Source organism: Asticcacaulis sp. P4_H10, from assembly GCF_056400965.1.
On the sequence record NZ_JBFUKH010000001.1, the window covers coordinates 455,206 to 570,548 of the forward strand.

Annotated in this window: 100 protein-coding genes, 1 tRNA gene and 2 pseudogenes (2 of these 103 only partly in view); 65 read left to right on the forward strand and 38 right to left on the reverse strand. The window is 59.0% G+C overall.

Translation table 11 applies throughout. The features are described 5' to 3' along the window. Positions 1–671, forward strand: partial view of a heparan-alpha-glucosaminide N-acetyltransferase domain-containing protein gene (locus tag AC1DON_RS02070; protein WP_476933063.1) — the 3' portion only. It extends 532 nt beyond the left edge of the window; only the last 671 of its 1,203 coding nucleotides appear in the window; its start codon lies beyond the left edge, outside the window; its stop codon occupies positions 669–671. Here AC1DON_RS02070 and AC1DON_RS02075 read toward each other — a convergent pair. The 3 genes from AC1DON_RS02075 to AC1DON_RS02085 form a co-directional block, all read right to left on the reverse strand. Continuing rightward, positions 668–1,342 (reverse strand): DUF3885 domain-containing protein, encoded by a 675-nt coding sequence (locus AC1DON_RS02075; protein ID WP_476933064.1) that lies wholly within the window; start codon positions 1,340–1,342, stop codon positions 668–670. The two genes, AC1DON_RS02070 and AC1DON_RS02075, sit on opposite strands and share 4 nt — an antisense overlap. Continuing rightward, positions 1,339–2,658, reverse strand: coding sequence for an MFS transporter (locus AC1DON_RS02080; protein WP_476933065.1), 1,320 nt, complete (start codon positions 2,656–2,658; stop codon positions 1,339–1,341). Before AC1DON_RS02080 ends, AC1DON_RS02075 begins: the two co-directional genes overlap by 4 nt. Before the next feature lie 72 nt (positions 2,659–2,730). Then, positions 2,731–3,282, reverse strand: coding sequence for a YbhB/YbcL family Raf kinase inhibitor-like protein (locus AC1DON_RS02085; RefSeq protein WP_476933066.1), 552 nt, complete (start codon positions 3,280–3,282; stop codon positions 2,731–2,733). A 187-nt stretch (positions 3,283–3,469) separates the two neighbouring features. Between AC1DON_RS02085 and AC1DON_RS02090 the strand changes: the two genes are divergently transcribed. From AC1DON_RS02090 to AC1DON_RS02105, 4 genes are all read left to right on the forward strand, one after another. Then, positions 3,470–3,895: a VOC family protein gene (locus AC1DON_RS02090; RefSeq protein ID WP_476933067.1), complete on the forward strand. Its 426-nt coding sequence runs from the start codon at positions 3,470–3,472 to the stop codon at positions 3,893–3,895. Positions 3,896–3,962: 67 nt separating this feature from the next. Next, on the forward strand, positions 3,963–5,240 hold the full coding sequence (locus AC1DON_RS02095; RefSeq protein ID WP_476933068.1) for a Y-family DNA polymerase: 1,278 nt from the start codon (positions 3,963–3,965) through the stop codon (positions 5,238–5,240). A gap of 89 nt (positions 5,241–5,329) precedes the next feature. After that, positions 5,330–5,569 carry a hypothetical protein gene (locus AC1DON_RS02100; protein ID WP_476933069.1) on the forward strand — a complete coding sequence of 80 codons (240 nt, stop codon included), beginning with the start codon at positions 5,330–5,332 and terminating at the stop codon, positions 5,567–5,569. Between the two features lie 108 nt (positions 5,570–5,677). Next, complete coding sequence (locus AC1DON_RS02105; RefSeq protein ID WP_476933070.1) at positions 5,678–6,565, forward strand: DMT family transporter; 888 nt, start codon at positions 5,678–5,680, stop codon at positions 6,563–6,565. Here AC1DON_RS02105 and AC1DON_RS02110 read toward each other — a convergent pair. The 3 genes from AC1DON_RS02110 to AC1DON_RS02120 all read right to left on the reverse strand — a co-directional run bounded on the left by AC1DON_RS02110 (position 6,555) and on the right by AC1DON_RS02120 (position 8,962). Next, the gene (locus AC1DON_RS02110) at positions 6,555–6,908 is read right to left on the reverse strand and encodes a cupin domain-containing protein (RefSeq protein WP_476933071.1); all 354 of its coding nucleotides are present in this window, start codon (positions 6,906–6,908) and stop codon (positions 6,555–6,557) included. The two genes, AC1DON_RS02105 and AC1DON_RS02110, sit on opposite strands and share 11 nt — an antisense overlap. Before the next feature lie 117 nt (positions 6,909–7,025). Continuing rightward, positions 7,026–7,547, reverse strand: a complete 522-nt coding sequence (infC, locus tag AC1DON_RS02115) for a translation initiation factor IF-3 (RefSeq protein ID WP_476933476.1) — start codon at positions 7,545–7,547, stop codon at positions 7,026–7,028. A 236-nt stretch (positions 7,548–7,783) separates the two neighbouring features. Continuing rightward, positions 7,784–8,962, reverse strand: a complete 1,179-nt coding sequence (locus AC1DON_RS02120; protein ID WP_476933072.1) for a glycosyltransferase family 4 protein — start codon at positions 8,960–8,962, stop codon at positions 7,784–7,786. Between the two features lie 41 nt (positions 8,963–9,003). On the opposite strand from AC1DON_RS02120, the gene AC1DON_RS02125 reads away from it, so the two are divergent. The 3 genes from AC1DON_RS02125 (at position 9,004) to AC1DON_RS02135 (ending at position 11,017) form a co-directional block, all read left to right on the forward strand. Beyond that, on the forward strand, positions 9,004–9,780 hold the full coding sequence (locus AC1DON_RS02125; protein WP_476933073.1) for an alpha/beta hydrolase: 777 nt from the start codon (positions 9,004–9,006) through the stop codon (positions 9,778–9,780). An 81-nt stretch (positions 9,781–9,861) separates the two neighbouring features. Beyond that, positions 9,862–10,509 carry a hypothetical protein gene (locus AC1DON_RS02130; RefSeq protein WP_476933074.1) on the forward strand — a complete coding sequence of 216 codons (648 nt, stop codon included), beginning with the start codon at positions 9,862–9,864 and terminating at the stop codon, positions 10,507–10,509. Positions 10,510–10,525: 16 nt separating this feature from the next. Continuing rightward, positions 10,526–11,017: a hypothetical protein gene (locus AC1DON_RS02135; protein ID WP_476933075.1), complete on the forward strand. Its 492-nt coding sequence runs from the start codon at positions 10,526–10,528 to the stop codon at positions 11,015–11,017. Positions 11,018–11,032: 15 nt separating this feature from the next. Here AC1DON_RS02135 and AC1DON_RS02140 read toward each other — a convergent pair whose 3' ends face one another. Together AC1DON_RS02140 and AC1DON_RS02145 are read right to left on the reverse strand one after the other, a co-directional pair. After that, entirely contained in the window at positions 11,033–11,869 is an 837-nt protein-coding gene (locus AC1DON_RS02140) for a Rossmann-fold NAD(P)-binding domain-containing protein (protein ID WP_476933076.1), read from the reverse strand. An 8-nt stretch (positions 11,870–11,877) separates the two neighbouring features. Next, positions 11,878–12,129 (reverse strand): hypothetical protein, encoded by a 252-nt coding sequence (locus AC1DON_RS02145; protein ID WP_476933077.1) that lies wholly within the window; start codon positions 12,127–12,129, stop codon positions 11,878–11,880. 172 nt (positions 12,130–12,301) lie between these two features. Between AC1DON_RS02145 and clpB the strand changes: the two genes are divergently transcribed. Beyond that, positions 12,302–14,878, forward strand: coding sequence for an ATP-dependent chaperone ClpB (gene clpB / locus AC1DON_RS02150; protein ID WP_476933078.1), 2,577 nt, complete (start codon positions 12,302–12,304; stop codon positions 14,876–14,878). A gap of 121 nt (positions 14,879–14,999) precedes the next feature. On the opposite strand, the gene AC1DON_RS02155 is transcribed toward clpB, so the two are convergent. Next, on the reverse strand, positions 15,000–16,412 hold the full coding sequence (locus AC1DON_RS02155; protein ID WP_476933079.1) for a sugar porter family MFS transporter: 1,413 nt from the start codon (positions 16,410–16,412) through the stop codon (positions 15,000–15,002). 135 nt (positions 16,413–16,547) lie between these two features. Between AC1DON_RS02155 and dgoD the strand changes: the two genes are divergently transcribed. Together dgoD and AC1DON_RS02165 are read left to right on the forward strand one after the other, a co-directional pair. Continuing rightward, positions 16,548–17,696: a galactonate dehydratase gene (dgoD, locus tag AC1DON_RS02160; protein ID WP_476933080.1), complete on the forward strand. Its 1,149-nt coding sequence runs from the start codon at positions 16,548–16,550 to the stop codon at positions 17,694–17,696. Continuing rightward, on the forward strand, positions 17,690–18,418 hold the full coding sequence (locus AC1DON_RS02165) for an SDR family NAD(P)-dependent oxidoreductase (RefSeq protein ID WP_476933081.1): 729 nt from the start codon (positions 17,690–17,692) through the stop codon (positions 18,416–18,418). Before dgoD ends, AC1DON_RS02165 begins: the two co-directional genes overlap by 7 nt. Here AC1DON_RS02165 and AC1DON_RS02170 read toward each other — a convergent pair. The 10 genes from AC1DON_RS02170 to rpmH form a co-directional block, all read right to left on the reverse strand. After that, the gene (locus tag AC1DON_RS02170; protein ID WP_476933082.1) at positions 18,415–18,906 is read right to left on the reverse strand and encodes a DinB family protein; all 492 of its coding nucleotides are present in this window, start codon (positions 18,904–18,906) and stop codon (positions 18,415–18,417) included. The two genes, AC1DON_RS02165 and AC1DON_RS02170, sit on opposite strands and share 4 nt — an antisense overlap. 5 nt (positions 18,907–18,911) lie before the next feature. Continuing rightward, complete coding sequence (gene dapD, locus AC1DON_RS02175; protein ID WP_476933083.1) at positions 18,912–19,760, reverse strand: 2,3,4,5-tetrahydropyridine-2,6-dicarboxylate N-succinyltransferase; 849 nt, start codon at positions 19,758–19,760, stop codon at positions 18,912–18,914. Positions 19,761–19,847: 87 nt separating this feature from the next. Beyond that, complete coding sequence (locus AC1DON_RS02180) at positions 19,848–20,702, reverse strand: DUF2145 domain-containing protein (RefSeq protein WP_476933084.1); 855 nt, start codon at positions 20,700–20,702, stop codon at positions 19,848–19,850. Then, entirely contained in the window at positions 20,702–21,031 is a 330-nt protein-coding gene (locus AC1DON_RS02185) for a hypothetical protein (protein ID WP_476933085.1), read from the reverse strand. Before AC1DON_RS02185 ends, AC1DON_RS02180 begins: the two co-directional genes overlap by 1 nt. Before the next feature lie 69 nt (positions 21,032–21,100). After that, positions 21,101–21,751 carry a pyrimidine 5'-nucleotidase gene (locus AC1DON_RS02190; RefSeq protein WP_476933086.1) on the reverse strand — a complete coding sequence of 217 codons (651 nt, stop codon included), beginning with the start codon at positions 21,749–21,751 and terminating at the stop codon, positions 21,101–21,103. Positions 21,752–21,864: 113 nt separating this feature from the next. Further along, on the reverse strand, positions 21,865–22,797 hold the full coding sequence (gene argB, locus AC1DON_RS02195) for an acetylglutamate kinase (RefSeq protein ID WP_476933087.1): 933 nt from the start codon (positions 22,795–22,797) through the stop codon (positions 21,865–21,867). A gap of 162 nt (positions 22,798–22,959) precedes the next feature. Next, the gene (gene yihA, locus AC1DON_RS02200; protein ID WP_476933088.1) at positions 22,960–23,607 is read right to left on the reverse strand and encodes a ribosome biogenesis GTP-binding protein YihA/YsxC; all 648 of its coding nucleotides are present in this window, start codon (positions 23,605–23,607) and stop codon (positions 22,960–22,962) included. Beyond that, positions 23,604–25,460, reverse strand: coding sequence for a membrane protein insertase YidC (yidC, locus tag AC1DON_RS02205; RefSeq protein WP_476933089.1), 1,857 nt, complete (start codon positions 25,458–25,460; stop codon positions 23,604–23,606). The genes yihA and yidC overlap by 4 nt, the downstream gene beginning before the upstream one ends. Then, entirely contained in the window at positions 25,457–25,852 is a 396-nt protein-coding gene (gene rnpA, locus AC1DON_RS02210; protein ID WP_476933090.1) for a ribonuclease P protein component, read from the reverse strand. The genes yidC and rnpA overlap by 4 nt, the downstream gene beginning before the upstream one ends. 82 nt (positions 25,853–25,934) lie before the next feature. Next, the gene (gene rpmH / locus AC1DON_RS02215) at positions 25,935–26,075 is read right to left on the reverse strand and encodes a 50S ribosomal protein L34 (protein WP_018080783.1); all 141 of its coding nucleotides are present in this window, start codon (positions 26,073–26,075) and stop codon (positions 25,935–25,937) included. 161 nt (positions 26,076–26,236) lie between these two features. Between rpmH and AC1DON_RS02220 the strand changes: the two genes are divergently transcribed. Together AC1DON_RS02220 and AC1DON_RS02225 are read left to right on the forward strand one after the other, a co-directional pair. Further along, a complete protein-coding gene (locus AC1DON_RS02220; RefSeq protein ID WP_476933091.1) occupies positions 26,237–27,841 on the forward strand; it encodes a sensor histidine kinase in 1,605 nt (534 codons plus the stop codon). A 16-nt stretch (positions 27,842–27,857) separates the two neighbouring features. Further along, a complete protein-coding gene (locus AC1DON_RS02225; protein ID WP_476933092.1) occupies positions 27,858–28,385 on the forward strand; it encodes a hypothetical protein in 528 nt (175 codons plus the stop codon). Here the strand turns inward: AC1DON_RS02225 and AC1DON_RS02230 are convergent. Together AC1DON_RS02230 and ggt are read right to left on the reverse strand one after the other, a co-directional pair. Continuing rightward, positions 28,382–29,095 (reverse strand): NAD-dependent deacylase, encoded by a 714-nt coding sequence (locus AC1DON_RS02230; protein WP_476933093.1) that lies wholly within the window; start codon positions 29,093–29,095, stop codon positions 28,382–28,384. The genes AC1DON_RS02225 and AC1DON_RS02230 overlap by 4 nt on opposite strands. Then, positions 29,092–30,825, reverse strand: a complete 1,734-nt coding sequence (gene ggt, locus AC1DON_RS02235) for a gamma-glutamyltransferase (protein ID WP_476933094.1) — start codon at positions 30,823–30,825, stop codon at positions 29,092–29,094. Before ggt ends, AC1DON_RS02230 begins: the two co-directional genes overlap by 4 nt. A 203-nt stretch (positions 30,826–31,028) precedes the next feature. On the opposite strand from ggt, the gene AC1DON_RS02240 reads away from it, so the two are divergent. Beyond that, positions 31,029–31,105 (forward strand) — tRNA-Arg (locus AC1DON_RS02240). Positions 31,106–31,542: 437 nt separating this feature from the next. On the opposite strand, the pseudogene AC1DON_RS02245 reads toward AC1DON_RS02240, so the two are convergent. Together AC1DON_RS02245 and AC1DON_RS02250 are read right to left on the reverse strand one after the other, a co-directional pair. Continuing rightward, a pseudogene (locus AC1DON_RS02245) lies at positions 31,543–31,899 on the reverse strand (recombinase family protein); the annotation flags it as partial. Positions 31,900–32,268: 369 nt separating this feature from the next. Beyond that, on the reverse strand, positions 32,269–32,667 hold the full coding sequence (locus AC1DON_RS02250; RefSeq protein WP_476933095.1) for a hypothetical protein: 399 nt from the start codon (positions 32,665–32,667) through the stop codon (positions 32,269–32,271). A 127-nt stretch (positions 32,668–32,794) separates the two neighbouring features. Between AC1DON_RS02250 and AC1DON_RS02255 the strand changes: the two genes are divergently transcribed. Then, positions 32,795–32,998 carry a helix-turn-helix domain-containing protein gene (locus AC1DON_RS02255; RefSeq protein WP_476933096.1) on the forward strand — a complete coding sequence of 68 codons (204 nt, stop codon included), beginning with the start codon at positions 32,795–32,797 and terminating at the stop codon, positions 32,996–32,998. Positions 32,999–34,111: 1,113 nt separating this feature from the next. Here the strand turns inward: AC1DON_RS02255 and AC1DON_RS02260 are convergent. Then, positions 34,112–34,261, reverse strand: a complete 150-nt coding sequence (locus AC1DON_RS02260) for a hypothetical protein (RefSeq protein WP_476933097.1) — start codon at positions 34,259–34,261, stop codon at positions 34,112–34,114. Positions 34,262–34,898: 637 nt separating this feature from the next. On the opposite strand from AC1DON_RS02260, the gene AC1DON_RS02265 reads away from it, so the two are divergent. The 5 genes from AC1DON_RS02265 (at position 34,899) to AC1DON_RS02285 (ending at position 43,504) form a co-directional block, all read left to right on the forward strand. Continuing rightward, positions 34,899–35,087 carry a hypothetical protein gene (locus tag AC1DON_RS02265; RefSeq protein ID WP_476933098.1) on the forward strand — a complete coding sequence of 63 codons (189 nt, stop codon included), beginning with the start codon at positions 34,899–34,901 and terminating at the stop codon, positions 35,085–35,087. A gap of 416 nt (positions 35,088–35,503) precedes the next feature. Then, on the forward strand, positions 35,504–36,481 hold the full coding sequence (locus AC1DON_RS02270; RefSeq protein WP_476933099.1) for a tail fiber domain-containing protein: 978 nt from the start codon (positions 35,504–35,506) through the stop codon (positions 36,479–36,481). Positions 36,482–37,233: 752 nt separating this feature from the next. Next, on the forward strand, positions 37,234–41,874 hold the full coding sequence (locus AC1DON_RS02275; RefSeq protein ID WP_476933100.1) for an RHS repeat-associated core domain-containing protein: 4,641 nt from the start codon (positions 37,234–37,236) through the stop codon (positions 41,872–41,874). A gap of 71 nt (positions 41,875–41,945) precedes the next feature. Continuing rightward, positions 41,946–42,389 (forward strand): hypothetical protein, encoded by a 444-nt coding sequence (locus AC1DON_RS02280; RefSeq protein ID WP_476933101.1) that lies wholly within the window; start codon positions 41,946–41,948, stop codon positions 42,387–42,389. An 869-nt stretch (positions 42,390–43,258) separates the two neighbouring features. Beyond that, positions 43,259–43,504 (forward strand): hypothetical protein, encoded by a 246-nt coding sequence (locus tag AC1DON_RS02285; protein WP_476933102.1) that lies wholly within the window; start codon positions 43,259–43,261, stop codon positions 43,502–43,504. A 30-nt stretch (positions 43,505–43,534) separates the two neighbouring features. On the opposite strand, the gene AC1DON_RS02290 is transcribed toward AC1DON_RS02285, so the two are convergent. Further along, complete coding sequence (locus AC1DON_RS02290; RefSeq protein ID WP_476933103.1) at positions 43,535–44,218, reverse strand: hypothetical protein; 684 nt, start codon at positions 44,216–44,218, stop codon at positions 43,535–43,537. A 201-nt stretch (positions 44,219–44,419) separates the two neighbouring features. Here AC1DON_RS02290 and AC1DON_RS02295 point away from each other — a divergent pair, with 201 nt between their 5' ends. The 14 genes and pseudogenes from AC1DON_RS02295 (at position 44,420) to AC1DON_RS02360 (ending at position 55,403) form a co-directional block, all read left to right on the forward strand. Further along, positions 44,420–44,764: a hypothetical protein gene (locus AC1DON_RS02295; protein ID WP_476933104.1), complete on the forward strand. Its 345-nt coding sequence runs from the start codon at positions 44,420–44,422 to the stop codon at positions 44,762–44,764. A gap of 670 nt (positions 44,765–45,434) precedes the next feature. After that, positions 45,435–45,758: a hypothetical protein gene (locus AC1DON_RS02300; RefSeq protein WP_476933105.1), complete on the forward strand. Its 324-nt coding sequence runs from the start codon at positions 45,435–45,437 to the stop codon at positions 45,756–45,758. A gap of 2 nt (positions 45,759–45,760) precedes the next feature. After that, on the forward strand, positions 45,761–46,267 hold the full coding sequence (locus AC1DON_RS02305; RefSeq protein WP_476933106.1) for a PulJ/GspJ family protein: 507 nt from the start codon (positions 45,761–45,763) through the stop codon (positions 46,265–46,267). Next, positions 46,264–47,007 (forward strand): hypothetical protein, encoded by a 744-nt coding sequence (locus tag AC1DON_RS02310; protein ID WP_476933107.1) that lies wholly within the window; start codon positions 46,264–46,266, stop codon positions 47,005–47,007. The genes AC1DON_RS02305 and AC1DON_RS02310 overlap by 4 nt, the downstream gene beginning before the upstream one ends. Next, positions 47,004–47,516, forward strand: coding sequence for a hypothetical protein (locus AC1DON_RS02315; protein WP_476933108.1), 513 nt, complete (start codon positions 47,004–47,006; stop codon positions 47,514–47,516). The genes AC1DON_RS02310 and AC1DON_RS02315 overlap by 4 nt, the downstream gene beginning before the upstream one ends. Next, positions 47,507–47,995, forward strand: coding sequence for a hypothetical protein (locus tag AC1DON_RS02320; protein ID WP_476933109.1), 489 nt, complete (start codon positions 47,507–47,509; stop codon positions 47,993–47,995). The genes AC1DON_RS02315 and AC1DON_RS02320 overlap by 10 nt, the downstream gene beginning before the upstream one ends. 10 nt (positions 47,996–48,005) lie before the next feature. Then, positions 48,006–49,907, forward strand: coding sequence for a type II secretion system secretin GspD (gene gspD, locus AC1DON_RS02325; protein ID WP_476933110.1), 1,902 nt, complete (start codon positions 48,006–48,008; stop codon positions 49,905–49,907). A gap of 22 nt (positions 49,908–49,929) precedes the next feature. Then, entirely contained in the window at positions 49,930–50,550 is a 621-nt protein-coding gene (locus AC1DON_RS02330; RefSeq protein ID WP_476933111.1) for a hypothetical protein, read from the forward strand. Then, positions 50,523–50,957 (forward strand): type II secretion system major pseudopilin GspG, encoded by a 435-nt coding sequence (gspG, locus tag AC1DON_RS02335; RefSeq protein ID WP_476933112.1) that lies wholly within the window; start codon positions 50,523–50,525, stop codon positions 50,955–50,957. Before AC1DON_RS02330 ends, gspG begins: the two co-directional genes overlap by 28 nt. Before the next feature lie 26 nt (positions 50,958–50,983). After that, positions 50,984–51,229, forward strand: a pseudogene (locus tag AC1DON_RS02340) (prepilin peptidase); the annotation flags it as partial. Next, the gene (locus AC1DON_RS02345) at positions 51,230–51,697 is read left to right on the forward strand and encodes a prepilin peptidase (protein WP_476933477.1); all 468 of its coding nucleotides are present in this window, start codon (positions 51,230–51,232) and stop codon (positions 51,695–51,697) included. Then, positions 51,694–53,376 carry a GspE/PulE family protein gene (locus tag AC1DON_RS02350; RefSeq protein WP_476933113.1) on the forward strand — a complete coding sequence of 561 codons (1,683 nt, stop codon included), beginning with the start codon at positions 51,694–51,696 and terminating at the stop codon, positions 53,374–53,376. The genes AC1DON_RS02345 and AC1DON_RS02350 overlap by 4 nt, the downstream gene beginning before the upstream one ends. 193 nt (positions 53,377–53,569) lie before the next feature. Further along, entirely contained in the window at positions 53,570–54,583 is a 1,014-nt protein-coding gene (locus AC1DON_RS02355) for a type II secretion system F family protein (RefSeq protein ID WP_476933114.1), read from the forward strand. Between the two features lie 610 nt (positions 54,584–55,193). Next, on the forward strand, positions 55,194–55,403 hold the full coding sequence (locus AC1DON_RS02360; RefSeq protein ID WP_476933115.1) for a hypothetical protein: 210 nt from the start codon (positions 55,194–55,196) through the stop codon (positions 55,401–55,403). A gap of 216 nt (positions 55,404–55,619) precedes the next feature. Here the strand turns inward: AC1DON_RS02360 and AC1DON_RS02365 are convergent, their stop codons facing one another. From AC1DON_RS02365 to AC1DON_RS02375, 3 genes are all read right to left on the reverse strand, one after another. Continuing rightward, positions 55,620–55,973: a hypothetical protein gene (locus AC1DON_RS02365; protein WP_476933116.1), complete on the reverse strand. Its 354-nt coding sequence runs from the start codon at positions 55,971–55,973 to the stop codon at positions 55,620–55,622. A 29-nt stretch (positions 55,974–56,002) separates the two neighbouring features. Beyond that, entirely contained in the window at positions 56,003–56,419 is a 417-nt protein-coding gene (locus AC1DON_RS02370; protein ID WP_476933117.1) for a hypothetical protein, read from the reverse strand. A 74-nt stretch (positions 56,420–56,493) separates the two neighbouring features. Next, positions 56,494–56,826 carry a hypothetical protein gene (locus AC1DON_RS02375; protein WP_476933118.1) on the reverse strand — a complete coding sequence of 111 codons (333 nt, stop codon included), beginning with the start codon at positions 56,824–56,826 and terminating at the stop codon, positions 56,494–56,496. 112 nt (positions 56,827–56,938) lie between these two features. Here AC1DON_RS02375 and AC1DON_RS02380 point away from each other — a divergent pair, with 112 nt between their 5' ends. From AC1DON_RS02380 to AC1DON_RS02425, 10 genes are all read left to right on the forward strand, one after another. Further along, on the forward strand, positions 56,939–57,199 hold the full coding sequence (locus AC1DON_RS02380) for an RHS repeat domain-containing protein (RefSeq protein WP_476933119.1): 261 nt from the start codon (positions 56,939–56,941) through the stop codon (positions 57,197–57,199). 64 nt (positions 57,200–57,263) lie between these two features. Continuing rightward, positions 57,264–57,584, forward strand: coding sequence for a hypothetical protein (locus AC1DON_RS02385; protein ID WP_476933120.1), 321 nt, complete (start codon positions 57,264–57,266; stop codon positions 57,582–57,584). A gap of 25 nt (positions 57,585–57,609) precedes the next feature. After that, complete coding sequence (locus AC1DON_RS02390) at positions 57,610–57,939, forward strand: hypothetical protein (protein WP_476933121.1); 330 nt, start codon at positions 57,610–57,612, stop codon at positions 57,937–57,939. Between the two features lie 388 nt (positions 57,940–58,327). Then, entirely contained in the window at positions 58,328–58,672 is a 345-nt protein-coding gene (locus AC1DON_RS02395) for a hypothetical protein (RefSeq protein WP_476933122.1), read from the forward strand. Between the two features lie 35 nt (positions 58,673–58,707). Next, positions 58,708–59,055, forward strand: a complete 348-nt coding sequence (locus tag AC1DON_RS02400) for a hypothetical protein (RefSeq protein ID WP_476933123.1) — start codon at positions 58,708–58,710, stop codon at positions 59,053–59,055. A gap of 188 nt (positions 59,056–59,243) precedes the next feature. Continuing rightward, complete coding sequence (locus AC1DON_RS02405) at positions 59,244–59,441, forward strand: hypothetical protein (RefSeq protein ID WP_476933124.1); 198 nt, start codon at positions 59,244–59,246, stop codon at positions 59,439–59,441. A 31-nt stretch (positions 59,442–59,472) separates the two neighbouring features. Continuing rightward, positions 59,473–59,775 carry a hypothetical protein gene (locus AC1DON_RS02410; protein ID WP_476933125.1) on the forward strand — a complete coding sequence of 101 codons (303 nt, stop codon included), beginning with the start codon at positions 59,473–59,475 and terminating at the stop codon, positions 59,773–59,775. 187 nt (positions 59,776–59,962) lie between these two features. Beyond that, positions 59,963–64,759, forward strand: coding sequence for a polymorphic toxin-type HINT domain-containing protein (locus AC1DON_RS02415; RefSeq protein WP_476933126.1), 4,797 nt, complete (start codon positions 59,963–59,965; stop codon positions 64,757–64,759). Positions 64,760–64,761: 2 nt separating this feature from the next. Continuing rightward, positions 64,762–65,388: a hypothetical protein gene (locus AC1DON_RS02420; RefSeq protein WP_476933127.1), complete on the forward strand. Its 627-nt coding sequence runs from the start codon at positions 64,762–64,764 to the stop codon at positions 65,386–65,388. Positions 65,389–65,921: 533 nt separating this feature from the next. Continuing rightward, entirely contained in the window at positions 65,922–66,224 is a 303-nt protein-coding gene (locus AC1DON_RS02425) for a hypothetical protein (RefSeq protein ID WP_476933128.1), read from the forward strand. An 804-nt stretch (positions 66,225–67,028) separates the two neighbouring features. On the opposite strand, the gene AC1DON_RS02430 is transcribed toward AC1DON_RS02425, so the two are convergent. Both AC1DON_RS02430 and AC1DON_RS02435 read right to left on the reverse strand, forming a co-directional pair. Then, positions 67,029–68,261, reverse strand: coding sequence for a glycoside hydrolase family 62 protein (locus AC1DON_RS02430; RefSeq protein ID WP_476933129.1), 1,233 nt, complete (start codon positions 68,259–68,261; stop codon positions 67,029–67,031). Between the two features lie 50 nt (positions 68,262–68,311). Continuing rightward, positions 68,312–68,746 (reverse strand): helix-turn-helix domain-containing protein, encoded by a 435-nt coding sequence (locus AC1DON_RS02435; RefSeq protein ID WP_476933130.1) that lies wholly within the window; start codon positions 68,744–68,746, stop codon positions 68,312–68,314. A gap of 203 nt (positions 68,747–68,949) precedes the next feature. On the opposite strand from AC1DON_RS02435, the gene AC1DON_RS02440 reads away from it, so the two are divergent. The 7 genes from AC1DON_RS02440 to AC1DON_RS02470 all read left to right on the forward strand — a co-directional run bounded on the left by AC1DON_RS02440 (position 68,950) and on the right by AC1DON_RS02470 (position 81,597). Next, on the forward strand, positions 68,950–70,161 hold the full coding sequence (locus AC1DON_RS02440; protein WP_476933131.1) for a sigma-54-dependent transcriptional regulator: 1,212 nt from the start codon (positions 68,950–68,952) through the stop codon (positions 70,159–70,161). A gap of 43 nt (positions 70,162–70,204) precedes the next feature. Further along, positions 70,205–71,341: a sensor histidine kinase gene (locus AC1DON_RS02445; protein WP_476933132.1), complete on the forward strand. Its 1,137-nt coding sequence runs from the start codon at positions 70,205–70,207 to the stop codon at positions 71,339–71,341. Positions 71,342–71,446: 105 nt separating this feature from the next. Next, a complete protein-coding gene (locus AC1DON_RS02450; RefSeq protein WP_476933133.1) occupies positions 71,447–72,076 on the forward strand; it encodes an ABC transporter ATP-binding protein in 630 nt (209 codons plus the stop codon). Then, positions 72,073–74,475 carry an ABC transporter permease gene (locus AC1DON_RS02455; protein WP_476933134.1) on the forward strand — a complete coding sequence of 801 codons (2,403 nt, stop codon included), beginning with the start codon at positions 72,073–72,075 and terminating at the stop codon, positions 74,473–74,475. Before AC1DON_RS02450 ends, AC1DON_RS02455 begins: the two co-directional genes overlap by 4 nt. 303 nt (positions 74,476–74,778) lie before the next feature. After that, positions 74,779–78,411 (forward strand): TonB-dependent receptor domain-containing protein, encoded by a 3,633-nt coding sequence (locus tag AC1DON_RS02460; protein ID WP_476933135.1) that lies wholly within the window; start codon positions 74,779–74,781, stop codon positions 78,409–78,411. A gap of 94 nt (positions 78,412–78,505) precedes the next feature. Further along, positions 78,506–80,059 carry a tryptophan halogenase family protein gene (locus AC1DON_RS02465; protein WP_476933136.1) on the forward strand — a complete coding sequence of 518 codons (1,554 nt, stop codon included), beginning with the start codon at positions 78,506–78,508 and terminating at the stop codon, positions 80,057–80,059. A gap of 50 nt (positions 80,060–80,109) precedes the next feature. Then, on the forward strand, positions 80,110–81,597 hold the full coding sequence (locus AC1DON_RS02470) for a tryptophan halogenase family protein (RefSeq protein WP_476933137.1): 1,488 nt from the start codon (positions 80,110–80,112) through the stop codon (positions 81,595–81,597). Between the two features lie 147 nt (positions 81,598–81,744). Here AC1DON_RS02470 and AC1DON_RS02475 read toward each other — a convergent pair whose 3' ends face one another. From AC1DON_RS02475 to AC1DON_RS02485, 3 genes are all read right to left on the reverse strand, one after another. Continuing rightward, a complete protein-coding gene (locus AC1DON_RS02475) occupies positions 81,745–82,161 on the reverse strand; it encodes an ester cyclase (protein WP_476933138.1) in 417 nt (138 codons plus the stop codon). Positions 82,162–82,228: 67 nt separating this feature from the next. Next, complete coding sequence (locus AC1DON_RS02480; protein WP_476933139.1) at positions 82,229–82,735, reverse strand: hypothetical protein; 507 nt, start codon at positions 82,733–82,735, stop codon at positions 82,229–82,231. Positions 82,736–82,827: 92 nt separating this feature from the next. Further along, positions 82,828–84,363, reverse strand: a complete 1,536-nt coding sequence (locus AC1DON_RS02485) for an alpha-N-arabinofuranosidase (RefSeq protein WP_476933140.1) — start codon at positions 84,361–84,363, stop codon at positions 82,828–82,830. A gap of 292 nt (positions 84,364–84,655) precedes the next feature. Between AC1DON_RS02485 and AC1DON_RS02490 the strand changes: the two genes are divergently transcribed. From AC1DON_RS02490 to AC1DON_RS02520, 7 genes are all read left to right on the forward strand, one after another. Next, the gene (locus tag AC1DON_RS02490; RefSeq protein WP_476933141.1) at positions 84,656–86,686 is read left to right on the forward strand and encodes a family 43 glycosylhydrolase; all 2,031 of its coding nucleotides are present in this window, start codon (positions 84,656–84,658) and stop codon (positions 86,684–86,686) included. A 39-nt stretch (positions 86,687–86,725) separates the two neighbouring features. Continuing rightward, positions 86,726–87,910, forward strand: a complete 1,185-nt coding sequence (locus AC1DON_RS02495) for a glycoside hydrolase family 5 protein (protein WP_476933142.1) — start codon at positions 86,726–86,728, stop codon at positions 87,908–87,910. A gap of 35 nt (positions 87,911–87,945) precedes the next feature. Beyond that, positions 87,946–89,610, forward strand: coding sequence for a glycoside hydrolase family 43 protein (locus AC1DON_RS02500; RefSeq protein ID WP_476933143.1), 1,665 nt, complete (start codon positions 87,946–87,948; stop codon positions 89,608–89,610). Between the two features lie 59 nt (positions 89,611–89,669). After that, positions 89,670–91,298: a glycoside hydrolase family 43 protein gene (locus tag AC1DON_RS02505; RefSeq protein WP_476933144.1), complete on the forward strand. Its 1,629-nt coding sequence runs from the start codon at positions 89,670–89,672 to the stop codon at positions 91,296–91,298. 40 nt (positions 91,299–91,338) lie between these two features. Next, the gene (locus AC1DON_RS02510) at positions 91,339–92,964 is read left to right on the forward strand and encodes a glycoside hydrolase family 43 protein (protein ID WP_476933145.1); all 1,626 of its coding nucleotides are present in this window, start codon (positions 91,339–91,341) and stop codon (positions 92,962–92,964) included. A 1,087-nt stretch (positions 92,965–94,051) separates the two neighbouring features. Then, positions 94,052–97,393 carry a TonB-dependent receptor gene (locus tag AC1DON_RS02515; RefSeq protein WP_476933146.1) on the forward strand — a complete coding sequence of 1,114 codons (3,342 nt, stop codon included), beginning with the start codon at positions 94,052–94,054 and terminating at the stop codon, positions 97,391–97,393. A gap of 280 nt (positions 97,394–97,673) precedes the next feature. After that, on the forward strand, positions 97,674–98,294 hold the full coding sequence (locus AC1DON_RS02520) for a CC0125/CC1285 family lipoprotein (protein ID WP_476933147.1): 621 nt from the start codon (positions 97,674–97,676) through the stop codon (positions 98,292–98,294). Positions 98,295–98,457: 163 nt separating this feature from the next. On the opposite strand, the gene AC1DON_RS02525 is transcribed toward AC1DON_RS02520, so the two are convergent. Both AC1DON_RS02525 and AC1DON_RS02530 read right to left on the reverse strand, forming a co-directional pair. Then, positions 98,458–98,655, reverse strand: a complete 198-nt coding sequence (locus AC1DON_RS02525) for a hypothetical protein (RefSeq protein ID WP_476933148.1) — start codon at positions 98,653–98,655, stop codon at positions 98,458–98,460. Positions 98,656–98,677: 22 nt separating this feature from the next. Then, on the reverse strand, positions 98,678–98,914 hold the full coding sequence (locus AC1DON_RS02530; protein ID WP_476933149.1) for a hypothetical protein: 237 nt from the start codon (positions 98,912–98,914) through the stop codon (positions 98,678–98,680). Positions 98,915–99,477: 563 nt separating this feature from the next. On the opposite strand from AC1DON_RS02530, the gene AC1DON_RS02535 reads away from it, so the two are divergent. The 6 genes from AC1DON_RS02535 (at position 99,478) to AC1DON_RS02560 (ending at position 111,362) form a co-directional block, all read left to right on the forward strand. After that, entirely contained in the window at positions 99,478–99,855 is a 378-nt protein-coding gene (locus AC1DON_RS02535) for a response regulator transcription factor (RefSeq protein ID WP_476933150.1), read from the forward strand. Between the two features lie 545 nt (positions 99,856–100,400). Then, positions 100,401–103,343 carry a TonB-dependent receptor plug domain-containing protein gene (locus AC1DON_RS02540; RefSeq protein ID WP_476933151.1) on the forward strand — a complete coding sequence of 981 codons (2,943 nt, stop codon included), beginning with the start codon at positions 100,401–100,403 and terminating at the stop codon, positions 103,341–103,343. Between the two features lie 230 nt (positions 103,344–103,573). Further along, entirely contained in the window at positions 103,574–104,089 is a 516-nt protein-coding gene (locus tag AC1DON_RS02545; RefSeq protein WP_476933152.1) for a gluconokinase, read from the forward strand. A 15-nt stretch (positions 104,090–104,104) separates the two neighbouring features. Beyond that, a complete protein-coding gene (locus AC1DON_RS02550; RefSeq protein ID WP_476933153.1) occupies positions 104,105–107,140 on the forward strand; it encodes a glycosyl hydrolase family 28-related protein in 3,036 nt (1,011 codons plus the stop codon). Continuing rightward, entirely contained in the window at positions 107,140–108,480 is a 1,341-nt protein-coding gene (locus AC1DON_RS02555; RefSeq protein WP_476933154.1) for a gluconate:H+ symporter, read from the forward strand. The genes AC1DON_RS02550 and AC1DON_RS02555 overlap by 1 nt, the downstream gene beginning before the upstream one ends. Before the next feature lie 197 nt (positions 108,481–108,677). Further along, positions 108,678–111,362, forward strand: a complete 2,685-nt coding sequence (locus AC1DON_RS02560) for a glycosyl hydrolase (RefSeq protein WP_476933155.1) — start codon at positions 108,678–108,680, stop codon at positions 111,360–111,362. Here the strand turns inward: AC1DON_RS02560 and aceB are convergent. The 3 genes from aceB to aceA form a co-directional block, all read right to left on the reverse strand. Beyond that, a complete protein-coding gene (gene aceB, locus AC1DON_RS02565) occupies positions 111,344–112,906 on the reverse strand; it encodes a malate synthase A (protein ID WP_476933156.1) in 1,563 nt (520 codons plus the stop codon). The genes AC1DON_RS02560 and aceB overlap by 19 nt on opposite strands. 211 nt (positions 112,907–113,117) lie before the next feature. Further along, the gene (locus AC1DON_RS02570) at positions 113,118–113,327 is read right to left on the reverse strand and encodes a hypothetical protein (RefSeq protein WP_476933157.1); all 210 of its coding nucleotides are present in this window, start codon (positions 113,325–113,327) and stop codon (positions 113,118–113,120) included. 11 nt (positions 113,328–113,338) lie between these two features. Further along, on the reverse strand, positions 113,339–114,619 hold the full coding sequence (gene aceA, locus AC1DON_RS02575) for an isocitrate lyase (protein WP_476933158.1): 1,281 nt from the start codon (positions 114,617–114,619) through the stop codon (positions 113,339–113,341). A gap of 351 nt (positions 114,620–114,970) precedes the next feature. Between aceA and AC1DON_RS02580 the strand changes: the two genes are divergently transcribed. After that, positions 114,971–115,343 carry the beginning of a helix-turn-helix domain-containing protein gene (locus AC1DON_RS02580; protein WP_476933159.1) on the forward strand. It continues 1,040 nt past the right edge of the window, so only the first 373 of its 1,413 coding nucleotides appear in the window; the start codon lies at positions 114,971–114,973; its stop codon lies off the right edge, out of view.

Sequence of the window (115,343 nt, forward strand, 5' to 3'; positions counted from 1 at the left end):
TCGGGCCGCAATGGTGGGGAATCTTAGGGTTGATAGGCTGGGCCTATCTCGGCGCGGCACTGGTGACGGTGCTGGCGCGCAGCCACCCTGCCGGGTTGGTGGCAGGGTGGCTGCTCTTTACCGGGGTAAGTCTCGCCTGGGCAGCCGGGCTGGTACCAGAGCCGCTGCACTTTATTCCTGAGCCGCTGATCGGCGGTACGCTGGCGGCGCTCGTCATGGGCGGCGCGGTGATCGGACGGCTGTTCCAGCTGTGGCAGCCCAGGGGCGAAAATCTCCGCATGACCGCCGTGTTCGCCGCCATAGTCGTGGCTTTGGTCGTACTCTATGCCATGACGCGCCCTGCCTGGGGGCTGTCGAAGCTGGGAGCGACACCGGCCTGGTTGTTCCTGTGCAGCGCCCTGACGCTGACGGCTTTCACGATTATCTATTGGGTTGCAGATGTCGCAAAGCAGGGGCGGTGGTTCGCCATCGTCAAACCTGCCGGCACAGATACGCTGCTGAGTTATCTGATACCCTATTTCGCCTATGCGGCCTTCGTGGCGTTCGGCCTTGGTCTGCCGGACAACCTGCTTATCGGCGGCGTTGGGCTGGCTAAGGCAATTGGGTTTGCGCTGATCTGCGTCTGGATCGCCGGTGGCCTCAGCAAGCTGGGCGTAAGGCTGAAGCTTTAATTCCCGAGCGACTTCTGCAGCGCGGCCGCAGCTGACTTCGGCAATTCGAAGCGCGTATCCTTCATCTGCGCCGGATCGAAGCGCAGCAGACCCTTGCCCGGCATCGGCAGCCAGCCGTAATAGCGGCTGACCAACTGGATCAGTTCGGCCGGTGTCGGCTGCGAAACATAGGCGCCGGCGATATAGGGCGCCACGATCGCGCCGGTCCTGGCGTTCATCAGGATGATGTCGGCCAGTTTCTCATTATAGATGTCGAGGAACAGCCGGTCGAAATGCTGTGGCCGCCAAGTGTGCTGCTCGGCCTCGATCTTGTAGACGATGTTGTCGGCGGCGCTGAAAAAATCCCACTGCCAGACCAGACGATAGCGCGAACGGAAGCGCCGCCAGCGGGCGCGCTCAAGCGGATCGGGAAATTCGCGCGCCCAGGCCGGCGCCTGACGGTCGGCGACGATCAGCCAGAAGGGCTCGCCATCGCCCAGCACCTCGGTCGTCACCTTGTTGAAGCGCTCGATCAGCGAGCGGTATTCCGGCCGGCTCAAAGCCGCGTCGCGTCCGCCGGGCAGGAGGTGAAAGCGCGTCAGGTTCCACGTGCCGTTATCCGCCAGGGTATGGCCTACGGGCACGGCGTCGGGGTGGAATTGTTGCCAGATCGGCTGGAGAGGCGTGGTCATACCGTGCGTTTTTGCACACGCCCGGACTGCATTGCAAGCAGGCCCGCGGAGATCGTCAGGGCAGACCCCATCCATAGCGGCGCGTTCGGCCCGTAGGCGGTGAACAGGAAGCCCGCGATCATAGGGCCGAAAATACGGGCAACAGCACTGGTCGCCATGTTCAGCCCAAAGGTCGCACCGGCCTTTTCCGGCGCCGCCGCCAGCGAGATAATGGCGCAAATCGACGAGAAGATGACCGATTGTCCAATCGTGCCCAGGACAACGATCGGCGGGATGAACAACGGCGAACGGTTGACCGCCTGAAGCGCGAAGCTCAATCCGAACAGGAAAAGGCCCGTGGTCAGGACCCGGGTTTCACCGTAGCGCCGGACCAGCGGACGCATGACAATGATCTGCATGATGACCGCCGTCAGGCCGATCAAGGGGAAGATGGCGCCGAGTTCTTTCTTGCCCCAGCCATACTGGCTGTGGGCCCACAGGGCGAAGGTGGATTCCAGGGCCGTCAAGGCGCCGGTGTAGCAGACGGTCGCCAGGATAACCCGGAGGATGACCGGGTCGCGGAACGCCGTCTGCGCCGTAACGACAAGGTTCGGCGGCGGCGCGGTCTGAACGCGCACGCGGCTTTCGCGAATGAAGAGGATGACACCTGCGCAGGCAATCGCCGACAGGGCCGCTGCCGTCATCAGCGGGGCGCGGAAGGGATCGCCCGGCACGATGGCCGCGACGGCTGGGCCAATGACGAGGCCGAGCGAAAAAGCAGCGCCGATCAGGCTCATGCGCGCGGCGCGTTGTTCGGGTTTCGACACGTCCGAAACATAGGACTGCATGGTCGACATGCTGCCGGAACTGATGCCGCTGAAGAAGCGGATGGCGATGGCGACCCAGATATTCGGCGCAAAGGCCAGGGCGGCGTAGAAGGCGATGGACAGTGCCGTCGTGACGATCAGGACCGGCTTTCGCCCGACCCGGTCGGACAGCCGGCCGAAATAGGGTTCGGCGAAGAACTGACCCAGAAAGTAGGCGCTGAACATCAGCGTCACCTGCCACGGCTGTGCGTTCAGGCTGGTCGCGAAGAACGGCATCAGGGGGACGAGGATGCCGAAGCCGATCAGGTTGACGAAGACGACCGCCAGCATGGCGGCGAGGGGGCCATTGTCGGCGATGAAATGCCGGATTTCTCGCAGCAGACGCCCGCGATAAAACGTCCGTTCGTTACGCTCTTCCTCGCTCTCCGGCGTCCGCGGTGGCAGGCCCGGCGCCGCGCCGGCATCCACTTCACTATCGGCGGGCTTGGGGAAGGTGTTCAACTCTGGCATCTACCGCTTATAGCCGATTTGAATTTGCGAGTAAGTGGAATTGTCGCAGGTGCAGCATTTCACACCAAACTGTTATCGCGCCGCGCGAATCGTCGTCTCCGCCTGGGCTATGGTACTAGCTTTTATGGCGGATTTCATCTCCGCCGGCGTTGCTGTTGCCGGCAGGGAGAGCGTCTCTACACCCAGGGCGTAGACAGTAACGACATAACGGTGGTCCTGGCCCTCCGGTGGGCAGGGACCGCCATAGCCGGCGGCGCCGAAGTCATTGGTGCCTTCGCTGACGCCCAAGGCAGTCAGGGCGGGGGAGTGGCTGACGCCAGCCTCAAGGCCGTTGGTGGTGGCGGGAATGCCGCTGGCCATCCAGTGCCAGAAGCCGTTGCCCGGCGCGTCGGGATCGAAGATGGTGACGGCAAAGCTTTTGGCATTGGCCGGCGCGCCCTGCCAGTTGATGGCGGGCGAGATGTTTTCGCCACTGCAGCCATGGCCGGCCGCATATTGCGCGGAGGTGAAACGACCGCCTTGCGCATCCGTGACGGCGACCGAGAAGGAATGCGGGTTGCTGGCCTGCTGCGCGCAGGCTGGCAGGGCAAGGACGACGGCAGCCATGATCCAGGTGGGTTTCATTTGCCACTCTCTCTTGATCGCTAATATCTGTCGATTGAAGTCTGACGGTGCGCCCGGATTGGGGCGTCAAGGTGTTGATTTTATAAAAAATAAGTAAGCGCCCCTGGGCGAGAGAAGCCGGTGTTTCATGCTGACTTTTTATGGCGCGTGACCGATTAGCCTCGCGGGGACGGCACAGGAGGTCACCATGCAGTTCCATCGTGGGCGTTTGCTCGATCACGTCGAAATCCACAGCAATGACATGGCTGCCAGCGAGCGCTTCTATCGCGCCGTGCTGGCGGCGGTGAATCCCGCTTTCGAAATCGAAAAGGGCGATGAGGGCTTCTTCTTCGATGAGGTCTATGTCAACCCGGTGAAGGACGGTAACCTGACCCGGGCGCACCTTGCCTTCCAGGCCTTCGACAAGGAGACGGTGCACCGGTTTTATGAGGCAGGCCTCGGCGCCGGCGGCCGCGACAATGGCGCGCCCGGCCTGCGCAAATATCATCCCAACTACTATGCCGCCTTTCTGCTCGATCCAGACGGGCACAATGTCGAAGCCATCTTCCACGGACCGGCGGAGCGTTCGGCCGAGTCGGTGGTGTGGGAGGTCGATATGGGTGAGAACGGATAGAGGCGGGCAGATTGACGCGTCATTGTGTTCTTGATATGTTCCGGGCGCGACAGAAGGCGCAAGGGATATGACGCAGGCAGAGCGAGAGCGACAGTGTGAGGATGGCGGCCAATTGCGCTGGCTATATCTCGACATGAATTCCTTCTTCGCCAGCGTCGAGCAGCAGGACAACCCTGCCTTGCGGGGACGGCCGACCATCGTCGTTCCGGTCATGTCGGACTACACCTCGGCCATCGCTGCCAGTTATGAAGCCAAGGCCTATGGCGTCAAGACGGGTACAAAGGTGATCGACGCCAAGGCGCGCATACCCGGACTGCGGATCGTCGAGGCGCGGCCGGACCGCTATGTCGACATCCATAACCGCATCCTGGCCGAGATCGACCATGTCATCCCGATCGACCGTGTCTGTTCGATCGACGAATTTGCCTGCAAGCTGATGGGGCCTGAGCGCGTCGAAGTCGCGGCGATCGCTCTTGGCCACCGCATCCAGCGCCGCATACTGGAGAATGTCGGCGAATGCCTGACGGCTTCGGTCGGCATCGCGCCGTCGCGGCTGCTGGCCAAGACGGCGGCCGATATGCGCAAGCCGCTGGGCCTGACCGTGCTGCGCATGGATCAGTTGCCGGGCGAGCTTCTGACGCTCAGGCCAGATGACTTTGCAGGCATTGGCCCGTCGATGCTGAAACGGCTTAACAAGGCGGGCATTCATGACGTCCGGCAACTCTGGGAGATGAGCCCGTCGCGCATGCGCCAGATCTGGGGCGGGATCATGGGCGAGAACTTCTGGTACGCCATCCATGGCACGGATCCGCCGGACGTCGAGACCAAGCGCGCCAGCATCACGCATGGCCACGTCCTGGCCAGGGAACTGCGGCCGGTCGAACATGCGCGCGGCGTGGCAAGGCGGCTGACGGCCAAGTGCGGATCACGGTTGCGGCGCATGGGGTTCAAATGCGGCGGGCTGCAGGTCTATGTCCGCAGTGAGACCAGCCGCGCCGAAGCCGCCACGCGTTTTGCCGTGACGTCCGACAGTTTCCGGCTCCTGGAGGCGGCCGACGGGCTGTGGGAGACCTGTCAGCGGCAGTTGCGGGCGTCGAAGGTCAAGCAGATCGTGGTCACCTGCCTGAACATGGTCGAGGCCGACAAGCCGGCGGATCTGTTCGGCTGGACGCCGGGAGGCGAAGAGGACGGGCGCAATATGCGTCTGCTGAGTGCGCTTGATGGCCTGAACCAGCGCTTTGGCAAGGACACGGTCACCATCGGGCCGCGCACGAAGATGCACGGCTTTGTCGGCGCCAAGATTGCCTTCAACCGCATACCCGAGCAGCCGGAATTCTGGGAGTGATTTGCGCAGTCATTATGACTGGCGCGCTTGTTCCTTATCGCAAGCCTGCATGTTTCTCCTTAAATTCTGACGACTTAAGGAGATTTGCCATGACTGAGGTTGTTTACAAGATTGTCGAACACGACGGCGGCTGGGCCTATCAGGTAGGTGAAACCTTCTCCGAGACCTATCTGACCCACGATATTGCCCGCGCCATGGCCGAAGAAGCCGCGCGCGAGCAGACCCAGCCCGGGGCCGACACGGGCATCAGCTATGACGACAAGGGTGGCCAGTGGCGTGAAGAGGTGGTCAGGGGCGAGGACCGGCCGCAGACAAAGGTCGAAGGCTGAAGGTTGGGACTGATATCCCGCCAGACTTCGTAACCTTTGTGACAAACCGCAAGAACCGGAGCGACAGGTAATAATGTCAGTGCCATATGACGGCCACGGGAGATCGTCATGTCCACTGCGAATGTCATCAAGTTGCTTTTGCTCGCCGCAATATGGGGGGCATCATTCCTGTTCATGCGCATCGCCGCACCCGTGCTTGGGCCGGTGGCAGTGGTGACAGCCAGACTGGTGCTGGGCGCCTGGTTCCTGCTGACCGTCGCGCTAATCCAGGGCAAGCGTCTCGACATCAAGGCCCACTGGAAGCACTTCCTGATCCTCGGCTTTCTGAACACGGCCTTTCCCTTCACCCTGTTCGCCTACGCAGCCCAGACTTTGCCGGCCTCGTTGCTGTCGATCCTCAATGCGACGGCGCCGATCTTCGGCATTGTCATTTCAGCGGTGTGGCTGCGCACGGCCTTTACGTGGAAATCCGGCGCCGGGCTGGTCTTGGGTGTGCTGGGCGTGTCCATTCTGGTCGGCCTGGATACCGACAAGCTGTCACCTGCAGCGGGCCTGGCCATCGCCGCCGGCCTGGCAGCCGCCTTCTGCTACGGCCTGGCATCGGCCTATGCAAAGCAGGCGAAGAGTGTCGACGGTTTTTCCAATGCGCACGGCAGCCTGTGGGCGGCGGTGCTGTTTATCCTGCCGGTGGCGCCCGCCTATCCGCCTGTGCACATGCCATCCACGCTGGTGATCGTCGCTATTCTGGGCGTGGGGATACTGTGCAGCGGCCTGGCCTATCTGCTCTATTTCGACCTGATCGAAAAGGTCGGTGTCGGCCCGGCGCTAAGTGTCGGCTTCCTGATCCCGGTCTTCGGCGTCCTGTGGGGCAGCCTGTTCCTGCACGAGCATATCGGCATCCAGACCGTCTTGGGCGGCGCTATCGTCCTGGTCGGCACGGCCCTGATCACGGGCTTCGATCCACGCAGCCTGTTCCGCAAGCCGGCTACGGCATGATCACGACGAAGGTCTTGAGAACCGGCTCAACGACCTTCCAGGTACCCTTGAAGCCTGGCCGGAAGACGAAGTGCGCGCCCGCCGTCAGGTCCCAGGTGTCGCCTCCGTCCTCGGTGACGACGGCATAGCCTTCCAGGATCGAACAATATTCCCATTCGTCGTAGGAAACGCGCCATTCGCCGGGCGTCGATTTCCAGTAGCCGGCAAAGGCCGAGTCACCGGGGCGCGTCTCGACCGTCCAAACCGTAAAGCGCGGATCGCCGTCGATGACTTTTTCCGGAGCGGGGGCGCTGTGCTCGGGTTCGGGCAGGTTTTGCGGATCGAACAGGACAAATTGCGACATGGGACCAAAACTCCGTGTCAGGCGAACATACGAACTGCACAGGCAAAACAAAACCCCTGACCGGGAGATCAGGGGTTTTGTTTTTATGAAAAGGTCCGGCGCTTATTTCGGCGCGACTCACTTCGGAGCGAGGATCATGATCATTTGCTTGCCTTCCATCTTGGGTTCGTATTCGACCCGGGTGGTTGGCTCGAAGTCGGCCTTGACCTTTTGCAGCAGCTTCATGCCCAGTTCGGGGTGGGCCATTTCACGGCCGCGGAAGCGGAGCGTTACCTTGACCTTGTCGCCTTCTTCGAAGAAGCGCGTCATCGCCTTGGCCTTCACCTCGTAATCGTGGATGTCGATATTCGGGCGAAGCTTGATTTCTTTGATTTCGACGATCTTCTGCTTCTTGCGCGCCTCGGCCTTCTTCTTCTGCTCCTGGAAGCGGAATTTGCCGTAGTCAAGAATTTTACAAACAGGGGGATCGGCGGTGGGAGAGACCTCGACGAGGTCCAGGCCAGCTTCTTCTGCGGCTTCAAGTGCGGCGGAGGTCGGCATGATGCCTTGCTTCTCACCGTTATGGTCGATCAACAATACGCGTGGAACTTTGATTTCCTGGTTGATGCGGGGGCCGTCTTTGGGAGGCGGGGCTTGGATCGGGCGACGAATAGGTCGTTCTCCTGTGACTGTTGATACGGTGATCGGATTCTGCGGCGGGATTATGAACCTGCCGGGGCTTCGGATCAATCCCTCAGTACGCGCAAAAGGTTAAATTTTGAAGGCTCAGCGAGTTGATCCACCCGGCGGCCCCTCCAAACGCCTGAAAGGTGTTTGACAAGGGCGCCAGTTTTTGAATTCTTGGCCGCCGCCGCTCATACGGCGTTTGAGCTTCATCAGGGATGATAACGGCCCGACGCCAAGATAAGCAGCGCGCGGTAAACATCAAGGGTACGGGCGCACATCACGTCGAGGCTGAACAGGTCGCGGACGTGGGCGCGGCCCTTGACGCCCATGCGGAAACGATCGGATTCTGGCAGCTCAATCGCCGTCTTCATGGCGGCGGCCCAGGCATCGGCATCGCCGGGCGTCACCAGCCAGCCGGTCTCGCCGGGCAGCACGGTCTCGACCGTCGCGCCGTGGGCTGCGGCCAGGGGCGGGCGGTGCATGGCCTGGGGCTCGACCGCTGTGCGGCCAAAGGCTTCGGGTTCGAGCGACGGCGCCAAGGCATACTGACACATGGCGTAGGCCGACGGCATGTCGGAACAGTGCCCGACCAGCTTGATGTGGTCGCCCAGGCCATGACCTTCGATCTGTTTGAGCAGGGTCTCGGTATAGTCGTGGCGGCCCTGGTCATCGCCCGCCATCACGATCAGAAAGTTGATCGTACCCTGCTGTTTGAGCTTGGCGGCGGCCTCGACGATGAGCGACTGGCCCTTCCACTTGGTCAGGCGCGCCGCCAGCAGGAAGCGCAGACGGTTGTCGTCGGTGGCAATGCTCCACTTTTCCTCGAGGTCCATGACGCGGCGGACGTCAAAGGCTTCCGGATCGAAGCGCTTCAGGTCGATGCCGCGCGGGATGGCGATGACGCGTTCGGGCGGGACGTCATAGGTTTTCAGGATATGCGCGCGGGTGAATTCCGAATTGGCGATCGTCAGGTCGCCGCGTGTCATCTGGCTATTGTACCAGCGTTTCAGGCCCGACCTGGCGTTGTAGATGCCGGCATAGGTTCCAACCGAGCGCACGCCACAGGCCTTTGCCGCGGCGAAGCCCGCCAGGGCAGGCGCTCGCGAGCGGACGTGGACGATATCGACCCTCTCGGCCCGGATAAGTGCCTTTAGCGCGTTGAAGTTCTGCCATTGCACAAAGGGGTTTTTGCTTTGGACCGGCATGGTGATGACGATCGCACCGTCTTTCTTCAGCCTGTCCGCCAGGCGTCCGCCCTTCGATACAACGATCGATCGCCCGCCCGCCTTGACGACGGCCTTGCTGACGTCGACCGTGGTCTGTTCGACGCCGCCGGTGTCGAGTTCCGGTACGATCTGCAGCACGCAGGCTTTGAAAGGGTCAGGCATAAGGACTTGTGGAGCGCGAAGGCGGCAGGTATTCAGCGTCAATGACCACGAACCTCCTTTCAGATCAAGAGCCTGCGTCCTTTCTGGATATCCCGGATGGGGATCGTATTGCCTGGCGGCGTGTGCGGGGCAATGGCCCGACAATCCTGTGGCTGGGTGGTTTCCTGTCCGACATGACGGGATCGAAGATTACGCGCCTGAGCAATGAGGCCCGGGCACGGGACTGGGACTTCGTGTGCTTCGACTATTTCGCCCACGGTGAGACGGGCGGCGACTTCAACGCCGCGTGCGTCGGGCGCTGGCGTGACAACGTGCTGGCGGTGGCCGACAGGTTGACGCAAGGCCCGCTGGTGGTGGTCGGTTCCAGTATGGGCGGGCACATGCTGTCCCTGCTGATCAAGGCGCGGCCGGACCGTGTCAGGGCGGCGGGTTTTCTGGCGCCGGCGGCCGATTTCGCTACGGCGCTGATGCTGCCGGCCCTGTCCCCGGAGGAAAAACGGCAACTGGATGTCTCAGGCGTCCACATGATGCCGGGCTACGACCGGCCGGTGCCGCTCAGCCAGGCGTTTTTCGACGAGGCGCGTATGCACGAGGTCCTGAACGCGCCCATTCCGTTTGACGGCCCAGTGCGCCTTCTCCATGGCATGCTGGACGATCTTGTGCCCTGGCAGCACGGCGTCCGGTTGATGGAAACGCTCACCAGCCCCGATGCGCGCTTGGAATTGATCAAGGACGGCGACCACCGCCTGTCGCGGCCGCAGGACCTCGACCGGTTGGTTGCGATGGTGGCGGACCTGCGCGACTTCGTCGCCGCGTAAGCATTTCCTTGCATGGACGATAGATTTGCGCCTTAATTCGGCTGCATGCCGGATGCAGTTTGCGTCGGCGGAGGTATTGTCATGGTCGCGTCGCGTCTTGCCCTGTTTTCGATCCTGCTGGCTCTGCCGGGCGTTGCCCTGGCGGAAGAAGAGGTCGTGAAAAGCAACCGTACGACCTTGCCCGTAGTGGCAGACGCGACAAAGGGCGACGTCATCGCTCTTCCTCCGACCGATACCAAGGCCCAGTTCATGTCGCGGCTGAACGAAGATGTCCTGGCCAACGAACAGGCGCGCATCGACTACGAATCGTGGGCGGGCGCCGAGGAAGACTACAAGAAGCGCCGTGTGCATGGTTCGGCCAGTGTCAGTGTCGGCACGGGTGGCTATCGTAGTGCTTCGGTTTCGACCGTTCTGCCGGTCGGAGACAACGGTTGGCTTGGCCTCGCCTACAGCCAGACTGATTTCGGCGAAAACGGCGGTTATCCCCTAATGTACGATATAGGTTATGGCTACGGCTATGGTGCCGATTACGGATATGGTCGTGGGCATTATGGCCGCGGCATGCGTGGTGGCAAGTCGCAGTCGTTCGCCCTGTCCTACGAAGCCGGCGGATCGGGCGAAGAGGTCTCATCATGTTCGTCAGCCTTTCGCGACCGCTATGACGATCCGGTCTTTGGCGCGCGCTCTGATCGCCGTTGTTCCGCTGCGGCGCGCTCGCCGCGCGACTAACGGGCCAGATTGATTCATGGCGGGCGAACCGACCGTTTCTGTGCCCGACACAGTATTGCTACGTGCGCATTCTGCGCAATTGCGTTTGGGTAAGCTGGACAGCCAGGCGTTTACTTTCCTGATCAACCGGTTCGCGGAAAACGGCATCTACTACGACGAATTCCTGGCTATCCTCTATCCTTCTGATTATGCGGCCGATTTTGCCTTGGCAGTCGAGGTGGCGCTCCTCAGGCTGGGGATTCCAGTTCCAGAGTCGAAAGAGGATGCGGTTATTGTGCTGACATCCCTTGCAACGCAGCAAATGCTTGAAGAAGCGCATGATCCGTTACGAGTGCTGGAGTGGCTTTGGTTCAATCTGGACTGGTCCGACACGTTTGTGGTTGCGTGTGGGCTCGAGGGGCTGCACGAGGTTTACTGGGAATACGATGTCGTGTGTTTTTCTGAAACGCCGTCAGCAAAAGAAGTGGCAAAGCTCACAGATCAATGCAGGGAGGCCGCCGTTATCTAGCGGCGGGAGCATGGCTTAGCCTGATTGCCCGGTGTCCAGGACGGATATCAGCCCTTCCCGATAGGTCGGATATTGCAACCGCCAGCCCAGAACGGCCTTGGCGCGGGCATTGGCGACGCGTTTGTTGTCGTTATAGAAGCGGCGTGTGGCGGGGCTCAGGTTCGGATCGTCCCAGGCGATCAGTGCGGGCAAAGGCAGGCCGGTCAGGTCTGCCGCATGGAGCAGAACGTGTTCGGCGGAGGCCGGTTCATCGTCGCACAGGTTGAAGACATCGTGTGTCCGCCGTTCGAAACTCGCCAGAAGCGCCGTGGCGCAATCGTCGTGGTGAAGACGGGAGAAGACGTGGCCGGGCTTGTGGATGCGCCGGGCCGTCCCGTCACGCAGCTTTTCGATGACATTGCGCCCCGTCCCGTAAAGCCCCGGCAGGCGGAACAGATTGGCGCCCCGGCTCAGCCATTGCTGTTCGGCCAAGGCACGCCGCCGGCCTTCGGTCGATGAGGGCGTGGGGGCATCCTCTTCATAGGCCCAGCCCCCGTTGCGGTCGCCATAGACGCCGGTGGTAGACAGATAGCCGATCCATTTGCCGGCGAGCGGTAGGTCGCTAATGGCCGCAAAGGCGGGACAGCCGCTATCGTCGGGGGCGGGCGTGACCAGCACGCCGTGGGCGTCCGCGACAGCCTGAGCCATGGCGGCAGAATCCTGCGGATCGACAGCGGTGATGTCCTGCGCTTCCAGCGCCCGGCGTTTTTCACGCGTGCGCGCCGTGGCGGAAACCCTGTCACCGGCAGCCTGAACGGCGTCGGCAAAGGCCTTGCCGATAAAGCCGTAGCCATAGATCAGTATGGAGTTCACGGTCTTGATTATTGGGCGACGGCGGAGGCCGAAGCGGCATCGGCGGCGGCCTTGACGCGCGCCTCTTCCTTTTCCTTGGCTTCACGGGCCAGGCGAGCATCGCGCTCACGTACCATGCGGTAATAATCGGGCAGCTCGATTGCCTTGCCGAACGGCTTTGGCGACGGTGCGCCCAGGCCTTGCGGCCACACCAGGCTGACCGCAATCAGAACGATGGCGATAACGGCGGCGGCGGGATAGAAGATCTTGTCTGGCAGCATGAGCGCGTTATAGGCGTATTGTGCGCTGCGTTCCAGCGGATTATCGCGCCATATTTTCGTCCGGGCTCCCCTTGTGTAACCCAAATGTCACACTATATCCGGATGGTCAAACGCCCAACCGGTTGCTTGCCTAAAGGACCGAAGGGGATTATCCGCCGTCAGGGGAGCCACTATGAACATCGAAAAATATTCCGAGAAAACCCAAAAGGTTATTCAGGGCGCGCAAGGCATCGCGCAGGCCAGTAGCCACCAGTATTTCATGCCGCAGCACGTCCTCAAGGCATTGGTCGAGGACAAGGATGCACTGGCCCCCCGCCTGATAACGCTTGCCGGCGGCAATGCCGACGCCCTTACCGGTGCGGTAGATGTGTCACTGTCCAAGCTGCCTTCGGTCAGTGGTAATGCCCAGCTTTACATGCACAACGACACGGCGCGTCTGTTCAACGAGGCCGAAAGCGAAGCGCAGAAGGCCGGCGACAGTTTTGTCACCGCTGACCGCCTGCTGCTGGCCGCATTGGGCGGCAAGGAATCAGAGCCGCTGTTGAAGGCCGCCGGTGTATCGCTGAAGCAACTGAAGGACGCTGTGACTAATTTCCGCAAAGGCAAGACCGCCGACAGCGCCACCGCCGAAAACGGCTTCGATGCGCTGAAACGCTATGCCCGCGACCTGACCCAGGCCGCGCTCGACGGCAAGATCGACCCGGTCATCGGCCGCGACGAAGAAATCCGCCGCACCATTCAGGTCCTGGCGCGCCGTACCAAGAACAACCCCGTGCTGATCGGCGAACCCGGCGTCGGCAAGACGGCTATCGTCGAAGGCCTGGCCATGCGTATCGTCAATGGCGACGTGCCGGAAAGCCTCAAGGACAAGAAGCTGTTTTCACTCGACATGGGTGCGCTGATCGCTGGGGCCAAGTATCGCGGCGAGTTCGAAGAGCGGCTGAAGGCCGTTCTCAACGAAGTCACGGCCGCCGAAGGTGAGATCGTTCTGTTTATCGATGAGATGCACACCCTCGTTGGCGCGGGCAAGTCGGACGGCGCCATGGATGCGTCGAACCTGTTGAAGCCTGCTCTGGCGCGCGGCGAACTGCACTGCGTCGGTGCGACCACGCTCGATGAATACCGCAAGCACGTCGAAAAGGACGCGGCCCTGGCGAGACGTTTCCAGCCGGTCTTCGTTACTGAGCCGACGGTCGAGGACACGATCTCGATCCTGCGCGGCCTTAAGGAAAAGTACGAGGTCCACCACGGCGTGCGTATCTCCGACTCGGCCATCGTGTCGGCGGCGACCCTGTCGAACCGCTATATCCAGGACCGTTTCCTGCCGGATAAAGCGATCGACCTGATCGACGAAGCCGGATCGCGTGTCCGCATGGCGGTCGATTCCAAACCGGAAGAACTGGATGAACTCGACCGCCGCATCGTTCAGCTCAAGATCGAGCGCGAGGCGCTGAACAAGGAGACCGATCCGGGTTCCAAGGCGCGGCTGGAAAAGCTTGGCAATGAACTGGAAGACCTGGAAGGTCGTTCGCTCAGCCTGACCCAGCGCTGGAAGGCAGAAAAGGACAAGGTCGGTGCTGCCGCCCGTGCCCGTGAAGCGCTGGACCGCGCCCGTGTCGAACTGGCCAACAGCCAGCGCGCCGGCGACCTGCAAAAGGCGTCAGAGATTCTCTATGGCCGCATTCCTCAACTGGAAAAGCAGCTTAATGAGGCCGAAAACGCGCCCCAGGATGCGCCGCTGACGCCGGAAGTGGTCGATGCCCAACAGATCGCGGCCGTCGTGTCGCGCTGGACTGGCGTGCCGGTTGACAAGATGCTGGAAGGCGAGCGCGAAAAGCTGCTGCGCATGGAAGACGACCTGCGCAAGCGCGTTGTCGGCCAGGACGAAGCCCTGACGGCTGTATCCGATGCTGTCCGCCGTGCCCGCGCCGGTCTGAAGGACCCGAACCGGCCGATCGGCTCGTTCCTGTTCCTGGGGCCTACGGGTGTCGGCAAGACCGAGCTGAACAAGGCTCTGGCCGAATTCCTGTTCGACGACGACACCGCCATTACGCGGCTCGACATGTCGGAATATATGGAGAAGCACTCCGTCTCGCGCATGATCGGCGCGCCTCCGGGCTATGTTGGTTACGACGAAGGCGGGGCACTGACCGAGGCCGTACGCAGGCGTCCGTACCAGGTCGTCTTGTTCGACGAGGTCGAAAAGGCGCACCCGGACGTATTTAACATTCTGCTGCAGGTACTCGACGACGGGCGGCTGACGGACGGGCAGGGGCGTGTTGTCGATTTCCGCAATACCCTCATTGTGATGACGTCGAACCTCGGCTCCGAAGTCTTGGTGAACATGGACGAGCATGCCTCGGTGGAAACCGTGCGGCCGCTGGTGCTGGATGTGGTGCGCCGGCATTTCCGGCCGGAATTCCTCAACCGGATCGATGAGATGATCCTGTTCCATCGCCTGGACCGCGCGCACATGCACGACATCGTCCGCATCCAGCTCAAGGGCCTGGAGAAGTTGATGGCCGATCGGGAAATGACGCTGAGCATTGAGGATACGGCGCTGAACTTCCTGGCGGACAAGGGCTTTGACCCGGCCTATGGGGCGCGGCCATTGAAGCGTGTGGTGCAGAAGCTGCTGGTCGACGGGATTGCCAAGCAGATCCTGGCAGGCCAGGTGACCGATGGCGATGTCATCCAAGTTGGCTTCGATGGTGAGCACCTGACGATCGGCAAGCCGACAATGAACTAATGGGGTTTGGGGCCTGAGGCCCCAAGTCTTTCTAAAACCAAAGAAAAAGCCTGGCCTTTTGGGGCCAGGCTTTTTCTTTGGTATCAGCAAGGTTTTATGGGGTCATGGACCCCAAACCCCATTAGTCATTCTCGATTTCCTCAAGCGACCGGCCCTTGGTTTCCGGCATCTTGAACCAGATAAACAGGAAACCCAGCACGCAGATCACAGCATAGAGGCCAAAGGTGCCGTGCGCCTTGAGCACGCTGTTGAGCAAGGGAAAGCTGTAGGTCAGCACAAACGAAGCGAGCCACAGGGCGCCGACCGCCACCGCGATCGCCGCACCGCGTACCCGGTTGGGAAAGATCTCCGCAATCACCACCCAGGTCACCGGCGCCAGCGACATGGCGTAACAGGCAATGGCCGCCAGAACGAGCAGAAGCGTCGGCAGACCGCCGATACCGAGCGCGAAGCAGACTGCCATGGCCGTATAGATCACCGCCAGTCCGGCCGCGCCAAACAGCATCAGGGGCCTGCGTCCGGCGCGATCGACCAGGTTCAGCGCCACGACCGTGAAGGCCAGATTGACCGACCCCGTCCAGGCGATATTGGAAATCACGCTGGACAGGTCGTAGCCCGCCGCCTGGAAAATCTCTTCGGCGTAGTTGAAGATGACATTGATGCCGCACCATTGCTGGAAGACGGCGAGGACAATCCCGATCAGCAGCACGCCGCGGACCTTGGGCGACAGCAGGTCGCGTACCGATACCTTTTCGCCTGGCTTATCCAAAGTCGCTTCGACCTGCGCCAAAGACGCATCGGCGTGGCTGTCGCCACCGATCCGGCTTAGCACCCGGCGGGCATCGTCGCGACGGCCCCGCGTCAGCAGCCAGCGCGGGCTTTCCGGCGCAAATAGCATGCCCAACAGAAAGACAACCGATGGCACGGCGCAGATGGCGAACATCCAGCGCCAAGCCTCTGTCCCATACCACGACGCCGCCAGAGCCGCCGGTTCCATGCCAACGGGCAGATCGCGTACGATCCACCAGTTGGTCAGTTGCGCCCCTAAAACGCCGATGACGATGGTCAATTGGTTCACAGCCACCAGCGCGCCACGGATGCGCGCCGGCGCGATTTCGGCGATGTAGAGGGGCGACAGCGACGACGCCAACCCGATCGCCACGCCGCCGGCGATCCGCCACGCTACGAAGGCATCGAAATTGTGCGCCAGAGCGATGCCGATCGAAGTCGCGCCAAACAAGACTGCCGACGCGATCAACGGCCCTTTGCGTCCGAACCTGTCCGCCGAAGCCCCGCCCAAGACCGCGCCGAAGAAGCAGCCGATCAGCGCGCAACTGTTCGCCCAGCCTGAAACAGCCGGGTCGCTGATGCCGAAATAGCTCTCGAAGAAAGGCTTGGCGCCACCAATGACCACCCAGTCCCAGCCGAACAGCAGGCCGCCCATTGCCGCGCTGAGCGTGATAGCGATAATGAAACCCAGGCGCCACTGGCCCGTTATGTCCGGGCTGTTGGCTGACGGTGGCGGCATCGACATGGCATTTCCTTTTGTATTCTTTTTTGAATTGTATTATTTTTTTCCTGACGCCTTAATACCCTGTTTTTCCCTCGCGGAAAAGACACGGCTGTGCGTCTTACATACTGAGAACAAGACCCGCAGGGACATTGCCACATGACCGACTCCATCACCCGCATCGAAACCTTTCTGGTGCCGCCGCGCTGGCTGTTCGTGCGCGTGCAGACGGCCGAAGGGCGGGTCGGCTGGGGCGAGGCATCGCTGGAAGGCCATGCCGAAGCGGTCGAAGGCGCTTTCGAATCGCTGCGTGACCGTTTCCTTAATACCGATCCCGAACGCATCGAGGACGTGTGGCAGACGGCTTATCGCCTCGGCTTCTATCGCGGCGGCCCGGTTCTGATGTCGGCCCTATCGGGGTTGGACCAGGCGCTGTGGGACCTGAAGGGGCAACGGCTGGGCGTGCCGGTGTGGCAACTGCTGGGCGGACGCGTGCGTGACCGTATAGCAGTATATGCCTGGATCGGCGGCGACCGGCCAGGCGATGTCGAGGCGGCCGCCACCTTGCGCAAGTCGCAGGGCTTCAATGCCGTGAAGATGAACGGCACCGAAGATCTCAACTGGCTCGATTCGCCGCGTGCGCTCGATGCGACGGTTGAACGCGTTCAGACGGTACGCGCGCTGGGCATGGATGTCGGCGTCGATTTCCACGGACGGGTGCATAAGGCAATGGCCAAGCAACTTGCCGCCAAATTGGAGCCACTCGGGCCGCTGTTTATCGAGGAGCCGCTGTTGAGCGAGCACCCTGAAGCGATCGCCCAACTGTCGGGCCTGACCACGATTCCGATCGCCTTGGGTGAACGTCTCTATAGCCGTTGGGACTGCAAGCCATTCCTGGAATCGGCGTCGGTCGATATTCTTCAGCCAGACCTGTCGCACGCCGGCGGCATTTCCGAAGTCCGCCGCATCGCGTCGCTGGCCGAGGCCTACGATGTCGCATTGGCGCCGCATTGCCCGCTGGGTCCGATCGCGCTCGCGGCCTGCCTTCAGGTCGCGGCGGCGACGCCTAATTTTGTCATCCAGGAAATGTCGCTTGGCATCCATTACAATGACCGCGAACACGACCTGCTGAGCTATGTGACGGACCCGTCCGTGTTCGACGTCGCCGATGGCCACGTCGCCGTGCCCACGGGCGCGGGCCTGGGGGTCACCATCGATGAAGACAAGGTCCGCAGCGCAGCCAGCAGCGGCCACAGGTGGCGCAATCCGGCCTGGCGCGGCCAGGACGGAGGCTTGCGCGAATGGTAAGACGGTTTCAGGACAAGACGGCGCTAATCACCGGTGGTGCCGGCGCCATCGGCTTCGCGGTCGCCGAGCGCCTGACAGCCGAAGGCGCGCGCGTCGTGTTGCTCGACCGCTTAGAGGATCGCGCTATGGCGGCGGCGGAAAAGCTGCCGGGCGCGCAGGGCTTTGGCGTCGATGTCTCTGACTCGGAGGCGGTCGCGGCGGTGTACGAGATGGCCGAAGGGCGTATGGGACCGATCCACCACATCGTCTCGGTCGCCGGACAGATGATCTACAAGAACCTTGAAGAGATCACGCCTGCGGATTGGTCGACGCTGATTGGCGTCAACTTCCTGTCGGCGGCCTATCTGACCAGCCTGGCCTTTGGGCGCATGCCGACGGGCGGCTCCATGGTTTTTGTGTCGAGTATCCACGCCTGGCAAACCTCGGCGCGCGTCGGCCCCTATGCTGCTTCCAAAGCTGCCTTGAACTCATTGGCGCGGACAGCGTCGATCGAAGGCCAGGCCAAGGGGCTGCGCGTCAACGGTATCGCACCGGGCGCCATCGATACACCGATGCTGCGCGAAAGCCCGAACATCAAGGCGGGGCTCGAAGTCCTGGCGCCGGCCGATGTCGGCCTGCCCGAAGACATCGCGGCGGCGGCCGCCTTCCTGCTCAGCGACGAGGCGCGCTTCATAACCGGTGAAACCTTGCGTGTGGACGGTGGGCGTTTAGCCAAGCTTTAGGCCTGGCTGGCAATCTGCCCGCACAGCCATTGCAGGCCGGCCAGGTGCTGTTGGTCGTGGCTGCACAGGTAATGGACCAGACCGCGCAGGGTCGTGCGGCCATAGTCCTCGAACTCGGCCGTGCGCGACCACTGCGATAGAGAAATCGTACCCAGGACTTCGAGTGTCTCCTCGCGGGCGGTACGGATAGCCCGGAGCACGTCGGGCGCATGTGCCTCGGCATAGGCGCGCTCGATGCGCAGTCGGTCGCCATCAACGCCAGGAAGAAACGGCGTGTCCTCCTTCAGTGTCCGCACCAGCCGCACATGATAGCCTTCGATCTCGATATCGCGGATGTGGCAGAGCTGTTCCAGCGCCGGGAAATGCTCGCTGGGACAGGTCGCCCACGACGGCGGCGTCCACAGCTGATAGCCGTCGGGAATAGCCGCGTAGTGGGCTTCGAGCTGGTCCGGGAACGCAGCCAGGGCTTGAAGGGTGGCTGCGTCCATGGTGATTAATCCCGCAGTAGTTCGTTGATGCCGGTCTTCGAGCGCGTCCTGGCGTCAACGCGCTTGACGATGACGGCACAGTACAGCGACGGACCGCCCTTAGGGTCTGGCAAGGTGCCCGGGACGACGACGCTGTAGGCGGGGACGCGGCCCATGAAGATTTCACCGGTGGCGCGGTCGACGATCTTGGTCGACTGACCCAGATAAACGCCCATAGAGAGCACCGCCCCCTGTTCGACTATGACGCCTTCGGCGACTTCGGAACGCGCGCCGATGAAGCAGTCGTCTTCGATGATCGTCGGCGTGGCCTGCAGCGGCTCAAGCACGCCGCCGATGCCGACGCCGCCGGACAGGTGGACGTTCTTGCCGATCTGGGCGCAGGAACCAACGGTCGTCCAGGTGTCGACCATGGTGCCTTCATCGACATAGGCGCCGATATTGACGAAGGACGGCATAAGCACGACGTTCTTGGCGATATAGGCGCCGGCGCGGACGATGGCGCCCGGAACCGAACGGAAGCCGGCGTCCTGGTAGTCCTTTTCGCCCCACTTGGCGAACTTGTTCGGCACCTTGTCCCAGTAGGGCCCCAGCGGCGCCTGTTCGAACAGGCCGCGGCCGGTATGCATCAGCTGGTTGCCGTTCAGGCGGAAGCTGAGCAGGACGGCCTTCTTCAGCCATTCATTGGTGTGCCACTTGCCGTCCAGCTTGTCGGCGACGCGGAAGCGTCCGCAATCGAGGAGGTCGAGTGCACCCTGGACGGCTTCGCGGTACGGGCCGTGATACTGAGGGTTCAGCGTGTCACGGACCTCCCAGGCGGCTTCGATATCATCCTTGTAGGCGGCGAGGTCGGACATGCGGACGGTTCCCGTGTGCGTTTTTAAGTTTCGCGCATGGACATAGTTCGGTTACGCCGAATGTCAAACAGAAGTGCCCTCAGGGCCTCATTTTTTGCCCTGCCAGTCGGATCGCTCCAGGACATAATGCGTGTCGCTCAGGCGGTTTTTCGTCATGAAGGCGCTGATGCTTTCATAGGTCGCCGTCTCGATGTCGCCTGTCTGGTCGTCGAGGTTCAGACGCGGATCGACCATGGGGCCGAAGACGCGTGTGAACAGCCCCGTCCTGACCGGCGTTGCCTGGTAGTGGGCTTTCAGGTTGGCCTTGACCTGCGCGTAGGATTCCGTTTGCCAGGCTGAGGCGGCAATGACGTCGAGAACAAATTCTGTGCAGTTCTGCCGCGACGGGTCGAACGGGCTCGACACCAGCGAATAGTCCGCCACGTGCATCTTGGTGTAGGTCGGCGAGGCAATAGTCGCCATCAATCGGCGCTGCATTTCGGGCGTCGGGATGATGATGGCGACATCGTCTTCGGCGGCGCCTGAGATGAAGTCGATCGGGAAGTCCTGCTTCAGGTAGGAGCGGGTGATGGGCAGGGTCTTGCCGTCGCCCTGATAGAGGTTGTGGACGGCGTAGCCCCTGTAGGTCTTGCCGTCGGCGCCCTTGACCTCGCTATAGACCCAGAAGGCGCCGTGGGTGTAGCTGATGCCTTCGGGTAGTTTTGATCGGGGGCGGCCGGTGCGGAAGACGATGGCCAGGTGGGCCTGACGCGCTGCCAGGTCGCGCTCGATCTGTTTGGCGAAAGCGGCGTTAAGCGCAGCGGGACGCCAGTGCTTCGTCTTGCCGCCCGAGTCCGCGACCGGCCGTGCGTCGGAGTCGCGCGGCGCATCCCAGTTGTTGGACTCCTGCGCAAGGGCGGGCTGGGTCGCCAGAAGCGCAGCCGCGATCAGAACAGGGCGCATTACCGCCTGTCCGAAGCGTCGTACGGGACTTGGGGCGCAGGTTGCGCCGTAACGGTTTCGGGCGAGATTTGCAGCGGGCCATTGGTTTCGTCCCAGACGGCCTGGCCGGAGTCGCGAATGGCGCCGCCGCTGCTCTCAGTGACCGTGCCGACCGCGACGAAGGGCAGGGCAACGACGCCGACCACGACCTTGATGCCGGCCTCGGCCAGTTGGGCGGTGGCGACAACCGAATCGCCCGAGGCCTTGGACACATTGCCGAGGCTGTCCTGGGCGTATGCGGGAGCGGCAATCAGGGCAGCCGTGATCGTGTAACAAACCAGACGCTTCATAACCATCTCCCTTGAACGACGTTCAAAGAACTTCGTTCAAGATGACGCGCGCGTCAAGTTATTTTTTAACTATGATTGGAGTGAGGTCAGGAAGGCCTTGAGCGACGGGCTGCGGAAATCGACAAAGGCATCGGTGTTTTCCAGCCCCTTAGGGCCGACCAGTACCGTCTTCATACCCAGACCGTGGGCCGGTTTGAGATTGCGCGGGCTGTCTTCGAAGAAGACCGTGTCGGCAGCGTCAACGACATGGGCTTTCATCATCATCTCGTAGGTGGCGAGCGATGGCTTCGGGATGAAGTTGGCGTGTTCGAGATGGAAGATGCCGTCGAACAGGTCCCCCATCTCCATCTTGGTCAGTAACCGGCCGGCATGGAAGCTGTCGCCGTTGGTGAAGACGATCTTGCGGCCGGGCAGGGCGGCAATCAGGGCGTTCAGTTCAGGATCGGGATGCAGGCTTTCGAGCGAGACATCGTGGACTTCGTCAAGGAAGCGGCGCGGTTCGACGCCGTGGTGAGCCATCAGCCCGGCCAGGGTCGTGCCGTGTTCGTTGAGATAGCGCTTTTGCAGGGTGTAGGCTTCGTCATGGCTTAGGCCGGTTTCACGCGCCACGAAGGCCGACATGCGGCGTTCGACCAGAGCCATGACCTCGCACTCATGCGGGTAAAGGGTGTTGTCGAGATCGAACAGCCAGGTGGTGATATGGGCGAGGTCGGGGTGCATTTCGATACCTCCAAATCTCTTGCAGAGATTTGGCAAGGGCGACTGCCCGCCCGAGCCTTATGCGAGGAGCCTGGCGGCGCCTGAGCGGCAAAAATAGCTTATTAGGGCCGATGTCAATCGGCCTTAATAAGCGTTCCCGCACCGTGTTCCGTGAACAGCTCGACCAACATACCGTGCGGGCGGCGGCCATCGAGGATGACCACGGCTTCGACGCCCGATTCGACCGCGGCGATGGCGGTTTCGAGCTTCGGGATCATGCCGCCAACGGCGACGCCGGTTTCGATCAGGTTGCGCGCTTCCGACACGGTCAACTGACGGATCAATTCCTTGTTCTCATCGAGCACGCCGACGACATCAGTCAGCAGCAGCATGCGCTTGGCATTGAGCTTGCCCGCGACGGCGCCAGCAACGGTGTCGGCGTTGATATTAAAGGTCTGGCCTTCATCAGAAACCCCAATCGGGGCGATGACCGGCACATAGTCGTGTTCGGCATCGTTGATAAGGGTGCGGATCAGCTTGTCGTCTATGCGCTTGGGTTCGCCGACAAAGCCCAGGTCGACGATCTGTTCGATCATGCTGTCCGGGTCTTTCTTGAGGCGCGTGGCCTTTTCGACGGTCAGCAGGCCGGCATCCTTACCGGACAGGCCGACACCGCGCACGTCGGCTTCGGCGCCGGCGCGAGTGATCCAGTTGGCGATTTCCTTGTTGACCGCGCCGGACAGAACCATTTCGGCGATTTCCATCGTGGCGTTGTCGGTGACGCGCAGGCCGTCGACGAAGGTCGACTTGACCCCGGCGCGGCCAAGCATGGCGGAGATCTGCGGCCCGCCACCGTGGACGACGACCGGTTGGATGCCCAGCAGTTTCAGGAGCACGATATCCGAAGCGAAGAGCTTGGCTGTAGCTTCTTCACCCATTGCGTGGCCGCCGTATTTGATCACGACGATTTCGCGGTCGTAGATCTGAATATAGGGGAGGGCTTCGGCCAGAGTCTTGGCGGTGGCCCAGCCTTTTTCTTCTTCTTCGGTGTAGGGGGATGTGCTCATGGGCGCGCCATTAGCGGAGATGCGCCGATATGTCTATCGGGGTGTGGGGTCTGTGACCCCACAAAACCTTCTTTTCCTAAAAATAAACCCCGCCCCAAAGGGGCAGGGCTTATTTTTAGGAAAGCAAAGGTCGTGGGGCCTGAGGCCCCAAACCCCGGATTGTCAGAGCGAAATCCCGCAAACCGTCATGATCTCGGCCCGCAGCTCAGCAATCCCCAAGCCGGTTTCGGACGATGTGGCCAGCACGACCGGGTGCGCTGCCGGGCGTTTGCGGATGCCTTCGGACACAGCGGCCTGAACCTTGGCCAGTTCCGACGGCTTGATCTTGTCGGCCTTGGTCAGGACGATCTGGTAACTGACGGCGGCCGTGTCCAGGGCGTCCATCGGCTCCTTGTCCACGTCCTTCAGCCCGTGACGGGCATCGATCAGCAGATAGGCGCGGTGCAGGTTCGGCCGGCCGCGCAGGTAGGCCTTACCCAGGTTCTGGAACTTCTTGACTGTATCCTTTGATGCCCTGGCCCAGCCATAACCCGGCAGATCGACCAGATGCAGGGTCTCATCGACCCGGAAGAAGTTGACCTCGCGCGTGCGGCCCGGCTCGTTCGAGGCGCGCGCCAGGGCCTTCATGCCGACAATGGCGTTGATCAGGCTCGACTTGCCGACATTGGATCGGCCGGCGAAGGTGACTTCGGGCAGGTCGCTGTCCGGCAGTTGGTCGACCTTGGCGGCGCCCATGATGAAGGTAGCCGGGCGCGCAAACAGCACGCGCGCCCGCTCCAGCGTTTCGGGATCGAAGAGGTCGTCGCTCACGCGGCTTTCTTTTCGGACTTGCCGCGGATCTTGGCGATGAAATCATCGATCGGATTGTCGACCTTCAGGCGCTTGTAGATCGAATACTGCTGGAGGATCGTCAGGATGTTGCTCCAGAAGTAGTAGATCATCAGGCCGATGGCCAGTTGCGAGAAGAAGAAGATCATGATGAGCGGCATGAAGGACATCATGCGCTTCTGCATCGGATCGATACCTGCCATAGGCGTCATTTCCTGGCTGGCCCACATGCTGATGCCGTAAAGGATGGCGATTGGCCCGATGTGCAGCGGCCCGGCCAGGATTCCGCCGATCAGTGGAACGGTCGACGGATCGAAGGGCAGGAGGCCGAACAGGTTGATGAGGGTCAGGGGATCGGGCGCCGACAGGTCCTTGATCCAGCCGAAGAAGGGGGCGTGACGCATGTCGATCGACATCTGCAGCACCTTGAACAGACAGATGAAGACCGGGATCTGCAGCAGCATGGGCAGACAGCCGCCGAGGCCGGCCATCGGATTGACCTTCTCCTCCTGGTACAGCTTCATCGTCGCTTCCTGCTGCTTCTGCATGTCATCAGGGAATTTCTTCTTGATGGCATCCAGTTTCGGCTGAAGTCGCTGCTGGACGTGGCGCAGCTTGGTCATCTGCTCATACGAACGGTGCGCCAGCGGGTAGAAGGCGACCTTGACGATGACGGTCATGGCCAGGATGGCCAGGCCCATATTGCCGATGGCCTTGAACAGCCAGGTCAGCAGCAGGTAGAACGGATAGGTAATGAATTCCAGCGAACCCCAGTCGACCGCGTACTTGAAGCGCGGGATGCCCAGGGACTTTTCATAGGCCTTGAGCTGGTCATCGTGCTTGGCGCCGGCGAAGATGTGCGACGTGCTGTTCCACATCTGGCCCGCCGGGACGGTGATCGAATTGGCCGCCGCATAACCCGCGGTGAAGGTCTGGACGCCGTTGACCGTGTCCGAACGCGTGCGATAGTTGACCGACAGCTTCTGGTCCGGAACCACGGCCGCCATCCAGTAGCGCTCGGTGATGGCGTACCAGCCACCCGTCGTCGAGCCTTCGCGGAAGTCCTTGCCCTTGACCAGTTCATGGAACTTCGACTGGTTGGTCAGGTACTTGCCTTTCGCGCATTCTTCCTGCGTCTTGCAGAAGGTCGCCATCGTGCCTTCGTGGACATAGTCGCCCGAGGTCGAACGCGCCGGCGCGCCATTGCGCACCACCATGGCGTAGGGGGCAAAGGTCGTGGCGGCGGCGGTCCGGTTGATGACGCGGTCCGCCTGGGTGATCATGTAGTTTTCGTCGATGCTGAGCGTGCGTTCAAAGCGCAGGCCGTTGCCGGTGTCGTGGACCAGAACGACGGGCTTGCCGACGCTCAACGCCGTGCCAGAACCGACGGTCCACACCGTGTCCGGCGTCGGCGCACCGGATACATTCTGCATGTTGAAGCCCGAACGGACATATTGCGCGTCCTTGGTGCCGGCGGGGCGGAGCAGGGTAACCGTGTCGGGCTTGCCCAGCTTGTCGCTGTATTTCACCAGGTGCAGATCGTCGATCACGGCGCCTTTCAGCGCGATCGAGCCCTTGACCGACGGCGTCTCGATCGCCACACGCGGCGAACTGGCCAGGGCCTGTGCGGGCGTCAGCGTGGTTGGACCCGAGGCGGGCAGACCGGCAGCGATATTGGCGGCGGAAGAGCTGGAAGCTGTGGCAGCCGCGACCTGGGCGGCGGCCTGCTGTTTCTTCTGCTGAGGACCGAGGACGAAAAACTGATAGCCGAACAGCAGAACCATGCTGGCGATCAGGAAATAGATCATATTGCGGTTGTCGTCGGTGTTGTTCATCGAACGGTCTTTTCCGGGTTAACACTTTTGGGTGCCGAATTGGGGCGGGCCAGCCTTATCAGGGCCGCTTTGACATCGTCAAGCAAACCCTGCCAGTCGCGATCTATCGTGCCGGCGCGGGCAATGAATACATAGTCATGGCCAGGCAGGGCGTGAAGGGGCAGAAGGGCTTCGGCGGCTTCACGCAATCGGCGCTTGGCGCGATTGCGCGCCACGGCATTGCCGATCTTCTTGGTGGCGGTGAAGCCGACGCGAATCTGGCGCCCTCCCTCGTCACGGTCTTCGCCGCTTGCTTCTCTTGGGCGTGCCTGGACGACAACGGCGCCACGCGCCTGGTAGGGCGCCTTGGCGGCAGCCAGGAAATCAGCGCGGACCTTGAGACGGGGGATCATGGGGTGCAATGGCCAGATACAGAAAAAGAGCCCTCAAGCGACTTAAGGGCTCTTTTCAATTCATCAGTCACGAGACCAGCGGTTAGGCGGTCAGGCGCTTGCGGCCCTTGGCGCGGCGGCGGGCAACGATCTTCTGGCCGTTCTTGGTGGCCATACGCGTGCGGTAGCCGTGACGGCGCTTGCGCACGAGGCGGCTCGGCTGGTAGGTACGTTTCGTTCCCATCTGGGGCTCCGATAGTTCAGGGCAGCGCTTCACAGCGCGCGAAATCACAAAAGAGGCGCGTGATTAGCTAAGCCTTATCGCCTTGTCAATCTTATTTGCACTGTTTTCAGTGTATTTCTGCTATATATAAATAGCTCTCGGTCCCTTCCAATGGAGTCGCGGTGTTCGATCCAGGCAAGCCCGGTGAACGGTCTTCCAGCCCTTTTCCCGCCCGCCCCGGCGGTCGTCCCCCCTTGCGCGACCGTAAGGCAAGCGCGGCGGTCTACATCCAGCGTCTGACCGAGGCGTCCCAGCGTGTCGCCGCCTGGGGCCTGCGCGCCGGCATACTGGTTTTCGACACCATCCATCGCTTTATCCTCAGCCTTTCGGGCCAGTTGGCGATCATGACGGCGGTCTTCGTGACCCTGGTCGAAATCATGATCCTCATCCCGTCCCTGGCCAACGACCAGGAAGAATGGCTGATCAACAGCGTACGCAAGGCCGAAATCGCTTCCCAGGCGGTCGATACGGCCGACGCCATGGCCGTGTCGGCCGAAACGTCAGAACAACTGCGCAAGAGCGCGGGGGTTCTCTACCTGGCGGTCCGGATCAATGGCCAGACCCTGCGCCTGTTCGATTCCAACGTCACCGTGCCGGAAGAGGTCATGGACCTGCGCCGTCAGCGCAATCCTGTCGAAGACGTCGCCTATCTCTGGGCGCCGTGGCAGACCTTGCTGTCCGACGAGGACCGGTTGATTCACGTCCAGACCCAGCCGCGCCTGCGCCCGGGCGACCAGATCGAAATCGTCGTGCGCGGCGAACCCCTGAAGAAGAACCTGCAGACCAGCCTGCTCAACATGCTGCGTATGTCATTCTTTATCGCTTTGGCGGCAGGTATCCTGATCTTCGCCGCCCTGTCGTTTGTCATTGTGCGGCCTATCCGCAAGCTGACCGACGCCATCCAGCGCTTCAAGACCAACCCGGAAGACGTGGCGGCGACGCCCGAACTGTCCGGCCGCGCCGACGAAATCGGCGACATCGAGCACGAACTGGTGGCGATGCAGGAGGAGGTGCGCAATTCGCTGCGCTCCCGTGCCCGGCTGGCCGCGCTGGGCCAAGCCGTTTCCAAAATCAATCACGACCTGCGCAACATGCTGACCTCGGCGCAGATGGCGTCGGATCGCCTGTCGGCCGCCTCGGCCGACCCAACGGTCGCCAAGGCCCTGCCGAGGCTTGAGCGCGCGCTCGACCGCGCCCTGTCGCTGGCAACCAACGTCCTGACCTATGGCAAGAGCGATGAACGCGCCCCGGCCATCCAGATCGTCAAGCTCAAGGACCTGGCCGAAGCCGCCGCCGAAGACGCCGGCCTATGCTTGCCGGGCCAGGCGGTCGAAGGCGGGGTGCGGTTTGCGCTCAAGGCGCCCAAGGGTTTCCACCTCGAAGCCGATCCAGAGCAGTTGCACCGCGTCCTGGTCAACCTGATGCGCAATGCCCGCCAGGCGATCGAGTTGCAGCCCAATCGCCGGACGCTTGGGCGTGTGACGCTTACCGCCATCAAGACGGCTGATGATGTCATCCTGATCGCCGCCGACAATGGTCCGGGTATCCCCGAAAAGGCGCGTGAAAAGCTGTTCCAGCCCTTCACCTCGTCCAATACGCCGGGCGGATCCGGGCTTGGTCTTGCCATCTCGCGCGAACTGGCGCAACTGCATGGCGGGGATGTCCGTCTCGTCAATACCGGCCCCGAAGGCACTGCATTCGAGGTCCGCCTGCCCCTAAAAGGCTAAAGTGTAAGGCTAAGCTTTGGAATTTGAAGACCTGATAGAACTTGTGCGGGACAGCTATATCTCGCAATTCAGCGATTTCATCGACCGGGTGACCAAGGAGCACGGTGAAGGCTCCGGCGAGGTCAAGCTGACCCTGACAGGTGAAAGCGCGCTCTATCGCAACTATTACTGCGCTGACTATGTACGCTCGGACGACGGCAGCAATGTCATCGAACTGGCGCCCGAAGAAGAGGTGACCTTCGATCCCGTCGATGTCGTGCTGGGCGAGATGGACATGCGTGTCGAGCGCCTGCAATGGAACGACGTGACGCTTAAGGTCGAGGGCGAAGTCGATAGCCGCGATCTAGACGAATGGTTCGAGACCTGGTTTGACCCGGACGACACAACTTTCGATCCGGATACGCGCTTTTCCGGCAATATCCACTCGCTGACGGTCGACAGCGAAGGCGTCCATGTCGATTTCGGCACGGCGCCAACCGAGGCGCTGATCGAGCTTCTGGTGACATTCGAGGACCTCGGCTACCGCAAGGTGACGGTGAACTAATTCAATAATTCTTCGACAAAGCGCGTCACGACCACGGTCGCGGGACCGTAGCGCTTTTCGGCGAACAGGCTCTGGCCCATGGATGGTTTGAGATTGAGCTCGACCGTATGCGCGCCGGCGTGGCGGGCGATCGAAACGAACCCTGCCGCCGGGTAGACGTTGCCCGACGTGCCGATCGAAATGAACAGGCTGCACGTCCTCAGGGCTTTTTCGATCGTATTCATATCCAAAGGCATTTCGCCGAACCAGACGATGTGCGGTCTCAGCGTCGCGGCGGCATCGAACGGCGACACAGTATCCGGCAGGATATCCTCACCCCAGGTGCAAACCCGCTCCGTTATCGTACAGCGCGCCTTCAACAGCTCGCCGTGCATATGGATCAGGTCGGCGCCTTCACGGTCCGGCAACTCGGCGTGTGCCCGGTCGTGCAGGTCGTCGACATTCTGCGTCACCAGCAGGACGTCGTGTGGCCATTCCGCCGCCAGACGGGCCAGCGCCCTGTGCGCGGCATTAGGGGCGACCTCGCGCAACTGACGGCGGCGCTGGTTATAGAAGTCCTGCACCAAATCCGGATTGGCGTGGAAGCCTTCCGGCGTTGCCACCTCTTCGACGCGATGGCCGCACCACAGCCCGTCCGAGGCGCGAAAGGTCGGTACGCCCGATTCGGCCGAAATCCCGGCGCCGGTGAGGATGACAATGTTGCCTCTCACTGATCGATCCTTTGATCGCCGATGCGAATGGCGCCGTTGCGGCGCGGATCGGCCCCGCCTTTGAAGCTGCCGTCAGCCTGGCGCAGCAGCCCGTTCAGGCCCGATTCCTCACCCTGGACTTCGGTCAGGCTATAGCCCATGCCCCGTAAGGACGCCTTGATTGCGTCAGGCATACGGCTGGCTTCTACGCGAATGCTGTCGCCGCGCGCCACGACGTTCGGCAGGTTTATGGCGTCCTGAAGAGACAGGCCAAAGTCAGCGACACCCATAATGGTCTTGATGTTGTAGGCGACGATCGATGGGCCGCCTGGCGAGCCGATCAGGCCAACCAGCTTGCCGTCCTTGTCGAACAGCATGGCGGGGCTCATGGCCGAACGCGGGCGCTTGCCGCCCGCGACGGCGTTGGCCGCCTGATTGCCATTCGACGCCACAGGCGACCACGAAAAATCGGTGAGCTGATTGTTGAGGAAGAAGCCGCCGACCATCCGGCCGATGCCGAAGATCGATTCGACCGTCGTCGTCATCGATACGGCGTTGCCAAACGAATCGACCACGACGAAATGCGAGGTGCCATTGGGTTCCAGCGTCTTGTCAGGCGCCAGTTTCGGCGCGCCTGGCGGCACGCCATACTTTGGCGCCGGCGCGGCTTTGCCGACGGTGATCGTGGCGGCGCGCGCGGTGATATAGCCCGGATCAAGCAGCCCACCCACGGGTACGGTGACGAAGTCCGGGTCGGCCATATATTGGTCGCGATCGGCATAGATCAGGCGCGAGGCCTCGATCATGACCGCCCAGGCGCGGCCGTCGTCCTTGCCCCATTCGCCCAACGGGAAACGTTCCATGACCTTCAGCGCCTGAAGGACCGAAGCCCCGCCGGCCGGAGGGGGCGCTTCGCAGACAATATAGACGCGATAGGGCAGGCAGATGGGTTCAAGCACCTGCGGTTGGTAGCCGGCAAGATCATTGAGCGTCATGCCGCCGGGCAGGGGGGCTGTGTTGACCTTGGCGACGATCTGGTCGGCCAGTGGTCCCTTGCGATAGGCATCCATGCCCTGTTTGGCTATGGTTTTAAGCGTCGCCGCATAGGCTGGGTTTTTCAGTGTGTCGCCGGTCTTCAGATAGCCGCCATCATTCGCGCCGAAATAGGCCTTGGCGTCGGGCACGGACTTCTGGGCAAAATTGCCGGTCTGGAGATAGCGTCCCAGCCGCCGCGACACGGTGAAGCCCTGGGTGGCCAACTGCTCAGGATCGCCGAACAGGGTCTTCCATTTAAGCTTCCCGTGGTCCTGATGCGCCTTTTCCAGCGCGAACATGGCCCCCGGCACGCCACTGGCGCGGCCCGAGGTGACGGCTTCGGGATAGCTCATCGGCTTGCCGTCGGGTTTCAGGAAGCGGTCGGGCGTTGCGGATGCCGGCGCCTTTTCACGGCCATTATAGACGGTCGTCTTGCCGGTGGCGGCGTCATAATAGAGCAGGAAACCGCCGCCGCCGATGCCGGAGCTTTGTGGCTCGACCAGGCTGAGCGTCGCCTGGATGGCGATGGCGGCGTCGATGGCCGTGCCGCCGCGCTTCAATACCTTCATGCCGGCGTCGGCGGCTTCAGGTTCAGCGGCGACGACGGCAGGTGTGACGGGACCGAGTTGCTGTGTGACGACAGGCTTGGCGCAGGCGGGCATCGCCAGCAGGATGGCGGTGGACAGAAAAGCGGATACAAGGGTGCGGCGGATCATGCGGGTGAGGGCTCCATGGCCATGACTATATAGGAATGCCGCTGTCGGGTGGCGAGATGGAAACCGCGCCCGCACAAGAGATCAACAGGATTTTCAAAAAAAGTGCGATTTGGCTGCGTATTCGGCTTGCCTTTGCAGGAGGCTTCGACTAATTGTCCGCCCCTGCCGCCGGGACGGGTTTCCGGTGTGCTTCTTGGCTTCAAGCACTCGTAGCTCAGCTGGATAGAGCATCAGACTACGAATCTGAGGGTCGGGCGTTCGAATCGCTCCGAGTGCGCCAGCCACGAACAAAAGTGAGAACCGGTGGTGGAGTCTTTTCAGGACCCACCGTCGCTCCTTTTGCAAGCGTCGCTTTTGAGCCTGTGATGCGTATTTCTTCTTTGTGACCGACACTTCCGTCATTATCGACTTGGCATAGGCTTGTCTGATTTCAGGCGTCCCATTCTCCAGCTTATCCTTCAGGAGCCCAGCCAAGCGTTCCACCTTGTTCGGCGATATCTCGGTCGTATTGGCCTTGAGGCTATTCTGAAGGTTGGCAATGTCCTGGTTCAATTCGTTCCGCCGGAAACGCAGGCCGACCAGCTTGTCTCGAAGAGACGGATCGTCAGCTTCCATGATGCCCTTCTCAACCAACTCTAACAAGCGGTTAAGGCCATGCTTGGCATTCTCACGCGACTGGTGCTCATCGAAGACGTTCAGGACCTTGCGGATCAATTCCCCACCGTCATCATTACCGATGTCCTGGGTGACCGAAACCAGTTCGACGCTCGCCTTGCGCAACTGCCTTACGTACAATTCAGAGTGCAGGGCGTCGCGGCTGAAGCGGCTTAATGAGTGAACGACGACGAAGTTGAAAGGGCGTTCGGAGCGGCACGCCTTGAAGATCGTTTCCTGGAAAACAGGGCGGCCATCATCCAGGGCCGAGGCACCGGGCTCTTCGAAGACCTCTGCCACATCCCACCCCTTCTGTGCGCACCAATTCTGGCACTGGGCAATCTGGTCGGGCAGGGACAGGTCATGCTCTGCCTGGCGTGCGGTAGACACTCGCACGTAAATGGCTGCTGTTGGCCTCATGGCTTAGGGCTCGCTATCCAGGATTTGTTGGATTTCATTACGCAGGAAGGCGCGCAAGAGGGCAACCTCTTCTGCCGTAACGGGAAGAGCGGCCGGCAAGTCGGTGACGATCTGGGGTTGGGCTCCTGATTGGCCAAGCGCTGAGGCAGTCGGCAGCGCGACGACGGAAGCGGACGCTTCCTGTCCTTGCGCATTCTGAACTGGCTTTTTGAGCGGTTGTCCCATCCCCGATTGTATAGAGCCGGGCAATCGAGACAACCAGAGAGCAGGAGGCTGGCCGGTACAAAGCGCCGCCAGTCGCCGGGCTTATGGCATCATGGCACAGGGCAGATAACCACGCCGTCTGACGAAGATGTCGTGCAATTAATTTCACGAAGCCCCCTTCTGCCGCATTTTTTCAAGGACGCGCTGATATCGGTTCACAGCCTGGAATCCCTGGGCCTGATTGTAAAATTTTTGGCTGCTGGCGAGGGCGGTGAATTGAACGTCATAGTTCAGCGGCTTGGGCGGTTGGCGCACTTGGTCCTTGAGCCCGTCAGACTGAGCCTTATCGAGGATAGCACCCTTTGTCGCCTCAAGGGGGGCTGACTGTTTCTGCGATACTGCCTTGGATGACGCGGGTGACTGATCGGTACAAGCACACAGAAAGGCCACACTCCCAAACAATGCGGAGGCAATAATTGCGCCGGTGCGGACTGAATTCGGCTGCGGCAATGTCAATGCTAGCCGATTTGTCTCGCGTTTATGCTGATCAACTCCAATTTCCATTTCGCCCTCTCATGGCTGTGATGTCGACTATAGGTGACATTGGAGAGGGTGGTGGAACTTTAAGTCAAATGAAAATGTCACTCATCGTCTGTAGAATGATCGTCTACAACCGTACCACCATGTTGGCGTGAATGTTATTGATCGTCTTGCCCAAAATCTTCGTCGCCTGCGCCAACAGAGGGGCTGGTCGCAGGAGGAGTTTGCTTTTCGTGCAGAAATTCATCGCACCTACGTAAGCGATCTGGAGCGCGGTGCCCGGAACCCAACTATTACAGTCGTTGACAAACTCTCCAGGGCGCTAGGTGTGTCACTGGGGGAGTTGCTAGACTGACTGAAATTGGCCCTTTGGAGACTCGTGACGATTTACGCTCCTTGCAAAAGTGGAAGTGAACACTGCTCCGCAGTTGGTCGGACGCAATTTTTTGTCGCTGGCCTCAACAGACCGTCGTTGGCCCTTGGCGGCCGGAGGAGCATGATCAAGCTGCCTCGTGCAGCGGAGGTTGGTCGTATGCAAATTTGTTGCCGCCAGTTCATTTCGGCCCCTCGGCAACCTGTCATCTCTTCTTAAATGGTCGTGGAGGTCGAGTTCTTGAGGGCAACGGCCTAGACTGCTTACGGCGCGCCGGCTGCCGGTGCGCGTTGGTAAGAACTCTAGTTTTTTCCACTTCAAAATTTTTTATGCATCGAAAAGTGAACATATCGTCTTCAGTCATTCCCAGGCTAAACTGGGCTCTTTCACGTTCCTCTTCAGGATGTAAGTACTTTATGAAATTTTCAACCCTATCTAAGCGCGTTTGAACGCGTTTAATACGGTCGTTGTTCAGAAAAAGACTATACTCTCTTTTGGCTGCTTCCACGAGATAATTGCTGACGCCCTCATCCATACCCCCGTGTCTGTACAAACCAAGTCGAGATACGTAAATATGAAAACCAGCATTCTGGAATGCATCCAAAACACCATGTATCTTTGAGTTGTAGAAGCGCTCCTCTCGCATTGATATAAGGGTTACGCAATTATATGTTCACTATCTCATTGAACCAAAGAGAATAACATTCCATCGTCAGGTTGCGACGTGGCGCACACCCCTGAGTTGTGGCCATTATGTCATTGTCTCGGAAGGTGATCCTGTCCGCTTCACTCGTCTTGAACGACCTACAACTGTCTTGACGGTTTACGCGCAAAGCGCGAATTCAGCGTTGCGGGATTAAAACTTGCCTGTTACGTTGATCAAGAGTTGTGTCGGAGGGGGAAGTCATGAAGCGCTGGTGCGCCGCGTTTTTTTTGTCTAATTTCGTTAGCTTTTTTCTCGACGAATGCGTTCGCGAGTGGCTCAACGAACGTCCGGATCACGCATGTGATTCCTCACGATACTGGTATTGTTATCATTTATGTAAATACCGCACGGAAGGGGATGCCGCTGTGCGCTACCGCGCCTGGGGTTGTTTATGAATTTGATGCGACAACAACGGCCGGCCAAGCAATCTTGCAGGCATCTACACAGCCATCGCCGCCGACCTGCCGGTAGATATTGCCGGCAAAAGCACCTGCCGTGCCGGAAGCAATGCCGAACTGATCGGGTATGTCGCGGTTCATCGCTGAGCAATCGGCCGCCCCTGAAGAATGATCGCTATCTCACGCCAGCGCGCTGAGATAAGTAAACGGGTAGAGCATTTGTTTGGTGGGGAGCATGACTTCAAAAAAGCCTTTGCTATATTTCTGTCTGGTTGGGCTCGTAGTGGTTGCCTCACTGGCGCATGCGTAGACCGTGCCGGCTTGGCATCAGGCGTAATTAGATCGATATATGCGGATACGAACAGCGCGGTGCTTGAGATGAATGCTAGCGGGCGGTGCGAGGAACGCTATACCATATTCCTAGGACCAATACCAACTTCCAGGAATTTGTTGTATCCTTGATATATACCGCTGCCGTGGGCAGGAAGGTCGCGAATGTTATGTAGCCTGGTGTAATTCTGCCAGAAACATCCTTTCGCCTGGCCAAGTTGTATTGGCACCGTCGAACTTGGAAGATGTCAAAATTTATAAAAGCAGGAAGCCTGAAATGAAGTCATTTCGAAAACTGTTACCGAAAAGCTGTGCGCTTTTATTGCTGATTGCGTGCGCCGCATCCACACCAAGCCAGGCCTCAATCTCCGCTACGGGCAAAATCTATAATATCCACATCCTTGGCAACGGCGTTGTTTTGTTCAGACACACGGGGACGAGGGGAGCCGTGCCTGCCTGCGGGCAACCCGAAGCCGTTCGTTGGGCGTTCGACGGTTCGACGCCGCAGGGACAGGCCCGGCTTGCGCTGCTTCTGACCGCCTACGGCGCCGGCAAGAACGTCCAGGTCTTCGGGCTGGGCAATTGCAATGTCTGGGGCGATACGGAATCGGTCGACTATATCGTAACAACGGATTGATCGCGCATCAGCCGAGGCGCAGTCATCAGGTTGACTCGCATTATAGACTGATTTCGCGTGCTGGCTGGACCTTAGACGCTAACAATAATTTCGACTGCTATTTGAAGGCGCATGGTGGGAAAGAAGATCGGTTCATATCTGGGATTTGCTTGTCTTGGCATGCTCATCGCTACGTCGGCCGTCGGCGGTGAAACCAAATACGAGTACGATGTGTTGGGTCGGGTTGTGAAGGTTACTTATTCCGACGGATCGACGGTGGCCTATGCTTACGACCTGGCAGGCAACAGGGTCGCCGTGACCACTACGGCGTCGGCTCCGAGCGGCAATAAATGGGGCGAGATGACCTGGGGGTGGCAACATGGTAAGATTTACAACGGCTTTTGTCGTACTGTCATGCGCTCTGGAGGGGCCGGCATATGCGCAAGCCACGTACGACGACATACCTGCCCTTTCCGCTCGCCAATGGTCAGGTGGCGAACGCCGCCCAGGTCATGGATGACCTAAGGTGTGCGCCGGTTTACGGCCTGGCGAATTTCAGCGGCAATGTCGGGATTGGCACGACCGCGCCGACGCAGAAGCTGTGGGTTAACGACGGCGACATCTGGATGACCGGCAACCACAAGCTGGGCATTTCCACAGATGGCTCGCTCGATGGAACGCCCAACGTGGCTTTTGGTGGCACCGGAAACGACGCCTATATCGCCAACTGGAGCGGGTCCGGCTACAATACCAACCTGACCGTTTTGGGCGTGAACGGCAATGTCGGGATTGGTACGGCAAACCCGCTGCAGAAGCTGTGGGTCGAAAACGGCGACATCTGGGTAAGCGGAAATCGCAAGATCGGCTTTACGACGGATTTTTCGCCAGACGGCACGCCGAATGTCGCGTTCGGAGCGACGGGCAACGACGCCTATATCGCTAACTGGAGCAGCTCCAGCTACAACACCAACCTGTATGTCCAGGGCAGCAGCGGTAATGTCGGCATCGGCACGACATCGCCAACGGCCAGGTTGCATGTCAACGGCTCAGTCATCCTGTCCCAGGGCTACAGCACCAGTTCCGACAGGCGCCTGAAGCGCGACATCCGGCCGCTTGGGGATGCGCTGGCGCTTGTCCAGAAGTTGGAGGGCGTCCGCTACAACTGGCGCGCGCCGCAGGACCGCGCGGTCGGCAGGGATCTCGTGCTTCCGGTCAGCCAGCCGCAAATCGGCTTCATCGCTCAGGACCTTGAAAAGGTCCTGCCGGAAGCGGTCGTTGCGCCTTCCGGCGAGGGCTCGGTTTACAGCGTCAAGGAAGCCGCGCTCATTCCAGTCTTGGTTAAGGCCATCAAGCAGCAGCAGAGGCAGATCGACGCGTTGAAGGCCGAGGTCGCGGCGCTGAAGGCCGCGAAATAATTTCTGCGACAGACCCAGGATTTGGGTTGGCAAATCAACCTTAGGTGTGGCACGTGTTGGCCAGATCGCTTTTTTGCTGAACGCGCCCGTCGGCGCGTTGTTCCGCGTCGTCGCGGGCAATCCGGTCAAGCGAAGCTTGTTGCCAATGCCAATGCCAAAGGCTGGCCGTGGTCGTGTGTAACGGAGCACATTGCTGGTGTGGGAACGGGCCATGTCGATGTCACTCGGGTGCCTGATCGCATCGGTGATTTCGCAGCGTTCCTGGCTGGTGAGGGCGTGAGAGTGTGTTGTGGGGAGATGTCCTGAAGGCTGACTATTAGCCGGCCTGCCCGCGCCAAGGCGTGGATGCGCAGCTTGAAGAAGCATTAGGTAGGGGCTCGTGTGCGCAAAAGCGTGGCCAAAGCCGAACGTTAGGCTCAAGGGGGAGGGCTTGGAGCTACTTTGACATTCGATAACTGTCCCGCAAAGGGACGAGCTCATGATCGGGGAGCTCTTTAGGCGATCATCCTGTGGATAGGCACCGCAAGAAGCGCTACGTCAGCTTGTGTTTCGCGGCGAAACACACTATCGGAAGTGGTTTCGTTTATCATACTTTTAAGGTGCTGTAGCAGGCATCCGGCTTGGCTCGCTAGGGCGGATTGGCAGCTGATGATGCTCTACGTATGCGTGGATTGTCCGTGTCGACTGCCTGAGGCCTGTAATTTCGAAGCATATACAGCGTAAGCTACTAGTCTGGTCACTCTGGGGGGATTATGACAATTTTGAATTTGGGCAGGCTTCCTGCAGCCTTGATCCTAACATTAACAGCAATTCTGTGTTGGGTGTCTTCCGAGGCATTAGCGCAGTCTGCATTGCCTCCGCCTACCACATCCTCGATCGATGAGCGCGGCGTCGACCTGATCTCCGGACGCAGGAAAAATAGCTACCCAGCCATCTCCATTGGTGGAGATGAGAGTGGTATCATTCATCAGCCGGGGACTTTTTCGACCCAGTTCACGGACGGTTACACAGGGGTGCTCACCACTACGGGTAGTGGTGATTTAACTGTAAGCATCGGGAACTTCAGTAAAAAATTCACGTGGAATGGCACGGGTTTCACGCCTTTCAATGGCGGCAATGAGACTCTGGTGTGCACGGCATCCCCCTTTACGTCAGGTGGCACCTGCACTTTCGCCTCCAAGGACGGTCAGGTTGCGCTCTTTGACCGGGCGATCAGCTACGTCGGTGGAGTGTATGCCACCTACTACGGCATTATCGCCAACAGGGGGGTGATGACCAAGCTGACGAAACCTGACGGAGAAATCATTGACATCGTTTATCAGGTCTATTCGGCGCCACCCTACCAGCCAAACCAGCCGATGGTTAGAATGGTCGTCCCGAAATCTGTGTCCAGCAGCCTGGGATGGATGATTCGCTATCAAACCAAGACCGGTAACGTTTATGACGTTACCCCTGTCAAGGTCAGCCTTCTGAACTCGTCCGTGCATTACTGTGATCCCGCCAATGTCGATAGCTGCGCTCTCGACCCGAGCTGGAATACCATGACAATCAACAATGGTAGTCCGCTGACGTTTACGGACCAGTTGGGTAACGTCACAAGCTCAGGCGAAAGTGTAACAACCCCAACCGGTGTTACGACGACTTACACCTATTTTGCTTCCGGTGTTGATGCCGGGCGAGTCAATACGGTTTCCATTGGCGGGGCGACCTGGACCTATAGCTATGCCCGTGCCAACAGCCAGATAACCACTACGGTGACCGATCCCCAAGGCGGCACGCGCATGCTCGTCGCTGACAGTTCTGACCGCGTTATTTCCACCCGCGACGAACTCAACCGCATAACAAGCTACGCCTACGATGCCAACGGGAACATTTCCCGCGTCACAGCTCCGGACGGAGACGCCAATGGCGGCTACACCGGCTTCGCTTACGACGCGCGCAACAATTTGCTGAGCGCCACGACGGTTCCAAAGGCCGGGTCAGGCCTTCCCAATATCGTCACTTCCGCGACCTATTCGTCGAACTGCTCCAACCCTAAGACGTGCAATAAACCTCTGACTGTAACGGACGCCCACGGCGTCACCACCGCTTATGCCTACGATCCCAACCATGGCGGCGTCATATCCGAGACTAAACCCGACGTAAATGGGGTTCAGGCCCAGGTTCGTTATAGCTACAGCCAATTCACGCCGCAGAAGAAGAACAGTAGTGGCGCCTTGGTCGCGCAGCCTCAGGTGTGGCGCATGACGGGAACGTCATCGTGCATGACCACCACTTTGGCTGCCTGCGTGGGCACTACTGACGAGTTCAAGGTCTTTATCAACTACGGCACTGCTAACGTCTTGCCGGTCTCACAGACCTCCAGCCGGGGCGACGGGTCGCTCGCGCTCGGAATGACGCGCACCTATGACAATAGCGGCAATGTAACGGAGGAGGATGGTCCAAAGCCAGGGACGGTGGATGCGGTTTACTACTTTTATGACGCATTGAACCGCCGCATCGGCGAAATCGGTGCTGATCCAGATGGCTCCGGCCCACGATTACGGTCTGCCAAGCGCAGTTATTTCGATGGAGACGGTCATACAATCCGCATCGATACAGGAACTGTAGCCGGGACGACTTACAATGATTTAACTGCCATTTCGGTCTTGGAGAGCGAAACGAATGAATTCAGCACAGCGACGGGCTTGCCGGTGGTTGCGAAGTCCTATGCCGCTGGAAATCTGACTCATGTTTCCCAGCGATCGTACGATTCACTAATGCGTTTGAATTGCGAGGCGCATCGTCTCAGCCCGGGCGCGATTAATACGGCCACGACGGACGCTTGCACCTTGGGAACCCCAGGAAGCGATGGCTCTGATCGTATCACCAAGTACTATTATGATGCCACCGGCGCCGTGACAACCGTAACCAAGGGATTTGGCACGCCTGGAGCGGCATCGGAGATCCAGGCCTACCTTGCTTCCAATGGAAAGCTTTCTCATCGGATTGATGCGAATGGCAATCGTACCAGCTATACCTACGATGGACACAATCGTCTCCTTAAGACCTGCTATCCTGCCGCGGGCAACGGTGCGGTAAGTTCAGGTACGGATTGCCAGCAGTTTGCTTACAGCGCGGGAAATGTCCAAAGCGTTACGCTTCGTGACGGAAGCAACATCGCTTTCACCTATGACAATATGGCCCGGATCACCGCGAAGTCAGGTGCGATCAACGAGAGCTATGTCGTCAATAACTTTGGCAATGTTACCTCTCATACGAACAACGGCACGACCAGCACCTATACCTACACATCGAATGGCCAATTAATGTCGGAAGCCGGTCCGTTGGGAACGGTCGGCTATCTCTATGACGGCTACGGCCGGCTTATGCGGCTGACCTATCCCGACACGTTTTTTGTGACTTATGATTACAACGAAGGTGACCAGCTTCTCAGCATCAAGGAAAATGGTGGTACTTCGCTTATCTGGTTCGACTACGACACGTCCGGCCGCCGGCACCATATGTATCGGGCCAACGGACAAACGACAACGTACAGCTATGACCAGTCGTCCAGGCTTATCGGGCTGAGTTTTCCGGCGGTGAGCCTAGGGTATGCCTATAACTCTCTCGACCAGGTCAAGTCGAAGACCAGCAGCAATTCCCAATTCTCATACACAGTAGGGACGGCCCAGTCCCTGAACTATGCAATCAACGGACTCAATCAAATCGGCACGGTTGGCGGCGTGACCTTGACATATGATGCGCGGGGTAACCTGACAGGTGATGGCGCAGGTACATTTGTCTATAATGTCAATAACCTGCTGACATCCGCAGTGCAGTCGGGAGTAACCTCCACCCTGACGTATGATGCGGAAAACCGGCTGTTCAGTATCGCAAAGAACGGCGTAACCACAAAATTCCTCTATGCCGGCAATGAACTGATCGCGGAGTACAGCGGCAGCAATGTCCTTTTGCGCCGTTACGTTCACGGATCTGCCCAAGACGAGCCTCTGATCTGGTATGAAGGCACCGGGACCGGGGACAAGCGATACTTCCACACCGATCATTTGGGCAGCATCGTCGCGACGACAAACGGTTCGGGTTCGATCCTCAATATCAGTGGCTACGACGAATATGGGTTGCGGAAATCAAGCAACGCCGCCTACGCCAGCCGTTTTGGCTATACCGGACAGGTGCTTTTGGCCGAGATTGGGCTATACTATTACAAAGCGCGTCTCTACAGCCCGGTCCTCGGCCGCTTTATGCAAACTGATCCGATCGGCTATGCCGATGGCATGAACTGGTATGCTTATGTCGGAAACGATCCAGTAAACGGTATCGATCCGACGGGCCTGATCCAGGGGCTGGGGGCCGGCCAAGGATCAGGCAGCGGGCAGGGTGGTGAACCGTTCACGGACACGGAAGAGATTATTGTTCGCGGTCAGCGTAGTCGTCACAGCACGCCGTGGCTGGACTTCGGCATATCACTGTTGCCTGGGGGGGACTTGATCAACTGCTTCCGCAAAGGGTGCACGCAGAATGAGTGGCTGGTCGCCGCGGCGTGGGGAGTCGTCGACCTTGCTGGCGGCCAGGCGTTGAAGCTTGGCGTCAAGCTTGTTGCCAAGGGCGGTAAGCTGGCCTTCAGGTCATGGAAGGGGGTCGGTTCTTTTGCCCGGGCAACTTGCCGATTTGCTTGCTTCTCAGCCGGAACCACGGTGGCGACCCCGACCGGTCTGATCGCTATCGAAAACATCCAGGTTGGCGACCTTGTCCTAGCCTATGACCAATACTCCGGCCAGGTCATTGCGAAGCCGGTAACGGATCTTATCCGCCCAGATCCAAAGCCAACCTATAGCCTCACCGTGCAATCGCCTACCGGCGAGTCGGAAACCATTCGTGCAACCGACGACCATCCGTGGTTTACCGCCGAGCATACGTGGGTTGAAACCAAGAACCTTAAGGCTGGCGACTTTATCGAAACGGCAACTGGGCGTGATTTCCGCTTGGTGTCCGTTAAACTGTCTGGCCTGACTGAACAAACCTATAATCTTACCGTTGCCGACGTGCACACCTTCATGGTGGGAGAAAACCATCTGGTGGTCCACAATTGTGCTGAACTCGGCAACAAGCTGGACTTTCTGTTCGGAAAATCCGGTGGAAAGAACGCTGCACGATCGCAAGGCATGCAGGCGGAACTGTCAAAAGTCGGTATTTATGATACCCCTGAATCAAGAAGTATGGTTGCCGACAATCTTCGAAAGACTCTAGCGGATGACTCGAGTATCGTCCGGAGTTCCGAAGGCCGGGACATTCGCGAAAGCCTCATAGCCGCGCCGGGCGGCATGGTGAAGATGGAGTCGATTTGGGAAGGTAATAAATTGATCACCATGAAAATATTCGGCGGCAAGTGAGATAGCGGAGCAGGTGGCAATTGTTTGCTTGGAACAGGATATGGACGGGGGCGCCGATAGCCGGAGCGTTCTTGTGTGCCCGAGAGATAGCCGTTTCTCTCGACGACGGTGCCCAGGCTTCCGAGTTGACTTGGTTGTCTGAAGGCGCCGCCGTCAAGGTCTCTGCCTCAGTCGATCAACGCCAACTGATTGGCATGTCCAATGGTGCATTTCTGATCGTTGCGGGCGGCGCTTTTCTCAAGCTCCTCAATCAGGATGGAGAGTGCCTGTTCACGTTCAAATCCGACCTTGGGTTTTTTGAGAAGTTTGCCACATACGGACCATGCCTCTGGCTGATGACGGACCTAGAAGTCTTTCAGTTTGACTGTGTACAGGCGTCGCTTACTGTCGATCGAAGGGTGCTGTCGGACCTTTCCGAGACTATCCTCCGGCATGGTGACAACATCTTTGTGAAATATGACGACGGCACTGAGATCGACTTGGCAACCCTCCGCGCTGAAAGAGTCTTTGGGTAGTTGAGTTTCGGTGTAGTTCGGTGACACGATACCGATTGCGCAGTTATTCTGGATGAACTCGTGATTTTGGTGCGTCGCTTTGAATATCGTTAAGGGGGGGCGGGGGTTTCGGGGAAAGGTTATCAATCGTGTAAATGCGGCTTCCTGTTAGCAGTTCAGGTAATCGGAATTGCAATGATGGCCCGTCTTGCCCGAATAGTCGTTTGCGGTTTCCGCACCATGTGACGCGGAGGGCAATTGCCGTACATGGCGATTAGAGAAATGGTGTCCTACAGCCGCGCCAATAACGCGGTTTCACGCTGAGGAGGGGAGCATGGGTATGTCTGTAAAAAATATTCTGTCTGGCGCTGCTCTGGTAGCGCTGCTTACTCTGGGCCGCCGGGGTCGGGGGCGGCATCGAGCGCCAATAGCGGAAAAATCTATAATATGATCGTTCTGCAAAACGGGATAGTCCTTTTCAAGCACACAGGCACGAGATCCGCAGTGCCTACATGCGGGCAGCCTGAGCCAAACCATGGGCGTTCAATGGTTCCACAGCTCAGAGACAGGCGTGGTTGGCGCTGCTGCTGACGGCGTTTGGCGCCGGTAAAAACGTGGTGGTCTTTGGAACCGGTAATTGTGCAGATTGGGACGACACCGAGTCACTCGACTTCAATGTGACGGAGTGACCGCTACATCGAGACCGCGCCGGGCACTAAGTCGTCTGGCGCAAGGCCTAAGTTGCGGGTTTCGGGGACTGAGTAATCAAGTCTCGGCTTTTCAGGAGGGGATCATGAAGCGTTTGTTTGCGGCCTTTGGCCTTTATATCGTTGGCTCTTTTCTCGACCAGCGCGCTGGCCAGCGGCTCTTCCAATGTGAGGATTACACATGTGATTCCCCACGATACCGGCATCGTCATTATATATGTCAGCGTCGTTCGCACGGGTATGCCGGCATGCGCCACGGCGTCCGGCGTCGTATATGAGCTTGATGCCAATACGCCTGCCGGCCAGGCGGTTCTCGCTGGCGTTTATACGGCCTTCGCCGCCGACCTGCCTGTAGATATTGCGGGCAAGGGTACCTGCCGCTCCGGAAGCAATGCCGAACAGATCGGCTACGTCGCGGTTCACCGTTAAAGGCGGTCGTCTTAGGCTTGGGCCCTCGCGTCAGCTCTTCGCGCCCGGCCCGGGAAACCTGACGCTGACATTGCTCTGTCCAAACGCCATCAGGTAGGGCCCGCACTGCGCCAGGGCGGTGATGGCCAGGCTTTCGGAGCGCAGGCGTTTATCGTTCAGGCTGGCGCCGGCTTCGCGCACGATCTGCGGCGGCTTGGACAGATTGCCCAGCGGCGAAAAGCTGACGCTGAGCGTCACGCTGACCGTGTTCTTGTCGGCGACGCGGCGCCAGCACGGCTCGATCGCCTTCCACAGGTCGTTCATCGTCTTGCTCTCGCGGCCATCGACGCTGACCAGTGCCTGGATGTCGCTTGGGCTTGCCGTCTGGGCTTGCGGCTGTTGCGCCTCGCTGGCTTCGCCGAACAGGTCCGCCAACGATTGCGGCGCGGGTTTCGGCGTATCCGATGGCGTCCAGCCGTCGTCGGCCACGGTGTCGAGCATCGGTGCGAACTGGCCGGCCATGTCCACGGGCGCAGCCGCCTCGGTAGCGGTGTTGAACAGCGACACGTCTATGCCTTCGACGTTTTCATCCCCTGCCATGCGGGTATCGAGCTCCGACAGCGCGCCGGAGGACGGCAGGACCAGCATAACGACCACGGCGACGTGCAGGGCCAGGGACCCGACAACCGCCAGGGCCTTGCTATGACGCGTCAGATATGATTTCAGCCCCGGCATGCAAATGTGTGTGACTGCTATCCTCTAGGCTTACACTGCCTGATTGCAGCGCACCAGTCCATCTGATAGGATTCGCAAGGGGGCGGCTGTGAGCTTTGGGCTCATTTCATCCTGAAATATTCACACAATCGACGGACACCGAAGGCCACAACATCGCCTTCCGGGCTTTGGCGCCGAACTGAGAACCTCAAGGGGGAATATATGAAAAAGTTGATCGCGCTCTGCATTTCGGGATTGCTGTTGTCCTCGCTGTCCAGCCCCGTGCAGGCGTCCGATTCGGGGGTCGGCACTGTCGGTGAAATCATCATCACGCAGGGCGGCATCGTCCTGTTCACGCATTCCGGCACGCGGACGGCCGCGCCATCCTGTCAAGCCGCCAATATACCGCAACGTTGGGCATTCAATTCAACGACGCCAGCTGGCCAGGCGAGACTGGCAGCCTTGTTAACGCTAAAGAGTGCGGGGAAGCCATTCTGGCTGACCGGAACGGCGGCTTGTTCCGATTGGGGCGACACGGAATCTGTAAGCTATTTTATAATTCTATGATGGTCGCAGCCGCGGCGCCGTTGATTGCGCGTAGTTAGACCATTTGATAGGATTCGCGTGGGGCGGCTGTGAGCTTTAGGCCCATTTCATCCTGGAAATATTCACACAATCGGCGGACGCCGATGGCTGCGATATCGCCTTCCGGGGCTTTGTCTGGACGGGGCTAAACTTAGAACCTCGAGGCAATATATGAAAAAGCTAACCGCACTTTGCGTTCTAGGACTGGGGCAGTCGTCCTTGGCCAGTCCGGTCCAGGCGTCCGATGCCACAACGGGATATATTTCTGAAATTGCGGTGATGCCGACGGTATCGTCCTGTTCAATCATTCGGGAACACGTACGGCAACGCCGTCCTGCCAGGGCCAAGCCTTCCGACGCGTTGGGCATTCGATGCCAAGACTGCGACCGGCCAAGCCAAGCTGGCGACCCTGTTGTCGGCGAAGGGTATGGGAAAGCCGATCCGGGGGCTCGGAACTGGCATCTGCGCAAATTGGAACGACACGGAGTCGTTGAATTACTTCGTGATTGAAGGATAAGCGCAAGAGCCGTCCAATTGCAGATAGCAAAGCCAACTGTTAGAGCGGATGGGTAGCCCACACAGATGGCCTGAGGCGCGTGGCACGATGCAAAAGCTTGGCAAAAGAATGCGAAACACTGAGGAGGGCACGATTATGGTCGATGCCCTGATCGCGGTCGTGATCGTCAGCCTGATGGCTGCGATTTGCGTGACGACGCTGCAGATCTCCCGGCGGTCGGAAAATGGGGTCACTTCGGACCGAAAGGCGCGTCTGCTGCTGCAGACCTTGGTGGAAACCACCCCGCGTTTGCCGGGCCTCTACTCAGGTAAGTCCGGCGGTCTGCCATATACTGTGATGGTCTCCGAACAAAAGACCGACGGCGCGCGACTGTGCGTTCTGCGCGCCGAGGCGGGCGGCGGCGTGCGCATTCGACGTCTCGAGGCCACGCGCTGGTGCGACGAAGAGGCGCCGTTATGAGGATGAGGGCGGACGACGGCTTTACACTGGTGGAGACGGTTGTTGCCCTGACGATCGTGAGCTTCGCACTCGCCGGGATTCTTGCCGCGACGAACCTGGTCACGCGTCACAACCAACGGCTGGTGAAAACGCAAGAGACTGTGCGTGCAGCGGATGAAACGCTTGCCCGGCTTAAAGCGGACCTGTTGCCGCATCAGCCGTTTTTTGCAACAGATCTCACCGGCAGCCCCAGGGACATTGTCTATGACTGCAAGACGGGGCGTTGCCGCTTTCGCCTTTCGTCGCCGACACAGCGCTTTGCGTATGTGAGTGAAGGGGAGGTTCTGACTTCCTGGCCGCCAAAAGTGATATTGGAAGGGCGTGAACAACGCCTGGAGGCCTTGATCTTGCAGGACCTATCAGGCACAACCTTAGGTCTGGTCCGTCTTGAGACAGAGCAGAGCGAGGACTGTCAGTTCGACATGATCTCACGGACGTGCCGCGGGGAGGGGCGCGAGAGTACACCATGAATGCGTCAGCTATCAGCGATCGGCCGACATCGAAGCCGTTTACCCGTGTCATGACCACGCCGCCGGCCTGGCCTTGGGACCAGACGCGGGCGGCCCGGCTGGAAGCCCAGCACACATCCCCTGTTTCCGGTGGCGATATTACGATCCTGGTGCGCCGTTTGAAGCCCTGGGCTTTCAATGAGTCAGGTGAATTTGTCGCCGTATATGTGCGGGCTGGTGACGCGATCGGTGACGGCATCGATATTGAGGTTCAGGGGCGCCGCGTGCGCATCGACCTTCCTTCACGCGCCAAGCGCGATGCGATCCTTAAAGAGCGGGCCCTACAAATTGGATGCGTGGTCGTCCTTGTGCTGGCATTTGTCGGTCTGACAATGCTGGCGCTGCAACGGCGCGCAAGCCTGGAAGAGCGGATTGCGCAGGCCGAGGTGCGCGTCCAGCGGCTTACCCGGCAATCGCAAGGGCTCCTGAATGCAAAGGCCGATGCGAGAGCTCTGGCGGCGATTGACGTCAAGGGGCAGACAGTCGATCAGGTGATCAGCGACCTTAATCGTGTCAGCATGTCGATGAATACAGATGCGCGTATCGAGGCATTCTATTGGCGCAAGGGCTATTGGGCCGTTGAATCGCGCGGGGAGGCGCCGCCGGTGCGGGGGATGGACGGTGATCTGCAAAAGTCGGTAAAGCCTGCGCGCCGTGGCGTGTGGATCTGGGCTGCCAAAAGCCAGGGAGCAAGGCCATGATGCTGGACCGGCTGAATGGACGAATCTCCCGGCCGGCGGCTAGGCCCCCGCTATTGGCTTTTGTGCTTCCGGCACTGCTGGCCGTGCCGCTGCTTGGCCTGTGGTTCATTTCCACGCCTCCTGACGCCAAGGCTCGCCTCGCCGCGCTGGAAGCCAAGGCCGAGCGCATCAACAAGGCCGCGCTCGGTGCTGGCGATCTAAAGACATTTCCCGCAGGCAGCGTCTGTTCGGGCGAGCAAGCCGATGCCGTCGAGTCCCGTATGAGTCTAGCTCTGGCGAATGCCGGCCTGCAAATTGGCGCCTTTCGCCTGGTGGACACGAACACGAGTTCCGGCGGTCTGCAAACCTGGCAACTCAGCTTGAAAGGTAGCGGAACGTATGAGGGTGCCATCGCGGCGCTGGATGTGCTGAATCGCAGCCGGCCACGGCTGTTCGTCGACACGGTGGCGCTTCGCAACAAAGTCAGTGAAGTGGAACTTGAACTCGAAGGGCGCGTGTTTTGTCGGTAACTTCTTCGGACCTTCAGGCTGACCTGCTCAAGAAGGCTCTGGTTGGCTGCGCGGCTATTGCCACGGTCGTGACCGCCTTTAGCCTTCTCATTGACCCTACGTCCGGCATGAACGATCGGCTCGACGCCATCGAACCCGTCTTCGGCAAGGCCCTTATCGCCGATGCGGGGCGCGCAACGAAGATCGATGCGGCACGCATGGCGCAGGCACCTATTTTCGTCATGACTTCAGGGGCGGCGGCGTACAAAGAAAAATCCTTCCAGTTGTTCGGTGTGTCGGTGTCTTCAAAGCGCAAGGCCGCACTGGTATCGATCGATGGGGCTGCGGCCGCCTGGATGATCGCCGGGACGCAGAACGGGGATGTTAAGTTGCTCGATGTCGGCGGTAGCGGTGCGGTTTTTGAAACGCCGGTGGGCACGCGCAACGTCGCCTTGACGGATGCGCCCGCTGCGGCGGATCCCAAGGCCCCGGCACAATGAGTCAATGAAAATGCCAAAATTTCACGCGGCCGCACTGGCGGCTCTTCTCTTCGCGGCGGCATTATCATCCGCTGCGCCCGTGCATGCCCAACAATCTTCCGCGCAGACCTATACCTTCGTTTTCCGGAACGCCGACATTCCCCAGGTCGCTGAAGAAATCCTGGGATCAACGCTTGGATTGTCCTATCGCGTCGAAGACGGTGTCTCCGGCAAGATGAACCTGAGGATCGATCGGAGGCTGACAAAGGCGCAACTGCTGGCGGCGCTCGAGACCGCCGTTGCCAATTACGACGTGGTTATGGTCAGGGAGGGCGAAACCCTCGTTCTGCGACCGCGCGACAATGCTCAAATCGGCGGGCAGATCCAGACATCAGCTTCGGCAACGTCGACAATCGGATATCAGATCCGCGCCGTGCCTGTGAACTATGGATCGGCTGAGGAAATAGCCAAGATTCTTGAGACCGTCACGCGCGCCAAGCTCGTGCTTCTGGCGTCTGACAAGCTAGGCCTGATCATGTTGGGTGGTCGCAACGAAGAACTCGAAAACGCCGTGTCCACGATCGCCATGTTCGATCAAAGCAGCCTGGGCAATTCCCGCATCCGTTTCTATGGGCTTTCGAATGCCAGCGCCGCAACGGTGGCACAGGATTTGGAGCGCGTGCTGAAGGCGTCGGGGACGTCCAGCGTGACCATAGCGCCGATGTCTCGCCTCAATGGGATATTCGCCTTCTCAAAGTCATCGCAAGCGCTGGACGAGCTGTCTCCGTGGGTGTCGCGTCTCGATGTCCCCTCGAATGACCCATCGTTTCGGATGTGGATTTACCGCCCCCGCGGCACGTCGGCAGAATCCCTTGCCCGTACGCTGAACCTCGTTATGGGCAACGGCACGGAAACGATGTCTGCGGCAGCGACGACGTCGGGTACGTCCACAACGACGGGCGCGGCCGGCAATGCTGAGCCCGCACAGATGCCGCAGGCCGCGTCTACCCAGGACTCAGCCACGCGGGTTGTCGCCGACAAAGACACGAACACGATCATTGTCAACGCGCCGGAAGCGATGCGCGTCAAGTTGATGGATGTCATCAATCAGCTTGACCGCGAGCCCCAGCAGGTCTTCATCGAGGCGTCGATTCTCGAAGTCACACTCACCAACGACTTCAACTATGGTGTCGACTGGAAAAAGATCGCTGACGGCGGTGATCTGACCATGAGCTCATACACTACTGCATCGACGGGTTTTCCGACTATGGCGCCGGGGTTCACGGTGAACTATGTCGGGACGGACATTACAGCGGCCATCCGTGCCCTGAGTGCGAAATCGAATGTTCGCATCGTTTCGGCCCCCAAGATCACAACGATTGAAAATGCGACCGCCAGATTGCAGGTCGGTGATCAGGTGCCGATCGTGACGCAAACCGCGCAATCCACATCGACGGGCAATGCGCCGTTGGTGAATACGGTCGATTATCGGGACACCGGGGTGAAGCTCGAAGTTACGCCGCGCATCAGCGGCGATAATCGCGTCTCGCTCATGATAACCCAGGAAGTGAGTTCCGTCGCGCGGACCCAAACGTCCGGTATCGACTCGCCAACGATCAAGCAACGCCTTATGGAAAGCCAGCTCGTGGTTCCCGAAGGTACGGTTGTGGCATTGGGAGGGCTGATCAATTCGTCCAATAGCGACAGCGACGGCGGCGTTCCGTTCATAAAGGACGTGCCCTTGATCGGCGCCTTGTTCAAAGGGCGCCAGATGAATCGCGACCGAACCGAGCTGGTCGTTCTGATCCAGGTCAAGATCCTTCGCGACAGCGCCGGGTTCGACAGCCTTCTCAACAATCTCGGCGCTGACCTCAAAGACAACCTCGGGGAAGCAAGCTGGCTGAGCAGGGGACCGGGTGTCAACGTACAGTAGACAAGAACGCGGCTACGCTACCTTGACGGCAATTGTATTGTGCGCGGCCGTCTCGATCCTCTGCGCCGGCACCCTTATCCTCGTTGACAGCCATAAGAAAATCGAAGCCCGAAAATTCGAAGCGCTCCAGCGGGAGGAAGCGCTGAACACTGCCGTCATGCAGTTTGCGGCCGACCTGGCCGTGTCCGAAGAGCCTTTTGAATTCCGGGATACGAAAGAGGTTAGCGTCGGCGCGCGGCGATACGGCGTAAAGCTCGTCGGACAAGCCGAATATGCAAAATGGCCTTTGGAGAAGGCTGACGAGGTGAGTGAAAAAGGGCTCTCGAAAGCGACGCGGCTCAGCCGTCAGGAAGTTCTTGCCCTGATCGCGTCAGGACGCCGGAATGACTGCGTGGCAAGTCTGTTTTCCAGCCTCGGACAGATAGATCCCGAGAAGGAACGACCAACAAAGGCGGGCATCTTGTATTCCTCAGGGTCCAAGGACGGCCAGGTCTGGCGCATCCGCGCCGTATCCGGTGTCAGGCTGGAGGAGCGCCGTGTGCGTTTTTTGGGTGATCCGCGCCGCCTCTTTGCTGTAGTGTCTATCGATCGTATGAGTTTGGGGGAAATGCCGGAATGCGCCGACCTGATTACAAAACCGTAGATCCGGAAGCGGGCTACACCCTGACCGAAATGCTGGTCGTTATCGTCATCATCTCGCTCATCGCAGCCGTGCTCACCCCGTCTCTGCTGGGGCAACTGGCCCGGGCGCGTGTCAAGACAGCCAACCTGCAACTGGAATCCACAGCAACATCGCTTGACCTCTTCAAGGACGATATTGGCCGCTATCCGACGCAGGCCGAAGGGTTACAGGCGCTGGTCGCCGATCCGGGCACGGAAGGGTGGCTGGGCCCCTATCTGAAGTCGACCAAGGCGCTCAATGACCCCTGGGGGCGGCCGTTGGCCTACGCGCTCGGCGGAGATGGCGTGGCAAGCATTACCTCTCTTGGCGCAGACGGAAAGCCCGGCGGGAAGGGTGTCGATCAGGATCTGGTCGCGAGCGTACGATAGTGGTTGACGTTCCGGTCATAGCTCTGGTGGGGTTTGCCGGCGTTTTCGGCGCGGTCGTCGGATCCTTTGGCGCCACAGCAGCGCTGCGGATCGAGGCGGGGGTTTCGCCATGGTTGGGCCGGTCCCGATGCGATGGCTGTGCAAGGACCCTCGGTTGGGCCGAAACCATGCCCTTTGCCGGTTATATCGCCGCACGAGGCCGTTGCGGCACATGCGGGCATGGCATCCACGCCTTTCATCTGATTGGAGAGAGTCTGGGGGCGTGTGTAGCAATGTGCGCCGTCGCCTTTACGCCATATCCCGGCACCATCGTTCTGACGCTGCTCGGCCTCACTCTGCTGGTCCAGGCCCTGATCGATGTCCGCACCCTTCGCCTGCCGGACGCAGGCAATCTCGTTGTCGCAGCCTTGACCTTCCTGCTGGCGGTGCTCAGGGATGCGTGGCTCGAAGGCATGCTTGCCGCCCTGGCATCCGGGGGAATTCTGCTGATGATGAAAGCATGGCTTGAGCGCCGCCAAGGCAAGACAATGCTGGGCCTGGGTGATGTGAAACTGATCGCTGCCCTAGCCCTGGGGCTGGGGCAATGGACGGCGGCGGCGGTCGCCGCAGCATCCATCCTGGCACTGGTATTTGTGCTCGTGCTGCGCAAAGGATGGGAGGGAAAGCTGCCCTTTGGGCCGGCGATTGCCGGTACGGGATTTGCCGGATTGCTGGTATTGTCGTCTGGAGGATTGATGTGACCGCCGAAACACACCTGCCGGCCAGGGATGCCGTCGTCGAACATCTGCTCGAGACCGGAAAGATCAGCCGGGAAGCGATCAATCGCGCCGAAGCGGTCGCGGGCCGGACCGGCCAGCCGATCGAGCGCGTGTTGAACCAGCTTGGCCAACTCTCCGATGACGATCTGACCTTTGCCTATGCGACGGTGGCTAGCCTGGAGATTTGGAACCCAGAAACCCAGCCTCCAACTGTCGATCCCGAGACCCTGGGTTTGGGGGCAGAGTTTCTACGGCGCGTTCGGGCCGTGCCTTTGCGGCTGGAGGGCGAAGACCTGGTCTGCGCCGCAATCGACCCGTTCGACGCGGAAATGTATGCAGGGCTGAGCTTCGCCAGCGGCCGGAATATTGTGTTCTGTGTCGCGCGCCCGGCAGATTGGCGCACGGTTGCAGAAGGCTACGACGAAGAAGACGTCCGCTCCGACGCGTTTCTGGACGAACGGCGTGTCGAGCGTGACATTGCTTTTGTCGAAGACCATGGTGTTGAGGGCCAGGCGGTCGAACTGGTCGCCCAGGCCTTTGCCGCAGCTGTGGATCGTGGCGCTTCGGATATTCATTTTGAACCGCGTCGCAATGATTTGAGAGTGCGTTTGCGCGTAGACGGCAAGCTTATCGACTACCTGACAGCTTCGTCGGATCTTTCCGAGCCGTGTGTGTCGCGCATCAAGGTGCTGTCCAGCCTGAATGTTGGCGAGCGCAGGCTCCCTCAAGACGGGCGCGCCTCATTGATCAATGCCGGCCGGGCGATCGATGTCCGGGTTGCCACGTCGCCAACGGTTTTCGGTGAGACGGCTACGTTGCGCTTGCTAGACCGTGCCGCCGCCCCCCAGGACATTGCCTCGCTTAACCTGCCCGGCCATGTCCGCACGCTGGTTGAGCGGGCGGTCAGGACGCCGCACGGCCTGTTTCTGGTTACCGGGCCGACCGGGTCGGGGAAAACCACGACGCTTTACGCACTCCTGAACGCCTTCAAAGGGTCTGGAAAGAAAATCCTGAGTGTCGAGGATCCGGTCGAGCGCCATTTCGAGCACGTGTCGCAGACTCAGGTTCTGGCCGGTATCGGCCTGACCTTTGCGGCATGCCTGAGGTCTTTCCTCCGTCACGATCCGGACGTCATTCTCGTTGGCGAAATCCGCGACTCCGAAACGGCTGCCGTCGCGGTCCAGGCCGCAATGACGGGACATCTGGTATTGGCGTCGGTGCACGCCAACACCGCACTTGCCGTGGCGCCGCGATTGATCGACATGGGCATTGCACCGTTTCAGCTAACCGCCTCCGTGAAAGGAATCATCGCCCAACGGCTCATTCGGCGTCTCTGCCCCGCCTGCAAGGGCGCGCGGCCGGTGAGCGATGCGCTGAAAGCAGTGTTGCAGGGGTTTGGCCGGGCTGTGCCGGAGAATGAGCCAATAGCTTCCGGGTGCGCCAAATGCCGGGGGCAGGGGTATTTTGGACGTATCGCTCTGGCCGAGGGCCTTTGGGCGGAGGAGACTTACCTGTCGATCGTCGGTGGAGGCGGGCGGTTGGACGCGCTCAAGGCCTATGCCCGCGATGCAGGCCTGGCGACCATGGTCGAGGCCGGCGTGGAACAGATACTCGCCGGGGAAACCACGCTCGATGAAGTGCTAGGCATCGCCGATGATTAGGCCACGGACTTTCCGGTACAAGGCCGTCAGCGCTGATGGCAAGTCGCGCCAAGGCGTCGTTACCGCTACGACGGAAGCGGAAGCCTATGCCAGGCTGCGATCGGACAATCTTTCCCCGGTCGCGATCAGGCCCGCCCACGGCGGAGGGGAGGCTGTGCGCCGGCAATGGTTCGGTCGCACGCGATCCGGGAGAATGACGAACGTCCGTCTGGAAGAAACATTTTCCAGCCTGGCCGTCCTGTTGCGTTCGGGCGCGGATATCCGCACAGCACTGTCCGTCCTGGATAGCGACAACGCCGCGCTGCGTACGGTCGCGCAATCGATTCTGGGGGGGGCGAGCGTCGAGAGCGCATTCGCATTGGTGATTCCGCCGCCGCATGCGCACCTGCGTGGCCTGATCGCGGCCGGCGAGGCCCGCGGAGAATTGGTCGCAGGGCTGGAGGCAGCGGCCAATGTGTTGTCAACTGATCGCAAGATCCGCCAGCAGTTATTCGAAGCGTTGAGCTATCCGGCCTTTGTCCTCGTCGCCGCGGTTGCCGCCCTCTGCGTCATCCTAATGGTCGTTGTCCCCGCGATCGCACCCCTTTTGCAGGAAAGCGGGCGTGAATTGCCACTCTATTTTGGCATCATCGTTTTTTTGAGCGATGGCTTGCAGCAGGGCTGCTCTTGGATCGTAAGCGCAGCCTTGCTGTGCGCGTTGGTCAGTTGGTTTGGGTGGCGGTACGGCGCATTAAGGGCGTGGTGGCAGTCTTGGCTGCTGACGGGGCCGTTGGGCGGCATCGCCGCTGCTCTGGTGTTTGGCGGATTCGCCAAGACGTTGGGAGAGGCACTTGGCAGCGGCGCTACCCTGACCGACGCCCTACGACTTTGCCAGCGAGGGGTCGGAAACGTCGAGGCGCGCAAACGCCTGGATATTCTTGGCACCTATGTGCGGCAGGGGCGTCGTCTGAGCGAGGCATTGCGCCAAGTCGAGCGCTTCCCTGAGCCGATCATACGGTTGTGTGAGGTTGGTGAAGCTTCGAGTTCCGTTGGTCCAATGCTGGTCAAGGCTGGCGCGCGCGAAGAACTGCAGGGCCTGGCTCGGATCGACAAGGCGTCTAAGGTCCTCGGGCCGGCCCTGATTGTCGCACTGGGCGCGTTGATTGGTGGCCTGATGGCAGGTGTGTTGACCGCGCTCACCGATATTGGTGGGGCGGCAGGTATCTGAAAGGTAATCCGACATAATGGTGAGAGGCTTTATTCAAAGCATGAATTAAGGCATAGCCGATGCACCCGCTTCAAATCCTTGACCTTTGATACTTATTGCAAATTGGTGGGTTTTCCGCATTGCCGTAGCGGCCGAGATTGACTGACCGGCAGCAATTTGCAACACGTTCAGATTGCGCAAGTAAATCATAGGTAACATTATGAAGAAGATCAGTTTTATAAAAAGATCAACGTCGCGTTTTCAGCCTTTGTTCTGTGTATGTTGTGTAGTTGGTCGAATTCTGCGTCGGCCGTGGCAGGGTTGAGCACGAGCTTCGTAATCACCAAGCTCGGCGCACGCGAGGGAAATCTCGAACTCTATGTGAACCCAGCTTTAACAAGTGCTATGGGGTGCACAAATACCACCATGGCTCGCCTGCTGACATCAGCGGCAAACTACAACGTCATTTCATCCAGCCTGATAACGGCATTCGCAACGGGGAAATCCGTAGCGGTTTGGGTTTACGCCTGCGATTCGGACGGCGTATCCCAAGTGGCTGCCGCATACGTAGACAAGTAGTCGTTTGTCAGTCCCAAACTGGACATCCTCTCATTTCATAAGGCTGTAAGAAATGAAAAACAAACACCTGGCCCGGCTCGTGATGGGAGTCTGCGTGCTTTTTCTGAGCGTCAGTCAAGCATCGCTCGCCGCATCTCGTCTGGTTATAGAAGACCCGACAACCTTGAAATTCACCGTACAGGACAATCGCGTCTACCTTCGTAATCTCAATGAGTACGATGCCGCCTGGCTGCCCTGCATCAACTATTATATCGACCTGTAGACCGATTACGGGCGCGCCATGTTCTCGACGATTTTGTCATTCCGCCTGGCCAAGCAGCGAGTTGTCTTGTTCAAGGACAATCCTTCCGTCACCGGTCCGATAGCCATCGTCGGTGACTTCTGAAAGCAGTGGCGTTCGACAAGGTGCTTCCGGCAGTCAGGATAATGGCGCAGGGTGACGTGGTGTCTGCGCCGTTTTTACCCGATGGGCGTGCGGTTACTTCTGTATCGTAATCGCGATAACGCGCGGTGAACCGTAGGCGCAGCCGTCGATCGTGAACGATGCGCGATGGTCCATGCTGTAGGCGGTGAGAGCCAGGGCGGTCAGTTGCTGATTGGCGGGCAGGTTCGCCGGGATAACGTAGCTGGTCGTATCCGCGCAACCGTCCGGATTATGAACCGGAACACTGACGTAGATGCGCAGATTTGGATCCGACCAGCCACCATTCAGGGCGGTTATCTTGCCGACGGGGGTCTGAGCGGGTGTGGCGATCGCGCTGCCGGCGGACAGGGCGATGATTGCGGCAAGGTGCGCAGTCAGGCCATAGGCATTCTTCCGTACTTTTCTCATTGTATCCTCGGAGTTTTCTCTGGACAGGGTTAGTTTATATTTCCATATGCGAAGCCAACAACGCGCGGCCGGTCGAGCGCGCAACCCTCGATCGTCAGGATGACCTTCTGTTGTTGCGCGTGGGCCGCGATGGCCATGGCCGTGATCTGCTGATTTGCGGGAAGCGCGGCGGCCACGATATAGCCGTCCGTCATAGGGCACCCACCCGGGTTATGGAACGCGCCTTCCATGACGATGCGAAGGTTGGGTTCATTCCATCCACCGACAAGCTGGAGAATACGACCGGACGGAGTGAAGGTCGCAACAGCCAGGGCGGATTGTGCGAATATACCGAAAATCAAAGCCCCTCCAGCGAATGCGCGGGCAATCAAACCAAAATTTCTCATATATTTTTCTCCTGAAGTGTTCAGAGCTGAGCAGCCTAAGGCCTGGCCCAATAGCCGCATTCGCGGTGCAGCAACGCGTTCACCGACAAGTCTTAAGTGTTGCGGTTTACTGGAGTTGCTGCGGACAGTTTTTACTAGTTGAAGTGGACGAGCTGAACGCTACAACCGGAATTGACGCCGAACAGGGTCACTTCCCGGTTAGTGTGCAGGGCTGAAAGCAGACCCGCATACACGGCATTGGCATTGGCAATTCTTGCCGCTTCGGTCGCCCCCTGTGCGTTCCAGATCAAATGGGTACCTACCGCGCACGTGCCTGCTGCCTTGTCGATTCTAAACGAGATGAAGCCGGGCATATATGTGGCCTCGACAACGCTGACACGCGCAACGATGGACCAATCAAAAGCACTCGCTGGGAGTGCCACCAATGACAGAATAGTAGCTGCCAGGCCCAGGATTCTTTTTTTCATAACTTGTCCCCCAATGCGCGAAAAAAGTATCCGATCCTATCTGATTTCGGTTGCGCGTGAAGATTGTATATATAATGTACCAATACAGCGCAATGATTTGGGGGAGGGGAATATGAGGCGTTTTCTGGCAGCGGCATCGTTACTTCTGATGCTTGGGGCAGCCCCGGTTCAAGCCGGTGAAACCGCATATACCTATGACGTGCTCGGCCGCGTGACAAAGGTCGTGTATCCTGATGGCGGGGTCGTCGAGTATAGCTATGACAACGCCGGGAACAGGACCCAAGTCAACCGGACGGCCGGTACAGGCTCTGGTGTGACGGTTATCGTCGTGCCGTCCGGCACGGGTTTCATCGTCATTCCGATCGAATCCTAAGACTTAAAAACTTTAAATAATGTGACAGATCGTTTCCCCGCTCGTGGAAGCGGGTGGAGGGGCTATGAAGCGCGTCGTCTTGTTTTTTTGCGCAGTCGCGGCATTTCTAGGTGCATCGAGCACAGCCAACGCGGCTGTCTATAGTGGGCGCATCATAAGCTACTTTTTGTCGGCGCCTAACAATCTGCCTTTTCGGGTATATCTAGACATCGATACGCCAGCATGCCCGGCCAAGTTGTTCTATGTCGACTTCAATCACCCGAACTACCAGGCCTATGTTTCGGGGCTTATGACGGCCTACTCCCTGAACAAGACCGTTCTGATCACATATGCCACGGGGCAGGGTGGTTACTGCCTTATCCAAGAATACCAAGTCGTAAATTAATCCACCTGTTCTCGATGGAGGGGGCATGTCTAAAGTTGTGAAGTCTCTAATGCTGGGCGCGTTCGCTGCCGGATTGTTGGCCTCTAGCGCCGAGGCCGCGGAGGCGAGTTTCGTCGCCGTTCCTACAGCCTGGCGCCTTGAGGACTATACAAATGGCATCGTCGCTGTTTACTTCACGCCCTCTCAATGCGCGCAGGGGCAAATAGTTCTGCCAGCAGCCATGAGCAATGAAGTGAAAAGCCGATTCTGGTCGCTTGTGATGACGGCCAAGGTCGCCAGGAAGCCGATTGGCGTGTTTTATGACACGACGACCTGCGTGGTCACGCACTACTACATGGCTGAAGAGCCAGTTTAGGCCGTGTCAGATGTTCTGAGAGGCGCAATGAAAAAAATTCTATACTCAGGCTTCGTAGTTCTTGCGCTGGTTTCTGTACCGGCGTTGGCATCCATGGCGCAGTTTGGGAACATTACGGCGGTATACGGCGCCAGGAACGGAGCCGTTCTGTTCAACACCAGTGGCGCAAGGTCGGGGCCTGTGCCGGCATGCCAAGGGCCGGGACTCGGACAACGATATGCATTGGACGCAAGCACAATTGCTGGCCAGACATATGTCAGTGTGCTTATGACGGCCTACGCCTTGAAGAAAAGGGTTTATGTCCAGGGAACTGGAACATGCACTATTTGGGGCGATACCGAGACCGTCGACTTTATTATGGTTGAAGACTGACTTCGAAGTGACAACTATGAAGAGATTGATTAGGTTGACAGTTTTGCTTGCTTCGGCAATGGCTTTGCCGGCTTCGGCATCAATGGCCGGGTATGGAACGATATCGTCTATTGTCTTCATGAAAAATGGTGCCGTCCTCTTCAATACCTCGGCTGAGCGGACAAATCCTTTGCCGGCTTGTCAAAGCGCTTCGTTTCCAAAGCGCTATGCACTGGATGCCAGCACGATTGCCGGCCAGACTTACGCCAGCGGCCTTTTAACCGCTTACGCGCTTGGCAAGAAGGTGTCGATCCAGGGGGCGGGCACGTGCGACATTTGGTGGGACACCGAAACCGTCAGTCACTTTACAGTCGAAGACTGATTTACAAAACCGCCGGAAGAGATTGGAGAGGCATCATGCGACCATCATCACCCGGGAAGGCGGCACTGGCCTTTTTTGCCGTTGCTTCGGTCGCGGGTTTCGCGTCCGAAGCAATGGCTGCGCCGGCCGTCATACCCTTTGCCCGCGTCACTTATATCAAGGCCGATGATGCATTTTTCCGGCTTACGCTCAGCACGCCGGTGAGCAATCCCGACGGATGTGTCGATCCTGACGGCTATATCGTCGCCTACACGCAGGCTGCGCACCAGCAATTCCTGTCGATTGCACTGACCGCACAAAGCCGCCGCGCAGAGGTCGAACTGGTCATCGACGGTTGTTACGCGGGGCGGCCCAAAGTTATTTCCGTGCGGATCAAAGAGTAAGCGTTGCTGAAGGCGTGAGGCCAGATTCTGCAAGCATCAAAGAGGGGTATAGGGTCATGAAATTTTCGTCCTTAGTGGCCGCTGCGGCTTTAATCTCAATGCTCGCGGCGTCGGCGTCGGCGGACACTGTCCGTGGCAAGATCGTCAGAACACAGGGGCACGTAGCTCCCAATTGTCGCGTCGTCACGGTGAAACGAAACGACAATGGCCAGTTGCTGCACCTGCGGATTTCAGCGACAGGAGCCGAAGACGGCGTGCTGGCCGTTACCCTTACCGCGCTTACGACGGCGCTGGATGTCGAGATTGTCTTCACCCCCGGCGTAACCACGGGATGCGGCACCGAGCCCAGGATCGAGTGGATTACCCTCTTGGCGGTCGGCCAGTAGCCGACGCTGATGTGCATTGATTGGAAACGCAATGAAAAAGACAGCTCTTAGCCTTCTGGCGCTTTTTGCCCTTTTTGCCATGCCTGCGCATGCGGTCACCCAGTGCGAACTGAAGATGAAGCGGGTGTGGGCCGATAGTACCGGGGTAGTTTGGCTGGATTTTGCCAATGACACCGGCGTTGGAATCGCAGCCAGCAATCCTGGTCGGGATCTGCTGATGTCTCTGGGCGTATCGGCCCTGCTGTCCGGACGGTCGGTCATCGTCCGTTATGCAGCGGATGGTGCAAACTGCAATGTCACCCGGAATGACTTTCTGGGGATGTATATAATTTGATGGTCGTCCGCTATTTCTGCAGACCCTTTAGGTAAGGCGCAGGCGGCAGCGGGCATTTTGTACAATGGTTTTGGTTCGTTGCGGTCACTCGCAATGGCGTTCACAATAGCTGGATTGCGTCAAGTTTTCTCTGCTGACGGCAAGAGCGCGATTTAGGTTCTGAGAGGGGATTCTAATGGAATTTCGTATGAAATGGATGTCGCGTGTCGGCGCTCTGCTGGCGGCCCTTGTTGCAATTCCGGTTTCTCACGCTCTCGCGCAAGATGCGACCCAGCCTCCCATAGTGCCAATTGTGGACCAAAATGGCGTGAATCTGGCGACTGGTGACTTGAGCCTCCCCGGCCTTGATGTTGCCGCGGGCGGTATGGCGCGGGCCAGTCAGAGTGTATTTAGGGCGGCGACGCGCGCGGTGAGCGATGTCGACAACTTCTCAGACTCATTTTCCGTCTCGGACGATTATGGCACTCAATCGGGCTTTAGTTATTACGTTCGGTGGGTCAATGTCAGCTACGGCGGGCGTCTGTTGCGGTTCCGGATGGGTAGCGCAATGGCGGGACAGTCGCCGACCTATGCGGCTCTACCCTATACAGCGAGTGACGGTAGCCAGGCTATTCTAGCTTGCCCAGGCTTCACGCCCACAGACGTTTACAATAAGCAGGCAACTTGCAAGCTTCAATTGGGCGATGGCACCTCTGTAACGTACCAGAATGGTGATTTCACTTCGGCGACGCTGGCGAACGGTGAAACGATCACGGCTGTTGCTGTCAGCAATGTCGGAAACGTGTGGGTGACGGCCCGTGTGAGCTCGGCCGGCTGGGCGGTGCGTAAAACGCAGACCGGGACACAGGTAACTGAGGCCGTTGCCTTCAATACGTCATCGGCCACCTGCGTCGTGGGGAACTGCAATGCTCCAACGGACGCGCCCAAGGCGACGCTGACAACCGGTCCCAGTGGTTACACCGTTACCAACAACGGTGTGAACACAGCGACTTACGCCATCAGCGGCGACACTGTTACGATGTCGGCGCCGACCGGTCCCGTCAAAACAGTTACACTCTATCCCACAAGCGATACTGCCAATACCGGCAAGGTGTGGAAGGTGCAAATCGGCACGTCGATATGGTCGTATGTCTATACCACGACCGGGACGACCGTAACCCTGCCGGACACAACAACCACGACGACAGAGTTTGCGACGAATAAGGCAAGGATCACCTCGTCCAAGGGCGATACCGGTCAACTGACGCGTTATGAGTATGAAGCGACGTCGCAAACTGAAAGCCGACTGAAGAAGAAAATCGACCCAGACGGCGATACCAACACGGGGGGCTTCACCTACTGGCAGTACAACACAGCGACCGGCAATCTCGACAAGGTCTTCGTCGTTCCGAAGAACAGCACGAGCAGTGGTGCATACGACATCGCCGCGGCTAAGGTCACAAGCATGACCTATGCAACGTGCGATACCTGGGGGACGGGCAATTACAAATGGTGCCGCAAGCCGGTCACGGTGACAGACGCCAATGGGGTCGTAACGACGTATACCTACAGCAATGACAATGGCGAGGTGACAAAAGAGACGCTGCCGACTGTTGGGGGCATGACGCCACAGACCCGATATGTTTATAGCCAGTATCCCGTCGTTTCCGGCTCAGTGTGGCGTCTGACGTCCCAATCGACATGCCGCAGTTCCAACTGGAACGGCACCGACTGCGTGGGCGGTGCGACGGACGAGCGCAAGACGACTTATACCTATACGGCAAACAACGCCCTTCCGGCGACAACGACCGTAGGTTGCGGCGGCTGCGCGACCGCTCAGACCTCAGCGGTCACATTTGACACCTACGGCCGTCAGATCGTCGCCGATGGTCCCAGGCTCGGTGCGGTGGATGAAGTCTATACGATCTATGATGCGCTGGGGCGTAAGATTGCCTTCGTCGGAGCGGATCCTGATACAGCAAGCCCCACTCGCCAGCGTCCAGCTGCAAAGACTGAGTACGACGCGGCCGGCCGTGTCAGGGCTGAGCAGGTTGGCACGGTTGCGGGCGCCACTTATAACGGCGCCACGCCCCTGGCTCGTCACGGCCAGGCGGTGACGGATCTTGGGAATACATTCGCCGTCCAAGAGACAGATACCAATACGTTCGATAGCACGACGGGTCTTGTGAAAGAAGCTCGCCATTACATCGGCCTGGAGGCGGGCACGCCGAAGGATCTGACCCAGCGGACCTATGACAATCTTTTCCGTGTGACGTGCGAAGCGGTCCGTGTAAATCCGGCCGCCGCTCTCCCTGCATCGGCATGCACCATTGGGACCGTGGCGAGCGACGGCACGCTCGATCGCATCACCCGATACACCTACCATTCGACCGCGCATGTTCTGACCGGCGTCGAGAGCGGGGTCGGCACAGGCAAGCTGCATTGGGACTACAACAAGACCTTTGAACTGGGGAGCGCCACCTCTAGCGGCAACCTGAGTGAGATCGCCGACGCGAAGGGGAACAGGACCCAATACAGCTACGATAGCTTCAATCGTCTGATAAAGACCTGCTATGCCACTGCGGCCAATGGCGCGGTCGTCAGCACAACGGATTGCGAACAAACGGCTTATCGTACGACGACCGTGACGAATACGTCGCGTGCCACAAATCTGGTCAACCAGACAACGCTGCGTGACGGGCAGTCGATCACATTCGACTATGACGCTCTGGGACGTTTGTCGTCGAAGGGCGGTAATGCAGTCGAGACGTTCGTCTATGACAACTATGGCCAGTTGACCTCGCATACCAACAGCACGGCAGGCCATTTGATCGGCAGCGGCGCGAGCACTCAGGGCTATACTTACAATGCGTTGGGCTGGCTGATGAGCAGTGTGCAGCCGTTGGGCACCGTCAGCTACACTTACGACAGCTACGGCCAACGTCAGAAGATGACTTATCCTGGCTCGGACGGCTTCGAGGTCAACTACGGATACAATGACAGCGGTGATCTCACCGGCGTGACTGCGTCCGGAGGAACGAGTTTCGGCTTTACCTATGACAATTATGGCCGGCGGGCCTCGTTGACGCGGTCGAACGGTCAGAACACGGTCTATGGTTTCGACAGCAGCCTGCGCTTGCAATCGATCACGCAAGGCGCGTCAGGGGCTTCGCACTATACCCAGACGACTTATAGCTACACGGCGGTCGACCAGATTGCATCGAAGGTTGGCAACAACAGCCGGTATTATTACGCCGCGACGGCTGGCAACACAGGGTATACCAGCAATGGTCTGAATCAGGTCAGCAAGGTCGATACAACGAATCTGAGCCACGACGTGCGCGGCAACCTGACGGGCGACGGCGGGGGTACTTTTAACTACAACGTCAACAACCTGATGACTTCTGCGGTTCAGTCGGGCGTAACGACGACGCTTGGCTATGACGCGGAAAATCGTCTTTATAGTGTCAATAAGAACAATATCACGACGCGGTTCCTCTATGACGGTGTCGATCTGATCGCCGAGTACGACGGCAGCGGCAATCTTCTTCGCCGTTATATACATGGGCCTGGGGACGATGAGCCTCTGGTCATGGTTGACTACACGCAAAGCGGTGCCGTACGTTTCCTGCACGCAAATGAGCAAGGTTCTATCGTCCTGATAACCGACGCGTCCGGCGCCAAAGTATCGATCAACACCTACGATGCTTACGGGATCCCTGGCGCGAGCAATGCGGGTCGTTTTCAGTACACAGGCCAAATCTGGCTGCCTGAAATCGGCATGTATTACTACAAGGCCCGTCTCTATAATCCAGTCCTTGGCCGATTTATGCAAACCGACCCGATTGGGTACGGCGACGGCATGAACTGGTACGCTTATGTCGGCAACGATCCTATCAATATGACGGATCCAACCGGCATGTGGGGCTTTGGTTGGGGCTCGTCTTCCTCGTTCGGCGGGTACGCACCCACGAATGCGGCCGGAGAAGTCGTTGTGACGGGCCGTCGAGGGGGATCCTGTGCGGCTTCCGACTGCATGAAGGGAGATGCGGCTCAGGACTGGCTTCGCGGGCTTCAGGGCGCAGCGCATTTGGCTATGGATATCTGCGGGTTCGCGCCTGGAGCGATTGGGTCTGCATGCGCGGGCGCGGACGCGGCGCTGTATCTGGTCGAAGGTGACTATGTAAGTGCGGCGATCTCTGGCGGGGCCGCCGCGTGTGGCCTGCTTGCGGACGCAGGCGTGTGCAAACTGGGCATAAAAGGTGGCATGAAAGGTAGTTCTTTGTTGCTCAAGGCGGCGAAGGGCGTTGCGAAGACGTGCGGGTGTTTTGTGGCCGGCACGATGGTGGCCACTCCCACAGGCCTGGTGCCAATCGAGCAAATCAAGGTGGGTGACCTCGTCCTGGCCTATGATGAGGCTACGAGCAAGAGTGTCGCCAAGCCGGTAACGGACCTGATCCGTCCGCAGCCTAAGGTGACATATACGCTCAAACTGCAGTCTGGTTCAGGAAGCGTCGAGACCTTCCGTGCCACTGACGACCATCCGTGGTTTTCGACTGCACGGACCTGGGTCGAGACGAAGGACCTAAAGGCTGGCGACCTGATCGAAAGCGCCACGGGCACGGACTTCAAGCTTGTTTCGATTGAGCTGTCGGGCAAGAGCGAGCAGACTTACAATCTCACCGTTGCTGACCTGCACACGTTCATGATTGGCGAAAATCATGTCGTGGTGCATAACTCCGGTATCTGTACACTTGTCTCTGATGAGACCGCGAAAGGGGCTAAATACGCCGTACATCAAATTGCTGAAACCGCGGGAGAAATAGCAAAGAAGCTTGAGCAAACGGGATTCTCGAAGACCGTAAGTGCTGACGGAAAGGCGACGATATACAGCAATGGGGCCGAAAAGTACATTATCCGGGGATCTAATTCATCTCCGTCAGGGATGAAGATTGATCATATCGATGCCAATGGCGTTAAAGTAGAAAATATGACGGGACTTTAGCTATGGCGCATATTGTCACAAGTCGACAGGAGATCGCTCAGGTCAAGAGCTTGATATCGCAAGATATAGTTTTGCAAGAGGACTATTTAGCGCCGTCGTATGTCCGTAACATCGCCGATATCTTCGATGGTCGATACAAGCTATTTTGTGTTTGTGACTATAATTATGTCACTTCTCCGGAAGAGGGGGGTATTTATGATGCGATTTTTAATTTTACTGAAAGCGCCTCATTGTACATATCTCATCTGGCTGTTAACGTGGATAGTTACATCCAGTGGTCGAGTGCGCGTGGCTATCCATCGATATGTGTCAACAGGGGAGATGATGCGGGTTGCATCAGAAAATTACTCTCAGAAGATAATGATAAGTTGTCTGCTATGGACGTTTATGTTGAATCCGCGGCAATTATATCCAGTTTGAACGATATCGTCGGCTGGTTCTCCACCTACCAGGAGGTGGCTATCTTCTCCTTCGAGCATATGTCTAGTGCGCTTCGCTTTGTTGATAGCAGCTCTAATATTAAATTCATGGGTATGAACTCTTTATCGGAGTTTACACGCTTGGATGGAACATCTCTAGCAAGGGAGTTCGGAGCATCCGAAGAAAACATTGTGGGGAACTTAGCGTAATGAGAATATTCTGGGCGCTTCCTAAAGCATCGGTCCACCGAAAATGTGTGGATTTCCGAGTAAATGGCGCGCCGATTTCGATGGCAGCTTATCAATTGCGTAAATTACTGTGACATAAACTCGTGTCACTACTAAATGTCGATGTACTACATATAGCGGTCCAGGAGCGCAAACTCCTGACGAGGTTTTGGGGGAAATGCGAAAAATTGTATCCATTGGACTAGCCTTGGTTACGCTGGCTTCAGTGCCGGCAGCGGCATCGGTCGCGCAGTTAGGCGCGATTACCGCTTCTACGGCATGAGAAACGGGGCAATCCTGTTTAACGCGTCAGCAACGCGCACGACGCCGCCCACGTTATAATCTAACTATGATATGCGGCGCTTGTAGGTCTTCTATGTAAGCTGCAGGTGACGAAGTCATAAAATGTTTTGCGTCTATTGCTGCTACTCGCAATGGCAGTCGCTAAGGGGCTTTGCGACAAGTTTTTGTGGTAGCGGCGACAAGGCGATTTGGGTTTGAAGAGGGGCGATCTGATGGAAATTCGTATGAAGTGGGCTGCTCGTGTCGGCGCTCTGTTGGCGGCTTTTGTCGCAATAACGACCGCATCCGCTCTTGCCCAGGACGCGACACAGCCCCCGCTATTGCCTATTGTGGACCCAAATGGCGTCAATTTGGCTACCGGCGAATTGACCATGCCAGGCCTTGATGTCGCAGCTGGCGGTATGGCGCGAGTCAGTCAAAGTGTACTTAAGGCGGCGACGCGGACGGTGAGCGATGTCGACAACTTCTCAGACTCGTTTTCCATCTCAGATGATTATGACGGTAGTCAGGGTTAAGTTATTACGTTCGGTGGGTCAATGTCAGCTATGGCGGGCGTTTGTTGCGGTTCCGGATGGGGATTATCCGTGGTCAAGCTTCGCCGTAAACGCGCCGGGGCAGACTAGCCCACTGATAACCGAGCACGAGGTCTACAGGTCATTGGGCGTGACGGCGGCGGCGCGGCAGGGGGCGTCCCCGTAAGAAACGTGAGGACGAGGACTCTACGGATAGTCAAATGTCACTGCTCTGATCTCAAAAATGACTCTGACCCCTTTTCTCCCTTTTGCTCAGCTGGATAGAGTGTTGCCCTCCGAAGGCAAAGGTCGTACGTTCGAATCGTATCGGGTGCGCCAGGTTTTTCAAAGACTTAAGGCTAATTTTGCTAGTGTAGGGTCCCAATGGGGACGCTAGCTGTGGAGCCTGAATAGTTGTCCGCGGTTTTTTTTAGGACCCCGATGGGTCTTTTGTCGTTTAGCGCTCCATGCGGTCTATACCAGTTATACATATGCGTCCACTGAGGCAGGAAGTCCGTTCTTTGGTCTGAAGCTTTGTGAGGCCTGGCATAGGCTTATTCCCTGAGCGCGGTTTTTATGAAGTATTTGTTTTCTTGATCCCGAGCACTTAAATTGCTCACTGCAAAAAGTCCCCCCGGCACAAGAAACCGGGAGGACAAGTTGGGGAGAAGAGTCCTTTAAGATTGCGATGCAACTCCAGAAGGACTCGACAGGAATTGCAAGAACTGATCGATTGGGGTGATACCGATCAGCTAAACTAAGGCCGGTGTAAAAGATCCAAGTCCCTGAAACCAACTGGCACCGGTTCTATTGGGTGCACAGGTCCGTTATGGGATTTGATCCCTTGGCTGTCAGGAGACCGAGCCGGTACGGAATCTGGATGTAATCGGAGACGTGGACAGTCGGGTCGTTGCCTTGGAATAGGAAATGAAGCGGCTTGCACGGGTCAATGACCTGGGTCTGGTCTGCCGTGTCCCGGATCAGTTCGCCATGGGATATGCCCTCCGACCAGATGCTCTCCACATTGTCGGCTGTCGCGAAAGGATTCTTGGCGGCTGAGCCCACTGGCATCCAGGTGCCTTCCAAACCGTCGCTTTTCCATATCCGGAAATAACGCCCCTTCGGGCTGATCGCCTCTACGACGGTAAGGTAAGTATTGGTGCCTTTTACCCGGTAGTGGCTGCTGCCCTCGAATGCGTCGTCACGAGGCTGGTCAATGACGGTGACGGTATTGTGGAAGCCGTTCGGGAATTGATCTATCGACGTCTCTGACCGCATGACATGGCCGTTATCGTCGGTATTGAACATGTAGCACTTGGTGTCGTTGCAGATGACGTAGAAATCGAGCCACCCCGTCCCCACCGGCGGCTTCGTTATGTCCGGCGCCGTGGCAAAGAACGGGCGGGCCGGGCTCCATGACATCGGATCGTCGATGTTGGTCGTGGTCGAATAGAGCGGATCGCCGCCCTGAAATATCAGATACCAGAGCTTTTGCGGTGCAAAGTAGAAGACTTCCGGCGCCGCGCGATATCCTGGGCCTATCGGCGATTTGTCGAGGGGGACTGTCGGCGCCGTCAATGCGGACGACCAATCGGCAAAGCTTGTGTAGGCGATGCCCCATCCGTTTGACCCGGCCGTAGTCAGGAAAACATGGTATTTTCCGTTCGCAAAGACGACGGATGGATCTTTTACCCCGTAAACGGTTTGGGAGGGATCGGGCTGCGGTACGATCAGCGGTGCGCTTGATTTCCAGTGAAAAGCTCCGTCAGACGGCGCCAAGGATGAAGGCGACGAGGTGGAATCGGCAAGTGTCGCTCCACCGTATCCGGCCAGCAGGGTCATGACCGCCAGGCTCGCGGAGACGACTGTCCGCGTCTTTGTTCCGCGCATGTTTTTTCGGGAGTTCATATTATGAATGTCTTTCTCGGTTGCCGACGGCATAGGGCAGCAGCGATCGCAATTTAAGGTCGTCGCTCCCGTGATTGATTTTGTGAGTCCCGGCCTGGCAAGAAAGGTCGAAATCGAACGCGTCCAGGTCATTGCCACGCCCGGAGAGGAAACGTCTCAGGTCCCCGCTTGGCGGTTACGTGTCAGCATTTATTTGATTTAAGATCCGGGGTTCCAGCGTTGTCTGTCAGCAGATTGGCCAGGAGGCGTCTCAGCCTTGTATTTTCTTCTTCGAGCTCGCGGATACGCCGCATTGCCGGAAGGTTATAGTCCGGAAGCATTTTGCCGTCGCCGCGGCCCATCCCAAGATGCGAGAGCTTGTCGGTGAGCACGTACCCCGTCTGGCCCCTCGGTATTTCGATATATTCCCGACGCTCCAGCACGCGGACCATGCGAAATAGCTCATTGGGGGATTTGTTCAGCCTCGCGGAAATTCTTGCGGGCGTCATCGGCCTGCCGGTACGGGCCAGCAGTTCAATAATGTCGAGACCCTTGTCGAGTGCTGGCGCCCGGTAGTCTGGCGGCGATTTGTCGAGCTCCTCACGGGGTTCGCAAGTCGTGGTGTCTAGTCTCATCATTTTCAAAGCATTCCCTGCGACCGACAGTCGCGCCCGCGCCCGGCGATCATTTGATCGCCTTTGTCAGGCGGCGTGTCATGTTTTGGACAGGTATAATGCCTGCAAATGTGCTCGCCAGCTAACCATCAGAAAACATTTGCTAATTTTGGAAATCTTCACTAAGATTGTTCGGTAAATCGTTCGCACTGCTCGGAAATGTAACAATGCCCATGTCCACATACAGCGTCCTGTTTGTCGATGACGACCCGGACGTAAAAAAGACGGCGGAATTTCCGCTGCGAAAGGCCGGATATGACTTTTACAGCGCGACGAGCCCTGCCGAAGCGATAAGTCATCTTGTCTCGAATTCAATCGACGTCGTCCTTCTCGATCTCAATTTTTCAAAAGGTCTAACCACGGGCGAGGAAGGACTGGAGTGCTTACGCAACATCCTTAGACATGATCCTGGTGCGATCGTAATCGTTGTTACGGGTCATAGCGGACTATCGATTGCCATTGAGGCTTTACGTACCGGCGCCGCCGATTTTATTATGAAGCCATGGAACAACGAACGGTTGCTCCATGCGATTGCGAACGCCGTGGCGTCGCGCCGGCACGGTACGCTCGATGCGGACGACCCATCCATGCTCGTGGGCGAAACTGAGGTCATGAAGCGGGTATTGGCTTCGGTCGATCGTTGTGCGCCCTTGAACATTCCGGTCCTGCTGACTGGAGAAGCTGGAACCGGAAAGACATTGGCGGCGAAAATCATTCATCGTCAATCTGGCCGCACTCACCTGACAGTCGTGGATGCCGGCGCACTCACTATCTCCGACCTGGATGACAATCCAGATAAGACGCTTTTGCTGGAAAATGTTGACCGGCTCGCTTCGGGGAATATTCCCCACCTGGTCAATTGGATCTATTCGGCACCCAGAAGAAATAGTCGGTTGATTTCAACGACGACAAAACTAAGATCGCAGGTCAGCACGGATCGTGGTCTAACCTATGCTATCAGCAGGTTTGATTTTGCAATGCCTCCACTTCGCGATCGACGGGATGACATAGTCCTTCTAGCGGAACACTTCGCACGCGTCATGTGTCAGCAGCTTAGTGTCAGAATAAAGAGTTTGGCGTCCGATGCTAAAACGCTATTGTCGGCGCAAGTCTGGCCGGACAATATTCATGAACTGAGATATGTCGTTGAAAATTCTGTCTTAAACACTGAGAGCGACGTCATTTCCCGGGCCGATCTCGATCTGGATAGTCGCTCTGAGCTTGGCTTGTCGGCGGTGAACGTCAGCCTGGCTGACACTGAAAAGAGTATGATCGAGGACGCACTTAAGAGGAACAATTCCAATGTAACCGCTACCGCCGCCGAACTGGGCCTAAATCGGAACGCGCTTTATAGGCGAATGGCGAAACATGGTCTTTAATTCTCGCAGCTTCCATATGTTGGTGGTCGGGGCACTTATAGCCATGTCGATCTTTACATACGACTCCGCCACAAAGGGACGTTGGGCTAACCTCGTGCTAGGGGGGTGCCTTTGCGTCGCTCTGCTGATGGCCATGGCGGCGACATATGAAATACGGAATATCACGGGCGCGGAACCATTGAGTCTGGCAAAAACAAGCCCAGAAAACCATTATACCTTATTCGATCAGTTGCCGATGCCCCTGGTAAGTTCCTCGGACGGAACGGTCCTGCTGGCCGTAAATCGGGCCGCGCGAGCATTGTTTGAGACTGACGATGTCATTCGAACCGGCAATGGCGAATTATCCAAGGCGCTAAGCGAGCCGATATCGAGTTCAAGGCCGATTTTGCAAATTCAGGCACGGCGATATGCCTTAAGCGTCAGTGAGATTTATACCGAAGGCACTTCCGTCAGGATGGCTGCACTCACCGATGTGCAGGGTGAGATCAACAAGGCGGAAGCCGCGGCGTTGAAGGATACGCTTCACATTCTCAGCCACGAAATTATGAACTCGTTGACACCTGTGGCGGCCCTGACAGATACGGTTGACGGCTATCTGCGGTCGGACGCGAACCCAGCCGCCGAGCCGGCGAAGGAAGCCCTGGAGATGCTGGCGCGGCGGGCCAACAATCTGACCAGGTTTATCGAGGCCTATCGTTCCGTGGCCCGCCTTCCGGACCCCGAACTGCAACCGGTCGATCCGGGCCGACTGGTTGTGGACCTGATGTCCGTATTGCGGCACCACCCAATGGCGACCGATATCGACTTCCAGCTTGAACTTGCTGATAATCTCCCGAAAATTGCCGTGGACGAGTCGCTGGTAGGTCAGGCCATCATAAATATACTGACCAACGCAATTGAAGCGACTGAAGACATTGCTGCCCCGCGGCGCATCGGTCTGACAGTCCAGGTTTTGCGCGAGAATCTTGTCGTCAAGATTTCCGATAATGGCGCAGGCGTTCCGGAAAGTATAAAAAAGAGCATGTTTATGGCATTTACGACGACGAAGTCAAAAGGCACAGGCGCGGGTCTGAATCTGGCCCGACAAATTGCCCTTGCCCATGGGGGGGATCTGGAACTCGTTGAGACGAGTGGCAGTTGGAAGACAACATTCGCATTCACATTCCCAATTAACCTTTAAAACCCAATCGACTCTAAAGTTTGTAGACAGGGCGGGTCTGGGACTTCAATGGCGCTGATAAGCCTTCACGATATATATCATACCTATGGGGACACGGATCACTCCGTGTCAGCCGTGCACGGCGTATCGCTGGAGATCGAGGCTGGAGAATTTGTCGCAATCGTCGGACCGTCCGGCAGCGGCAAGACAACACTGTTGAATATTCTCGGCACTTTGATCCGGCCGGCGAAAGGACGATATATTTTTGATGATAAGGATGTCGCGTCTCTGTCCGTTTTCCAGCTCGCGCAGATCAGAGCGGCGCACATCGGATTTGTCTTCCAAAACTTCAACCTTATCGACCATTTGACCGTCTACGATAATATTAAACTTGGATTGCGCTATTGCCGCGATCGCCAGAAGGGCGGCGAACGTGACCGGATTGTAGCGATAATGGACCAGGTTGGCCTAAGTCAGCGGGCCAACCATCTTCCTCATCAGTTGTCAGGCGGGCAGCAACAGCGTTGCGCCATTGCGCGGGCCATAGTCGGTGATCCTCAGGTGATTTTGGCCGACGAGCCAACCGGTAGCCTGGATTCCAAAAACGCGGCTCAAGTCGTGAGCATTTTGAAGGAATTGAATACCAACGGTACGGCGCTGATCATGGTGACACATTCCATGATTCAGGCAGACCGCGCCTCGCGCGTTCTGGAAATGCACGAAGGCAGAATTCCCACTTCGAGTCGATGGCAATGACGGAAAGTTGGTATTGGAACATACTTTCCGTCTTGCGAATTATTATTGGGCGATGGGTAATTTATCTCCTGATGATCTGCGGGCTTACACTCGGTTTTTGTACGGCATTGATCATAGGACTTTATGTTCGCAATGAGCTTACCTTTGACAGCTTTCTACCGGATGGCGACCGGATCTACCTGATCGCGACGAAATATGGGGCGAGGGACCAGCCGCTCGCGGAAAGCGACATGACGCCAGCGGCGCTCGCCAAATGGGTTAAGGCCGACCTTCCCAACGCCGAAACGGTGGCGCGCCTCATATCTTCAGAATGGCCTCTTTTAACCCTCCGTAAAAAGATGAGGGGACAATTCTATTGGGCAGATCCAAACATCTTCGAAATACTGAAATTGCCTGTCGCCCAGGGCGATTTGAGGACGGCTCTGAACGAGCCTGGGAGCGTCGTTCTGACCGAAAGGATGGCCGTTGCCTATTTCGGCCGCGCTGACGCCATTGGCCAAAAGCTTATGACCTGGAACAAGATTCAACTTCATGTCACCGCCGTATTGAAGGATTTTCCGGCAAATACAAATCTGGACCGGGAAATCTTTATTTCCGGTCGCGGCGATTATAGCGAAATATCGGTCCTCGAGACCAGGTCGAACGCCCTATGGCCAAGTGCCTATACTTACATCACATTTAAACCAGGCACCGCAGTGTCTGAAACCGAACAGGCGCTCTTGCGGATCGGTCTAAGGCGATGGCAAGGCGACCTCACTGTACCGGCCGGTTTTTCGCTTATCAAACTGCCCGATGTGCATTTTCATCCGCGTGGTGACAGTCAAATGAAGCCGCGTGGCCATTTGGAGTTGGTTATATCTCTATGCCTGGTCGCATTTATTGTTGTGGCTCATGCGGGGGTTAACTTAGCCGGTCTCATTCTTGCCGAAGCCAATGAACGCGGCGACGAAATGGCTCTACGGGCTGCCCTTGGAGCATGTCGCCACGATCTGATCTGGCAAGTCGTTCAGGAGGCCTTGTGCGTAAGTTGCTTCAGCGCCTTGGCAGCGACTGCCCTGGCGGAACAAATCTTGCCGGCCTTGAATAGTGCGTTTGCCCTGGGGCTGTCGCTTTGGAAAGAGCCCTTCGGCCTGCTTGCCGCGATTATTGGAAGCGCTTGTCTTTTCGGCTTACTCAGCGGGCTGTTTCCGGCACTGATTGTATCAAGGCCCTTTCGTCATAGTGAGCCGACGTCAAGGTCGACGACGAATCTTCACAGGTCTGGACGTTGGCGAGGCTGGATCGTCGCCCAACTGGCACTCGTGATTGTTTTGCTGATCATGGCGGGGACCATGTCCCGGCAATGGGCGTATGCCACGGGCGCGGCGCTGAATTTTGACGGCGCCAACGTCCTGATAGTCAAGCATTCCGACTGGCGCTTTTCCACTAAAGTCTCCGCTTTCATGGCGAAATTGCGAACCCTTGAGGGGGTGGAAGCTGCCGCAGAGTCCTTCGGCACCCCGACAGCGGGATTTATTCGACCCGTCTGGGTTAACGGGCATGACGGGAGATTGACCGCCCTGGCCCGAAATTCTGTCTCACCGGATTTCTTTGAAGTTTTTCACGTGCCGTTCCTGGCTGGAGGCAATTTGACGGGCACCTATGTTTTTCCTGACGCCCCTAAAGAGATTATCCTCAACAGATCTGCTGCACGGGCCCTTGGGTTTTCCGTTCCGGCCAGCGCCATCGGCAAGATCATAGAGTATGACGCCGATAAGTTACATCTGCGGTCTCGTATTGTCGGTGTAATTCCAGACATGCGACTTGCGCCTGTATACGAGCCTGTTCAGCCCATGATTTTCGATAATGATGGAACTTATTTTTCACAGATCAGCATACGTATAAGTCCTGATAATCAAGACGAGACTATACGCCGGATCGGTCAACTGTGGGACAGGTTGACGGATGGTGAGATGCCGATCATACAAGGTACGTTTCACGAATATCTATTGGATCAGTACGCCGACCTGCACCATCAAATTCTCGTCGCTGGTATTGTATCCTTTGTCTCGGCTGTCTTGTCGATTCTTGGTTTCGTTGGACTGTCCATATTCCAAACTCGCCACCAGGTCCGGGAAACGGCCATTCGGCGGGCCCTGGGCGCATCTTTTCTCGATATTATCCACGACAGGTTGAGTGTTTTTTACGGTCCAATCCTGATCGCGAATCTGATCGCCTGGCCGGCGGCCTGGATCCTCATGAGCAACTGGCTCGACTCCTTCGCGGATCACATCCCGCTATCCATTGGCGATTTTTTCGCAGCGGCCGTGATCTCATCCGGGTTCGCGCTCATAGTTTCTGCCGTGTATTCCGGTATTTCGACGATGGACGGATCTATTTCGGTCCTCGGCAGCAACTAAAACCCTCCGATTAATCACGACACAACCTACCCGCCGACCGTGTTCGCATACGAACAATGCGAACGATCAGCGCTGCGCATAGTTCATCTTGTTTGAAATAATATCAATATAATCAAAGATTTAGTTTTGATCGTCTAACCTGCTAACCTGTTCGGGCGCGGTCTGGGGTCCAACCACTTAAATTGCGGCCTGTACCTAACCCACCTCCGCCGAGGTGGGCTTCTCGCGTCACAACAAATAGTCGGAGCGGTGATCCCACACCAGCCCGGGCACGAATGAAACGCGGTCCTTGAGGAAACAGTGATGAATTATTTTACACGCAAATTTTTGCTGGGCGCGGGGGCGTCGGCTCTTGCCCTTATGGCGATGAGCCATGCGGCATTCGCCCAGGATGCGGCGCCACGCGCCAGCGAGGATGCCAGTGCGGCGGGCGATGACAGTGGGGTGGTCATCGTTACAGTGCGCCGTAAGGCGCTGCAGTCTGCCATCCAGATCAAGAAGAATTCCGATACCATCGTCGACTCAATCGTTGCCGATGAGGCCGGCCAGTTGCCCGACACCTCGATCACCGAGGTCCTGTCGCGGGTTTCGGGCGTCACCCTGTCGCGTTTTTCGTCGGTCGGCAGCAGCGGTACGCCGTCCTTCCAGATCGAGGGCTCGGGCATCAGTGTGCGCGGCTTGCCTTATAACGCAAGTACGCTGAACGGCCGCCAGGCGTTCAGCGCCAATGGCGCGAATGCCCTTAGCTGGGGTGACGTCACGCCGGAGCTTGCGGCCGGGGTTGACGTCTACAAGGCGGCGCGCGCGGATCTCATCGAGGGCGGGACGTCCTCCGTTGACCTGAGAACACGTATGCCGTTCGACTACAAGAAACCTGAGTTCGACGTGTCTCTGGGTGCCAGCTACGGCGACCAGGTCAAGAAGATCTCGCCGGACATGTCCCTGCTCTATACCCGCCGCTTCGACACGAAGTACGGCGAAATGGGTTTCCTGATCGATGTCGCGCACAGCCAGTATTTTTCGCAGGACAGTAATTCCGCAATTGGCGCCTACAAGATGCAGAACAATCCTGACGTATCGGCGGGGCGGTCGCTTGTGCCGACGGGATATAAATGGAGTCAGCACACGAACCAGCGGGATCGTGATGGTTTCTACGGGGCCTTCCAATGGAAGCCGAGCGACAATCTGTCGCTGAGCACGATTGTCTTCTATTCGCAATACAAGACCAAGTCTGAAGGACATGACGGCGGGTTTGATAACAGGCCAAATGCCACCAATGAAAATATTCCGACAGACGCGACCTTTGACGAAGCGGGCGCCATGACGAAAGGCTCCTTGCGCTTAGGCGGGACCGGAGCCGGGACCCCTATCTTCGGTTGGGGCGGCAATAACTGGCTTGACGAATACTGGGATCCGAATGATCCGGCTTACAGCTACATCAATTTTATGGGCACGCCGAAGCCGGAGCTGCTTAACGCTGATTGCCGCACGCAATACGGCAGCCTGGATTCGTCGAATCCCGATATCAATTGGGGCAATTGGGACAGTCCGGGCACGAGGGATTCCTCAGGTAACATCGTTCCGAACACCGGTATGTTCTACTGCAAGACTTCCAATAACACCGCCGGTACCATCACGCTGAACCTTGGCGGATCGACATCTGCAAGCCACAATACGTCGTCGACCCTGGACATCAGCCAAAGCTTCATATGGACGCCGAGCGACGCGCTTCGCCTGCGCGGCGCCCTGCAGATCGTGTCGTCCCGTACGAACGGGCTTGGCATGTTTGCCGGGATCACCCAATCCGATCCGGCCTTGTCATCGGCCAGCTTCGACGCGACGCAAGACATTCCGGTTCTGGGTGGCTTCGATGCGACGGCTTTGGTCAATACCAATACGGCCTTTTTCAACTCATTCGCTTATAACGGCAACCGCAACAAAGGTACCTCGGTGGCCGCCAATATAGACGCCGACTACGCTCTCGATGGGGATCATTTCTTCAAATCGGTAACGTTTGGCGCCCGGATGGCGGTTCGCAGCGAGCGGGATAATTTCGTCGGCACCTATTGGGCGCCCATATCGGAACCCTGGAATGCTATGCCATACCCCGATGGGACGTCTACGCCCGGCTTCGCGCCCTTCCTGACCGGGCCTAAGGCTATAACCGGTCCGTACTCCGTGACGGGTGATAAGTTCCAGGCTTATGTTCTTGATGGCAGCGGTCAACGCATAAAAAACAGTGACGGCACTTACCAGACGGCAGAAGTGCAAAGAGATATTACCATTAACCCAAATGGTACAGTTAAGCCTGCGGATTACGAGGTATTTGATTTCCCGGGCTACTTCGGCGGAAGTGTTGGGTCCCCAGGGGCCATTCTGGTGCCTAGCGCAGAATTGATGCAAGGTTACAACTGGCAACAATTGGCCTCAATAGGCGCCAATGCGCATGGGGGTGCGCTCAATGCGGCGAGATGTGCGGCTGAAGCAAGAGCTGTCGCTTGTGACGCAACGCCATGGACGGCGAAAGGTTTTTACGACACGTCAATCGACCGGAATTTGGGGGTCACGAACACATCGTTGAGGAACGCGGCCTTCTATATCCAGGGCAAGTTCGGAAGCAACGGTTTCGGTTTTATTCCGTCCTTCACCGGCAATATCGGCGTCCGGGTCGTCCGGCAGATTTTGAGCGGTAGCGGCAATCTCATCGTCAACGGAGGAAATAGCTTCTACCTCGATCAGGCCAGCGCGATGGCCGCCATCGCCAATGGTGGTAAACCCACGCAACAGGGTGATTTTTACCAGGTTGTTCAGACCATCGAGCCGCGCAGCAAGGAAATCTCCTTTACACGTGCCCTGCCGTCCTTCAACGTCAAGTTCGACATCTCGCCCAAGGTCATCCTGAGAATGGCCGCGTCGCAGGGTATAAGCCCGCCGAATCTTGAACAAATCAGAGCCGGGGGACAAGTCACTGCTGCGACTGACAGCCGTACCGGGGCCGATCCCGTGACGCTGACCCCAATAACCGTCAATTTCTTGAAGAACGTGGTCAGTCAATCTGGGGCGGATATGAAGCCGGTCATGATCGCCAGCGGCGATATCGCACTGGAATGGTACCCCAAGGACGGCGTATTTGCTTATGTCGACTTTTTTGGCAAGGAGCTGAAGGATCAGGATCTGTATACCTACTACTATCAGATCCAGCCCACGCCACTTTTGAAGGGAGCGGCCAAGGTTCCCGTCACAGTGGATTTGCCCTGGTTCTATCAGCAAAACACATCGGTTCATAAGCCGGCTATCATCAAAGGCTTTGAGATCGGCGGCCGCAAGTTCTTCGACGAATTGCCGGGGATCTTCAAGGGCTTCGGTGTCAGCGGCAGCTTGACCTATGTTGACAGCAGAAATCCGTCGCAACTGGCCAACTCCGTTGTCGGCCCATACGTACCTGACTTCGTGTTCCAGGGGCCCAATACGGGGGGTGCCGGCGGCGTTGGTGCCGGTAATCCAGAAACCGATATCAAAGACCTGCCCTATTACGGCCTGTCGAAAATCTCCTACAATGTCGAATTGTATTACAGCCGCGGTCCGTTAAATGCGCGCATAGCTTACAATTGGCACTCAAAGCAACTTCTCAGCACGAATGCCAATCCGCTGTCGTTTAATTCCACGGGCGGCAATCCGTACATCTGCACGGCCTGCCTGGATAAAAATGGCGGAAAAATCTATGAGATGGTGCCGTTGTGGAGTGCCGATGCCGGTTATCTCGACTTTGGTTTAGACTACCGGATCACGGACCGCATGACCTTTGGTATCTCGGCCGCCAATCTGACAAATACGGTGTCCAAGACTCTGCAAGAACCGCTTCCGGGTGTGTTTGAGCGCTATGACACCTACCAGAGCGACCGCCGCGTCAGTGCGTATCTGCGCGCACGCTACTAATAGCTGAGCCTGGACGAGAGCCTTATGAAAATAAGGTTCTCGTTTTGCTTTTGACGATGGTGTTTGTAACCAGAGATAACCTGCGGAGTGCGTCTTGCGAAAGAAAGTCGTTATTGTTGGGGGCGGGACCGCGGGTTGGATAACGGCTGCCTATCTGGCCAAGATACTGTCTCACGGCCTCGCGGAGGGACTGGATATTACCCTCATCGAGGCGCCCGATATTGGCATTATCGGCGTGGGCGAAGGGACGTTTCCAAGCATCCGGAAGACATTTAGCCGGATAGACCTTGATGAAGACAGCTTGATCCGCGAAGCCGGCGCGACCTTCAAGCAGGGTATACGCTTTGTAAATTGGCGTGGCGCCTCCGACAAACAGGGTGAAGACGCGTATTTTCATCCCTTTCAGGTTTCCGGCCAGCATACTCAATTTGACCTGTTGCCGTATTGGCTACTGGGTGTTGCCGGTGATGCTAGCTGGGCAAGCGTCAGCACGGTCCAGCAACGCGTTGCCGACGAACGGAGGGCGCCGAAACTGATCAGCCAGCCCGGGCATGGCGGGCCGTTGAACTATGCCTACCATTTCGACGCGGTCGAATTGGCGAAACTGCTGCGCCGAAAAGCCGTCTCCTTTGGCGTGAAGCATCTTGCGGGCACGGTCGACCAGGTCATTGTGGGCGACAACGGCTATATCGAGCGCCTGATAACGCGGCAGCATGGCGAGCTCACAGCGGACCTCTATATCGATTGCACCGGGTTCAAGGCGCAGCTGATCGGCCAGGCCATGGGGGTGCCATTCAAATCCCGGCGCTCCCAGGTCTTCGCCAATCGTGCCGTGGCCTTGCAGGTGCCTTACGATCAACCGGGTGGTCCTATCGAGTCGCAAACCATCTCAACCGCCCAGGAATGTGGCTGGACATGGGATATCGGCCTGACCGGCCGCCGGGGTGTCGGCTATGTCTATTCAACGGATCACACCACGGATGAGCGTGCCGAGCAGGTTTTGCGCGCGTATGTCGGATCGTCGGCGCGGTCTTGCGAGGTCAGGTTTTTGAACTTCGAAGCCGGATGCCGCCAGACCCAATGGAAGAATAACTGTGTCGCCATCGGCCTGTCTGCCGGGTTCATTGAACCCCTGGAAGCGACGGGTATTGGCTACGCCGAAATCGCGTCCCTGATCTTGTCCAACCTGTTCCCATGGAACAACAATTACGAGGTCAGCGCGGCCCAATTTAACGGCATGATGACGCGCCGGTTTGACCATGTTGTTGACTTTATCAAGCTGCACTACTGTTTGACACAAAGGACGGATACGGATTTCTGGCGCGATAATGTGCGGCCCGAAACCGTTTCGGACGATTTGCAGGCGCGGCTGGAACGGTGGCGTTATCGCCCGCCAAGCTTCCTGGATATGGACCCCAATCACGACATCTTCACCGAGGACAACTGGCAGTACGTCCTCTACGGCATGGGTTTCAAGACTGACATCAGTGCGCAGCGAGGTGTCTACAGATACTTTGACGACGCCAGGGCTCAGTTCGCTGAAATAAGGCGGCAGGGGAACCAGGTCTTGTCGATACTGCCCACGCACAGGGACCTGATCGAGCAGGTTCGCCTGCATGGGTTTAACGCGAATAAGAAGAGCGCGTAGCTGCAATGACCCTAAACAGAAGCACTGGAAATGCTGGTACCAGAACACAGATGCAGCAAATAAAAAAAGTCATCATTGTTGGAGGCGGGACCGCGGGTTGGATAGCCGCCGCCGTCATGTCGGCAAGTCTCGAGCGCCATAGTGTCTCCATCACCGTGGTCGACTCCTCGGAAATCGGCACAGTCGGTGTAGGCGAGGCCACGATCCCGCCCATCCGCCAGCTTAATTTCATGCTGGGACTGGACGAAGACGAGATGATGCGCAGGACAAACGCCACTTTTAAGCTTGGCATCGAATTTGTAAATTGGGGTGCTGTGGGGGATCGCTATTTCCATCCTTTCGGCAGTCACGGCCTTGACCTGTCCGGTGTTCAATTCCACCACCACTGGCTGAGAACGCGTGAGGGAGCGCTTTCGGACTACTCGATAGCCACTGCGGCGGCCTATGCCGGGCGGTTCGCCAGGCCGACGGACGATCCGCGTGACCCTTTGTCGAAATTGTCCTACGCGATGCATTTCGATGCGGCGCTGTATGCCGGTGTCCTTCGCGAAGTCGCGCTGAAGAACGGGGTGAAGCATGTTGATGCCCGTATTGCCGGTGTGACTCTTGACGCTGAGACGGGATTTGTCGACGCCTTGCATTTGTCGGATGGTGGAGCCCTGCAGGCGGACCTATTTATCGATTGTTCCGGCTTCAGGGGCCTGCTGATAGAAGACGCCCTTAAAACCGGGTATGTCGATTGGTCCCACTGGCTGCCGATGGACCGCGCCATAGCCGTGCCAAGTGCCTTGTCGGGTCCCACCCAGCCCTATACACGCGCCACAGCCGGCGCCGCCGGCTGGCAGTGGCGCATCCCATTGCAGCATCGTGTTGGCAATGGCCACGTCTATTGCAGCCAGTTTATGAGCGACGATGACGCTGAGGCGCATTTGCTGGCCAACCTGGACGGGGCGGCTATCGCAACCCCTAGACACCTTCGCTTCACCACGGGCCGCCGCCGGTTGACGTGGAACAAGAACGTCATTGCGCTCGGACTGGCATCGGGTTTCGTCGAGCCTCTGGAATCCACGAGCATTCACCTGATCCAGCGTGGTGTCGCGATCCTGATGGCGCTTTTCCCCGCCAGCGGGATCGTTCAGGCCGAAGTCAATCTCTATAACAAACTGATGACTGCCGAATATGAGGATGTCAGGGACTTCGTGATCCTGCATTACAAGCAAACCCAACGGGACGACACACCCTTTTGGCGTCAGGTCCGCGACATGGATGTTCCGGAAAGTCTTGCCGAACGGATGGCGGTCTTTGCCAATCGGGGGCGTCTGGTTCTGAGCCCCGGCGAACTCTTCAGGGAAAAGAGCTGGAGTGCTGTGATGCTTGGGCAGGGCCTGTGGCCGCAGGGCTATGATCCGCAAGCCAATCTCATACCGGAAGCCGACGTTCGAAATACCCTTCGAGGCATGAAAAGCGTCATTAAGAACCGGGCGAACACCTTGCCCGGTCATGACGAATTCCTGCGTGGGCGAGGTGCGGCGTCATAACCGGAACCTCGCCACCGGCAAGCACGCCCGCGTCTTCAAGGGCTTCAGAAGCCAATGTGAGATATCCGGTTCAGATAGTTGGCATAATTTTCAATATCTCGGCACAGCGCAGTAATCGCTCATGCGACAATTTGCATTTCGACAATCCTATCCGGGCAATGCGCCGATTTGGTGCATCAGGCTCATCATGTCCGGCTGCCCATACTCTTTGACGATCTTTCCGTCCGAGAGATGATAGATGTTAAGCGCCTGAACAGCGATTGTATTTCCGGTGGGCGCAACGCCCATGAAATCACCCTGATGAGTGCCCCGCATGATGAAGCGAGCCGCAACCTTGCTCTCTTCGCAGATTAACTCGTCGAGCGTCCACTGGATATCAGGAAAGCCACCGCGCATCATGGCGATGATGTCAAGGTATCCATCCGGGCCTCTTAAAGGCTCCGGCCGTCCAGGCACGTGAAAGATCGCTTCCGGATCGATAAGCTCGTCCGCCAGAGCCGGGCTGGCGGTATTGATGAAATTGGTGAACTTTTGCATCACCTGCTTGTTTTGCTCGGTCGTCAAAGCGTGCCTCCAATATTCCAGATCTCAAAAAGCGATTAAACGTACTTCGTCATTTTAAGATATCACTTTAGTTTTTGCTCTTATTGGCAACGGAAACTGGCCCGAGATAGATGGTGTGCTTCCCTGAATTCAGGAGAAGTGCGACTTGCGTGGTGCCTGCCGGATAATTGTCCGTAGCCACGAAATCGAGCGTTTGCTGTGACCACCCGGTCCCGATATCAATGTTGCGTTCGCCGACACGCGCCGCGCCTGCCCGCATTTCGACGCGGAAGACGGCCTGAGCGGGCACGTCAGATTTTACCCAGACGCTCGCTACGACATGATCGCCTTTTGCAATTCCGCCATCGACCGGGCGAATCCCGGCAACCTCCCAAATGCCGCCCGCCCCGGTGGCCTGCACCTCAACCGCCTTGCCGCCCTCCACCTTAGTATCATTGATAGTCTGGTGCGGTCCCGCGCTGTAGATGGTCCAGTCCGTCGTCGCGGCAAGGATAGGCGTGCCGGCGGTTTGTGCAGAGGCGGCCGATGCGAGAATGAGGGCGCTGGTGGCCAGAAGTGCTGCGTGAATCTTCATGTGTCTCTCCGTGTTTAGCCGAAATCTCGATATGGTTCGTTCATTACGATGGAGGCGTATCGCCAGCGGGTTGGGCCGCCGGTTTACCCTGGCTAGTCCAGGCTGAGCACCGTCACCGACGCCGGGGCGACGGTTAGGGTTAGCTGACCGCCAGCGACCTTGGCCGATATAGCCTTGGGAGCGACGGTATTGGGCGCCTCGAAGGTGTTGATGCTGTCGACCTTCGGCGCCGAAAGGGTGCGGCCTGAGGCCTTCGTGGCTTTCACGCCGGCTAGTGAAACGCTGAATGTCGCGGGCGACTTCGCGTCGATATTGGTGACGGCGATCCATACCTTGCCGGCCTTGTCGCGGGCCGCGACGGCATCGACGCGCGGCAGGGTGGCGCCGTTGACAGCATAGGTGCCGGCGTCGAAGGTCAGCGGCACGACGGTCGCGTCCTGGAACGGCACGTACATATGAAAGACGTGATAGGTCGGCGTCAGCACCATCTTGTCCTTGTGGGTCAGGATCATGGCCTGCAGGACGTTGACCATCTGGGCGATATTGGCCATGCGGACGCGGTCGGCGTGGCGGGCGAAGATGTTGATGCCGAGCGCGGCCACCACGGCGTCGCGCTGGGTATTTTGCTGTACCAGGAAGCCCGGGTCAGTCCCCGGCGCCGGCGCCAGCCACGTGCCCCATTCGTCGACAGCCAGGGCGACCTTCTTTTCGGGATCGTACCTGTCCATGATCGCCGAATGCGTCTTGATAATCTCGTCCATGCGGAGCGAGTCTTTCACTAGGACGGCATAGTCCTTATCGTCAAAGCCGATGTCCGCCATATGCGGCGGCCAACCACCCGTCGCATAGAAATGCAGTGACAGGCCTTCGATATCCCAAGACCAGGAACGTTTGCTCCACGCCTTCATGACTTCTTCGGTATAGCTGGTGTCGCCGCCGCTTGGGCCGACGGCCACGCGCTTCATCGGCTGGCTGGGCGTGGGATTATAGTTACGGACGAAGTGCGAGAAGCGCTTCATTTCGTTGACGTAGAAGTCCGCCGACATCGCGCCGCCGCAGTCCCAGGATTCGTTGCCGAGCCCCAGGATCGCAACCTTGTACGGCGCCGGATGACCGTTTTTGGCGCGCTGGCCCCCCAGGCCATCGGTCGCAGTCATGTATTCGAACCAGTCGGCGGCTTCCATTGCACTGCCCGAGCCAAGATTGACCGAGATATAGGCTTCGGTTCCGATCTGGTCGGCGAAGTCCATGAATTCGTCGGTACCGAAGGTGTTTGGCTCGCCGACGGCCGGCGTGCGCTCGGAGCCTATTCCGCGGCGCCAGTTGTATTGGTCGGCGAAGCAGCCGCCCGGCCAGCGGACATTCGGGACCTTGAGCGCTTTCAAGGCCACGACAACATCGTTACGGATGCCGCGCGTGTTCGGAATGGTGGACTCCTTGCCGACCCAGATGCCGCCATAGATGCCGGTGCCCAGGTGCTCGGCGAACTGGCCGAAGATATGGCGGTCGATCACGGCGCCGGGCTTGGACGCATCCAGCATTACCTCAACCGGCGCGTCAGCGGCATGGGCCGCAACAGGCAGGATCAGGGCGGCAGCAATCGCGGCCGCGGAGGTCAAAAGGCGCATCGATGGCATCCCCACGTATTCCTCAACTGATAATGTTCTTATGGCTTTATCTGCTGAGCGTCATGCTCCTGGACAAAAGTCCGACAATTGCAGCGTTACTAGGGATATTTGCCCTGTTACGGCTTTACAAGCTTAATTTATTTAAAGTTTTACTGGTAAATTTAAAATCCGTTTTCCCTTGTGAACGCCGACTTGGATGGTATCAACATCCAAAAGGCATAAGGGAAGCGTCATGCGGCATGGGTCAAGGTCGTCCGGAATCGTCATATCCGGGTTGTTGTCATGCGCGGCCTTGACGCTTATTCCATGTGCAGCTCAGGCATATGCGCCGAATCCGGCCGCCGGCGTATCTCAAGGTCTTTCGACCGCGACCTGGACGCCGGATAATGGCGACGGCACTTTCACCAATCCTCTGTTTTATGACGAATTCTCAGACCCGGACATGATCCGCGTCGGCGACTGGTTCTACCTGACCGGTACCACCATGCACACCATGCCGGGCCTGCCGATTCTGCGCTCAAAGGATTTGGTCAACTGGGAATTCGTTGCCTATGCCATGGACAAGCTTGACCTTGGTCCGCAGTTTCGGCTGGAAAATGGCCAGGCAATCTACGGCACGGGTATCTGGGCGCCGTGCTTCCGCTACCATGACGGCAAGTTCTACATCTTCTCGAACGTCAACGGCCAGAACACCCAGATGTTCACGGCCACCGATCCGAAGGGGCCGTGGACGCACACGTCGATGAAGCGCGGCTTTCACGACCTGTCCGTCCTGTTCGACGACGGCAGGGCCTATGTCGTCTGGGGTCACCAGGCGATGCATCTGGCCCAGCTCAACGACGACCTGACCGACATTGTGCCTGGCACCGAACGTGTCCTGTTCAGCGAGGACGCTGGGATGGGCGAAGGCGCGCATTTCTACAAGATCGACGGCAAGTACTACATTATCAGCGCCAATTACGCCGGCGGCTTTCGCATGCCGGCGGCACGGGCGGATCATGTGCTTGGCCCCTACGAGGTCAATCGGTCGATCAGTTCGCACGAAGACTTCGGCATGGCGTCAGGGCTTCGCCTGGGTTCGCCCAAGCCGCCGTTCTCGACCTGGGGCCCTGACCCCGCCACCAACCATAGCCTGGCTATGCACCAGGGGGGCATCGTCCATACGCCGGAAGGCGAATGGTGGGGCTATTCGATGATGGATTTCAATTCCGTCGGTCGCTTGCTTGGCCTGTCTCCGATCACGTGGAAGGACGGCTGGCCCTATTTTGGCCTACCGGGTAATGAGATGCGCTCGCCGCGGACCTGGGTGAAGCCGAAGACCGCCACGCCGCAGCCGGTTCGCGTGCCGTTTCAGCGTAGCGACGACTTTTCAGCACCGAAGCTCCAGCCCCTGTGGCAGTGGAACCACGTGCCGGTCGACGGCAAGTGGTCGTTGTCGGAGCGGCCGGGGTTCCTGCGGCTTCACGCCCTGCCGGCGACGTCATTCTATGATGCCCGCAATACCTTGACGCAACGGGGGATCGGCCCGATGTCGACGCCGACCGTCCAGCTCGATGTATCGAACCTGAAGCCGGGCGACACAGCGGGACTGGGCCTGCTCAATCTTCCCTATGCGACCCTGGGGGTCGAAAAGCGCACCGACGGGCAAGACGTCGTCTTTTATGACCAGTTCCGCGACCAGACGGTGCGGGTGAAGATGACGGGGACGCGCATCTGGCTTCGGGCCGACTGCGACTTTCTCACCGAACGGGCGCGCTTCAGCTACTCATTTGATGGCGTCACCTTTATCCCTATCGGCGACGCGGTCGCGCTGCTCTACCAGACCTATACCTTCCAGGGCGTTCGCTATGGATTGTTCAACTACAACACCGCCGGCACCGAGGGCGGGTTTGCCGATTTCGACAGTATCGACGTCCATCAGCCGCAGCCCCGAGGCCTGATGCGGCCCATTCCCTACAAACGATCGATCCAGCTGACGTCGTTTCGCGGGACGACCGGACTGGCGGCCGGCGAGGGCGGGCTGGCGTCGGGTGTCCCGACCCGGTTCGACGTCGTTGACCGCAAGTTGGGCCGCATCGCCCTGCGGTCGGGCAAAAACTATGTCACGGTCGGTGCGGATGGCACGGTGAAGCTTGCGGCCGGCCCTTCCGGCGCGGCGCAGACCTTTCAATGGATCGAAACGCCTACGGGGGAACTGGTGCTGATGTCATTGGCCACCAACCGTTTCCTGCGCATCGATCCGAAGACGCGGGATATCCGGGCCGACAGCCCCGGCCCTATGCCGGACAACAGCGACGGCGCGCGCTTTATCTGGTCGGAATAACAGCGCGGCGCATTATCAATAAACACGGGAGATTTTAGAATGAGATTTCACAAAAAGATGCGCAACCGCGTGGTTCTGTCGGCCTTCCTGGCCCTGGCTGCTGCCGCGTGCGGCGGGGGCGGGTCGTCCGGTTCAGTATCAACGCCACCACCACCACCACCACCGCCTCCGCCCCCCACGATGACGGCTGTCACTACGGTCCAGCTCGGCAGGGGCATCAATATCGGCAATACGCTTGAGTCGTTAAATAATTACAGCCCTCCCTATACGACCTCGCAAGAGACCGTTTTCGGCAATCCCGCGGTAAACCAGCAGTTGATGAACGCAATCGCGGCCGCCGGCTTCAAGAGCGTGCGTATTCCGGTCGAGTGGGCGCAGTATATCGACAGCTCTGGGAACGTCACCCCGTCCTGGATCGCCAGGGTCAAGCAAGTGGTCGATATGGCGCGTACCGCCGGGCTCTACGTCATCATCAACCAGCATAAGAGCGACTGGTATAACCCGACGTTTGCGAGCCAGGCTGCCGGCAACGCGGCATACAAGAAATTGTGGACCCAGATCGCGACCGAATTCAAAGATTATGACAACCACTTGCTGTTCGCCGGCACCAACGAAATCCACGTCGACTATGGCGTGCCGTCGGCGGAAAACTGCACCGTCCAGGCGGGCTTCAACCAGACCTTCGTCGATGCGGTGCGCGCGACCGGCGGCAACAATGCGTCGCGAATGCTGGTATTCCAGGGTTATAATACCGACATCACTAATACGATCGACGCGTGCGGAGCGCCCGTGCCCACCGACACCATCACCGGCCGGCTGATGATGGAGTTCCATTTCTACGATGGGTATAACTTCACCCTGAACGACAAGAGCACCATCTGGCAGTGGGGTTCAATCGCGACCGATCCCTCGGCAACGGAATCATGGGACGGCGAGGCAAATGTCGACGCCAAGTTCGACAGGGCGAAGGCCGCCTATTCCGACAAGGGCATCCCGGTAATCATCGGCGAATACTGCGCCATATCGCGGACCGAGTATGATCCATCGCTGAAGTACAGGGACTATTGGACCAAGTACGTCACAGCATCCGCAATCCGGCATGGCTTCGCACCCTATTACTGGGACACCGGCTCCTACCCCAATCACTCGTGCGGCCTGTTCAATCGCACCACCGGCGCCGACTTTAATCCTTCAACGATCGCCGCGATCTTCGCCGCGCCCTGATGGCCACCAAGGCCGATGCCTAAGAAAGAACCCGAATGACTTCGCGCCTGTCTCCACGCACGACCTGTATCTCGTCTTCAAAGGGGCGGGTGGTCCCACGCGCTTTGACACTCCTGGCTTGGGCTGCCCACAGCGCCCTCCTGCTGGGCGTCGTCCTGCCTGCCAGCCTGCTGGCCGCCGAACCCGCGCCGGGCAGCAATCCGCTACTGCGCGACGTATTCACCGCCGACCCTGCGCCGATGGTGGTGGGCGACACCGCTTACATCTATGTCGGCCGTGACGAGGCCAAGGGCGACGAGTTTTTCCGCATGAACGAATGGCGCGTCTATTCATCGCGCGACCTCAAGCAGTGGACGTCGCACGGCGCCATCATGAAGCCCACTGACTTCAGCTGGGCAGTGGGCGAAGCCTGGGCGTCACAGGCGGTGGAGCGCGACGGGCGCTTCTACTTCTACGCCACCATGACGCATGACAACACCCATCCGGGCAGGGCCATCGGCGTGGCGGTGGCCGACAACCCGCTGGGCCCCTTCAAGGACGCGCGCGGCTCGGCGCTGATCAACGAACAGATGACGCCCGGCCCCTATGGCTGGGACGACATCGATCCCACCGTCCTGGTCGATGACGACGGCACGGCCTGGCTGGCCTGGGGCAATCCGGTTCTCCACCTGGCGAAGCTCAAGCCCAATATGACGGAGCTGGACGGGCCCATCGAGACTATTGCCCTGCCCAACTATACCGAGGGGCCGTGGCTGTCCAAGCGCAATGGCCTTTACTACATGACCTATGCGGCGATGGCCCACCAGGGTGTGTGGGAGCACCTGGCCTACGCCACGGCGCCCAGCCCGCGGGGACCGTGGACCTATGGCGGCCTGATCACCGGTCCGGTCAAGAACAGCTATACCGTCCATGCCGGTCTGCTCGATTTCAAGGGCCAGTCCTATCTGATTTACCATAACGGCACGTTGACACTGGCCGACGGCCAGACGGGCGCCGGCGCGCGCCGCAGCGTCACCATCGAGCACCTGCACTACGGCGCTGACGGCAGCATCCTGCCCATCACACAGACCGAGGCGGGCATCAGCGTGCCGCCTACGCCCGCCGTGCCGGCGCCGGTCATCGACCACGGCCGTTCAGATCCCAGAGTGCGCGTCCAGCAATTCGCACAGGGCTATCCGGCCGCGTGGCCTGGTAAGCCAGCGCTGGCGTCGGTGGCCGCCCCCTTCAACCAGGCGCCGGAGCCCGTGGGCTTCAACCGCGACGGCGGCGTCAGCCGTATCGCGCAGACCTTCGTACCCACCGCCGATATCAAACTCGCACGCATCAGCCTCTACGCGGGCGACGGGCTCGGCACCGGTGACGGACGATCGCTGCGTCTGTCGCTGCGAGAACTGGGCGCGGCAGAAGGCGTCGACGGCGGCACCGAACGGCTCGGCGCCCCAGGCGGCCTGGCCATCGCATACCAGCCCCAGGGGGCGGGCCTGCTGAGCTTCGATCTGGCCACAGCCAAGCCGGTCGTGCTGAAGGCGGGGCGCCGCTATGTGCTGGAGCTGAGTGGCGAACGCAAGGCGCTCACGGCTTATCTGCGTGCCAGCCGCAGCGACGTCTATGCTGCCGGCGCTGCGCATGGAGACGGTCAGCCGCTCAAGGACAGGTCCGGTGCCTCCATCGACTTCGCCTTCGCCCTCTACGCGCGCTGAGACGGCCGCGTCTCTCTTGATCGATACCCTGACCCACTGAATACCTTCGGAGATACAATATGAGCAGATGCCCTGACAGCCTGAACCGTCCGATTTTGTTCATGATGGCTCTCGCCCTTGCCTCCGTCGCGTCTCACGCCGTTGCGGCCGAACAGCCGGCAAAGGCGGCGCCTGCCCACAATCCCATTATCTGGGCCGACGTCCCGGACATGGCAATCATTCGGGTGGGAAAAACCTATTACATGAGCAGCACCACGATGCACATGAGCCCGGGTCTCCCGATCATGACATCGACGGACCTGGTCAACTGGCGCCTGGTCTCCTACGCCCATGAGACCCTGGCCGACAATGAAGCCCTCCGCCTTGAAAACGGCAAGAATGCCTATGGTCTTGGCTCCTGGGCCAGCAGCCTGCGTTACCACAACGGCATGTTCTATGCTTCGACCTTCTCCGCCACCAGCGGACGCACCCACTTCTACACCACGCGTGATCCCGAACGCGGCCGGTGGAAAGAGACGAGTTTCGAGCCCGCGATTGGTGACCACAGCCTGTTTTTTGACGACGACGGTCGCGTCTACCTGGTTTATGGGCATGCTCGCATCGAGATCTCCGAGCTGAAACCCGATCTCTCCGGAATCAAGCCCGGTGGCGTGAATAAGGTCATCGTCGACAACGTGAACGCCCAGTTCGGCACCGACCAGGGCGGCCTAAAAGGCGAGGGCTCGCAGCTTTTCAAAGCCAACGGCCGCTACTACCTCTTCAACATCGCCTCGCCCGGGACCCGCTGGGCACCCACCGTCATCGTCAGCCGCGCCGACAGCATCGCCGGTCCCTACGAGAGTCGCATCGCGCTGGATGACCAAGGGATCGCCCAGGGCGGCCTGATCGATACCCCGGACGGCAAATGGTTTGCCTATCTCTTCAAGGGCAACGGCGCCGTCGGTCGCATCCCCTATCTCGTGCCGGTGACCTGGAAGGACGGTTGGCCCGTGCTCGGCCAGGACGGCAAGGTGCCCATGACGCTCGACCTCCCCGCCGGCGGGCAGGGCGTCTCGGGAGCCTCAGGCATCGTCGCTTCTGACGAATTCGACCGCCAGCCCGGCGACCCCAAGTTGCCGCTTGCCTGGCAATGGAATCACAACCCCAAGCCTGGTGACTGGTCGCTCACCAAGCGCCCCGGCCACCTGAGCCTCGTCACCAGTCGGGTCGTTGCCACATTGCCGGAGGCGCCGAATACCCTCACTCAGCGCACCTTTGGTCCGAGCAGTTCCGCCACTACCAGCATTGACGTGAGCGGTATGAAAGACGGCGACTATGCCGGCCTTACCGTGTTTCAGAAACTCTATGGGTTTGTTGGCGTCAAGATGGCCGACGGCGTCAGATCCCTCGTCATGGTGAGCGCCGATTCCGACAAGCCCGAAGAGATCGCCTCCATTCCCCTCTCTGGCAAAACCGTTCATCTGAGGGTCGAATGCGAATTTGACCCCGCGCCTGAGCTCGCCCGTTTTTCCTACAGCCTCGACGGTAAAACCTGGACCCCCATCGGGCGTCCATCGCTCCTGACCTATTCCTACCCAACGCACTTCATGGGCTATCGCTTCGGCCTCTTCTATTACTCAACCAAGACCGCCGGCGGCCGCGTCGACTTTGACTACTACCGAATCGAGCCAAGCGGCACGCCCTCTTGATCGATACTCCTCACCCGCTGATTAGCTTCGGAGACAAAAAATGAACAAACGCACTGACAGCCTGAGCCGCCCGATTTTGTTCATGATGGCCCTCGTCCTTGCCTCCGTCGCGTCTCACGCCGTCGCGGCGGAACAGCCGGCAAAGGCGGCGCCTGCCCACAATCCCCTTATCTGGGCCGACGTCCCGGACATAGCCATCATCCGTGTCGGAAAAACCTACTATATGAGCAGCACGACGATGCACATGAGCCCGGGCCTCCCGATCATGACGTCGACGGATCTGGTCAACTGGCGGATGGCCTCCTATGCCTATGAAACCCTGGCCGACACCGAAGCCCTCAACCTCGAAAACGGCAAGAACGCCTATGGTGAAGGCTCCTGGGCAAGCAGCCTGCGTTACCACGACGGTGTATTCCACGCCTCGACCTTCTCCGCCAACACGGGACGCACCCACATCTACACCACGCGCGATCCCGAGCGAGGTCCGTGGAAAGAGACAAGTTTCGAGCCGTCGCTGGGTGACCATAGCCTGTTCTTCGACGACGACGGTCGCGTTTATATGGTTCACGGGGGCGGGCGCATCACGCTCACCGAGATGCAACCCGATCTCTCCGGCATCAAGCCCGGCGGCGTAAACAAGGTCATCGTCGAAAACGTGAACGCACAGTTCGGCACCGACCAGGGCGGGCTCAAAGGCGAGGGCTCGCAGCTTTTCAAAGCCAACGGCCGCTACTACCTCGTCAACATCGCCTCGCCGGGGAGCCGCTGGGCGCGCAGTGTCATCATCCACCGCGCCGACGCAATCGACGGTCCCTACGAGGGTCGCCTCGCGCTCGATGATCGCGGCATCGCCCAAGGCGGCCTCATCGATACCCCGGAAGGCAAATGGTATGCCTATCTTTTCAAAGACAACGCCGCCGTTGGTCGCATCCCTTACCTGGTGCCCGTGACCTGGAAGGACGGCTGGCCCGTGCTCGGCCAGGACGGCAAGGTGCCCATGACGCTCGATATCCCTGCCGGCGGACAGGGCGCCTCCGGCGCATCCGGCATCGTCGCCTCCGACGAATTCAACCGCCGGCCGGGAGACCCCAAGCTGCCGCTCGCCTGGCAATGGAATCACACTCCCGAGCCACGTTACTGGTCGCTAACCAAGCGCCCCGGCTATATGAGCTTCTTCACCAACCGGGTGGTTTCCACCCTGCCTGAGGCCCCGAATACCCTCACCCAGCGCACCTTCGGACCTGGCAGTTCCGCCACCACCAGCATCGACGTGAGCGGTATGAAAGAGGGCGACTGGGCCGGCCTGGCCGCGTTTCAGAAACGCTATGGCTTTGTTGGCGTCAAGATGAGCGAAGGTGCGAAATCGCTCGTCATGGTAAGTGCCGACTCCGACCATCCCGAGGAGATCGCCTCCATTCCCCTCTCCGGTAAAACCGTTCATCTGAGGGTCGAATGCGACTTCGAGCCCGCACCTGAGCTTGCCCGCTTCTCCTACAGCCTCGACGGCAAATCCTGGACCCCCATTGGTCGTCCCTCGCGCCTGACCTACACCTTCCCGCACTTCATGGGTTATCGCTTCGCGCTCTTCTATTATTCGACCAAGACCACCGGCGGCCGCGTCGACTTTGATTACTACCGGATCGGGCCCAGTGGCAGCTCTCGTTGACCTTTGCCCGCCGACGAGGAGCACTGCCTCAGCTTGTGGTCGTTTGGCCTAGATGGTCTCTGCAAGATGTGTTATTAAATCATAGTGTTATGATGAGGCAAAAGTTCTCATTTTCACTGTTCACGGCGCGCCAGCCAATTTTTTCTGACTAAAATCAGACCCCTCGGGGTCTTTTTTTGTGCCTGATTTCTGAACGGCCGCCCGAGCTTGTCACAGGTCCTGTTACGGGGCGCCGTCCAGGCGGTGTTCCGGGGCCTTTTGCTGCGCGCAAAGCTTTACAACATCGTCGATCTTAGACGGGTTCGCGCCGATCCATCTACGGCGGATAACGTCGTCAATGGCGGGTTCTCGCAGGATTCCTGTCTGCGGCGCGTTATGAAGCGAATGCGTTCCTGTGTCGAAACGCTCTTACACAGGCTGCGTTTGCCATCTCCAGATGGCCAAAGAATGCAGGGCAAGCGCCGATTCGGGTACGGCCCGAGATGGATTTTTCATTAAAAAACTTCTTGTTTGCTGAGCAATTTTCAACTTATTAAGTCAGACTATTAAGTTTCCCCGCATAATTTTACATAAGAATTATTTTGCTATATGTGAAATAATACCGCGCAGGCGGCTAATCCCAAAGTTTGGAATTTTCGACGTATATTTTTTAATATATTGTAATATATGAATTTATACATTTATATTTTTTCTATTCAGGGTAAGATCATGCGCGCGCGTGTCCGCTTAATTTGAAATCTAATTTTATAAATAAATATGTCCGTGTTTCAGTCCTGCAGCGTCCGTAAATTTTTACGTAAATAGTCTGACTTTTCACTTGGAAAAATGAGACCGTTATCATAGCTTTGTCCCGTCACTGCGTGCAGGGGGTGCCGGGAAGGCTAGTGCGGAAAGGCACAGCGTCATGCGCGTGGCGGCTCCAATAATAATCAAGCGCTTGCCGCCTTTGCGGAGAGGCGCGTTTCCTCAGGCCTAAAAGGCTAATCGAGGGAGGGACAACAATATTAAATCTGTAAAGGACAGTTCTGTCCGCAATTCCGCCACACGTCGTTCTCGCCTGGGCGGAATTCTGCTCGGCACGACGGCCTTGGCCAGTGCGCTGCTTGCGACTTCAGCTTTTGCGCAAGATGCTGCGCCCGCACAACCTGCCACGGGCGAAGCTCAGGCGCCGGCTGAGGACGTCGTCGTCGTCACCGGTATCCGCAACGCACTGCAATCGGCCGCGCAGATCAAGCGCAAGGCATCGACCTTCGTTGATTCGATTACGGCCTCCGACGTCTCGGCACTGCCCGACCTGTCGGTCGCTGAAGCGCTTCAGCGCGTACCCGGTGTCACCGTTACGCGCTTCACCCTCGGCGGCAGCCCGGACTTCCCCTCGCCCGAAGGCCGGGGTAACCTGATCCGCGGCCTGGGTTATGTGCGTTCGGAATTCAACGGCCGTGACGCCTTCTCGGCCAACGGTGGACGCGCGCTGGAATGGTCCAGCAATCCGCCCCAACTCGTCGGCGGTGTTGACGTCTACAAGAACGCCTCGGCCGACCTGATCGAAGGTGGTGTCAGCGGTACCGTCAATCTGCGCACGCTCGAGCCGTTCGACCGCAAGGGCTATTTTGCCTCGGCAACGGTGGACTTCAACTATGGCGACCTGGCCAAGAAGTGGTCGCCGTCATATGCCGTCATCGTCGGCAACCGCTGGCAGACAAGCGTCGGTGAATTCGGCCTGCTCGGCTCGGTGTCGACCTCGAACCTGAAATCGACGACCCATGGCTGGCAGCAGCCCGCCCCGATTCCGCGCGGCCCGAATACCGGCAACCCGCTCGAATCGAACGAACCTTCGTCGACGACCACGATCGTGCCCGGCAAGACTGTCGGGGTTATTGAAGGCTTCCAGATGCGGACGAACGATTTCGATCGTGACCGTAGCAGCGCCTACCTTGCGGCGCAGTGGAAGAACGACAATATGCGACTGACCGGAAAGTACATCCGGGTTGTCAACGATAGCTCGAGCGTGGAACATACGCTGGAATCGTTCCCGGACGGCGGCAGCAACCAAAGATATTCGGTCACCAACGCGACCTTTGATAACACCTCGCTGTCCGGTCTGAACCGCTGTAACGTGCCAGCACAAAGCAATACGAGGCCTGTCGATTACTGCGAAACGCAGTTTGCGGTCGACGGCGGGCTGATGACGTCCGGTATGGTGACGAACGATTTCGATAGCTGGATCGGGGCCCAAGGCCTGGGCGTTGCGGTTCTTGGTATCGGCAAACGCGAGCACTCGGTCACCGAGGATGCGAGCCTTAACTTCAAGTGGCGGCCGACCGATCGCTGGTACATCGAACTCGATGCCCAGAAGACGAAGGCATCCGCAAGCTCGACCGAAATCTGGGGCGGTTCCCAGACCTGGGCTGATGCCTTCATCGTGCCAGGCCTCGATAAGCCGAAGGTGACCCTGACGCCCAATCCGAATTCCGCCATCACGCCGAACTGGGCGGCCGGCAACACATTGACCACGGACGGCAACGGTAATACGACCTGGGCTTACACGCCTGGTCCGCAGAACGGCACGAACGATCCTGACGCGGCGTTCTGGCTCTATGCCGGCGAAGGTCACGGCGACGGCACGGGTGAGCTGACGGCTTTCAAGGCTGATGCTCAATACGACTTCGAAGGCGATTCGTGGTTCAAGTCGGTGAAGTTCGGCGCTCGCTATGCGGAACGCAGCCAGGTCAACAAGGAAATGGGCGTCAACTGGTCCGGTATCGCGCCGGCCTGGATGGGAACGGGCCTTGGCCTGTTTGCAACGGAAAAGACCCCGGCCTACGAAACGGTTGACTTCAAGGACTTCTACCGTGGCGGCGTTCTCCTGGGTGAAAACACCCAGTTCCTGGCGATCAAGTCCGAGCTCCTGCTCGATCCTGTCGCATTGGTCAACTACATCAAGAACGAGCCGACCTTCGTCAATCCGGACGGCAGCTTCAAAGTCGGCTGGCGGTCACAGCTCGGCGCTGACGGCCTGCCCAACTATGAACCGTCGCGCATTTCCGACATCACCGAAAAAACGACAAACGCATACCTGATGATGAATTTCGGCAAGGAATTCGACAATGGCATGTCGATTGACGGCAATTTCGGCGTCCGTTACACCAAGACGGAACTCGGTTCGACCGGCTTCATGTCCTACCGTGCCATCGACGTCGACCAACAGGTCGCGTCCACGACGGGGCAACCGCGTACGCCTGACGCGGAGTCGCATGACGCAGCGCAGGACTACCTGCCGGAGACGACGAAGTATCTCTGTCCGGATATTACGAGACCCCTGTCGGCTGCCGACCTCGCTGCCGGGTATACCACCGCAACCGCGATTTCACGACAATGTCATGATAATGGTTCCCAGGTCGGTTGGTCGGAAGCGCGCACTGTTGCTGTAGAGGACGCGCACTGGTTGCCTTCGTTCAATATTAAGTGGAACCTGAACGAAGACATGCTCGTCCGGTTCGGTGCCAGCAAGAACCTGACCCGTCCGAACATCCAGGACATGCGTGCAGGCCAAGAAACCACCGTCGTGACCACCCGCACGAACTACCCGCCAATCCCGTCCTGCATCCCGACGCCTGGTTGTACGCAGGATCCTTTGTTCGGCGTCGATCGCGGTGCGCAGAACATCACCTTGGACCAGATCCGGGTCAACGGCGGCAATCCGAACCTGAAGCCGATCATCTCCTACAACTACGACCTGTCGTGGGAATGGTACTTCCAGGGCGGTATGCTGTCGACGGCCGTCTTCAAGAAGGACCTCCAGAACATCATCCAGGGTGGCGACACAACCATGGGTTCCGTCACACTTGATGGAAAGACCGTGAACGTCGTTTATGGTGGTCAGGTCAACGCTGATGAAGCGAAGATCCAGGGCATTGAGCTGGCCTACCAGCAGTTCTATGACTTCCTGCCTGGCTGGATGTCACACCTGGGTGTTCAATCCAACTTCACCTTCATCGACTCCAGCGCGACCCCGCCGCCGGCTTATATCGATACCAATGCTGACGGCGTGCCCGACGACTTTGGCACCATCTACCGCTTCGGCGTCAAAGACCTCCTGGGGCAGTCGAAGTACATCTTCAACTTTGTCGGCATCTATCAGGACGATAAGTTTGAAGCACGCCTGGCTTACAACTGGCGTTCGGAAAACCTGGCGACCTACCGCGATTACATCACCGGTGATCCTATCTATCTCTCGGATATCGGATTCCTGGATGGATCGCTCAAGTACAACATCAGCCGGCAGTGGCAGGTCAGCCTGAATGCCTCCAACCTGCTCGATACCAAGAGCAAGGCTGAGGCTATGGTGAACGTGAATAACCAACGCGTTGACCGCTTCAGCTTCCTGAACGACCGCCGCTTCGTGTTCAGCGCGCGTTATCAGTACTAAACACAAACAAGACTTGGAGCGGGTGTTTGGCGTCCGCTCCAAGGGTTTGCGTGATTACCTGGGAGGGGCGGACATGTTCCGCCCCTATCGGGCAGTGGGCGACCGAGGGCCATGTTAATGGCCATAATGTTCTCAGCAGTTAAAGTGTGACGGGTAAGCCAGGACCAACTGCCGAAGCGTCAGTGGTCCGTGTGTTCGCACCAAAAAAACGAAGTTCAATTATCGCCTGTCGTTGAATTGCCTACGGCGCGCCGGCAATAGCGAGAAGGAAACCAGCATCATGAAGAAAATATTGATCGTAGCCGCTGCGGTTCTGGCCACCGCCACAGCGTTCGCTGCTCCGGGCATTGCGACCGCCAAGGCCCCCGCTTATCAGGCTGCGGGTCCAAAGGGCGGCGCGGGGTATACGACTGCCCCCATGGGTAACGACCGCCATGTCGTCATCTATACCGGCAATGGGCGGATGAAGCGTGACGTCGTGGCAAACTATGCCCTTCTGCGTGCAGCCGAATTAACGTCGGAGGCGGGCTTTGAGTGGTTCGCCGTCCTCAGCACCTCCGTCAAAAGCATTGAAATCGGCGGTGAGGACGATCTTTCGACGCGCACCGGGGCGTTCATTGGCAATATGAGCGGTGCCGGTTCGGGTGCTGGCGCCGATCAGAGCGCGGGCAGTGGAACCAACGACGCCAGTCCTCAGTCAGGGGCGGCGACCGGGGGCTATGGTGGCGGCGACGTTCCGCCGGTGGTTCTTGAGCGCTGGAAGCCAAGGAAGGTTGAGCAGGCCGTCCTCATCATCCAGATGGGCAAGGGCGATAATGCCAGCTTCCCAGACCTCACGACGAAACCGGAGATTTTTGGAGCCAAGGCAACGGCAGAGGAAATCCGCGCCATGATGAAATAAGCCGGCGGTCACGGTGCGGCACATGAGGTGTAACTAACCTTTGCGCCGCGCTCACCGTCAATCAGATAAAGGCGGCGGCCGATTGCGTTGCGATCGGCCGATTATGAAACATTCATTTTCACTGCATAATTATGTAAGAGTTGCCCCCCGGCCTGAACCGGGCTCAGGCCTTACCGGGGCTACCCTGATTAAGAAGGCCCTTTTTTACAGCCTGGTACTGCCCGGGGCGATCCTCCCAGGCCGGATCGTTTTCCACGTGGAAGGATGCGTTCGGCGTATGCCCTTCCGTCTTTTCGTCGCGGACATCGTTGGGCGCAGGCGCCTTGCCCTTTAGTGGGTTGTCAGGCTTGGGTTCGGTCATTGCCGACGTCTCCCTAATTCAGTTACTTGGAAATGGGAGTCGTCTTCTCGCGATCGAGAATATCTTCGTCGTCATCGTGGATTTCAACGGCGCCGTTATCCGGCATGTTCCGAACGTCCAGCGCTGCGCCGGCTGCGTCCTTCGGTACGGGTTCGATATCGACCGGCATGTCGATGCCGGCATTATAGCCGCCCTGCCGGAGGACGCCGTTGCGGACGGTTTCCGCGGTGTCGCGACTGTCACTATGGTTCTTGGCCATGGTCGGTCTCCTCTTTCCTCAAGGATAGACTTCTCGCCATAAGGTCTGGGTGGGAGAGGTGGGCTCGAGGATAAAAAAGGTGTTGCGCTGTATGGTCAGACTCAGAGCCTGATCAGAAGCAGGAACACATAGACGATTGCCATGCCAAGGGCCGCCAGTGCCACTTTGCGGGGCAGGCGGCGTTCTCTTGCGGTGGGTACTTGGTCGGGAGAGCGGCCGGGATCTGCCATATCGGTCTGTTCCAATGCTTGATGAGCACAAGCCTTAGCGGTGATGCCGGCGGAATGAAGTGCATCGGACATTGGCAGAAGTGATGGCGATCCGGACAATGACGGCGGTTGAAAGCAGGATGCTGCTGACCAATCCGCCAATAGCCAGCAGGCCCGCCGGTGTGGTGCGCTGACATCATGAACCACGGAGTTGGGGCCAAAGGCCACGACGATAACGAGCGATCTTACGTCCCTGGCGAATATTGCCGCATTTGGGCACGAAACACATTTCGACCTTACGGAAGCAAGGATAAGCAAAGTTGCTTCAAGTCACTGCAAGTCAGGTAGTTGAAAATGCAACCAAGCCGAAAAATATTGATTGTAGAAGATGCGCCGGGAATTCGGAACGTCCACAATATCTTCTTTGAGCTTCAGGGGTTCGATGTCCACACTGCGGATGAGGGGCGAAAGGCGATCGCGTTGGCACAAGCCAACGGCTACGACATTATCGTCCTCGATCTGGGCCTGCCCGACATAGACGGCCTGGAAGTCCTGCGCAGCATAAGGGAATTCTCGAGTGTCCCCATCATAGTCATGACCGCTCGCACGGACAGTGCGTCAATCAACGCTTCCCTGAGTCTTGGCGCAAACGAATATATGAATAAGCCATTCAAACCGGAAACGCTGCTGAGGCGCATTGATGCGCTGGCATCGCGTCAGGAGAAGGTGTGACGGCAAGCCTTGGACATGACTCTGGTGTGGCGTCTTAGTTTCACAAACGTGATATTTTGGATTTTCATGCCTAATTTTGCGTGAGTATTGCCGTCATCCCTTGCAAAGCCACGTGGCGGCGCAATGATAGCGCTGTCATTGCGCTTTGCGGCGGTAGTCAACTGCCAAGCCATATGCATCAGATATGACACAACAAGTGGAATAGCTTTCCTTCTGAATTCGTTGCTAATTGTAGACGTTCAAAAGTTGGTCATCGGGGTAGCTTGACATAACGGGATTTTCATTCTACCCCTAACCCACCGGGATGCACTGGCTTGCAATGTTAGCGCTGTCATCGGAAATAAAAAGATAACGGGAATAACGCCGGGTGCTTGCTGAAACGCATAGGCACTCAAATAACAGTTTCAATGGTAGCGCTGTCATGGCGTTCAAGCAGGCATTAAGGCAATTAATTGCCAGGACTGGCCCGCGGACGTCTGTGCAGTTCAGGGAATGTTAGCGCTGTCATTGGCTGCAACGAAAACATCGTGAAGGGAAAGACACTCATGATCAAATTTAAGCGCCACATTATATGTTCGGTGTCCGCGCTCGTGCTTGGGGTACTCGCGACCGGGGCATACGCGCAGGATAATGCCCAGTCGAGTTCAGAAGCCGCCGGGGAAGAGGGGGGGGTTGTTGTTGTGACGGCGTCCCGGATTACGTCTCGGGGTTTCAAGGCGCCGACGCCGACGAGTTCGATCGGTCAGCTGGAAATCGCCAACAATGCGCAGCCGAACATCTTTACGACGATCGCCCAGCTGCCGTCGCTTCAGGGCTCGAGCGGCACGACGACCAACACCTTCTCGACCTCTAGCGGCCAGCAGGGGCTGAGCTCGTTCGCCCTGCGCGGCCTGGGCGTCAGCCGCACCCTGACCCTGCTCGATGGCCAGCGCGTTGTCCCGGCCAATATCGGCACGGGCGCCGCCGACATCAGCCTGTTCCCGCAACTGCTGATCAAGCGCGTCGACGTCGTCAATGGCGGCGCCTCGGCCTCGTGGGGCTCCGATGCCGTCGGCGGTGTGGTCAACTTCGTCACCGACACGCGCTTTGAAGGCTTCAAGGCCAATTTCGCGATGGGCGAAACCACCTATGGCGACGATCGCACCGGTGTGGCTCAGGTCGCTTTCGGCAGGGGCTTCTTCGATGACCGTATCCACACGGCCTTCGCTCTGGAATATCACCGTGAAGAGGGCGTCAAGGCCGGCGACTTCGGTGAGAAGGCCGCCAATGGCCGTGACTGGTACCGCTCCTCGACCCTGGTCAATACCGGCATCACCAACAACGGCTCGCCGCAGTTCCGTAATCTGGATCACGCCCAGTCGATTACCTACAGCAAGTACGGCCTGATCACCGCCGGTCCGCTGCAGGGCATCGCCTTCGACGCCAACGGCAATCCCTATAATTTTGCCTATGGTTCGAACGGCCTGGGCGGTCCGGCTGGCGTGCCGGGCAAGGACACGGCCGGCACGATCGCCGGTTGCTATGTCGGCTTCTGTATCGGCGGCGATACCTCTGCCAATATCGGCGTCGGCGCCACGCTCCAGTCGGGCATCATCCGCTCGAACTTCTACAACCGCACCTCGTTCAACCTCGACGAAAACAACGAGATCTACTTCACCGTCAACCTGGCCAAGGTCGATACGCACAACCAGCCGAACCCGGGCACGACCCAGTCCGGCCTGACGATCCAGTGCTCGAACCCCTACGTGCCGGCGTCGATCGCGGCGCAGTGCGCACCGAACAGCATCACCAGCTTCAAGCTGGGCACCGTCACGCCGTGGCTGCCGAACATCCGCGTCAACACCGAGCGCAAGCAGGAGCGGTTTGTCCTGGGCGCGAACGGCAAGTTCGGCCTGTTCAACACGGACTGGACCTATAACGCCTATTATCAGCACGGCCAGGAAACCTCGGACATCAGCGTCCATAACCTGCTGCTGAAGGCCCGCTTCACGGCGGCGATCGATGCCATCACGCTCAATGGCGCCATTGTCTGTCGCGATCCTGTCGCCCGCGCCAATGGCTGCCAGCCGGTCAATGTCTTCGGCAACCAGACGCCCAGCGCGTCTGCGCTTGCCTATCTGCAGCCGGCGGTCGGCGCCTACCAGCACACCATCCAGACGCAGGACGTAGCCAGCGTCAGCTTCTCGGGCGAGCCGTTCTCGCTGTGGGCCGGCCCGGTCTCCATGGCGTTCGGTGCGGAATACCGTCGTGAAACCTATCGCGCGGTTGCTGATCCCTACGGCAATGGCACCAGCACGCCCTACAGCCCCGAATATCCCTCTGATCCGCTGCTGAGCACCGGCGGCGGCAACTTCTACGCAGGCAACTACCGTAACGGCCGCGGCAGCTACAATGTCGCCGAAGCCTTCCTCGAGTTTAACGTGCCCCTGGTCAACAACGAGGCGGTGGGCACCGTCAACCTGAACACGGCCGGCCGCGCCACCAACTACAGCACGTCCGGATCGGTCGAAGCCTGGAAGGTCGGCCTGACCTGGGATACGCCGTTCGACGGCATCCGCGTCCGGACCGTCCGGTCGCAGGACGTGCGCGCGCCCAACCTGAACGACCTGTTCGGCCCGATCGTCTCGACCAACAATCCGACCTTCACCAACCCGTTCACCAACTCGATCATGACCATATCGCAGAACGCGGGTTCGAACCCCGGCCTGAAGCCGGAACTGGCGCAGAACTTCTCGTTCGGCGTCGTCCTGGCCAATCCGTCGTGGGCGCCGCGTTTCAACGCCTCGATCGACTACTACAGCATCGAGATCGACGACGCGATTTCCAGTGGCCCCAACGCCACCCAGCTGGTCCAATACTGCTTCGACGGATCGGTGCCGGCCGCCTGTAGCGCGTTCAATCTGACGGGCGCCAACCCGTACGTGAACGTCGGAAGCATCAACGCCGCCTCGATCAAGACCAGCGGCGTCGACTACGAAGTCAGCTACCAGATCCCGAAGCCGATGGGCATGGATGGCAACCTGGTCCTGCGGGCGCTGGCGACCAATGTCCGCGACTTCACGACCGTCCCCGGCCTGCCGGGTACGATCGCGTCGCAGACGGCTGGCCAGAACTCCGGCGCCACGCCCGACTGGAAGGCCCTGTTCGTCCAGACCTACTCGACGGACACCTACAGCCTGACCCTTCAGGAACGCTGGTTCAGTGATGGCGTGATTGGCAACCAGTACGTGGTCTGCAGCACGGGCTGCCCGGTCTCGACCTCGAACAACCCGACGCTCGACAACAACCACATGGACGGCGCCACCTATGTCGACCTGGCCGGTTCCTACAATATCCGCAAGGGTGTCCAGGCCTACTTCAAGATCGACAACATGTTCAATGTCGATCCACAACCCTCGCCGCAGACCAATACAGGTCTCGACGTAAACCCCGCGCTCTACGACCTCCTCGGACGATTCTACAGAGTCGGTATCAGGATATCGTATTAACGCACGACCGGATATCCGCTGCCCGTTGCGGCGGATATCCAACCCTGCCCCTAACTTGGCCTGACGCACTGGCGACGGTACGCGCAGCGCTGTGTGGCTACATGCTTCCAGATCACGGTTTTGCCAGGGCATTGCGCCCGAGCCGTCTGGAAGCATGATTTCTTTCGTGTCCAAAGCCGGACCGCCTTCGAGGCAAGACATTGACATTATCTGCATACGCGATCGTCATCATGGGTATCAGTGGATGCGGGAAATCAACGCTGGGCAAAGGCCTGGCGGCGGCGACGGGCTATCGTTTCGTCGAAGGTGACGAACTGCATCCGGCGGAAAACATCGCCAAGATGTCGGCTGGCATCGCCTTGACCGACGACGACCGCTGGCCGTGGCTGGAGCGGATAGCCGACGAACTCAAGGCGGCGGAGGAAGGCGACGGTTGTATCGTGTCCTGTTCGGCCCTGCGCTACGCCTACCGGCATCTCCTGAATACGCGGTCGTCCCGGCCGCTTCTGTTTATCTTCCCGCAATTGCCGGTCGATATCATCCGGTCGCGCCTGCATAATCGTCCCAACCACTATATGCCGTCGAGCCTTATCGACAGCCAGGTCGCGACGCTTGAATTGCCCGGACCTGAGGAAAACGTCCTGACCATCGACGGTGCGGCGGACCCGTCGCGCTGCGTTGACCTGGTCATGCGCTATTTATCGCCCGCTGAAACCTCTCCCCGACACAAGTTGAACCATATCTGACGGAGGCTTATCCCGATGGCCCGGAAAACCCTGATGATGGTCGCCTGCCTGGCGGCCCTGGCGTTTGGCGCACCCGCAAGCTGGGCCGGGGAGGGACGAGGCTCCGTCTTCCTGACCGCCCCCAGCGATGCCAAGGCCATTACGGTAAAAGGTGTGGGCGACGGCAAGGCCGACGACACCGCCGCGATCCAGGCCGCCATCGACACCGCGGCGAAATCTGGCGCCGGCGGCATTGTCTGGCTGCCGGCCGGACGCTATCGCATCACGAAGAGCATCCTTATTCCTCCGGCCGTACGCCTGTTCGGCGTCGGCGCCACGCGTCCTGTCCTGCTCCTGGCCGATCGCACGCCGGGTTTCGATGAGGGCGTGGCGACCATGGTCATCTTCACCGGCGCCGATCCGTTCGGCCCAAGCCCGGTGCCCGTGCCGGTCCCGTCCGCCCGGCCGGTTACCGCGAATGTTCGCGACGCCAATTCCGGAACCTTCTATTCGGCCCTCTCCAATGTCGATTTCGAGATGGGCAAGGGCAATCCCGCCGCGGCCGGGGTGCGCATGCGCATCGCCCAGCACGCTTTCCTGAGCCATATCGACTTCCGGCTCGGCTCGGGCTTCGCCGGCATCTATCAGGCCGGCAATGTCGCCGAGGATTTGCATTTCCATGGCGGCCGCTATGGAATCGTAACCGAAAAGACTTCACCGGCCTGGCAGTTCACGCTGATCGATTCGACGTTCGAAGGTCAGCGCGAGGCGGCGATCCGCGAGCACGAGGTCGACCTGACCCTGATCAATGTCAGGATTTCCGACACGCCGACAGGCATTGATATCGACCATGGCTATAGTGACAGCCTGTGGGGCAAGCACGTCCGGTTCGAGCGCGTGTCGAAGGCCGCCGTGGTCATCAGCAATGAGAAAAGCCCGTTTACCCAGATCGGTTTCGATAATGCCGTGGCCACGGGTACGCCGGTATTCGCCCTCTTTCGCGACTCCGGCCGGACGCTGAAAGGCCCGGCCGCGAACTATCGTGTCAGCGCCTTTAACTACGGCCTGAAGATCGATGGCGTAGGCCAGATCGGACAGTTCGCGACCAACTTCCAGGCCGAGCCCCTGAAGCAATTTCCCGCCTGGAGCGGGCCGGTTCTCCCGGCCCTGCCGCCGGTCGCCGAATGGGTCGATGTCCGCACGCAGGGTGTGGTCGGTGACGGCATCGCCGACGACACCGCGGCCCTGCAGAAAGTCATCGACACGCACCGGGTCGTCTATCTGCCGACCGGACACTACCTGGTCAGTGACACATTGCGTCTGCGCAGCGACACCGTCCTGATCGGTCTGCACCCCAGCGTGACCCAGATCACCCTCGCGGAAGAGACCCCCGCCTATCAGGGCGTCGGCAGCGCCAAGGCCCTGATCGAAAGCGCAAAGGGCGGCGAGGCCATCGTCTTTGGTGTCGGACTGTTCACCGGCGGTATCAATCCCCGGGCGACGGCGCTGCTGTGGAAGGCCGGCGAACGGTCGTTGGTCGAGGATGTGCGCATTCACGGCGGCCACGGCACGCTTAAGCCAGACGGCAAGCGTGTCGATTTTTCTGATCCGAAATTTCGCATGGACGGTCAGCACCCCGGCATCTGGGTGACGGACGGCGGTGGTGGCTACTTTGTCGCCAACTGGACGCCCAATACCATGTCCGACTCTGGGTTCTACGTCAGCAACACCAAGACCCCCGGCCACGTCTATGAGCTGTCGGCCGAGCACCACAACCGCCATGAGATCGTGCTGGATGGCGTCGAAAACTGGGAATTCCTGGCGCCTCAGACCGAACAGGAGGTCATCGACGGCCTGGAATCGATGTCGCTTGAGGTGCGCAATTCCAAAAACATCCTGTTTGCCAACTATCACGCCTATCGCGTCACGCGCAGCCTGAAGCCGGCGACGACGGCCGTCAAACTCTTCAATGTCGACAATATCCGCTTCCGCAACATGTCAAGCAATTCCGAAAGCGGCTTTGCCACATGCGATGCCAATGGTTGCGGCACCTACCTGCGCGCCAGCAAGTTCCCGTTCGAAAACGCCATCACCGACATGACGCACAAGCTTGAGGTCCGCGAGCGCCAGTTCGCGGTTCTGGACGTGAACGCCACGCCGCCGGCGGTACCGGCAACACCTGTGCCGGCCGGCCTGGAAGCCGCCAAGATCGAAAAGCGCGAAGACGGCTTCTATTCGCTCGGTGGCGGCGCTGTCGACGCCAAGGGTAATCTCTACTTCGTCGATCACCATTTTCACCGCATCTACCGCTGGTCTGAAATGCGCGGCCTGGAAGTCGTCAGCGATGAGCCGCTCGATCCTGTCAACCTGGCCGTCGACAAGTCTGGACACCTGATGGTCCTGTCATCGGACGGCCCGGACGCCTCGGTCTACAGTTTCGACCCGTGGACGCCGACCGCGCCGGTTACCCGCATTGCGCCGACACCCGCCGTCGCGCGCCCGGAAGCCGTGGTCGCCTTGCCTGGCAATCTCTGGAACAACGGCGAATTCCGTGATCAGCTCGACCCCAAGACCTATGTCTTCACGACGCTTGCCGAGATGTTTGCCCGCGACGTGGCCATTCCTAAAGCCCAGGAATATGTCTCGCCGGACGGCAGCCTGGTCCTGCCCGCCTTTCGCGTCTACAAGCAGGGGCCGACAAACTTCCGTGGCTACCGGTTCTCCGACACGCTCGACACCTATGGCTTCGTCATGGCCAGGGCCGGTGATCGGGTGACGGTCAGCAATGGCTCCGAAGCGCGCATCTATAGCGGCCAGGTCGGTCCCGGTGGCAGCCTCACCGATCTGAAGGCCCTGACCGACCGCGGCGGCGAGAGCGTTGCCGTCGATGCCAAGGGGCGCATGTTCGTCGCCAATGGCCAGATCTTCGTCTACGACGCCGACGGCAAGGCACTTGGCCGGATCGACACACCGGAGCGGCCGCTACAGCTCATCTTTGGCGGCGCCGACCGCCAGACGCTGTTCATCCTGACGCATCACACTCTCTACAGCCTGAGCGTAAAGGGCTTCTGATGCTGGCCATGTCTGCAGAAACGACCGCCCTGGCCATCGTGCTTGTCGCGGTCCTGTCCCTGATTGTCATGATCGCCTGGGCAAAGGTCCAGCCGCTGCTAGCCTTTGTTATGGCGTCGATTTTTGCTGCCCTGCTGCTGCAGATGCCGCTCGACACCATAGCCAAGTCGATCGAGACCGGCATTGGCAATATGATCGGATCGCTGGCGGTCCTTTTGGCCCTGGGCGCCATTTTCGGCAAGATCATTGCGGACAGCGGGGCGGCCAAGACAATCTCGCTGGTGCTGATCAAGGCGTTCGGTGACAAGCGCATCGCCCTGGCTCTGTGCCTGACCGGCTTCATCGTCGGCATCCCGCTGTTCTACAATGTCGGCTTCGTCCTGCTGGTCCCGCTGATCTTTTCGGTGGCGCGGCAGTCGGGCAAGCCAATCGTCTATCTGGCGCTGCCCGTCATGGCAGGACTGTCGATCGCACATGGCTTCCTGCCGCCGCATCCTTCGCCCGCCGCCATCGTGCCGATGTTCGGCGCCGATATGGGGCTGACCCTGATCTATGGGTTGATCGTCGGCATTCCAACCGCCTTGATCGCCGGCCCTGTCTTTGCCCTGAGCGCCAAACACATTACGGCCAATCCGCCCAAGCTGTTTGTGACCGAGGAGATCGCAGACGATCAACTGCCATCGGCGGCCAACAGCTTCCTGACAGCCCTCCTGCCTGTCATCCTCCTGACCGCCTTCACTCTGTTCGGCTATTATGACGGCCTGGATAGCCAGGCCAGGGCACTGATTGCCTTTTTGGGCCATCCAATGATCGTCATGCTGGTCTCCGTTGTGGTCGCGGTCGTGACGCTTGGCCTCGGCCGGCGCGTACCGCTTGGCGACCTGATGAGCAGTTCAGGAACCGCCCTGCGCGAGATCGCTCCCATCCTGCTGATCATCGCCGGGGCAGGGGCGCTAAAGCAGATATTTGTCGATGGCGGTGTCAACGACCAGCTTGGCGTCATGCTCAAGAGCCTGCCCGTGCCGCCGCTGGTCCTGGGCTGGCTGATCGCTGGCGTCATCCGCCTGGCTTTGGGTTCGGCGACCGTAGCCGGCCTGACCGCTGCGGGATTGGTCGCCCCGCTTGTCAAGGCCAGCGGTGTCGATCCCAATCTGATGGTCCTCGCCATCGGCGCCGGCAGTCTGATGTTCAGCCACGTCAACGATTCCGGCTTCTGGATGTTCAAGGAGTATTTCGGGCTGTCGGTAAAGGATACGCTCAGGTCCTGGACCCTGATGGAGGGGCTGGTGGGTATATTCGGGCTGGTCTTTACGCTCCTTCTCAGCCAGGTCGTTGCATAGGCCCCAGGCCAATAACGAAGCGATCTGCACGCGGCCACGATGTTCCAGCGATAAGAGTCGAATTGATCGAAACTGTTTGATTATGCTCGGGCGGCGCACTACCCTGCCGGTCAAAGTCCCCGCCCGGCCCGTCGGCTTGATGATAGCTGTCGATGCCTGCGGGGTATCGGCGATTGGCTCTGTCGTGGGATGCCGGCATGCAGAAACGGGATCGAATGGCTAAGGGCATGGGACGCCGCGCCTTCCTGACGCTGACGGCGGGAATGGGGGCGATGCTGGCGGTGACGCCGCGCGTTCAGGCCGCGGGCAAGTCTTCCCTGCGATCCGGGTTCGTGGCGCCGCCGGCCGAGACGCGGCCCATGGTGCGTTGGTGGTGGTTCGGCGGCGCCGTTGAGCCTGACGAGATCGTTCGCGAAATCAAGGCCATGAAGGCCGGCGGTTTCGGCGGCTTCGAAATCCAGCCCGTCTATCCGCTGGCGCTCGATGACCCCGAGCGCGGAATCCGCAATAAGCCCTACCTGTCAGGGGACTTCCTCGAAGCCGTTACCGTGGCGGCCAAGACCGGTCGCGCGGAAGGCCTCAGGGTCGATATGACGCTCGGCTCGGGTTGGCCGTTCGGGGGGGCGCACATCACGGCTGACAAGGCAGCGGCGAAGCTGATAAAGCAGGAGATGCCCGTTGCGTCCGGCGCATCATCTATAAACCTGCCGGAATTGCCTGAGGCCAACCGCTATCTGGCGGCCTTTGTCGGTAGCGATCTTGTGGCCATCGGTGCCGATCGTGCGGTTGCTTTTCCGCCGTCCGATGCCGCTCGCACGCTTTATCTCGTCATCCAGAGCCGAACGGGCCAACAGGTCAAGCGGCCGACGCTTGGTTCGGAAGGGTTCGTGCTTGACCACATGAACCCGGCGGCGGTGCGCACGCATCTCGATAGCGTCGGCGAACCGTTGCTCAAGGCCTTCGGCGCTGACCGGCCATATGCGATCTTCAGCGACAGCCTCGAGGTCTACGGCGCCAACTGGACCGACGACCTGTTGGCCGAATTTAGCCGGCGGCGGGGGTATGATCTGACGCCCCGGCTCTTAAGCCTGTTTGGCGATGCGCCCGAAATGGCAGGCGTGCGTTACGACTGGGGCCTGACCCTGTCGGAACTGGTCGATGAGCGCTATCTGACACCGGTGCGCGACTGGGCCAGGACGCATGGCACGCTGTTCCGCTCGCAGACCTATGGCGTGCCGGCCGTCACCCTGTCATCCAATGCCCTGGTCGACCTGGCCGAAGGCGAGGGCGCGGAATGGCGCGGCTTTTCGTCGTCGCGCTGGGCCAGCTCGGCCAACCATATCTACGACCGGCTGGTTACCTCGGCCGAAAGCTGGACGTGGCTGCATAAGGGGGCGTTTCGCGCCACACCGCTGGATATCAAGGCCGAGGCTGATGTCCTGCTCTTGTCTGGCATCAACCAGTTCATCGCCCACGGCTGGCCCTACACGCCGCCGAAGGTGCCGGAACCGGGCTGGGCGCTCTATGCCGCCGCCGTCTTTAATAACCACAATCCGTGGTGGCCGGTGATGGGCGACGTTAATCTCTATCTCCAGCGCATGAGTTGGCTGCTGCGGCAGGGCAAAAACATCGCCGACATCGCCATCTACCTGCCGACCGAAGACGCCATGGCGTCATTTCGGCCGGGTGTCGATGCGACGATCAACGGCCAGATGCGCAAGCGTATCCCCGAGGAGCTGACGGCCGCTTTGCTCGACGCCGGTTATAATTTCGACTTTATCGACGGCGACGCGATACTGGCCAAGGGGATCGACTATCGTGTCCTGATCCTGCCGAATGTCGCGCGCATTTCACCCGACGCCTATGAGCGCATCCAGGCTTACGTGCGCGAGGGCGGGGCGGTCATCGCGCTGGGTGCGCCGCCGGTACTGGCGCCGGGCTTCCTGACAGCCAAAAGCGGCAATCCGCGCGTGGCGGCGGTCTCGAGCGCGTTGTTCGGCGGCGGCCAGGCCAGGGCCGTGACGACCGATGAGGCGGGCCTGAGGGACGCGCTGCAACGGCTGTCGCCGCCGGATATCGACGGCATTGTCAGTGGGCTTGGCTTTGTCCATCGCAAGCTTCCGGAAGGCGAGGTCTATTTCGTCGCCAATACGACCAATCAGCCGGTAACGGCGACGCTGCGTTTCCGAGCAGGGGGTGCCGGATGCGCGTGGAGCCCGGTATCAGCCGAAAGTTCTGCTTACCGCCTGGATGATGCCGTCCATTTGGCGCCATACGAGTCGTGTGTCTTCATCTTTGGCAAGGGGCCGGTATCGGATTCGGCCAAATCTTTCCGTACAGTGCCTTTATCCGGTGGCTGGACGCGTAAGGTCGGCGGGAATGCCGCGCAACCCGTCGAGACCTTCGCCTCCTGGGCAGATAATGCGACGACGCAATTCTTTTCAGGCGGCGCGACCTATGCCCGCCAGGTCGACGTGACGGCTGCTGAGCTGTCTGGCGGCTCTGTACGTCTCAACCTCGGCGAAGGCACGCCGTCCGCTGGCAGTGAACGCAAAGGCCCCGGAATGCAGGCCGATCTCGACGCGCCGGTCCGTGATGCCGCCGAAGTTTTTGTCAACGGTCGCCGCGCCGGCGCCATCTGGTGTGCGCCGTTCGAACTTGAGATCGCAAGTCTCCTGAAGCCCGGGCGCAACACGCTCGAGATCCGCGTCTACAATACGGCCATCAACCTTCTGGCCGGCCGTTCGCTCACCGACTACAGCGCGCTGAATGCGCAGTTCGGTGAGCGGTTCAAGCCGCAGAACATGGATAACCTCAAGCCTTTGCCATCAGGCCTGCTGAAAGTCCCGGAACTGCGTATTCGTCAGTCGAGCACTTCGTAGGCCGGCACTGTCAGGAAGTCGCGGCACGCCGGGCCGGTCGCCAGCTCGGTGAACAGCTGGCGCGCCGTGGCGAATTCCCCGCCGAAGAAGGGCGCCATCTCTTCTTCGATAAGCATCCGGACCAGGCCTTCCGTCACCACTTGCCCGCTTTCGAGCGTGGCGCCATGGCGGATCCATTGCCACACCTGGGTGCGCGAAATCTCGGCGGTGGCCGCGTCCTCCATCAGGTTGTAGAGCGGCACAGCGCCGCGCCCGCGCAGCCAGGCTTCGATATACTGTATGCCGACGCGGATATTTTCGCGCAGGCCTTGTTCGGTGCGTGCGCCTGCGTGAACCTTGAGCAGGTCGAGCGGCCGCGTATGCACTTCGGTGCGCAGCCGGTGCAGATTGTTCTGTGTCGGCATCAGGCGGTCGAACACCTCCATGGCGACCGGCACCAGGTCGGGATGCGCGACCCATGTGCCGTCGTGGCCGTCACCGGCTTCGCGCTCCTTGTCGGCGCGGACGCGGGCAAAGGCTGAGGCGTTGGCTTCGGCGTCATTCTTGACCGGGATCTGCGCCGCCATGCCGCCCATGGCAAAGGCGCCACGCCGGTGGCAGGTCTTGATCAGCGCCAGCGAATAGGCGCGCAGGAAGGCGTCGCCCATGACCATCTTCGAGCGATCCGGCGTGACGAAGGTCGGATTTTCGGCAAAGGTCTTGATGAAGCTGAAGATGTAGTCCCAGCGCCCGCAGTTGAGCCCGGCGATGTGGTCGCGCAGCTCGTACAGAATCTCGTCCATCTCGAACGCCGCCGGTAAGGTCTCGATCAGGACGGTCGCCTTGACCGTGCCTTGGGGCAGGCCGAGATAGCCCTGCGCAAAGACGATGACTTCGTTCCACAGTCGGGCTTCGAGGTGGCTCTCCAGCTTGGGCAGGTAGAAGTAGGGGCCTGAGCCCTGCGCGATCGCTGCCTTGGCGCAGTGGAACATGTAGAGCCCGAAGTCGAACAGGGCGCCCGACATGGGCTGGCCCCGGACCTGCGCATGGCGCTCATCGAGCCGCCAGCCGCGTGGCCGGATTTTCAGCACGGCCGGCGTGTCGGACAAGCGATAGGCCTTGCCGGTCGCCGGATCGTCGTAGCTGAGAGCGCCCGCCCATCGGTCTTTCAGATTGATCTGGCCGTCGATGCAGTTGCCAAAGGTCGGGGAATTGGCGTCCTCGAAATCGGCCATGAAGACGCGGGCGCCCGAATTGAGCGCATTAATGATCATCTTGCGATCGACCGGGCCTGTGATTTCAACGCGACGATCCTGAAGGTCGGCGGGGATCGGCGCGACGGTCCAGTCGCTGTCGCGCACCTCGGCAGTTTCGGGCAGGAAGTCCGGCAAAGCGCCAGCATCGAATTGCGCCTGGCGTATCCGCCGTGCGCTCAGGCGTTCCTGGCGCCTTGGCTCGAAACGCGTGTGCAGTTCCGCCAGGAAGGTCAGGGCTTCAGGGGTAAGGATTTCCGTCATGCGGCCGGTGACGGGAGCGGTAATCTCAACGGTCGGGGAAGCGGTCATGGTCTGGTCCAAAGGCATCGGACGGATCCTCTAACATAAGAAAAAATGAAACGCGCCCTTCCCGTCTGGTGAGGGGGACGGGAAGGGCGCTTCGGCAAGGGCGGCCTTAGTCTTGTTCGTTATGGGCCGCCCCTGAACCTTGTTTGGAGCGATATTTACCGAAAACCGCTGCACACTTTTGGCTACGCCGAACTCTGTTTCGGATATTGCTCTATTCGTAACCGTGCGCAGCTTCGTTGATGGTCAGCGAGGGCATGCGGGCGAAGTCGACCGAGACGGTTTGCGGTACGCGCGACTGGAAGGTCTTGATGACGTGCTCCATGCGGCGCGTGACTTCGCGGGTGGTCTCGGCAGCGGGGTCGAGTTTCAGCGGGGCCAGGCAGAAGTCGATAATGGCCTGGGGGCGAGAAATAGGGTCCATGGTCTTTCTCCTTATTCAGCCGCGAACTGGGCGGTTTCGGTGGATTCTTTCATGGCGGTGGTCGATGACCGGCCGCTGGTGATCGTCTCGGCGACGCGGTCGAAATAACCGGTGCCGACTTCGCGCTGGTGGCGGGTGGCGGTATAGCCGCGCGCCTCATTGTCGAACTCGCGCTGTTGAAGCTCGGAATAGGCGGCCATGCCGTGGTCGCGGTAGCCGTCGGCCAGCTCGAACATCGAATTGTTCAGGGCATGGAAGCCGGCCAGGGTGACGAACTGGTACTTGTAGCCCATGGCGCCCAGCTCGCGCTGGAAGCGCGCGATGGTGACGTCGTCGAGCTTGGCCTTCCAGTTGAACGACGGCGAGCAGTTATAGGCCAGAAGCTTGCCGGGATGGACCTTGTGCACGGCCTCGGCGAAGCGGCGCGCGTCGTCGAGGTCGGGGTGCGAGGTTTCCCACCACAGCAGGTCGGCATATTTCGCGTAGGCCAGGCCGCGCGCGATACAGTGATCGAGGCCGGTACCGGGCTTCAGGCGGAAAAAGCCTTCGACCGTGCGGTTGTCGCGCTCGATAAACGGATGGTCGCGCTCATCGACATCGCTGGTGATCAACTGCGCCGACTCGGCGTCCGTGCGGGCGACCGTCAGGGTCGGCACGCCCATGACATCGGCGGCGAGGCGCGCAGCGGTCAGGTTGCGCTCATGCGCCTGGGTCGGGATCAGCACCTTGCCACCCAGGTGGCCGCACTTCTTTTCCGAGGCCAGCTGGTCTTCGAAATGGACGCCGGCGGCACCGGCCTCGATAAAGGCCTTCATGATCTCGAAGCTGTTGAGCGGGCCGCCAAAGCCGGCTTCAGCGTCGGCGACGATCGGGGCGAACCAGTCGCGTTTGGCGCCGCCTTCGGAGTGTTCGATCTGGTCGGCGCGTTGCAGAGTGCGGTTGATGCGGCGGCACAGTTCCGGTGCGGCATTGGCCGGATAAAGCGACTGGTCCGGGTACATGCTGGACGCCGTGTTGCTGTCGGCCGCGACCTGCCAGCCGCTGAGATAGATGGCTTTCAGGCCGGCGCGGACCATCTGCATGGCCTGGTTGCCGGTCATGGCGCCCAGCGAGTTAATGAAGGGCTCGGTGTGCAGCAGGTCCCACAGGCGGATGGCGCCGCGCTCGGCCAGGGTGTGATTGATCGGGAAGGAGCCGCGCAGGCGCAGGACGTCCTCGGGGCTGTAGGGGCGCGTAATGCCGTCGAAACGGCCATCGGGAGCGGTGGGGACAAGGTCTTGGAAGGTGGTCATGGGCGGGGGCTCTTGGCGGGGGCGTGAGGGGAGGAGGTGGGGGCGTTTGGCGTGTTGCGAACGGGGATGGCCTGCATCCGCGCGGTCATGAGGCGGCCAGGCAGAAACAGGCCTGAGGAGGCAGCGTACAGCGACGGCACATCCCAAAAGTCGAACAGTGAAGTGAATGTCGGTGATTTAGTCATAATCTGTCTCCTTTCTTAACGGGCCGCGTCCTGCAGCCGTCAGACAGATTTAGCGCCTGATACTGACGAAAATATATAGATAGGGCCGTAGAAACCGGGTCATTTGGAAAAGAGTGACAATTGCATATTTGTAAATTTATGACAAAATGCGCAACGGAGGTGCCGCATGGCCAATGTCGAGCGCAAACTGTATCTGGGCGGGCGGTTGAAGCGCCTGCGCTATGATCTCAACCTGTCGCAGACCAAGATGGCCGAGGACCTCGGCGTCTCCGCGTCCTATCTCAACCATCTGGAGCGCAACCAGCGGCCCGTAACGGCGCAGGTGCTGTTGAAGCTTGCCTCCGCCTACGATCTCGACCTGCGCACCTTTACCGATGAGTCCGAACCTGCGGGTGAGGCCGACCTAGTCGAAATCTTCGCCGATCCGATGTTCAAGGACCTTAAGCTGCCGCGCCGGGAGATTTCTGATCTGGTCGCATCTTCGCCTGTCGCTGCCGAAGCGGTGACGCGGCTTTATCGCGCCTATACTGAACGCAAGA

What these genes read in the sequence shown, in the direction of transcription:
- AC1DON_RS02075 (WP_476933064.1), bottom strand. Translation starts at nt 1,342, where the DNA reads ATGACCACGCCTCTCCAGCCGATCTGGCAACAATTCCACCCCGACGCC.
- AC1DON_RS02080 (WP_476933065.1), bottom strand. Translation starts at nt 2,658, where the DNA reads ATGCCAGAGTTGAACACCTTCCCCAAGCCCGCCGATAGTGAAGTGGAT.
- AC1DON_RS02085 (WP_476933066.1), bottom strand. Translation starts at nt 3,282, where the DNA reads ATGAAACCCACCTGGATCATGGCTGCCGTCGTCCTTGCCCTGCCAGCC.
- AC1DON_RS02090 (WP_476933067.1), top strand. Translation starts at nt 3,470, where the DNA reads ATGCAGTTCCATCGTGGGCGTTTGCTCGATCACGTCGAAATCCACAGC.
- AC1DON_RS02095 (WP_476933068.1), top strand. Translation starts at nt 3,963, where the DNA reads ATGACGCAGGCAGAGCGAGAGCGACAGTGTGAGGATGGCGGCCAATTG.
- AC1DON_RS02100 (WP_476933069.1), top strand. Translation starts at nt 5,330, where the DNA reads ATGACTGAGGTTGTTTACAAGATTGTCGAACACGACGGCGGCTGGGCC.
- AC1DON_RS02105 (WP_476933070.1), top strand. Translation starts at nt 5,678, where the DNA reads ATGTCCACTGCGAATGTCATCAAGTTGCTTTTGCTCGCCGCAATATGG.
- AC1DON_RS02110 (WP_476933071.1), bottom strand. Translation starts at nt 6,908, where the DNA reads ATGTCGCAATTTGTCCTGTTCGATCCGCAAAACCTGCCCGAACCCGAG.
- AC1DON_RS02120 (WP_476933072.1), bottom strand. Translation starts at nt 8,962, where the DNA reads ATGCCTGACCCTTTCAAAGCCTGCGTGCTGCAGATCGTACCGGAACTC.
- AC1DON_RS02125 (WP_476933073.1), top strand. Translation starts at nt 9,004, where the DNA reads ATGACCACGAACCTCCTTTCAGATCAAGAGCCTGCGTCCTTTCTGGAT.
- AC1DON_RS02130 (WP_476933074.1), top strand. Translation starts at nt 9,862, where the DNA reads ATGGTCGCGTCGCGTCTTGCCCTGTTTTCGATCCTGCTGGCTCTGCCG.
- AC1DON_RS02135 (WP_476933075.1), top strand. Translation starts at nt 10,526, where the DNA reads ATGGCGGGCGAACCGACCGTTTCTGTGCCCGACACAGTATTGCTACGT.
- AC1DON_RS02145 (WP_476933077.1), bottom strand. Translation starts at nt 12,129, where the DNA reads ATGCTGCCAGACAAGATCTTCTATCCCGCCGCCGCCGTTATCGCCATC.
- clpB (WP_476933078.1), top strand. Translation starts at nt 12,302, where the DNA reads ATGAACATCGAAAAATATTCCGAGAAAACCCAAAAGGTTATTCAGGGC.
- AC1DON_RS02155 (WP_476933079.1), bottom strand. Translation starts at nt 16,412, where the DNA reads ATGTCGATGCCGCCACCGTCAGCCAACAGCCCGGACATAACGGGCCAG.
- dgoD (WP_476933080.1), top strand. Translation starts at nt 16,548, where the DNA reads ATGACCGACTCCATCACCCGCATCGAAACCTTTCTGGTGCCGCCGCGC.
- AC1DON_RS02165 (WP_476933081.1), top strand. Translation starts at nt 17,690, where the DNA reads ATGGTAAGACGGTTTCAGGACAAGACGGCGCTAATCACCGGTGGTGCC.
- AC1DON_RS02170 (WP_476933082.1), bottom strand. Translation starts at nt 18,906, where the DNA reads ATGGACGCAGCCACCCTTCAAGCCCTGGCTGCGTTCCCGGACCAGCTC.
- dapD (WP_476933083.1), bottom strand. Translation starts at nt 19,760, where the DNA reads ATGTCCGACCTCGCCGCCTACAAGGATGATATCGAAGCCGCCTGGGAG.
- AC1DON_RS02180 (WP_476933084.1), bottom strand. Translation starts at nt 20,702, where the DNA reads ATGCGCCCTGTTCTGATCGCGGCTGCGCTTCTGGCGACCCAGCCCGCC.
- AC1DON_RS02185 (WP_476933085.1), bottom strand. Translation starts at nt 21,031, where the DNA reads ATGAAGCGTCTGGTTTGTTACACGATCACGGCTGCCCTGATTGCCGCT.
- AC1DON_RS02190 (WP_476933086.1), bottom strand. Translation starts at nt 21,751, where the DNA reads ATGCACCCCGACCTCGCCCATATCACCACCTGGCTGTTCGATCTCGAC.
- argB (WP_476933087.1), bottom strand. Translation starts at nt 22,797, where the DNA reads ATGAGCACATCCCCCTACACCGAAGAAGAAGAAAAAGGCTGGGCCACC.
- yidC (WP_476933089.1), bottom strand. Translation starts at nt 25,460, where the DNA reads ATGAACAACACCGACGACAACCGCAATATGATCTATTTCCTGATCGCC.
- rnpA (WP_476933090.1), bottom strand. Translation starts at nt 25,852, where the DNA reads ATGATCCCCCGTCTCAAGGTCCGCGCTGATTTCCTGGCTGCCGCCAAG.
- rpmH (WP_018080783.1), bottom strand. Translation starts at nt 26,075, where the DNA reads ATGGGAACGAAACGTACCTACCAGCCGAGCCGCCTCGTGCGCAAGCGC.
- ggt (WP_476933094.1), bottom strand. Translation starts at nt 30,825, where the DNA reads ATGATCCGCCGCACCCTTGTATCCGCTTTTCTGTCCACCGCCATCCTG.
- AC1DON_RS02250 (WP_476933095.1), bottom strand. Translation starts at nt 32,667, where the DNA reads ATGGAAATTGGAGTTGATCAGCATAAACGCGAGACAAATCGGCTAGCA.
- AC1DON_RS02260 (WP_476933097.1), bottom strand. Translation starts at nt 34,261, where the DNA reads ATGAACCGCGACATACCCGATCAGTTCGGCATTGCTTCCGGCACGGCA.
- AC1DON_RS02270 (WP_476933099.1), top strand. Translation starts at nt 35,504, where the DNA reads ATGCGCAAGCCACGTACGACGACATACCTGCCCTTTCCGCTCGCCAAT.
- AC1DON_RS02275 (WP_476933100.1), top strand. Translation starts at nt 37,234, where the DNA reads ATGACAATTTTGAATTTGGGCAGGCTTCCTGCAGCCTTGATCCTAACA.
- AC1DON_RS02290 (WP_476933103.1), bottom strand. Translation starts at nt 44,218, where the DNA reads ATGCCGGGGCTGAAATCATATCTGACGCGTCATAGCAAGGCCCTGGCG.
- AC1DON_RS02295 (WP_476933104.1), top strand. Translation starts at nt 44,420, where the DNA reads ATGAAAAAGTTGATCGCGCTCTGCATTTCGGGATTGCTGTTGTCCTCG.
- AC1DON_RS02300 (WP_476933105.1), top strand. Translation starts at nt 45,435, where the DNA reads ATGGTCGATGCCCTGATCGCGGTCGTGATCGTCAGCCTGATGGCTGCG.
- AC1DON_RS02305 (WP_476933106.1), top strand. Translation starts at nt 45,761, where the DNA reads ATGAGGGCGGACGACGGCTTTACACTGGTGGAGACGGTTGTTGCCCTG.
- AC1DON_RS02310 (WP_476933107.1), top strand. Translation starts at nt 46,264, where the DNA reads ATGAATGCGTCAGCTATCAGCGATCGGCCGACATCGAAGCCGTTTACC.
- AC1DON_RS02315 (WP_476933108.1), top strand. Translation starts at nt 47,004, where the DNA reads ATGATGCTGGACCGGCTGAATGGACGAATCTCCCGGCCGGCGGCTAGG.
- gspD (WP_476933110.1), top strand. Translation starts at nt 48,006, where the DNA reads ATGCCAAAATTTCACGCGGCCGCACTGGCGGCTCTTCTCTTCGCGGCG.
- gspG (WP_476933112.1), top strand. Translation starts at nt 50,523, where the DNA reads ATGCGCCGACCTGATTACAAAACCGTAGATCCGGAAGCGGGCTACACC.
- AC1DON_RS02345 (WP_476933477.1), top strand. Translation starts at nt 51,230, where the DNA reads ATGTGCGCCGTCGCCTTTACGCCATATCCCGGCACCATCGTTCTGACG.
- AC1DON_RS02355 (WP_476933114.1), top strand. Translation starts at nt 53,570, where the DNA reads ATGACGAACGTCCGTCTGGAAGAAACATTTTCCAGCCTGGCCGTCCTG.
- AC1DON_RS02360 (WP_476933115.1), top strand. Translation starts at nt 55,194, where the DNA reads ATGAAAAACAAACACCTGGCCCGGCTCGTGATGGGAGTCTGCGTGCTT.
- AC1DON_RS02365 (WP_476933116.1), bottom strand. Translation starts at nt 55,973, where the DNA reads ATGAGAAAAGTACGGAAGAATGCCTATGGCCTGACTGCGCACCTTGCC.
- AC1DON_RS02370 (WP_476933117.1), bottom strand. Translation starts at nt 56,419, where the DNA reads ATGCGGCTATTGGGCCAGGCCTTAGGCTGCTCAGCTCTGAACACTTCA.
- AC1DON_RS02375 (WP_476933118.1), bottom strand. Translation starts at nt 56,826, where the DNA reads ATGAAAAAAAGAATCCTGGGCCTGGCAGCTACTATTCTGTCATTGGTG.
- AC1DON_RS02380 (WP_476933119.1), top strand. Translation starts at nt 56,939, where the DNA reads ATGAGGCGTTTTCTGGCAGCGGCATCGTTACTTCTGATGCTTGGGGCA.
- AC1DON_RS02385 (WP_476933120.1), top strand. Translation starts at nt 57,264, where the DNA reads ATGAAGCGCGTCGTCTTGTTTTTTTGCGCAGTCGCGGCATTTCTAGGT.
- AC1DON_RS02390 (WP_476933121.1), top strand. Translation starts at nt 57,610, where the DNA reads ATGTCTAAAGTTGTGAAGTCTCTAATGCTGGGCGCGTTCGCTGCCGGA.
- AC1DON_RS02395 (WP_476933122.1), top strand. Translation starts at nt 58,328, where the DNA reads ATGAAGAGATTGATTAGGTTGACAGTTTTGCTTGCTTCGGCAATGGCT.
- AC1DON_RS02400 (WP_476933123.1), top strand. Translation starts at nt 58,708, where the DNA reads ATGCGACCATCATCACCCGGGAAGGCGGCACTGGCCTTTTTTGCCGTT.
- AC1DON_RS02410 (WP_476933125.1), top strand. Translation starts at nt 59,473, where the DNA reads ATGAAAAAGACAGCTCTTAGCCTTCTGGCGCTTTTTGCCCTTTTTGCC.
- AC1DON_RS02415 (WP_476933126.1), top strand. Translation starts at nt 59,963, where the DNA reads ATGAAATGGATGTCGCGTGTCGGCGCTCTGCTGGCGGCCCTTGTTGCA.
- AC1DON_RS02420 (WP_476933127.1), top strand. Translation starts at nt 64,762, where the DNA reads ATGGCGCATATTGTCACAAGTCGACAGGAGATCGCTCAGGTCAAGAGC.
- AC1DON_RS02425 (WP_476933128.1), top strand. Translation starts at nt 65,922, where the DNA reads ATGGAAATTCGTATGAAGTGGGCTGCTCGTGTCGGCGCTCTGTTGGCG.
- AC1DON_RS02430 (WP_476933129.1), bottom strand. Translation starts at nt 68,261, where the DNA reads ATGACCTGGACGCGTTCGATTTCGACCTTTCTTGCCAGGCCGGGACTC.
- AC1DON_RS02435 (WP_476933130.1), bottom strand. Translation starts at nt 68,746, where the DNA reads ATGATGAGACTAGACACCACGACTTGCGAACCCCGTGAGGAGCTCGAC.
- AC1DON_RS02440 (WP_476933131.1), top strand. Translation starts at nt 68,950, where the DNA reads ATGCCCATGTCCACATACAGCGTCCTGTTTGTCGATGACGACCCGGAC.
- AC1DON_RS02445 (WP_476933132.1), top strand. Translation starts at nt 70,205, where the DNA reads ATGTCGATCTTTACATACGACTCCGCCACAAAGGGACGTTGGGCTAAC.
- AC1DON_RS02455 (WP_476933134.1), top strand. Translation starts at nt 72,073, where the DNA reads ATGACGGAAAGTTGGTATTGGAACATACTTTCCGTCTTGCGAATTATT.
- AC1DON_RS02460 (WP_476933135.1), top strand. Translation starts at nt 74,779, where the DNA reads ATGAATTATTTTACACGCAAATTTTTGCTGGGCGCGGGGGCGTCGGCT.
- AC1DON_RS02470 (WP_476933137.1), top strand. Translation starts at nt 80,110, where the DNA reads ATGCAGCAAATAAAAAAAGTCATCATTGTTGGAGGCGGGACCGCGGGT.
- AC1DON_RS02480 (WP_476933139.1), bottom strand. Translation starts at nt 82,735, where the DNA reads ATGAAGATTCACGCAGCACTTCTGGCCACCAGCGCCCTCATTCTCGCA.
- AC1DON_RS02485 (WP_476933140.1), bottom strand. Translation starts at nt 84,363, where the DNA reads ATGCGCCTTTTGACCTCCGCGGCCGCGATTGCTGCCGCCCTGATCCTG.
- AC1DON_RS02495 (WP_476933142.1), top strand. Translation starts at nt 86,726, where the DNA reads ATGAGATTTCACAAAAAGATGCGCAACCGCGTGGTTCTGTCGGCCTTC.
- AC1DON_RS02500 (WP_476933143.1), top strand. Translation starts at nt 87,946, where the DNA reads ATGACTTCGCGCCTGTCTCCACGCACGACCTGTATCTCGTCTTCAAAG.
- AC1DON_RS02505 (WP_476933144.1), top strand. Translation starts at nt 89,670, where the DNA reads ATGAGCAGATGCCCTGACAGCCTGAACCGTCCGATTTTGTTCATGATG.
- AC1DON_RS02510 (WP_476933145.1), top strand. Translation starts at nt 91,339, where the DNA reads ATGAACAAACGCACTGACAGCCTGAGCCGCCCGATTTTGTTCATGATG.
- AC1DON_RS02520 (WP_476933147.1), top strand. Translation starts at nt 97,674, where the DNA reads ATGAAGAAAATATTGATCGTAGCCGCTGCGGTTCTGGCCACCGCCACA.
- AC1DON_RS02525 (WP_476933148.1), bottom strand. Translation starts at nt 98,655, where the DNA reads ATGACCGAACCCAAGCCTGACAACCCACTAAAGGGCAAGGCGCCTGCG.
- AC1DON_RS02530 (WP_476933149.1), bottom strand. Translation starts at nt 98,914, where the DNA reads ATGGCCAAGAACCATAGTGACAGTCGCGACACCGCGGAAACCGTCCGC.
- AC1DON_RS02535 (WP_476933150.1), top strand. Translation starts at nt 99,478, where the DNA reads ATGCAACCAAGCCGAAAAATATTGATTGTAGAAGATGCGCCGGGAATT.
- AC1DON_RS02540 (WP_476933151.1), top strand. Translation starts at nt 100,401, where the DNA reads ATGATCAAATTTAAGCGCCACATTATATGTTCGGTGTCCGCGCTCGTG.
- AC1DON_RS02545 (WP_476933152.1), top strand. Translation starts at nt 103,574, where the DNA reads ATGGGTATCAGTGGATGCGGGAAATCAACGCTGGGCAAAGGCCTGGCG.
- AC1DON_RS02550 (WP_476933153.1), top strand. Translation starts at nt 104,105, where the DNA reads ATGGCCCGGAAAACCCTGATGATGGTCGCCTGCCTGGCGGCCCTGGCG.
- AC1DON_RS02555 (WP_476933154.1), top strand. Translation starts at nt 107,140, where the DNA reads ATGCTGGCCATGTCTGCAGAAACGACCGCCCTGGCCATCGTGCTTGTC.
- AC1DON_RS02560 (WP_476933155.1), top strand. Translation starts at nt 108,678, where the DNA reads ATGCAGAAACGGGATCGAATGGCTAAGGGCATGGGACGCCGCGCCTTC.
- aceB (WP_476933156.1), bottom strand. Translation starts at nt 112,906, where the DNA reads ATGACCGCTTCCCCGACCGTTGAGATTACCGCTCCCGTCACCGGCCGC.
- AC1DON_RS02570 (WP_476933157.1), bottom strand. Translation starts at nt 113,327, where the DNA reads ATGGACCCTATTTCTCGCCCCCAGGCCATTATCGACTTCTGCCTGGCC.
- aceA (WP_476933158.1), bottom strand. Translation starts at nt 114,619, where the DNA reads ATGACCACCTTCCAAGACCTTGTCCCCACCGCTCCCGATGGCCGTTTC.